Source organism: Paenibacillus sp. XP01 (assembly GCF_057364885.1).
Window position 1 is genome coordinate 4,369,499 of sequence record NZ_CP139481.1, and the last position, 115,343, is coordinate 4,484,841.

The 115,343-nt window shown below is 52.5% G+C and carries 95 protein-coding genes and 1 other annotated feature (1 of these 96 cut by a window edge); of the genes, 26 read left to right on the top strand and 69 right to left on the bottom strand.

Annotation, left to right across the window (positions count from 1 at the left end; all coding sequences use genetic code 11):
- Positions 1 to 129: the start of a hypothetical protein gene (locus SNR34_RS19600; RefSeq protein WP_486180014.1), read on the bottom strand. The gene continues 480 nt to the left of window position 1, outside the view; 129 of the gene's 609 nt are visible here — the first part of the coding sequence; it begins with the start codon at positions 127 to 129; the stop codon falls past the left edge of the window.
- Positions 130 to 529: 400 nt separating this feature from the next.
- On the opposite strand from SNR34_RS19600, the gene SNR34_RS19605 reads away from it, so the two are divergent.
- Both SNR34_RS19605 and SNR34_RS19610 read left to right on the top strand, forming a co-directional pair.
- The gene (locus SNR34_RS19605) at positions 530 to 1,519 is read left to right on the top strand and encodes a multicopper oxidase domain-containing protein (protein ID WP_339273083.1); all 990 of its coding nucleotides are present in this window, start codon (positions 530 to 532) and stop codon (positions 1,517 to 1,519) included.
- Between the two features lie 95 nt (positions 1,520 to 1,614).
- Positions 1,615 to 2,040 carry a YlbF/YmcA family competence regulator gene (locus SNR34_RS19610; protein WP_236411968.1) on the top strand — a complete coding sequence of 142 codons (426 nt, stop codon included), beginning with the start codon at positions 1,615 to 1,617 and terminating at the stop codon, positions 2,038 to 2,040.
- Between the two features lie 175 nt (positions 2,041 to 2,215).
- Here the strand turns inward: SNR34_RS19610 and SNR34_RS19615 are convergent, their stop codons facing one another.
- Entirely contained in the window at positions 2,216 to 2,929 is a 714-nt protein-coding gene (locus SNR34_RS19615; RefSeq protein ID WP_339278436.1) for a YwiC-like family protein, read from the bottom strand.
- A gap of 69 nt (positions 2,930 to 2,998) precedes the next feature.
- Here SNR34_RS19615 and SNR34_RS19620 point away from each other — a divergent pair, with 69 nt between their 5' ends.
- The gene (locus SNR34_RS19620; RefSeq protein ID WP_339273087.1) at positions 2,999 to 3,703 is read left to right on the top strand and encodes a Crp/Fnr family transcriptional regulator; all 705 of its coding nucleotides are present in this window, start codon (positions 2,999 to 3,001) and stop codon (positions 3,701 to 3,703) included.
- Between the two features lie 162 nt (positions 3,704 to 3,865).
- Here SNR34_RS19620 and SNR34_RS19625 read toward each other — a convergent pair whose 3' ends face one another.
- From SNR34_RS19625 to moaA, 6 genes are read right to left on the bottom strand one after another with little or no spacing between them, the layout of a single operon-like run.
- On the bottom strand, positions 3,866 to 5,377 hold the full coding sequence (locus SNR34_RS19625; protein ID WP_339273089.1) for a nitrate/nitrite transporter: 1,512 nt from the start codon (positions 5,375 to 5,377) through the stop codon (positions 3,866 to 3,868).
- Entirely contained in the window at positions 5,378 to 6,103 is a 726-nt protein-coding gene (narI, locus tag SNR34_RS19630; protein WP_290371399.1) for a respiratory nitrate reductase subunit gamma, read from the bottom strand.
- Positions 6,100 to 6,735 carry a nitrate reductase molybdenum cofactor assembly chaperone gene (narJ, locus tag SNR34_RS19635; protein WP_486180015.1) on the bottom strand — a complete coding sequence of 212 codons (636 nt, stop codon included), beginning with the start codon at positions 6,733 to 6,735 and terminating at the stop codon, positions 6,100 to 6,102. The genes narI and narJ overlap by 4 nt, the downstream gene beginning before the upstream one ends.
- Positions 6,736 to 6,755: 20 nt before the next feature.
- A complete protein-coding gene (gene narH, locus SNR34_RS19640) occupies positions 6,756 to 8,225 on the bottom strand; it encodes a nitrate reductase subunit beta (RefSeq protein WP_236411960.1) in 1,470 nt (489 codons plus the stop codon).
- On the bottom strand, positions 8,215 to 11,937 hold the full coding sequence (locus SNR34_RS19645) for a nitrate reductase subunit alpha (protein ID WP_486180016.1): 3,723 nt from the start codon (positions 11,935 to 11,937) through the stop codon (positions 8,215 to 8,217). Before SNR34_RS19645 ends, narH begins: the two co-directional genes overlap by 11 nt.
- A gap of 55 nt (positions 11,938 to 11,992) precedes the next feature.
- Entirely contained in the window at positions 11,993 to 12,994 is a 1,002-nt protein-coding gene (gene moaA, locus SNR34_RS19650) for a GTP 3',8-cyclase MoaA (RefSeq protein WP_486180017.1), read from the bottom strand.
- 326 nt (positions 12,995 to 13,320) lie between these two features.
- On the opposite strand from moaA, the gene SNR34_RS19655 reads away from it, so the two are divergent.
- The 6 genes from SNR34_RS19655 to SNR34_RS19680 are packed head-to-tail and all read left to right on the top strand — an operon-like array spanning position 13,321 to position 16,508.
- Positions 13,321 to 13,554 (top strand): DUF2249 domain-containing protein, encoded by a 234-nt coding sequence (locus tag SNR34_RS19655; protein WP_236411958.1) that lies wholly within the window; start codon positions 13,321 to 13,323, stop codon positions 13,552 to 13,554.
- Between the two features lie 17 nt (positions 13,555 to 13,571).
- A complete protein-coding gene (locus SNR34_RS19660; RefSeq protein WP_486180018.1) occupies positions 13,572 to 13,946 on the top strand; it encodes a hypothetical protein in 375 nt (124 codons plus the stop codon).
- A complete protein-coding gene (locus SNR34_RS19665; protein ID WP_486180019.1) occupies positions 13,927 to 14,577 on the top strand; it encodes a DUF2249 domain-containing protein in 651 nt (216 codons plus the stop codon). Before SNR34_RS19660 ends, SNR34_RS19665 begins: the two co-directional genes overlap by 20 nt.
- Before the next feature lie 13 nt (positions 14,578 to 14,590).
- Complete coding sequence (locus SNR34_RS19670) at positions 14,591 to 15,823, top strand: hypothetical protein (RefSeq protein WP_486180020.1); 1,233 nt, start codon at positions 14,591 to 14,593, stop codon at positions 15,821 to 15,823.
- 20 nt (positions 15,824 to 15,843) lie between these two features.
- On the top strand, positions 15,844 to 16,143 hold the full coding sequence (locus SNR34_RS19675) for a metal-sulfur cluster assembly factor (RefSeq protein ID WP_339273106.1): 300 nt from the start codon (positions 15,844 to 15,846) through the stop codon (positions 16,141 to 16,143).
- Between the two features lie 23 nt (positions 16,144 to 16,166).
- Positions 16,167 to 16,508, top strand: a complete 342-nt coding sequence (locus tag SNR34_RS19680; protein ID WP_486180021.1) for a cupin domain-containing protein — start codon at positions 16,167 to 16,169, stop codon at positions 16,506 to 16,508.
- 147 nt (positions 16,509 to 16,655) lie between these two features.
- On the opposite strand, the gene SNR34_RS19685 is transcribed toward SNR34_RS19680, so the two are convergent.
- From SNR34_RS19685 to SNR34_RS19735, 11 genes are all read right to left on the bottom strand, one after another.
- Complete coding sequence (locus SNR34_RS19685) at positions 16,656 to 22,631, bottom strand: invasin domain 3-containing protein (protein WP_486180022.1); 5,976 nt, start codon at positions 22,629 to 22,631, stop codon at positions 16,656 to 16,658.
- Positions 22,632 to 22,852: 221 nt separating this feature from the next.
- The gene (locus SNR34_RS19690) at positions 22,853 to 25,447 is read right to left on the bottom strand and encodes a winged helix-turn-helix domain-containing protein (protein WP_486180023.1); all 2,595 of its coding nucleotides are present in this window, start codon (positions 25,445 to 25,447) and stop codon (positions 22,853 to 22,855) included.
- A 295-nt stretch (positions 25,448 to 25,742) separates the two neighbouring features.
- A complete protein-coding gene (locus SNR34_RS19695; protein ID WP_486180024.1) occupies positions 25,743 to 27,683 on the bottom strand; it encodes an FtsX-like permease family protein in 1,941 nt (646 codons plus the stop codon).
- Entirely contained in the window at positions 27,658 to 28,428 is a 771-nt protein-coding gene (locus SNR34_RS19700) for an ABC transporter ATP-binding protein (RefSeq protein WP_339273115.1), read from the bottom strand. Before SNR34_RS19700 ends, SNR34_RS19695 begins: the two co-directional genes overlap by 26 nt.
- A gap of 176 nt (positions 28,429 to 28,604) precedes the next feature.
- Positions 28,605 to 29,594 (bottom strand): sensor histidine kinase, encoded by a 990-nt coding sequence (locus SNR34_RS19705; RefSeq protein WP_486180025.1) that lies wholly within the window; start codon positions 29,592 to 29,594, stop codon positions 28,605 to 28,607.
- Entirely contained in the window at positions 29,591 to 30,301 is a 711-nt protein-coding gene (locus SNR34_RS19710; RefSeq protein WP_339273119.1) for a response regulator transcription factor, read from the bottom strand. The genes SNR34_RS19705 and SNR34_RS19710 overlap by 4 nt, the downstream gene beginning before the upstream one ends.
- 100 nt (positions 30,302 to 30,401) lie before the next feature.
- On the bottom strand, positions 30,402 to 31,436 hold the full coding sequence (locus SNR34_RS19715; protein ID WP_486180026.1) for a diacylglycerol kinase catalytic domain-containing protein: 1,035 nt from the start codon (positions 31,434 to 31,436) through the stop codon (positions 30,402 to 30,404).
- Positions 31,433 to 32,473 carry an SPFH domain-containing protein gene (locus SNR34_RS19720; RefSeq protein ID WP_236411933.1) on the bottom strand — a complete coding sequence of 347 codons (1,041 nt, stop codon included), beginning with the start codon at positions 32,471 to 32,473 and terminating at the stop codon, positions 31,433 to 31,435. Before SNR34_RS19720 ends, SNR34_RS19715 begins: the two co-directional genes overlap by 4 nt.
- A gap of 245 nt (positions 32,474 to 32,718) precedes the next feature.
- Positions 32,719 to 32,841, bottom strand: a complete 123-nt coding sequence (locus tag SNR34_RS19725; RefSeq protein ID WP_290371397.1) for a hypothetical protein — start codon at positions 32,839 to 32,841, stop codon at positions 32,719 to 32,721.
- Between the two features lies 1 nt (position 32,842).
- Positions 32,843 to 33,370, bottom strand: coding sequence for an accessory gene regulator B family protein (locus SNR34_RS19730; protein WP_343260922.1), 528 nt, complete (start codon positions 33,368 to 33,370; stop codon positions 32,843 to 32,845).
- Entirely contained in the window at positions 33,318 to 34,022 is a 705-nt protein-coding gene (locus SNR34_RS19735; protein WP_486180027.1) for a hypothetical protein, read from the bottom strand. The genes SNR34_RS19730 and SNR34_RS19735 overlap by 53 nt, the downstream gene beginning before the upstream one ends.
- 487 nt (positions 34,023 to 34,509) lie before the next feature.
- Between SNR34_RS19735 and SNR34_RS19740 the strand changes: the two genes are divergently transcribed.
- The gene (locus tag SNR34_RS19740; RefSeq protein ID WP_236411930.1) at positions 34,510 to 35,223 is read left to right on the top strand and encodes a stalk domain-containing protein; all 714 of its coding nucleotides are present in this window, start codon (positions 34,510 to 34,512) and stop codon (positions 35,221 to 35,223) included.
- 220 nt (positions 35,224 to 35,443) lie between these two features.
- On the opposite strand, the gene SNR34_RS19745 is transcribed toward SNR34_RS19740, so the two are convergent.
- Positions 35,444 to 36,208: a YheC/YheD family protein gene (locus SNR34_RS19745; protein WP_236411924.1), complete on the bottom strand. Its 765-nt coding sequence runs from the start codon at positions 36,206 to 36,208 to the stop codon at positions 35,444 to 35,446.
- Between the two features lie 195 nt (positions 36,209 to 36,403).
- Between SNR34_RS19745 and SNR34_RS19750 the strand changes: the two genes are divergently transcribed.
- Positions 36,404 to 37,219, top strand: coding sequence for a DUF6492 family protein (locus SNR34_RS19750; protein WP_486182491.1), 816 nt, complete (start codon positions 36,404 to 36,406; stop codon positions 37,217 to 37,219).
- 178 nt (positions 37,220 to 37,397) lie between these two features.
- Here SNR34_RS19750 and SNR34_RS19755 read toward each other — a convergent pair whose 3' ends face one another.
- Entirely contained in the window at positions 37,398 to 41,771 is a 4,374-nt protein-coding gene (locus tag SNR34_RS19755; RefSeq protein ID WP_486180028.1) for a glycosyl hydrolase 53 family protein, read from the bottom strand.
- A 282-nt stretch (positions 41,772 to 42,053) separates the two neighbouring features.
- Positions 42,054 to 42,770, bottom strand: coding sequence for a YceI family protein (locus SNR34_RS19760; protein WP_236411915.1), 717 nt, complete (start codon positions 42,768 to 42,770; stop codon positions 42,054 to 42,056).
- 212 nt (positions 42,771 to 42,982) lie between these two features.
- Between SNR34_RS19760 and SNR34_RS19765 the strand changes: the two genes are divergently transcribed.
- Both SNR34_RS19765 and SNR34_RS19770 read left to right on the top strand, forming a co-directional pair.
- Complete coding sequence (locus SNR34_RS19765) at positions 42,983 to 43,669, top strand: response regulator transcription factor (RefSeq protein WP_236411913.1); 687 nt, start codon at positions 42,983 to 42,985, stop codon at positions 43,667 to 43,669.
- On the top strand, positions 43,654 to 45,117 hold the full coding sequence (locus SNR34_RS19770) for a HAMP domain-containing sensor histidine kinase (protein ID WP_486180029.1): 1,464 nt from the start codon (positions 43,654 to 43,656) through the stop codon (positions 45,115 to 45,117). Before SNR34_RS19765 ends, SNR34_RS19770 begins: the two co-directional genes overlap by 16 nt.
- Positions 45,118 to 45,200: 83 nt before the next feature.
- On the opposite strand, the gene SNR34_RS19775 is transcribed toward SNR34_RS19770, so the two are convergent.
- A complete protein-coding gene (locus SNR34_RS19775; protein WP_486180030.1) occupies positions 45,201 to 46,001 on the bottom strand; it encodes an AAA family ATPase in 801 nt (266 codons plus the stop codon).
- 308 nt (positions 46,002 to 46,309) lie between these two features.
- Between SNR34_RS19775 and SNR34_RS19780 the strand changes: the two genes are divergently transcribed.
- Together SNR34_RS19780 and SNR34_RS19785 are read left to right on the top strand one after the other, a co-directional pair.
- Positions 46,310 to 46,462, top strand: a complete 153-nt coding sequence (locus tag SNR34_RS19780; RefSeq protein WP_236412898.1) for a DUF1540 domain-containing protein — start codon at positions 46,310 to 46,312, stop codon at positions 46,460 to 46,462.
- A 198-nt stretch (positions 46,463 to 46,660) separates the two neighbouring features.
- Positions 46,661 to 48,118, top strand: coding sequence for a 4-hydroxyphenylacetate 3-hydroxylase family protein (locus SNR34_RS19785; RefSeq protein WP_486180031.1), 1,458 nt, complete (start codon positions 46,661 to 46,663; stop codon positions 48,116 to 48,118).
- A 22-nt stretch (positions 48,119 to 48,140) separates the two neighbouring features.
- On the opposite strand, the gene SNR34_RS19790 is transcribed toward SNR34_RS19785, so the two are convergent.
- The 3 genes from SNR34_RS19790 to SNR34_RS19800 form a co-directional block, all read right to left on the bottom strand.
- Entirely contained in the window at positions 48,141 to 48,707 is a 567-nt protein-coding gene (locus tag SNR34_RS19790) for a nitroreductase family protein (protein WP_486180032.1), read from the bottom strand.
- Between the two features lie 86 nt (positions 48,708 to 48,793).
- Positions 48,794 to 49,603: a hypothetical protein gene (locus SNR34_RS19795; protein WP_486180033.1), complete on the bottom strand. Its 810-nt coding sequence runs from the start codon at positions 49,601 to 49,603 to the stop codon at positions 48,794 to 48,796.
- A 5-nt stretch (positions 49,604 to 49,608) separates the two neighbouring features.
- Positions 49,609 to 50,061, bottom strand: coding sequence for a flavodoxin (locus tag SNR34_RS19800; RefSeq protein WP_339273143.1), 453 nt, complete (start codon positions 50,059 to 50,061; stop codon positions 49,609 to 49,611).
- A 227-nt stretch (positions 50,062 to 50,288) separates the two neighbouring features.
- Here SNR34_RS19800 and SNR34_RS19805 point away from each other — a divergent pair, with 227 nt between their 5' ends.
- From SNR34_RS19805 to SNR34_RS19815, 3 genes are all read left to right on the top strand, one after another.
- Positions 50,289 to 51,152 (top strand): class I SAM-dependent methyltransferase, encoded by an 864-nt coding sequence (locus SNR34_RS19805; RefSeq protein WP_236411899.1) that lies wholly within the window; start codon positions 50,289 to 50,291, stop codon positions 51,150 to 51,152.
- Between the two features lie 3 nt (positions 51,153 to 51,155).
- Complete coding sequence (locus SNR34_RS19810) at positions 51,156 to 51,884, top strand: RluA family pseudouridine synthase (protein WP_236411895.1); 729 nt, start codon at positions 51,156 to 51,158, stop codon at positions 51,882 to 51,884.
- Positions 51,885 to 52,041: 157 nt separating this feature from the next.
- Positions 52,042 to 52,386 carry an MGMT family protein gene (locus SNR34_RS19815; protein ID WP_236411893.1) on the top strand — a complete coding sequence of 115 codons (345 nt, stop codon included), beginning with the start codon at positions 52,042 to 52,044 and terminating at the stop codon, positions 52,384 to 52,386.
- Positions 52,387 to 52,522: 136 nt separating this feature from the next.
- Here the strand turns inward: SNR34_RS19815 and SNR34_RS19820 are convergent, their stop codons facing one another.
- The 22 genes from SNR34_RS19820 to leuC all read right to left on the bottom strand — a co-directional run bounded on the left by SNR34_RS19820 (position 52,523) and on the right by leuC (position 83,665).
- Entirely contained in the window at positions 52,523 to 54,037 is a 1,515-nt protein-coding gene (locus SNR34_RS19820; RefSeq protein WP_236411891.1) for a DHA2 family efflux MFS transporter permease subunit, read from the bottom strand.
- Positions 54,034 to 54,489 carry a MarR family winged helix-turn-helix transcriptional regulator gene (locus tag SNR34_RS19825; protein WP_236411889.1) on the bottom strand — a complete coding sequence of 152 codons (456 nt, stop codon included), beginning with the start codon at positions 54,487 to 54,489 and terminating at the stop codon, positions 54,034 to 54,036. The genes SNR34_RS19820 and SNR34_RS19825 overlap by 4 nt, the downstream gene beginning before the upstream one ends.
- Positions 54,490 to 54,720: 231 nt before the next feature.
- A complete protein-coding gene (locus tag SNR34_RS19830) occupies positions 54,721 to 55,158 on the bottom strand; it encodes a MarR family winged helix-turn-helix transcriptional regulator (protein WP_236411887.1) in 438 nt (145 codons plus the stop codon).
- Between the two features lie 240 nt (positions 55,159 to 55,398).
- Complete coding sequence (gene gyrA / locus SNR34_RS19835) at positions 55,399 to 57,864, bottom strand: DNA gyrase subunit A (protein WP_486180034.1); 2,466 nt, start codon at positions 57,862 to 57,864, stop codon at positions 55,399 to 55,401.
- A 12-nt stretch (positions 57,865 to 57,876) separates the two neighbouring features.
- The gene (parE, locus tag SNR34_RS19840) at positions 57,877 to 59,856 is read right to left on the bottom strand and encodes a DNA topoisomerase IV subunit B (protein WP_236411883.1); all 1,980 of its coding nucleotides are present in this window, start codon (positions 59,854 to 59,856) and stop codon (positions 57,877 to 57,879) included.
- Between the two features lie 75 nt (positions 59,857 to 59,931).
- Positions 59,932 to 60,921, bottom strand: coding sequence for an ABC transporter permease (locus SNR34_RS19845; protein ID WP_339273157.1), 990 nt, complete (start codon positions 60,919 to 60,921; stop codon positions 59,932 to 59,934).
- Complete coding sequence (locus SNR34_RS19850; RefSeq protein WP_236411879.1) at positions 60,914 to 61,879, bottom strand: ABC transporter ATP-binding protein; 966 nt, start codon at positions 61,877 to 61,879, stop codon at positions 60,914 to 60,916. The genes SNR34_RS19845 and SNR34_RS19850 overlap by 8 nt, the downstream gene beginning before the upstream one ends.
- Positions 61,879 to 62,736, bottom strand: a complete 858-nt coding sequence (locus SNR34_RS19855) for a GDSL-type esterase/lipase family protein (RefSeq protein WP_486180035.1) — start codon at positions 62,734 to 62,736, stop codon at positions 61,879 to 61,881. The genes SNR34_RS19850 and SNR34_RS19855 overlap by 1 nt, the downstream gene beginning before the upstream one ends.
- Before the next feature lie 224 nt (positions 62,737 to 62,960).
- Positions 62,961 to 63,716 (bottom strand): CAP domain-containing protein, encoded by a 756-nt coding sequence (locus SNR34_RS19860; RefSeq protein ID WP_486180036.1) that lies wholly within the window; start codon positions 63,714 to 63,716, stop codon positions 62,961 to 62,963.
- Positions 63,717 to 63,896: 180 nt separating this feature from the next.
- On the bottom strand, positions 63,897 to 64,355 hold the full coding sequence (locus SNR34_RS19865) for a GNAT family N-acetyltransferase (RefSeq protein ID WP_236411862.1): 459 nt from the start codon (positions 64,353 to 64,355) through the stop codon (positions 63,897 to 63,899).
- Positions 64,345 to 65,532, bottom strand: a complete 1,188-nt coding sequence (gene purT / locus SNR34_RS19870; RefSeq protein WP_236412896.1) for a formate-dependent phosphoribosylglycinamide formyltransferase — start codon at positions 65,530 to 65,532, stop codon at positions 64,345 to 64,347. The genes SNR34_RS19865 and purT overlap by 11 nt, the downstream gene beginning before the upstream one ends.
- A 137-nt stretch (positions 65,533 to 65,669) precedes the next feature.
- Positions 65,670 to 67,520 carry an ABC transporter ATP-binding protein gene (locus SNR34_RS19875; RefSeq protein ID WP_236411861.1) on the bottom strand — a complete coding sequence of 617 codons (1,851 nt, stop codon included), beginning with the start codon at positions 67,518 to 67,520 and terminating at the stop codon, positions 65,670 to 65,672.
- Positions 67,517 to 69,289: an ABC transporter ATP-binding protein gene (locus tag SNR34_RS19880; RefSeq protein WP_236411859.1), complete on the bottom strand. Its 1,773-nt coding sequence runs from the start codon at positions 69,287 to 69,289 to the stop codon at positions 67,517 to 67,519. The genes SNR34_RS19875 and SNR34_RS19880 overlap by 4 nt, the downstream gene beginning before the upstream one ends.
- 273 nt (positions 69,290 to 69,562) lie before the next feature.
- Complete coding sequence (locus SNR34_RS19885; protein WP_486180037.1) at positions 69,563 to 73,237, bottom strand: dynamin family protein; 3,675 nt, start codon at positions 73,235 to 73,237, stop codon at positions 69,563 to 69,565.
- Between the two features lie 357 nt (positions 73,238 to 73,594).
- On the bottom strand, positions 73,595 to 73,867 hold the full coding sequence (locus SNR34_RS19890; RefSeq protein WP_236420091.1) for an NAD/NADP transhydrogenase alpha subunit: 273 nt from the start codon (positions 73,865 to 73,867) through the stop codon (positions 73,595 to 73,597).
- A gap of 20 nt (positions 73,868 to 73,887) precedes the next feature.
- On the bottom strand, positions 73,888 to 74,586 hold the full coding sequence (gene nth / locus SNR34_RS19895) for an endonuclease III (protein WP_486180038.1): 699 nt from the start codon (positions 74,584 to 74,586) through the stop codon (positions 73,888 to 73,890).
- Between the two features lie 166 nt (positions 74,587 to 74,752).
- Complete coding sequence (locus tag SNR34_RS19900; RefSeq protein ID WP_486180039.1) at positions 74,753 to 77,494, bottom strand: S-layer homology domain-containing protein; 2,742 nt, start codon at positions 77,492 to 77,494, stop codon at positions 74,753 to 74,755.
- An 80-nt stretch (positions 77,495 to 77,574) separates the two neighbouring features.
- A complete protein-coding gene (locus SNR34_RS19905; protein WP_339273171.1) occupies positions 77,575 to 78,294 on the bottom strand; it encodes a GerMN domain-containing protein in 720 nt (239 codons plus the stop codon).
- A 33-nt stretch (positions 78,295 to 78,327) separates the two neighbouring features.
- Complete coding sequence (locus SNR34_RS19910; RefSeq protein WP_486180040.1) at positions 78,328 to 79,737, bottom strand: N-acetylmuramoyl-L-alanine amidase family protein; 1,410 nt, start codon at positions 79,735 to 79,737, stop codon at positions 78,328 to 78,330.
- A gap of 259 nt (positions 79,738 to 79,996) precedes the next feature.
- Positions 79,997 to 81,400, bottom strand: coding sequence for an N-acetylmuramoyl-L-alanine amidase family protein (locus tag SNR34_RS19915; RefSeq protein WP_486180041.1), 1,404 nt, complete (start codon positions 81,398 to 81,400; stop codon positions 79,997 to 79,999).
- 211 nt (positions 81,401 to 81,611) lie between these two features.
- Positions 81,612 to 82,214, bottom strand: coding sequence for a 3-isopropylmalate dehydratase small subunit (leuD, locus tag SNR34_RS19920; RefSeq protein ID WP_236419670.1), 603 nt, complete (start codon positions 82,212 to 82,214; stop codon positions 81,612 to 81,614).
- 29 nt (positions 82,215 to 82,243) lie between these two features.
- Entirely contained in the window at positions 82,244 to 83,665 is a 1,422-nt protein-coding gene (leuC, locus tag SNR34_RS19925; protein WP_236420093.1) for a 3-isopropylmalate dehydratase large subunit, read from the bottom strand.
- A gap of 440 nt (positions 83,666 to 84,105) precedes the next feature.
- On the opposite strand from leuC, the gene SNR34_RS19930 reads away from it, so the two are divergent.
- Positions 84,106 to 85,023, top strand: a complete 918-nt coding sequence (locus tag SNR34_RS19930; protein ID WP_486182492.1) for a LysR family transcriptional regulator — start codon at positions 84,106 to 84,108, stop codon at positions 85,021 to 85,023.
- 370 nt (positions 85,024 to 85,393) lie between these two features.
- Here the strand turns inward: SNR34_RS19930 and SNR34_RS19935 are convergent, their stop codons facing one another.
- From SNR34_RS19935 to SNR34_RS19950, 4 genes are all read right to left on the bottom strand, one after another.
- Positions 85,394 to 85,618, bottom strand: a complete 225-nt coding sequence (locus SNR34_RS19935; protein ID WP_236419674.1) for an ankyrin repeat domain-containing protein — start codon at positions 85,616 to 85,618, stop codon at positions 85,394 to 85,396.
- Positions 85,619 to 85,677: 59 nt separating this feature from the next.
- Entirely contained in the window at positions 85,678 to 86,496 is an 819-nt protein-coding gene (locus SNR34_RS19940) for a carbon-nitrogen family hydrolase (protein ID WP_486180042.1), read from the bottom strand.
- Positions 86,497 to 86,606: 110 nt separating this feature from the next.
- The gene (locus SNR34_RS19945) at positions 86,607 to 88,238 is read right to left on the bottom strand and encodes an AraC family transcriptional regulator (RefSeq protein ID WP_486180043.1); all 1,632 of its coding nucleotides are present in this window, start codon (positions 88,236 to 88,238) and stop codon (positions 86,607 to 86,609) included.
- Positions 88,239 to 88,461: 223 nt separating this feature from the next.
- Entirely contained in the window at positions 88,462 to 89,484 is a 1,023-nt protein-coding gene (locus SNR34_RS19950) for an ABC transporter substrate-binding protein (RefSeq protein WP_236419681.1), read from the bottom strand.
- 249 nt (positions 89,485 to 89,733) lie between these two features.
- Between SNR34_RS19950 and SNR34_RS19955 the strand changes: the two genes are divergently transcribed.
- The 7 genes from SNR34_RS19955 to SNR34_RS19985 all read left to right on the top strand — a co-directional run bounded on the left by SNR34_RS19955 (position 89,734) and on the right by SNR34_RS19985 (position 97,421).
- Complete coding sequence (locus SNR34_RS19955; RefSeq protein ID WP_486180044.1) at positions 89,734 to 90,942, top strand: aminotransferase class I/II-fold pyridoxal phosphate-dependent enzyme; 1,209 nt, start codon at positions 89,734 to 89,736, stop codon at positions 90,940 to 90,942.
- Between the two features lie 109 nt (positions 90,943 to 91,051).
- Positions 91,052 to 91,264 (top strand) — a binding site (T-box leader).
- Positions 91,265 to 91,363: 99 nt separating this feature from the next.
- Entirely contained in the window at positions 91,364 to 92,467 is a 1,104-nt protein-coding gene (proB, locus tag SNR34_RS19960) for a glutamate 5-kinase (RefSeq protein ID WP_236419685.1), read from the top strand.
- A gap of 258 nt (positions 92,468 to 92,725) precedes the next feature.
- Positions 92,726 to 93,973: a glutamate-5-semialdehyde dehydrogenase gene (locus tag SNR34_RS19965; protein WP_339273186.1), complete on the top strand. Its 1,248-nt coding sequence runs from the start codon at positions 92,726 to 92,728 to the stop codon at positions 93,971 to 93,973.
- Between the two features lie 37 nt (positions 93,974 to 94,010).
- Positions 94,011 to 94,871 carry a pyrroline-5-carboxylate reductase gene (gene proC, locus SNR34_RS19970; protein ID WP_236419689.1) on the top strand — a complete coding sequence of 287 codons (861 nt, stop codon included), beginning with the start codon at positions 94,011 to 94,013 and terminating at the stop codon, positions 94,869 to 94,871.
- A complete protein-coding gene (locus tag SNR34_RS19975; RefSeq protein WP_339273189.1) occupies positions 94,868 to 96,091 on the top strand; it encodes a 2,3-diketo-5-methylthiopentyl-1-phosphate enolase in 1,224 nt (407 codons plus the stop codon). The genes proC and SNR34_RS19975 overlap by 4 nt, the downstream gene beginning before the upstream one ends.
- Positions 96,088 to 96,765: a 2-hydroxy-3-keto-5-methylthiopentenyl-1-phosphate phosphatase gene (locus tag SNR34_RS19980; protein WP_339273191.1), complete on the top strand. Its 678-nt coding sequence runs from the start codon at positions 96,088 to 96,090 to the stop codon at positions 96,763 to 96,765. The genes SNR34_RS19975 and SNR34_RS19980 overlap by 4 nt, the downstream gene beginning before the upstream one ends.
- A 2-nt stretch (positions 96,766 to 96,767) precedes the next feature.
- Positions 96,768 to 97,421, top strand: a complete 654-nt coding sequence (locus SNR34_RS19985) for a methylthioribulose 1-phosphate dehydratase (protein ID WP_236419695.1) — start codon at positions 96,768 to 96,770, stop codon at positions 97,419 to 97,421.
- Between the two features lie 97 nt (positions 97,422 to 97,518).
- Here SNR34_RS19985 and SNR34_RS19990 read toward each other — a convergent pair whose 3' ends face one another.
- The 17 genes from SNR34_RS19990 to panB form a co-directional block, all read right to left on the bottom strand.
- Positions 97,519 to 98,769, bottom strand: coding sequence for a multi-tm2 domain protein (locus SNR34_RS19990; protein WP_339273193.1), 1,251 nt, complete (start codon positions 98,767 to 98,769; stop codon positions 97,519 to 97,521).
- A 28-nt stretch (positions 98,770 to 98,797) separates the two neighbouring features.
- The gene (locus tag SNR34_RS19995) at positions 98,798 to 99,244 is read right to left on the bottom strand and encodes a hypothetical protein (protein WP_236419699.1); all 447 of its coding nucleotides are present in this window, start codon (positions 99,242 to 99,244) and stop codon (positions 98,798 to 98,800) included.
- Positions 99,237 to 99,824 (bottom strand): RNA polymerase sigma factor, encoded by a 588-nt coding sequence (locus tag SNR34_RS20000; protein ID WP_236419700.1) that lies wholly within the window; start codon positions 99,822 to 99,824, stop codon positions 99,237 to 99,239. The genes SNR34_RS19995 and SNR34_RS20000 overlap by 8 nt, the downstream gene beginning before the upstream one ends.
- A gap of 173 nt (positions 99,825 to 99,997) precedes the next feature.
- Complete coding sequence (locus tag SNR34_RS20005) at positions 99,998 to 100,717, bottom strand: DnaD domain protein (protein WP_486180045.1); 720 nt, start codon at positions 100,715 to 100,717, stop codon at positions 99,998 to 100,000.
- On the bottom strand, positions 100,717 to 102,012 hold the full coding sequence (gene asnS, locus SNR34_RS20010) for an asparagine--tRNA ligase (protein ID WP_236419703.1): 1,296 nt from the start codon (positions 102,010 to 102,012) through the stop codon (positions 100,717 to 100,719). Before asnS ends, SNR34_RS20005 begins: the two co-directional genes overlap by 1 nt.
- Before the next feature lie 100 nt (positions 102,013 to 102,112).
- A complete protein-coding gene (locus SNR34_RS20015; protein WP_236419706.1) occupies positions 102,113 to 103,318 on the bottom strand; it encodes an acetate/propionate family kinase in 1,206 nt (401 codons plus the stop codon).
- Positions 103,315 to 104,187 (bottom strand): 3-hydroxyacyl-CoA dehydrogenase family protein, encoded by an 873-nt coding sequence (locus SNR34_RS20020; RefSeq protein ID WP_339273196.1) that lies wholly within the window; start codon positions 104,185 to 104,187, stop codon positions 103,315 to 103,317. Before SNR34_RS20020 ends, SNR34_RS20015 begins: the two co-directional genes overlap by 4 nt.
- Before the next feature lie 134 nt (positions 104,188 to 104,321).
- Positions 104,322 to 105,824 (bottom strand): AAA family ATPase, encoded by a 1,503-nt coding sequence (locus tag SNR34_RS20025; protein ID WP_236419710.1) that lies wholly within the window; start codon positions 105,822 to 105,824, stop codon positions 104,322 to 104,324.
- The gene (locus tag SNR34_RS20030) at positions 105,817 to 106,344 is read right to left on the bottom strand and encodes a hypothetical protein (RefSeq protein WP_236419712.1); all 528 of its coding nucleotides are present in this window, start codon (positions 106,342 to 106,344) and stop codon (positions 105,817 to 105,819) included. The genes SNR34_RS20025 and SNR34_RS20030 overlap by 8 nt, the downstream gene beginning before the upstream one ends.
- A 293-nt stretch (positions 106,345 to 106,637) precedes the next feature.
- Positions 106,638 to 107,174, bottom strand: coding sequence for a cell wall elongation regulator TseB-like domain-containing protein (locus SNR34_RS20035; RefSeq protein ID WP_236419714.1), 537 nt, complete (start codon positions 107,172 to 107,174; stop codon positions 106,638 to 106,640).
- A 43-nt stretch (positions 107,175 to 107,217) separates the two neighbouring features.
- Positions 107,218 to 108,522, bottom strand: a complete 1,305-nt coding sequence (locus SNR34_RS20040; protein ID WP_486180046.1) for an amidohydrolase — start codon at positions 108,520 to 108,522, stop codon at positions 107,218 to 107,220.
- Positions 108,509 to 109,216, bottom strand: coding sequence for a redox-sensing transcriptional repressor Rex (locus tag SNR34_RS20045; RefSeq protein WP_290371477.1), 708 nt, complete (start codon positions 109,214 to 109,216; stop codon positions 108,509 to 108,511). Before SNR34_RS20045 ends, SNR34_RS20040 begins: the two co-directional genes overlap by 14 nt.
- Positions 109,217 to 109,382: 166 nt before the next feature.
- Positions 109,383 to 112,241 (bottom strand): ATP-dependent DNA helicase DinG, encoded by a 2,859-nt coding sequence (gene dinG / locus SNR34_RS20050; protein WP_486180047.1) that lies wholly within the window; start codon positions 112,239 to 112,241, stop codon positions 109,383 to 109,385.
- 162 nt (positions 112,242 to 112,403) lie between these two features.
- Positions 112,404 to 113,003 (bottom strand): tetratricopeptide repeat protein, encoded by a 600-nt coding sequence (locus tag SNR34_RS20055; protein ID WP_486180048.1) that lies wholly within the window; start codon positions 113,001 to 113,003, stop codon positions 112,404 to 112,406.
- A 126-nt stretch (positions 113,004 to 113,129) separates the two neighbouring features.
- On the bottom strand, positions 113,130 to 113,513 hold the full coding sequence (panD, locus tag SNR34_RS20060; RefSeq protein ID WP_236419724.1) for an aspartate 1-decarboxylase: 384 nt from the start codon (positions 113,511 to 113,513) through the stop codon (positions 113,130 to 113,132).
- Positions 113,506 to 114,408 (bottom strand): pantoate--beta-alanine ligase, encoded by a 903-nt coding sequence (gene panC / locus SNR34_RS20065; RefSeq protein ID WP_339273209.1) that lies wholly within the window; start codon positions 114,406 to 114,408, stop codon positions 113,506 to 113,508. Before panC ends, panD begins: the two co-directional genes overlap by 8 nt.
- On the bottom strand, positions 114,405 to 115,280 hold the full coding sequence (gene panB, locus SNR34_RS20070; RefSeq protein WP_236419728.1) for a 3-methyl-2-oxobutanoate hydroxymethyltransferase: 876 nt from the start codon (positions 115,278 to 115,280) through the stop codon (positions 114,405 to 114,407). The genes panC and panB overlap by 4 nt, the downstream gene beginning before the upstream one ends.
- Between the last annotated feature and the right edge of the window lie 63 nt (positions 115,281 to 115,343).

Here is a 115,343-nt window from a genome sequence, read left to right on the forward strand (position 1 = left end):
TTGTCCGTTCTTCTCCACGATTTGAGCATGGCCCCTGCACATTGGGCATCTAACGTCAACCGGCTCCCCTCGGCGAAGAACGGAATAGAAGCTGTATTTGTAGGCTCCTTCATCCTCGAAACGTTTCATGTCGGACTCAGTCCCCCTTTCTATAGAAACCGCCTTAATCAATCACAATAAGCCACTCCGAGCGCAGTACCCTCTTACGATCGCTGTTATCCACCAATTTTTTCGAATCCCTTGTTCAAAGGAGAAAATACGGACCACCACTTCAAATTATAAGTAAGCCAATCATTCAGCACAAGAAACGAAGGTCTTTGTTTCCGATCCGCGACCAACGTCCTAGGTCCACAAAAGTTCTTCGCGATGGGGAAGTGTGTCTCACGTCACACCCGAATTTCTCATTGTATCGTATTTTATATAGAACAAAACATCTTTCATGTACGTTCAAAGAAGCCAGACTATACTTGATGCAGCCTTTTCGCTGCTTGATTTGTGAAAACGATCACTTAAATAAGGTTGTGTTCCTATGCTCACTTGGTTGAATTGGTTCAAGCTTTCCTTGATCTTTACCGTGTTTACAGCTGCCCTCTCCCATTGCAGTTCCGCCGAAACTGTCGATGTGGAGCCTAAGAACGATTCGGCTTCCGTATCCGTCAGCCAGCCGCCGGTAGACCCGGTCATCCGCAGGGACGGCAATAACGTATATATCGAAATGACCGCCCAAGTTACCGACCTCGAAATTTCCGAAGGCACGATTTACAATGCATGGACGTTTAACGGAACCGCTCCCGGGCCGGTTCTTCGCGTAACGGAAGGCGATACCCTTATTTTCACGCTGAAGAACCTGGATGAAAGTATGCCGCACTCCATGGATTTCCATGCCGTGCATGCTTCGCCCAGCAGCAAATTTATCGATGTTATGCCCGGTGAGCAAGGTACGTTTACATATCCAACGTCTTCCCCTGGCGTGTTCATGTACCATTGCGGCACCAAACCTGTGCTGGCCCACATCGCCAACGGCATGTACGGCATGATTATCGTTGAACCCAAGAACGGTTATCCTTCCGAGAACCTGATCGATCGTGAATTTACGCTCGTTCAGAGCGAATGGTACAAGGAACACGATTATGAATCGTTCCTGAACGACCAACCGGATTACGTCGTATTTAATGGCAATGATTACGGTTTGACCAATTCGCCACTTCTCGCCAAGGTAGGGGACAACGTTCGCATTTACATTAGCAATGCCGGCCCCAATGAAGTATCCTCATTTCATATCGTGGGCACGATCATGGATCGGGTCTACATTGACGGCAATCCAAAAAATATCCAGTACGGCATGCAGACCGTCATGCTTCCTGCGAGCGGCGGCGCCGTAGTGGAGTTTACCGTCACGGAAGAAGGCGATTATCCGATCGTTACGCATCAGTTCAACCATGCTTCCAAAGGAGCCTCCGCCGTGCTTCGCGTGACCAAGGATGGCCTCGATCATGGCGGTCCGCCCATGAAACATTAAGAGACACGTAAAATTAACATTTCGTGTGAGTATCGTCACAGTAGCCCTTCCTTTTACACTATACAGTTAAGACAAGAAGGTTAGGAGGTCATATCATGAATGCGATTGTTAAACTGAATAAGGAACCCCTGATGAGCAAAATGCAGGAATTGTGCACTATACTGCTTCAGGATGAAGGATATCGGGAAATGCGTGCCATGATCGACGAATTCGCCGCGGATGAACAAGCGACAGACCAGTACGAACGGTTTATGGAGATGCATCAGGCCATGGAACAAAAAGAAAGCCTGGACATCGAGCTGCAGGAATCCGAAATCCAGCATTATGAGCAAGCCGAACGCGCGTTGTACGATCATCCGTTAATCCGCCGTTTCCTGTATGCCCAGCGCGAGTTCAGCCAGCTGCATCAAGAAATCAGCCACTATTTCACCAAATCGGTGGAATTGAACCGCCTGCCGGAGAAGAAAGAACTGCCTAAACAAACATGTGGTTGCGGCGGCAGCTGTTCCGGTGGTCACTAATTGATCCGTCCATAATCCAAGAGAGTATCCGCCAGATTCCGATCTGAGCAGATACTCTCTTTTCATTGGCTTGACTATGGAAGCAGTCAACATGGTGAGAGTCTCAAGCCGAGGTCAGTTGTGATTAAAATCACCCGGTCTGTCAAACGGACGCGTTATGATAAAATGATGGGCATCACAACAGAAGCGCACATGCCACGAACAGGACAGAACCAATGATTTCAATGATGCCGGTCTTCATCGGTCTAAGCGGCTTCCCTGCATACACAAAGGCCCGCACAGCCGGAAAAACATAGGCCAAGGCCATCCATGGATATCCGATCGCCACCGGGATGAGCAGCAGCACGACGTGCAGGATTAGGGTTAGCCTGGTCCACCGCCGATTGGTTCGTTCCCGAAAGACCGATTTCACAAAAAACGTGCTTCCTGTAAAATAGAGAAAGCTGAACAGCATCACGATCGCCATACCGTAATCCCATCCACCTGAACCGATGAGATAGGCGGCAGCGCCGCCAAGCGAAAATACGATCATCGCACAAAGGTCGTTGACCAGGGAACGCTCCCTTTTTTGTCGCACATGCCAGATGTTTACGACCAGCAATCCACACAATACAGGGGCAAACCAAACCAGCTGCGGCTGCCCGATCAGCGGCGGAATCAGGCAGATCAACGCAGCCGTGCCGTAGATGGCAGCCCATTTGTACAACCTGTCCCGGCCTGCTTTGCGCTTCAGCGATTGAAGCAGCGGATATGCCGTCAAATAAAAGCCGAGCCAGGCCAAAAATAGCGGAATATGCAGCCATCGCGGGCTGCTGGCAATGACGCCTACCAGAAAGGGCACACTGACCATGGCCCAGCCGCCATGCTCATGCGGAATAACCATTTTCATGTTCGTCACGAAGCAACCAGCCTCCTATTCATTCCATAATATCATCTTACAGAGAGGAAGATTTCGAATATGCGCAGGGAAAACAAAGATACGGCTGCGGAGTTTCTGCAGCAATTCCCCATTTTTCAGGATCTGACTCCCGAAGAATTGAAACAGGTGGAGGACATCGCCATCTCCAGGAAAATGGTCAAAAAAACGGTCATTTTTACCGAAGGCAGCGAAAAGGAAGCCGTGTTTTTCATTCGCACCGGGATCGTCAAAGCCTATAAAACGGACGAAAACGGACACGAGCAGATCGTTTCCTTCCTCAAAACGGGCGACATGTTTCCGCATACCGGCTTCTTCAATGCCCATCCATACCCGGCTACGGCCGAAGCCATTACGCCATCCGAACTGCTCGCCATTCCGGTAAGGCACTTCGAACGCGTAATGTTGAATACGCCGGCCATCGCCATCAAAATCATGCGCGTGCTCGGAGACAAAATCCGCGAGCTTCAGGACAAGCTGCAAGTCATGTCCGGACAAGACGTGCGCAATCGCGTGCTCTCTTTCCTGCTCATGCTGGCCGAACAGCATGGACAGGCCGACGGCAGCAAGATCGTCATCAACCTGCCGATGACCCACCAGGAATTCGCCAATTCAATCGGAACGACGCGCGAAACGGCCAATCGGCTGTTGAACCAATTGTCCAAGGAACAGCTGCTCGATGTGGACCGAAGCCGGATCGTCATTTACGATTTGCCTGCGCTGAAACAGCAGAGGGACACCGTCTGAAGCCTCCGCCGCTTTACGCCACCCACGTTTGCCCTTCCGAAAACGAAGTTATTTCTGTTCCCGGATCGAAGCCCTACGTTTCGATCGTATGAAAAAGACCTTAACATCAGTCGTGGCGTTAAGGTCTTTTGTGTGTCGATGAAGCAGAAGCATGCGATGAAACTACGTTGCCGGGATATCCCGTTTTCCCATGTCGCTGAACATGCCTGCGTAATATTTCACTTCGCCCGCTTCGTTGCGGATCGCGGTGATGCTAAGCCATTCCAGGTAGACCTCCCCGTTTTTCTTCCGGTTCCATATCTCCCCTTGCCAGTACCCTTTCTGCTTCAGCTCCGACCATAATTTTTCGTAAAACTGCCGATCCTGCTTGCCTGATTTCAGCAGGCTCGGCTTCTGCCCGACGGCTTCTTCCGCACTGTAACCCGTCACGGCGGTGAATGCCGGATTCACGGAACGAATGACGCTATGGGTGTCCGTGATCAGAATCGCCTCCACCGTGTTTTCCAGAATGCTGGCCGACAGCTGCAGCTTCTCCTGGTAGAACATCCAGATTACGAGCACCAGGCTCACCAGCGCGATTTGGGACAACGCCATGAAGCCGATGGCATAATGTCCGGTCATGCCGTAAAGCATCGTAAGCATCAGCGGCGGGAAGAAGCCGCCCAGACCACCCATTGCGGAGATGATACCATTGGCCACGCCCGGCTGCTTGACGAAGTAGAGCGGCACCAATTTGAATATCGTGCCGTTGCCCGTCCCGGCGCACAGCGCAACCGTCAGGCAGCCTACGGTGTACATCATGATGGACGGCGCGAAAGACAGCACGATGGCTGCGATCGTTAATCCGCCGAACACAAACATCAGAATTTTAAACGGATTGAACCGGTCTCCCAGCCAGCCGCCGACAGGGCGCATGATGGTGGCAAGCAGGATGAATCCCGCGGTCCGAACGCCTGCGTCCACTTTGTCCATTTGGAAATGGCTGACGAGGAAGTTCGGCAGATACACCGTAAACGCCACAAACGAACCAAATGTCAAGAAGTAGAACAGGCACAGCAGCCACAGCTTGTTGTTACGCGATACTGCCTTGAGCTGCTGCATGAGCGGCACATTGACGCGCGTTTCCTTTTTGTCGCCGAGCGCAAAGTTGAGGGCAGCCATGACGACCAGCAAAATGCTGTACAGCAGCACCGTTGTCGACCAGCCGAACTTGTCGGCAACAAGCGGCGCACCGAATGCGGACAGAGCCGTTCCCAGGTTGCCGATGCCGTAAATGCCGTTCACGAAGCCGTGACGCTCTTTGGGGTAATATTTCGGGAGCGACGTTACGCCGACAGAGAATACCGCTCCGCCGATGCCGAGAAAAAATCCCCCAATGGCAAGATCGGCAAACGACGTTGCGCGGCTGACCCACCACACGGGAGCCAGCAGCAGAATGAAGCTGATCATGAAAATGTTGCGCGCACCGTACCGGTTCGTCCAATAGCCGATCGGAACCCGTGCGATCGAGCCGATCAAGACCGGAATGGCCGTGGACCAGGCCAGTTGGGAAGAAGTCAGCGCAATGTCTTCTTTGATGAACGGCATGAGCGACGACAGGATCACCCATACCATGAACCCTAGAATCAAACTGGCCGTTTGCAAGGGCAATTGCACCTTACCTTTGTTTTGCATTTACATCGCCCTTTCTTTTTTGTGTTCTTGATTCGGGTATACCGCCCCGTCCCGTCTGCGATATACGACGTAACTCCGTTTCAGGTAGCCCAAGGGCATGCTGAGCATGTGAACGAGACGGGTGAACGGAAACGCGCAGTACAATACAAACGTCAGCAAAATATGAATTTTAAAGTTCATCGGCACCGTCTGCATAAGCGTCGGGTCCGGTTGGAATATCATCAGGCCGCGCAGCCACGGGTTAATCGTGGTCCGGTAATCAAACCCCGTGTGGTTCACCGCATTGGCCGAAGTAGCCAAAAGGCCGGAGACGATAACGACGACCAGCGCGATCAAGGCAATCCAATCGCCGGCGCTGCTCGTTGCGCGAACCCTGGGCGACGCATAGCGTCGGATCAGCAGCAGAACCACCCCGGCAAAAGCAATGATTCCGGCAGGCATGCCGCCTGCAATCGCAACGAGGTGGTAGCCCTCGTCACTTAACCCCATCCAGTGGTAAAACTCTACCGGCACCAGCAAACCCGCAATATGACCGCATATAACGGCAAAAATTCCGATATGGAAGAGCAGGCTCCCCCAGCGAAGCATGCGTTTCTCCAGCATTTCGCTCGATTTGGACGTCCAGCCGAATGGATTAGTGACATATCTCCAGATCGTGGCCGTAATGCAGAAAATGACCACCATGTAAGGCAGAGCCCCCCATAAAAATAGCTCCAATGTACTCACCGTTTCACCCCACCTGTCCATAATCCGTTCTGCGAGCCGACGTCGGCGCTTGCCTCCACGGCTGCATCGTTATCCGCCTCGGGAAGCACCCGAAGCAGCAATTCAAGCAGCGGCGCGTATGGCGTTGCTAGCCTGGACAGGCTTTCCGCCATTGCCGTCAGCGCCTTGCGGTACACGGAGATTACGCCAAGCGCCTCTTCCTCGGAAGCTTCAGCCGCAAATTCAAGCACCATCGGCAAATAATCCGGCAATTCGCTGCCTTCCATATAGAAACCTGCAGCCTCGTATCTGCGCTTGAGTTCGATCAACGCAGGCCCACGGTCGCGTTCATCCCCGTACACGGCATAGGTCAAGTACAAGTTCGATTTTTTGTCAAAATCGAATGTGCGCACGTATTCGTCCTGCCAGCGGATTGGATCCGCCTCTTCCGCTCGTCTGGAGAACGCGGTCAACACCTCCTGGGCCTCGCCATCTGTAAGGGAGCCTGCAGCTTCGCGGAAGCCCTGCAATCCTGCACGCCATTCGGCATCCGGATACTGGAGCAAATACGAGAGGAGCTTACACACCATTCTCGCTGCATCCCAATCATGAACAAGGGTCGTGCCAGCTCCCTCATTGACATCGGTTGTCATCGTTGCTGCCTCCTTTCACATCAAAATACGCCGCAGGAACCCGGACCGCCGGCAAAGCTTAATCCGCAGCTGCCCTGCTCGCTGAACAAATCCTCCACTTCCTCACGGTGGGCCGGCGGGATGACGAAGCGGTCGTTGTACTTCGCAATCGCGAGCAGCCGGTACATGTCTTCAACCTCCTGCGCATCCATACCCACGCTGTTCAGCAGGGACGGCTCGCTTGGTTTTCCGGTTTGCTGGTTGCGCATGTGAATGCGCATGACGGCCATTTTGCGCAATACGGCGCGGATGCGGGTCGTATCTCCGGCGGTCAGCAGGTTGGCCAGGTATTCGACCGGAATGCGCATATTGTCGATCGCCGGGAAAATGTCGTTCGCCTCCAGCGAACTGCCCTGGCCTTCGATCCGGTTCGTGATCGGGCTAAGCGGCGGAATGTACCATACCATCGGCAGTGTCCGGTATTCCGGGTGAAGCGGGAGCGCAATGCCCCAATCGACGACCATTTTATAGATCGGCGACTGCTGGGCTGCAGTGATCCAATCCTCCGGAATGCCGGAATTGCGTGCTTCCCGAATGACTTCCGGATCGTTCGGATCGAGGAAAATGCCCATCTGCGATTCGTACAGATCCTGTTCGTTATCGGCTGAAGCCGCCGCTTCCACACGATCCGCATCGTACAGCATCAGGCCGATATAACGGATGCGGCCGACGCATGTTTCCGAACAGATCGTCGGCAATCCGGCTTCGATCCGCGGGAAACAGAGCGTGCATTTCTCGGCTTTGTTCGTTTGCCAGTTGAAGTACACCTTTTTGTACGGACAGCTGGAGACGCAGAAACGCCATGCCCGGCAGGCATTCTGATCCACGAGCACGATGCCGTCTTCCTCCCGTTTGTACATCGCGCCCGATGGGCAGGAAGAGACGCAGGCCGGGTTCAGGCAGTGCTCGCAGATGCGGGGCAGGTACATCATGAATACCTGCTCGAAGTCCATTTTGATCGAATCTTCAATGCCTTTCATATTCGGATCTTCCAGCCCGGTAACATGGGCGCCCGCCAGGTCGTCTTCCCAGTTGGGACCCCATTCGAGCTCCATGTATTTGCCCGTAATCTGGGATTTCGGTCTCGCGACGGGCTGATGTTTTTTCTCCGGACTGTTCGTCAATTTCTCGTATTCGTAGTTCCACGGCTCGTAATAATCATCGATGGTCGGCTGGTCGGGATTGTGGAAAATGTTAAGCAGCCGTTTGGCGCGAGCGCCGGACTTCAGCTCCAGCTTGCCGTTTTTCATTTCCCAACCGCCGTTGTAACGTTCCTGATCCTCCCATTGCTTCGGATAACCGATGCCCGGTTTCGTTTCGACGTTATTCCAGTACATATACTCGGCGCCCGGCCGGTTCGTCCACGTGTTTTTGCACGTTACGCTGCATGTGTGGCAACCGATGCATTTATCCAGGTTCATGACCATGCTGACTTGTGCTTTAATCTTCAAGCCAATCCACCTCCTGCAGTTTTCTGATGATGACGTTCAGGTCACGCTGATTTCCTGTCGGGCCGTAGTAGTTGAATCCATAGCTCAACTGGGCATAACCGCCGATCATGTGCGTCGGTTTCACGTGAATGCGGGTCGGACTGTTGTGCGTGCCTCCGCGCGTTTGCGAAATTTTGGTACCCGGCACATTGATGTGGCGGTCCTGGGCATGGTACATGAAGGCCACCCCGCGCGGAATCCGGTGCGTGACGACGGCACGCGCCACAACGACCCCGTTGCGGTTGAAGCATTCGATCCAGTCATTATCGGCGAGGCCGGCTTCGGCAGCATCCTCATGGTTCATCCAGATCGTGGGCCCGCCCCGGAACAACGTCAACATCGGTTGGGCATCGTAGTACATGCTGTGGATCGACCACTTGTTATGCGGCGTCATATAGTTGAGCACGATTTCTTTGCCGCCTTCGACCGGACGTTTGCTGTTCGGATGAAACGGCGTATGCTTCAGGATCGGCTTGAACGTGGCCAGCGTCTCCCCGAACTCGCGCAGCATCGCATGATCGATGTAAAATTGCTGTCTGCCCGTGAGCGTCCGCCACGGAATGAGTCTTTCCACGTTCGTCGTGAACGGGGAGTAACGGCGGCCGCCTTTTTCCGAACCGCTGAAGGCCGGCGACGTAATGACCGTCTTCGGTTTCGACGTGATTTCGTCGAACGTGAAGCATTCCTCGGAGCGTTCCTCGGCCAAGTCCTTCAGGTGCAGCGCCGTTTTCTTCTCCAGCGATTCCCAGGCGCGCACGGCCATTTTGCCGTTCGTGGTGGTGGAGAGCGTCAGAATGGCTTCGGCTACGTTCCGGTCCGTACTGAGGTCCGGACAGCCTTTGCCGATGCCGTCTTTGCGCTGTTTGCCCAATACGCTCTTGAGTTTCTCGTACTCCTCGGCTGCCGTCCAAGAGATTCCCTTCGTGCCGATCGGTTTGTCTTTTACGTTTGGCCCCAGGCTGATCATTTTGTCGTAAACGGCGGCGTAGTCCCGCTCCACCACATGGATGTGCGGCATCGTGCGTCCGGGAATCGCCTCGCATTCGCCGGCGCTCCAGTCGCGAATCTGCCCGTAAGGCTGGGCCAATTCATCCGGGGAATCGTGCAGGAGCGGCGTCGCTACGATCTCCTGCTGAGGTCCGTCGAACTGCTGTTCCGCCATGCCGGAAAAGACGCGCGCGATTTCCTTGAACGTGTCCCAGTCCGAACGGGATTCCCACTGCGTGGCGACCGCCGGATTGAACGGATGCACGAACGGGTGCATGTCGGTGCTGCTGAGATCGCTTTTTTCGTACCAGGTCGCGGCAGGCAGCACGATATCGGAATACATTGCTGTACCTGCCATGCGGAAGTCCATGTTAACCATCAGATCCAGCTTGCCTTCGGCCGCTTCATCAGCCCACTCGACATGTTCGGGACGCAAACCGTGATCGTCATCGTTAAGCAGGCCGTTCGTTGCGCCGAGCAAATGCTTGAGGAAATATTCATGCCCTTTGCCCGAGCTGGAGATCAGATTGGCCCGCCATACAAACAAAACGCGCGGGAAGTTTGCCGGATCGTCCGGCGCCTCGATGGAAAACTTCAGGTTTTTGTTCTGCAGCTCGGACGCCACATATTTGCCGATCTCTTCCTTCGTCGATGCCCCTGCTTTCAGCGCATCTTGATGCAGGTCGATCGAGTTGCGGTTGAATTGCGGATACGACGGCAACCATCCGAGCCGCGCGGCCATGACGTTGTAGTCCGCCACATGTTGGAATCTCGGATTGCCTTCCAGCGCAGATGTCAATTCGCCGACCGGGGTCTCTTCATAACGCCACTGGTCTGTCGCGAAGTAGAAGAACGACGTCCCGTTCTGCAAACGGGCAGGTCCCGTCCAGTCGCGGGCAAAAGCAATCGTCTGCCAGCCTTCGGCCGGACGCAGCTTCTCCTGTCCGACATAGTGCGCCCAGCCGCCGCCGTTTACGCCTTGGCAGCCCGTCATGAGCAATAAGTTGATGATGGCGCGGTAGATGACGTCCGAGTTGTACCAGTGGTTGATGCCCGCGCCCATGATGATCATGGAGCGGCCTTTCGTGTCGACCGCATTCTGCGCAAATTCGCGGGCGATCTGCACAACCGTATCCCGGTCCACGCCCGTGATGCTCTCCTGCCATGCAGGGGTAAACGGTTGAGGTCCCTCGGCTTTATGAGCCGCTTTTCGTGCCGGCACCGCATCCGCCGAATCGGCGGAACGCGTCATTTCGCGCTCGACGCCGTACTTCGCCAACACGAGGTCGTACACCGACGTAACCATGATCCACCGGTCATCGACCCAGATCTGGCGTACGGGAACTTGCCGCTCCATGACATGTCTGCCCTGATCATCGAAGTATGGCAGCTGCAGCGTCATCACGTCGTGGTGAACGCCGAGCATCGACAGGCGCGGATCGATCGGTTCGCCGGTTTCCACCTGCTCCATCTGCAGGTTCCATGTGCCTTCTTCGCCCCAACGGAAGCCCAAGCTTCCTTTCGGAATGGCATATGTCCCGCTGTTCTCGTCATATACCAGCGTTTTCCACGCCATGTTGTTGCCTTCCATGCCCAAATCTTCGGCCAGCAGGAAGCGGCCCGGAACGAATGCGCCGTCTTTTTCCTCAATCATGAGCAAATTCGGGAAATCCGTGTACTGCTTCGCATACTGCATGAAATAATCCGTCGGGCGATCGACGTAAAACTCCTTCAGGATGACATGCCCCATCGCCATCGCGAGCGCGCCGTCCGTGCCCTGTTTCACCGACATCCAGGTGTCCGCGAATTTCACGTATTCGGCATAATCGGGGCTGATCGATACCACTTTGGTCCCGCGATATCTGGCTTCGGCCAGGAAGTGGGCATCCGGCGTGCGCGTCATCGGCAGATTGGAGCCCCATACGAGAATGTATCCCGAGTTATACCAGTCGCTGCTCTCCGGCACGTCCGTCTGGTCTCCCCAGATTTGGGGCGAAGCCGGCGGCAGATCCGCATACCAATCGTAAAAGCTGAGCAGCGGCGAACCGATCAGGGACAGAAAACGCGAACCAGCGGCATAACTGACCATCGACATCGCCGGGATCGGCGAGAACCCGATAATCCGGTCAGGTCCGTACTGCTTGATCGTATGGATCATCGATGCCGCAATGATTTGCGTCGCCTCCTCCCAGGAAGCCCGCACCAGCCCGCCTTTTCCGCGAACCGCCTTGTAGGCTTTCACTTTGGCAGGATCATCCGCGATGCTGGACCATGCTTTGACCGGATCGCCATGCGCCTTGAGCGCGTCACGCCACAGCTCCAGAAGTTTGCCGCGAACGTAAGGATATTTGACGCGTAATGGGCTGTACAAATACCAGGAAAAGCTTGCGCCCCGTGGACAGCCGCGCGGTTCGAATTCGGGCATATCCGGCCCTGTCGACGGATAGTCGGTCGCCTGCGTCTCCCAGGTCACGATGCCGTCCTTAACGTAAATCTGCCAGCTGCAGGAGCCCGTACAGTTGACTCCGTGCGTGGAACGAACCACCTTGTCGTGCTGCCAGCGCCGGCGGTATACGTCCTCCCAGTCCCGGCTGGCCGGGGACATCTCGCTCCAGCCTTCCTCGTTTTTTTCGCGTTTGACAAAATATTTGAGTTTGCCCATCCACGGCATCTTTTTGCTGCTCATCGTTGTCCTCCCACAAATGTGACATTTTGTTGCGAATAAGAAGCCTTGTTCATGTTCAACCTCCGATTTGAGACATGCGGCGATGCGTCGGAACCCCGCCGATGTCCTGGTCGTTCAATGCCTGCGCCATGGCATGCGTTTCGGGTTTGGAACCGAGCGCTTTGAAAAAGAGCTCTTGCACGGCTTTGTCGTCCCCCGCGAGCGGACGGACGTTGAATTCGTCCGACCAGTACAAGCACGGCTTGATGTTGCCGTCTGCCGTCAACCTGAGCCGATTGCAGCTGCCGCAGAAATGGCTGCTGACCGGATGGATCAGCCCAAAACTGCCCGCCGCTCCTTTGATGCGGTAGCTGTCGGCGGGCCCGCTCCCGTAAACTGCGGCATCCTGCTCATAACTCCATGACTGCCCGCAAGTTTCGAGCACCTTTTCGAGCGGCAAATAACCGGCTTTCCAGCCCGAAACGCTCCCGCCGATCGGCATGTACTCGATAAAACGCACCTGGATCGGCTGATCCAGCGTCATGCGCAGAAAGTCGCTGATTTCGTCATCATTGACACCCTTCATCAGCACCACATTGAGTTTGACGGGATGAAAACCCGCCGCCCGGCCTGCCTTGAGGCCGTCGAGAACGCGCTGCAGTTTGCCGCCCCGCGTAATCAGGGCAAAACGGTCGGGCTTGAGCGAATCCAGGCTGATATTGACGCGGGTTAATCCCGCGGCCCGCAAACGCTCCGCACAAGATGCCAGATACATGCCATTCGTCGTCAAGGAAATATCCTCTATTCCCGGTATGTTCGCTAACATCGAAATAAGCCGGTCCAAATGTTTCCGCACCAGCGGTTCCCCCCCCGTGAGCCGCAGCTTGCGAACCCCCAGAGGAGCGAGGGCCTTTACGACGGACGTGATCTCTTCATAAGTCATGATGCGTTCGCCGGGTTCGAACTGCATGCCTTCTTCAGGCATGCAGTACACGCACCTGAGGTTGCAGCGGTCCGTTACCGAAATCCGCAAATAGTCGTGCACTCGCCCGAACGGGTCCACCAGTCTGCTTTCCATACGCATCGTCCCCCTTCTGGTCGGCATGTTCCGGCTTGTTCTCGGATCAAGGATCATGCGAATCCTCCCATCACCTGTCATCTAGACGCTAAATATAAGGATGGTTTGACATGCAAACTGTGAAAAAAGTCACCACGCCTGATAACTAGCGCACACGCCAACTGCCGTTTTTCCTTGGCCCATCCTGCTTAGACCCGATTTTTGCATAAATAAGGCAAGATTATGACAATGCCTCAGGTGTGAGCATGCTCACACAGACGCCTTTACGGCTTTTCTATAATGATCGTGCAGCACAAAAAAACGATATCCGCTTGGAGGAATGTTCCATGAAGCCATATGCAGCAACCGTTAACGCGACCGAGTATCCACCGCATCTGAAACATAAAGTCATCTTCGAAACGTTCGAAAACCTGCAGCCACAGGAAGCCATGCTGCTCATTAACGACCACGATCCGGTGCCGCTTCGCTTTCAGTTCCAATCCGTTCATCCGGACCAATTCGAGTGGGAGTACATTGAGCAAGGTCCTGCCACGTTCCAGGTCAAAATCAGCAAATTATAGATCGGAGCTGATCCGTCATGGCGCAAGTCGACATCATCGACGACCAAACGCTGCGCATCACCCTCGGCCTGGACGACGCCGTAACCATGGTTCAACTGGCCGGGCGCGAGCAAGCCAAATATGCGGAAGATATCATCACCATTTATGAAAAAATGCCCAGCTTCGCCTTCACCCATTTTTGCTTTTACGCATACGACAGCGCGTCGTTATTCGAACACATGCTCGGGATGGATCCCAAACAATATATGTCCTTCTCGCTGGATGCGCCGGACTCGTTCTTCCATGCGCTTTACGGCGGCATGGCTGCATTGTACGAATCGGCAAAAGAACTGGCTGGCCCGGAACCGGGCCGTGAAAAAGGAAGGGATGCGAATGACCATGTCCCACGCTGAACATCCGATCGTGGAGCTGGACGTCCGGCCCCACCTTAGCAAGAAGCTGGAACCGTTCCAGTTGATTATGGATACCGTCAAAGGGCTGCATCCCCAAGATGTGTTCGTACTGCACGCGCCTTTCAAACCGACGCCGCTGCTCGGCATTCTCAAAATGAAGGGATACTCCAGCACGGCGGAGCGGATCAGCGCGGATCATTGGGTGACCACCTTTGTACACAAAAAAAACAAGACTTGGCCCAAAGGGCAGTCAGGCGTATCGGCGGTCGAGTCCCGCACCGAAGCCCACGACGAGCTTTCGGCTTGTGCCGGGAAACCGGATCTGCCGGATATGGCCGCGGACGCAGATTTCCACGCTTCCCCGGCTGCCAACCGGAATTCCGTTGATGAGCCGGTCGCTGCCCAAGCGGAAGCCAAGGCCATTACGCTCGATAACCGCGGGCTGGAGCCGCCGCAGCCGATGATGCGCACGCTTGCAGCGCTTGATCGCTGCCGACCCGGGGAAGTTGTGCTGATCCACAACGACCGCGTTCCCGTTTTCCTGATCGAGGAATTGAACCGGCTCGGCTGCAGCTACACGGTGGAAGAACAGGAAGACGGCACAGCCAAAGTGAGCATCGTGAAAGGGTAAGGAGGGAGTCGCCATGTCCAGGCTGCCGTTTTTCTTTATCCTGACGGGCATCCTCGGTTTTTTCGCTTATCATTTGTTTTCCCTGCTATCGCTGACAGGCTGGCTTGGCGAGGATCTAAGAGGTCCTGAAGGCTGGTTCCATGCCCACCTTTTCGTGCTTGGATGGGCATCCATGCTCGCTATGGGGGCGGTGTACCAGTTGATTCACGTCATTTTGCAATCTGACATCTATAGTCTGAAGCTGGGCTACGTCCACTACTTTACGTTCCTGATCGGGCTGGCCGGCATGCTGTACGGATTCATCCAGGGCGATGTACGTTGGATTGCCGGATCGGCAACGCTGGCTTTGATCGGCATACTGATATTCGCATGGAACATGGGCGTCACCCTGTTCAAAGCCTCCCACTGGAATACGGTCACCGTCAGTGCCGCCTTGGCCTGCCTATATCTTGTCCTGACCGGCTTGTCGGGCATGCTCATGGGTTTGAACTTTGCCTTCGGCCAGTGGAACGGGCTGCATGAACGATTGTTTGGCGCACATATCTGGATGGGCACGCTCGGCTGGTTCGGCATGCTGATCACGGGATTCAGCTACAAAATGCTGCCGATGTTCTACCTGTCCCACCATTATCCGGCCCGATTGCAGCATGCCGTTCTCTATCTCTGGAACGCCGCTGTCATTCTGGGCGCGGCAGCATTTCTGACCGGCATCCAGGGCCTCATGCTCTGGTGTGCGCTCCTGCTGCTCGCGGCTGCGCTTGTCTGTTATGCCTATCATCTGGAACAAATCCAGGACAAGCGAAACAAGAACAATCCGGGGCCCGGTATTCGTTGGTCGGTATATGTCACCAGAGCTGCTGCCGCTTTTGCCCTGGCACTGCTCATATACGCTGCCCAAGATCCGGATCTATTGCTGGATTCCAGGGTTGTGCTGCTGGCAGGGTGGATATATCTCGGAGGCTGGGTATCGCTGACGATTCTCGGTTATGCTTCCAAAATCGTACCTTTCCTTTGGTGGACGCATAAATACGGCAAGCAGGCAGGCCGTCCCGGCGTTCCGCTGATGGCTGGCATGCTGAGCGAGAACATGGTATGGCGGGGCATGATGGCAATGGCTGCTGCGAGCATGCTGCTCGTAAGCGGCATCCTGCTGGATTTGGCGGAGGTCATGATGGTTGGCGGCACCCTGCTGTCCCTCATTTCCATCGCGTACATGGTCAACATTGCGTTGGTTTTCAAACGATAGAACAATGGAGTGTGAGAGAGATGGAACAGACACCGAATCTGCTGGAAAGTCTGAAAGAAGTCTACGACCCCGAGCTCGGGGTCAACATCGTTGACCTGGGTTTGGTATACGAGGTGAAGGAAGAGGCGGAGCGGGTATATGTCCGCATGACGCTGACGACGCCCGGATGCCCTTTGCATGACACGATCGTTGGCGCCGTTCGTTGGGTATTGCAGCAGAAAACCGGTAAGGATGCGATCGAGGTGGAGCTTGTCTGGGAACCGCAATGGACCCCGCAGCTGATGTCGGATAACGCCAAGGAAATGCTGGGATACTTCTAATTCGTTCACAGGGAGGAATTTCAATGCTTATTCAATCCTTATTTGAGGTCAAAGCATTCGACGATGAACGCTTTACGAAACGTGTCTTGTTCAAACAAGGCGACGGTGTGACGTTTGCGCTTCATTTTCGGCCGGGACAACAGCTTCCCGCGCATAAACATCCAGGCACGGACGTGATTCTGCTCGTCGTCGAAGGTTCCGGCACGCTGCTTCTGGACGGAGAGGAACATGCCGTGGAGCAGGAAGATGTCATCTGCTGCAGCGGCGACACGGAGTTTGCTTTCCATAATACCGGCAACACCGAAGCACGACTGTTTGTTGTGCTGAACAAAGTGCCGGGCGCTTCTTATGCACAGAACGTCTAATTGCGCGCGGCATATCGCACTTGAAGTTTCGCTGCTGCACCATCGGCGTTTGCTTGGAACACTTCGAAACGGTTCCGGACATATCAAAGGCAGTTGATCGCACCCGATCAACTGCCTTCTTCATACACAACGATTCATCAAGTTATATCAAAGTGAACCGGTTTCCTGAGCTTGCACTTGATCATTGGACGAGAGTTCCATCATCCGTTCAAGCAGCACAGCAGCCTCTGCCCGAGTGACCGTCCGTAAAGGCTGCAGCCTGTTCGACGGATCGCCAGCCAGGAGATTTGTTTCGGTGAGCTGCCGGACCGCACTCTGTGCCCACGCCGAGATGGATGCCTGATCCGAGTAAGGCAGATGTGCACCTGTCTCTTTTACGGGATATCCCATAGACTCAAGTGTTCTGGCCAACATAACGAACAGTTCCTGGCGGGATACACCGGCTTCCGGACGAAACGTCCCGTCCGCATAACCATGAATCCAGCCCTCTGCATACGCAGCCTGCACGTCGCTGGAATACCATTGACCCGAAGCATCGCCGAATGGTTCGGACGTTCCTTGCTTGCTGGATCCACACATCCGGACCAACATGCTCGCGATCTCGGCTCGCGTTACAGCACGTCCCGGCTCGTACTTTCCTTGGCCTGTGCCTTGGACGATCAATCGGGTCGCCAGCCGTTCGGCAGCGCTCTCGGCCCAATGCCCGGACATGTCCGTAAATGAGGAGCGGACTTCGAGCACCGCATATAACCGACCCGGGTTGATGTGAAACTCCAATGCATCGTCGCTTGCTTGCGAAGGTACATAGCCGAGTTTCCCGGTAATCGGATCCAGCGTGGCTGCAGTTGTTTGCTTGTCCCCCTGGACCATGGCCCTGCCGATACGGAACTTGATCGAATGATCGGTAGAAACCATCGGCGCCGCATTACCTTCTCGATCCAGAGTTTCCATCGACAGAACAAACGGTTTCATCCTGAGATTTGCCCCGAGTCTGCCGGCTATGTTCTCCACATTGGATTGGACCTCACTCTCCGCTTCTCGCAGGGATATGCGAATCTGTTCTTGAGAATCGGACAAATCTTGATCTCCGATCTGGCCCAAGGGTAGAACGATGGTTCCAAGAGGTGTCTTCCATTCCACAATCAAATCGTCGTTGATCATCCTTAACTGATTCAGGACGGCTTGGGACGTCAAGAGGCTCCATTGGCGGCTGCCTTCCTCGGTATCGATCACAATGCGTCCGGACGAAAGCTCCTCCGAACTCAACCGAACAAGCTCACGCTTGGTTTCGTCGAATTGGATCTCAAACTCGAGCATCTGTTCCGGATCATGGTTGGTCTCGATCGAACCGGACGGCGGGGACGTCGGTAAAGTCACGCTTCCCGCTCCGTTCTCTCCACTTCCCGTTCCAGGCTGGGGAGGAACGGTTGCAGCCGAAACTTTAACATCGGCGGATGCGCTCAACCCTTCGAACTCCGCGTTTAATCCCGTGGTTCCCGCCCTGATCCCGAGCAATCGGCCCGAGGCGTCTATGGCGGCAATGCTGTCGTCTTGCATGGCATATGCCGCTTCCGCAGTCACGTCTTTCGTCGTTCCGTCCGAATATTCGGCAACGATGTTAACCTGGGCACGCTTGCCTTCCTCTACCGAATAACTCGGTTCGGCGAACTCCAACCGGGTCGGCACTGCAAACACCGTAACGGGCACGCTTGCCGTCAGAGGACCGGATTCGCCTGCGTATACCGCCTGAAGCACGGTTTGTCCCGTTCGAAGACCGGTGATATACCAGTCCCCATCATCGGCTTGAGACACCTGTATGATGCCGTCCTCATACTGAAAATCAACATCGTCCGTGCGGTCCGATGCCTGATCTTCATAGGTGACCTCTACGACCGTACGAACAGATTCCCCCAACGGTATTCGATAGGACGAAGGCGAGAACCAAATTCCATCCGTAAAAGCAACCTGTGCTTTGCCCGAAACAGGCTCACCGTCGATCCAGGCCTGAATGTCAGCGATCCCCGCTTCCGTTGAACGAAGTTCCGCCGTGTATGTCCCAGGACGGACATAGGTTACTTCGGTGACGGTTCCAAGCGTAGATTCGAGCCGGACTTCGCCGGCGGCAGCATTCCCGTATGCATCCCGTACGCTAAGTTCGAGCGACGCATGCTCCGATCCATTGGCCGGCACAGCCGGCCGGTCCACCGTCAGAGTAGACGCGAGTGCGGACGGGACGTCCGGAAGCCATTCTACTTGGAGCCTGGAATCAAGCAGGATACCATCGATCGTTGCCGTAATGGCAGCGATTCCGGCACGGGTCGACGTTAACTCGGCAGTGTATTTGCCTCCCCCTGCATATTCCGGCGCCGAAAGGCTGCCTAACGAGCTGTAAAGCTGCACGTCGGGCAGAACGGCTTCATCCGTTAACGCATTGCCTGAGGCATCCGTCAACTGCAGCGTAATCTTTGCGGACTGGATACCGTTTGCGGTCGAACGTTCGGTATCAGTAACCATAGACGAGGTTGAAGGCGAAGCTTCACCAGGCAAGAACTGCACTTCTGCTTCCGTGGGCAGCATCGCTCCATCGATCATGGCCGTGATCGTTGCTTTACCGGCCTGGCTCGATTGGATTTGGGCCGTATATCGGCCTTGCCCGGCATAAACAGGCGCGGTAAGACTGCCTAGCGTGGCAGCCAATTGCAGACGACCCGCACCCTCATCGGTGATCAATTCGTTGCCATAGGCGTCCTTCAACAGCACCGTCACTTCCGCACTGCTTCCCGGATCCGTCGAGAGGACGCTGCGGTCCACCGTCAACGTAGATTGATCTGCTGCAGGAGGACCCGGAAGAAATTGTACGGCAGCGGCGTTCACCATAGGGACACCATTTAAAACGCCGGTGACTTCAGCAGTTCCGGCCGTCGTGTCTGATGTCAATATCGCCGTATATGTGCCGTCCTGCATATCCAATACCGAACTCAAGGTGCCTGCCGTGGTCCGAAGATCCACTTGTTCTCCGCCCGTTGTAAGCAGGTTTCCGAATTCGTCCTTCAGCTGCAACAGAATCGATGTCGAACTCACGCCGTTGGCTGTGATTTGAGCGCTTTCGGCCATCAGGTCGGAGGTCTTGTCCGAAGCTGTGCCAGGCACGAACTCGACATGGACCGAATGATCCAGAATCTGACCGCTCACGGAAGCCGTGATCGTCGACGTACCTGTGAAAGTGCTCGAGGTCAGGACCGCACTATAGATGCCGTTCCCCTGATCTTCCACCTGTGTCAAGGTTCCTGCTGAAGCAGAAATCTCTACCTGCTCCCCGCCAGGGGTAACGGGATTGCCGTAAGCGTCCTTCAAATGTACCGTAATCGTAGTCTCGCTAACGCCGTTCGCCGTTAAGAAGGAATCACTCGCTTCAACGGAGGAGGCCGCAGCGGATACATTCCCCGGTTCAATACGGATCGTTAGAGTCTCGGGAAGTCGTGAACCGTTTACCGTGACGGATAATTCGGCGTTCCCTATGCTCGTCGGAGCGGTAAAGGCAGCCGTATATGTACCGTTCCCTTGATCCGTCACGTTGCCGACTTGTCCCTTGTCCGCGCTAATGGCCACCTTGTCTCCGCCGCTTGTAAGGCGATTCCCGTAAGCATCGAACAGCTGGACGGTCAACTTGGCTTCGCCTGTTCCGGCGGTTACCTGCTGACGGTCAGCGATAAAGGTAGAGCCCGCGGCAGAAGCTGGACCCGGAGAAAATTCAACAAAAGCCTGTTGAGTCACCGCAGCACCGTTCAATTTCGCGGAAACAGCAGCCGTGCCGACTTTGATCTCACTTTTAAGCGTCGCTGTGTAGCTGCCGTCGCCAAGATCGGTGACTTTGGACAGGACGCCTGCCGTTGTATTCATGGTCACTTGTCCGGCGGAAGCCATCCAATCGTTGCCGTAATCATCCCGGATTTGCAGCTTGATCTGGGTAAGGCTTGTCCCGTCGGCAACAAGGATGGGTTGCTCAGGGATAAGCGTCGATTTCGAGAGGGATGCCGCACCGGGCTCAACCATGACTTCGGCTTGATCTTTTAAGGGAGTCCCATTTAGTTCGGCACGGATCGTTGCTTTGCCCGAAACCGTACCCGCCTGCAGCGTAGCTGTAAAGGTTCCATTGTTCAACTCGCTCACCTTACCGAAACTTCCCAAAGTCGACTTCAATTTGACGGTGTTTCCGCCTGATGCAATAGGGTTCCCGTAAGCATCAAATAACCGGAGGGTAACTAATGTGCTGCCCGTTCCGACTGGAATCGTATTTGCCGATGCGCTGATGGTCGATTTGTCTGCCGAAGCCGGACCGGCCAGAAATTGAACCGTTGCCGTTTGCCGGATCGGGACTCCGTCTACCGATGCGGAAACCGTGGCAGAACCGACGGTTGTCGGCGAGGTTAGTATCGCGGTATACGTGCCGTTGGCGTTATTCCGCACCGTTCCGAGCGTCCCGGAAGTCGCGGAGAGCTTCACGGCATGGCCTCCGGAAGTCAACGAATTGCCGTTTGCATCCTTCAGTTGTACCGTAATCGTGGATGCGCTGCTCCCGTCCGCCATGATGGACGAAGGGCTTGACGACACGGTCGATTTCTCGGCCGAAGGTGGCAGGGGCACCAGCGTGATCGTTGTCGTTGCGGTCATGGGATAGCCATTCAGCGTACCGCTGATGACAGCATTCCCGGTCGTTGTTGATGCCGTAAATTCGGCGGAATAGGTGCCGTCTCCATGATCGGTGACGGGTCCAAGCTCGCCGAGGGTAGCCTGAAGCTGCAGCCTGCCCTCACTTTTTCCGATCGGCAGTTTACTGCCTTCGAGCAAAGTAACGGTGATTAAAGCTTTGCTTTCGCCATCCGCAGTAAGCCGGTTCTGGTTCGACGTCATTCGCAAGGTAGCGGGGTATACCTGTATGGGACTGGTATAATAGATATATGTCGCTTCATTGGAAATACCAAGCTCGCCTTTCGAAGTCCATCCACCGCCCCATATGGTTCCGTCTCTTTTGGTGACGAGCACATGAGTGTCTCCAGCCGCGATGTCGGACGCATCGTTAATCAAACGCGTGGCCACTTTCAGACTTCGATTTTGCATGCCCCACCACCATGCGGAGCCGTCTTTCTTGAGAACCACGGTGACCCGGCCTCCGCCTGCCAGCTCTGCCACGTCGGTTAACGGGACAGAACCGGTTTGCAGTACCTGCAAGGCCTTGGTGCTGCTTGTCACTCCATCCCCGATGCCCAGGTTATAATTTTCATTATATCCCCATCCCCATACCGTACCGTCGGATTTCAAAGCCAGTCCGCCCAAACGATGGCCCGTAATGCCGACGACATCGGCCAAGGGCTGATCGGACGCATCGATGACTTGGACCGGGTATGCGGAATCATTGGTGGAACCGTTACCCAAGGCACTAAAACCACCGTATCCCCATGCCCATACCGTCCCGTCGTTTTTCAGGACCATCGAATGATAATCTCCGACGCCTACGGCCTTGACATTTGTAAGATAGGAGCTGCTGGACTGTTTTAATTGTACGGCTCGCGGCATTTGATAATCGTTGTAATCCGTTAATACATTCGAAGAATTGGAACCCCATCCCCATACAGAGCCGTCTTCCTTTAGCGCCAGCACATGATAGTAACCTGCGGCAATGCTTTGCACCCCTTGGATCGGGGTTCCGTTGGACTGCATCACCTGCACCGCCCGGTATTGGTCAACCGTCGCTCCATTCCCAAGAGCTCCGCTGCTTCCCCTGCCCCACGCCCAGACGGTTCCATCTTCCATTAAAGCCAGTGAATAATAACCGCCCCCTGCCACCTCTTTGGCTCCCGTTAAGGGGGTTCCGTCGAATTTGATGACTTGGACCGGACGAAACGAATTTTGTGTCGTGCCGTCGCCCAACTCACCCGCGCTGTTATCTCCGAACGTCCAGACGGTACCGTCTTCGGCGATAAACAGCGAATGCAGGTATCCTCCCCCGGCGGTTTTGATGGAGGTCGACAGACCGGAGGCCGCCTCGGCAGGCCGGATTGCAATCTGCGGCATCGCCAGCGCGAAAACGATCAGGACCAAGACGATTTTACGTAATAAGTGCAAATAAACCTTCCCCTTTGTGTTGATGGATGCCATTCTCGCAAGAATAAAAGACCGGCCCGCGAACCGGGCCTTTATTCCTATCGACATCCTATCAAAGCCTGCCGTGGCCTACAATTAACTAAAGTTAACTCCCGGGATTTTAAGCAGGGGAAGCGGCCGCAAACCGGAAGAAGCTCCACTCGTGCTGCGGCTGTGCGGAACTTCTATTTGTAATCTGATACCTATCCTGGATAAGGCGGGTAAGCGAGAGGTACCGGAGTGGTTACCAGAACAGCCTGCGTCCGGGTGCGCACGCCAAGCTTGTTGTAGATTCGGTTCAGGTACACCTTGACCGTGCCCGGCGAAAGCCCCATCTGATCCGCGATCTCGCGATTCATGCAACCCAGATGAAGCAGTTTGACCATCTCGATTTCTTTGGCGGTCAGTTCATAACCGTCGATGTCAAGCTGCGCCTCTGCTGCTTCGCCATTCCCTTCCGCTTTCAGGACGGACAACAGCTCGGCGGCGTAGGATTTCAACGCAGGTTGGTTATCGAATGCCGAATGGACCATCATTTCTTCCAATAACCGTTGCATCCAGCCTCCTTCGTCCACGAAAGTACGGGTATAACGAAATGGCATCACACGTTGAAGGGCAGTAGAGATTCGTTCTGCCGCTTGTTTTCTTTTGCCTTGAACCAGATCCCCCCAAGCTTGCAGGACTGACGACGAGACAGCCACGTTGGCCATGCCGGATTCCTCTGCCAGCAGGGAGAGCTGCATCAGCAGCCTCTGCCCTTCATCCGCCCTGCCCTGGGCAATCAGCAGCCTTGCAAGAACAAGGGTCTCTTGAATCGACCCTAAATGTACCCGATGATCCGGGGAAAGGTGTATCTCCTTGAAACGCATTTCAGCCTGATCCACGGCCCCTTCTGCGAGGTCCATCTCGGCAAGAAACGTTATCAACGACCGATGCCAAGGCATGTCGGATACGCGATCCATTCGCTGAAGCGTCTGTTCGACGATCACTCTGGCACCTGCACGGTCTCCCGACGCCACACTTAACCGGGCCATCATCAAACGGACGGGAACGAACAATCCCGGAACCTTCAAATAACGCCCCTTTGCCGTAATTCGGTCCAACAGCGTTCTGCATCGATCCAGATCATTCCACTCGTAGTATCCCTCGACCAATGACTGCATGACATATTGGCACATCAGCGATTCTTCCCATCCATTCTGTTTCAGGATCGTTGTTATCCTTTGCCCCAGCTCTGCCGTCGTTTCTGTCAAGACGCCCCCGAGGCCAAAGGTAGTATAGCGGACGAAGGGCTGGTTGAAGTTATAATTAAAATCGAAAAAAACCGGGTCCTGCGGAAGCCGAAGCTGAAAAGATTCGGCAAACCGAAACCATTCCTGGAATTGGCCAGAATGAAACGCCGCATTTCCTTTGACGAAAAACAGTCCGCTCAAGAGCTCCAACTGTTCCGGCTGCAAAGGTGTTCCGAACAATTCATTTTCCATCGTTTCCATCATCGTACGCGCATCCTCGTGCTTGCCCAGCACCGAGCTTACGAAAACACGGACCAGCCTGATCCGGTCTGACACCGGAAACTTTGCCGGGAAGCGCGCAAGCCAATCATGGAGCAGGGAAAATTCCCCCCGCTGAACGAATCCATGAAGATGCTCCTCCAGGATTGCGGAGGCTGCATCATAAGCTTTGCCTGCAAAAGCAAATTCCACCGCTTCTTCATGCCAGCCCATGCGTGCATAAGCCTTGCTGGTATTCCGCTTTAATTCAAGCCAGCGCTCCGGGGAACGCTCTCTTAACCTCGTTTCGTAAAAATGGCCGACCAAATGATGATAACGAAAGTACCCTCCTTCAAGGGGGATCAGAAACAAGCCATTACTTTGCAAAAATCCCAACTTTTCTCCGCAATCCGCAAGACCGGTTACCTCCTCGCACAACATGGCATTGAATCTGGCCAAAGCGGACGTTTCCAGCAAAAAACGTTGGACCTGTTCATCCAATCCGTTCCATATCTCTTCCAACAGATATTGTTCAATATATTGGTCCATATCGAGATGCCGAACCCAATCGGCCCACTCCCCGCTTGGCCGCTGCTGAAGGGAAATCAACGCCAGCTGAAGACCGGCAGCCCAGCCTTCCGTGCGCTTGATCAGCACATTCACCCATTCCTTGGGAAGTTCTCCACCCAGGATCGTTTTGCACATTTCCTGCGCCTGTTCGGCCGTAAACGCCAATTGGAGTGCATTGACTTTTCGCAGTTTGCCCTTGACGTTCCACGTCTGCCATCCCTTAAGGGGCGGTTCTGAACGTGAACCGATCAGGACGTGAATGTTCGCCGGCAAATGATGAAGCCAGTAATTCAGGGTTTCATGAATCTCTTCATTCCAGATTACATGATAATCATCAAGGACAACACAAATCGATGGTTGGATATCGTATACATCGTTAAGATACTGGTCCAGAAACGGTTTCAACGAGCGATCGGCATACTCCGCAAGCAGCGATAACAGACGGTCACTCGCGCCCGCCGTCAGGTAGGGATGCAGCATATGTACGAGGTAACGCCAAAATCTCCGCAAATCATTATCATGTTCATCCAGCGCATACCATGCGATCTGGTGATTGCCGCTGTGCGCGATCTGCGTCATCGCTGTTGTTTTCCCACTCCCGGCAGGTGCGGTGATCAAGGTGATTCCTTGAGGCAAATCTCCTGCTGAAGGTGGTTGAATCAGCTTTCGGTTTATCCAATGTTTACGGGGTTCGGGGACTTCCAATTTGTATTTCATGATGTCGGGGTTCGCTCTCAATGTGTTGCCTCCGTTCGGGATAATAAAGAACCAGAATGCAGCTTGTTGCGGTCATAACTAAATTGAAAACGAAATTCGGCTTTCATTCAAGTCCTTCGGCTAATCTTAGCATGCAAATGCATACCTAATTCGACGCCCTTGCCGGCAAGAAGCCGCTCAAGCCCCTGCGAAGCACCTCGTTATGTACTGCCCGTAAACGGACAACGGCCCGGACACCCTTGATAGCAATCAGGGTTCCGGGCCATTTATGTTTGTTGAAAATCATGTCAAGCCGACCATATGCTCCAGCATGTATTCATACCATCTTTTTGCGCAAGGAGGAAATATAGCGACCACGAATGATGAAAAAGTAAAGGGTCTGCAAGCCGAGGAACGCCCCGAAGACGCTCAAAACGGGCACCGTATAATCCGTAACGCCGAATTGGGTCAGAAACGGTTTGACCACAACCAGCGTTTCAACGATGGCCGTCAGCATCGGGAAGAAAAACAGGATCGCAATCTGCACGGTGGACGAACGTTTCATCTCCTGAAAACTCAAACCGATTTTCGACAAGCCATGCACCATCCTCCCGTCCGCCTCCAGATCGGTATGCAGCCTGAAGTACAGGAAGCTTGCCGAAGAGATGGAGAACACAAGACCGATCATCACACCCAGAAACGTAATGATCGAGGTGGCTTCCCGCGTATTTTCAAAGTTGGCGTATCGGGTTGCCATGTACCCGGAAAAACCGTATTTCTCGGGATCCATTTGTATGTCGTCGTCCAATGCCTGCAATTCTCTGCTAATCCGCGCCTCAGGCGAATGGTTGGCAGGTATGTCTTTGCCCCATGACGGAACGCTGTACAACAAAACGTTGGCTCCGGAATTTTTTTCTCCCACTTGTGAAAAGTCCTCATCCGGCAGAACCAATACGCTTGAAGCAAACATGGTATCCCAATACATAGTGTCCTTTATCGACTTGTCAATCTGAACGTGGGTTGAACCCGATTCCTGCTGGAGCGTCATCATGTCACCGGCTGCATAGGAATGAAATGTCGTATGGCTGTCCATTTCCGCTGAATTGCGCGAGTCGATAAATATCCCTTTGCCGGACGCGAGCTGCTCAGCCTGCTTTCCGCGAAGTGCATTGATGCGATTGTAATCGCTGAGCGACAACAGTGCCGTATGGCTGCCCTCCGCTACGCCCCAATCATAATGTACGTAAGCTCGTTCATAATTTACGCCTGCCTGTTTAAAAACAGAATCAATGATGCCAAAATCCTCGCCTTCCTTAGCATCATAGATGCGGTACTGAACCGGGAACTCGCTTTCCCGAAACTTCTCCCGATTATCCTGGTCCAGCGATAAAATGACGACCGCGCTCATCGAAGCCAGGGCGATCACGACCGTAACCATGAACAGCATACGTGCGTTATCCTTGATTTTGTACGCCATTTCCGACACCCACAAGAGGCGTGTCCCCTTCCATCCCCAACGCCGGCTTCGCTTCAATAATCGCATGACCAATACCGAGAGCTGGGAGTAAAAGAAGTACGTTCCCGCAATGCCGCTAATCGCAGCGATCAAAATGTTCACCTCTTGCAGGTCATCGTACAGTGCAATGAACCCGGTCGCCAGCAATCCAGCGCCGATCAGCGAGAACAGCCATGACACCCTCGGTTCTTTTTTCGGCCTGCTCGTTCCGGTCAATAGATCCAGCGCGCGCCTGTTTCCAATAAACGCCAGGGTAAAGAGCGAAACGCCGACAAACAAAAGCATAAACGCCCCTACCGTCAGTCCAATCGCCTTCAGTGGAAAATAGAACGGCAGATCCTCCATGCCAATGAAACGGGTGGCCACCATGAGAAACAATTTGGATAAAAGCATGCCGCCGGCAATGCCTGCCACGATCGACACGGCTCCGATCAGCATATTTTCCAGCATGATCAAGCGCCGGATCTGGCCCGGCGCGGCACCAAGAATCGTTAAAATGCCGAACTCCTTATTTCTGGACTTCAGGAATGCGCCGATCGAATAGATGACAAAAAAGATGGCAAACACGTATACAATGCCTGATGCAATCCCCATCCCCACCGATGTCGTCTCTCCCATGGGCATAGCCTTCACCGAAGGATGATAGATAAACATCGCATAGGCAAAAAAGATCATAACCATCACGACACTGCTCAGGAAAAAAGCAATGTACGCCCGCCCGTTGCGGCGAATGTTGTTAAACGCGAACTGAGGAAAGCTCATGCGAATTCCCTCCCCAGAAAGATAACGTGTCGATGATGCGCTGGAAAAACGTCTGGCGGTTGTCACCCCGGTGCACTTCGGCCGCGAGCCGGCCATCTTTGATGAATACGATGCGGTCACAGTAACTGGCCGCAAGCGGATCATGCGTCACCAGCATGATCGTCGTTTTTTCCTGCTGGTTGATCTGCTCCAGCGCTTCCATGACGGCCTGGGATGATGCCGAGTCGAGCGCTCCCGTCGGCTCGTCCGCAAGCACCAGGGACGGTCTGTTGATGATCGCCCTGGCGATGGCCGTCCGCTGCCGCTGGCCGCCGGAAATTTCGAAGATGCGTTTGTTCCGAATCTGATCGATCCCCAGCCGGGTCGTGATCGCTTCCAGCCTGTTCTCCATCTCTTTCAGGCTGACGTTGTCCAGCGTCAAGGGAAGCACGATGTTTTCGGCCACGGTCAACGTATCGAGCAGGTTGAAATCCTGAAACACAAATCCGAGCTCACGCCGGCGGAATTTGGCCAGCTCCTTTCTTTTCATCGCAAACGGGTTTTGACCATTAATCTTCACCTCGCCCGAGCTTGGGTCGTCAATCGTCGAGACCATGTTGAGCAGCGTTGTTTTTCCACTCCCCGAAGGTCCCATAATGCCGACGAATTCCCCTTGCCGGATGCTCAGATGTATATCGCTAAGGGCTTGGGTCTGCACCTTTCCCGGGTAGGTTTTGTTTAAAGCCGTAACTTGAAGCATATCCATTTTCTCGTGTTCTCCTTCGTGATTGGTGTGTTACATTACAAGCATATCCGCCCGCAACTTGCCGTACCATCGATTTACCTTAAACTTTCCTTACACGGCCTTTAAGGTTGTGTTCCCATCACAAAAAGGCGCTTCGCCCCAGGCAAGCACCTTGCTAAACCACGATTAAATCTCACTCATTTCGCCATATCCCAACTGAATCGCACCAGGGTGCCTTCCTCCGGCGCAGAAAACAATTCGACCCGGTTGTCGAGGCGTTTGCTGATTTCACGTACCAAATACAGGCCCATCCCCGTTGATTCATGATACTGCCTGCCGCGCTCCCCCGTAAAATACGGATGGAACACCCGCTGAATGTCTTCGGCCGAAATACCGATGCCCTGATCCTGGATGTCCAAAATGATGCGATCATTTTGCGAATAAGCGGTCAAGGTGATCTTTTTGTCCGAACCGCCCTCTGAATAGTTGACGGCATTGGTTAAAATCTGAGTCAACATAAAGCGCAGCCATTTGGTATCGCTATATATTTGCCATTTCGGTTCAATATGGATTACCGGTATCACTCCCTTACGGATAAACAGGCGGCGGTTTTCGGCGATGCTGGCTTTGACGCTCTCCAGCAACGAAATTCGCTCTACCCGGAAGTCTCCTTCGAACTGTTCCAGCCTGGACGAGTGCAGTACCATTTCCAGCCCTTTGCGCAATTTGTCCAATTCGTCCTGAATGCTGCCTGCGGTCTCGTCTTCCACATCCTCCAACGTGAGCTGAATGATGGATAACGGCGTTTTCATTTGATGCACCCAGCGGTTCATGAACACGGTCTGCTGTTCGCTCCGTGCACGCAGTTCATTGATTTCGTTCTGCTGCCGGCGTTCCAGTTCAGATACCAGATTCCGGGTTGCGAGCGCAAGCTCCGCATCGCCGAGCGAATGATACGGTTCGCGAACGAGCCGTTCCGGTTCCTGAAGCGCAAGGTACACTTCACGAAGCTGGATATAGCGCACGACCAGATACACCGCAAGCACCGCGGTGCCAAGCAGTACGCCGTACAGCATGATGCTTGGCGGCCTCTTTTCGCCGGAAACCCAGTATACACACGGAACAAGCAGCATTTGAGCAACATAACATCCGAGCAGAAGGCGGTGGTCTTTCAGAAAAAGCCTCATGCGCCTCCTCCCCATTCGCCATCAAGGTCAAGCAAGCGATATCCCACACCCCGCACCGTTTCCAGCGCATCTCCCGCTCCGAGCTCTTTCAATTTCCGGCGTACCCGCGTAATATACACGTTGAGCGTGTTGTCGTCGATGAAATGCTGGTCCTCCCACATCACATCGAGCAACCTATCCCGGCCGACGACCCGTCCCGCCTTGTTCATAAGCACCTCCATAAGCGCTGCTTCCTTCTGCGTCAATTCGACCGAGTTTCCTTGATGCTCCAGCACGTATCGTTCCGGATACAGCACCAACGCGCCATTCGCGATTTTCGGTTCTTGCTGAACGGCGGCATACGTTCCATAGGCTCTGCGCAGCTGGCTTCTGATTTTGGCAAGCACGACTTCGTATTGAAACGGCTTCGTGATATAGTCGTCCGCCCCGTTCTCCAATGCCATCACCTGATCCATGCCGCTGTCGCGCGCGGAAATGAACAGGATCGGACAGATCGAATGCGTGCGGATTTGCCTGCACCAATAAAAGCCGTCATATTGCGGCAAGTTCACATCCATCAATACCAGATCGGGCCCCCGTTCAGCAAATTCATGCAAAACATCGCGAAAATCCCGCACCATATGCACCTGAAACCCGTTACGGGTCAAATATGCGGCCAGCAGCCCGGCAAGCTTGGTATCGTCCTCAACCAACAAAATCGATTGCATGGTCAACCCTCTTTCCAATCCCTGACATCACTTACTTCATCCAGTCTACCATTCTAGCCGGAATTGATATGGAAATAAAGGGCCGGCGGTCAACTAGCTCTTAGATCACCAATTGCCCACGCTTCTCCGCAAGGCTGATCGTCGCTTCGATGCCTGAATTGAATTCCAGGAAGTCCTGCTCCACCCCATCGCTGAAAATAACCCCATCCTCCGGCATCTGCGATACAATGCGCAGGGGCTGGCGCGAATGGATCTGCCCGAAGACAAGGTCTGCCGACGTCGTTCGGCTCGGAAACGGCTCGCGCACCGTGAAATACAAATACGGTGCATCCCAGCCGAATGGGCTGCTGATGGAAGCGGTTTGGCGATAGGTTTTATCCGAGTCTTCATTTCCATGCTCCCTGTCCTGCAGCTGCATCCAGGCCTCGGAACGAGTGATGCCGTATGCCCCGGCCAGCACGCTTTTGAACCAGCCCGTCGATCCCATGCCCGTCGACACGATGATGCCGCTGGAAGATTGCCGCTCATGGGTCGGGCCAAGATGCATTTCATATCTGGCGGAAACATGGGTTTTGCGGCCAATGAACAAATCGTTGACGCCGTACAGCACCTGCCCGTCGTTCAGTTCGGCCTTGGCCAGCGTCACTTCCTTTACCTGACGGCGCTTTTGCATGACATCCGGGATGATCAGCCCCAGATCCTCGGTCGTAAAAGGCAACAACACGCCTTCCCATCGCAAAGGATCCGGATTGACGCCAATCAAGGGCTGGCCCGTGACATACTTGAGCGTGTTTGCCACCAGGCCGTCCTGACCGACAACGACAACGATATCCTGCTCGCCAAAAATGAAGTTGGGCACATGCTCCCGCTCGACGACCTGCACTCGCCCAAGCTGCGCCAGCTGCTGCCTGACTTGCAACACCGCCTGCTGATAACGTCGGTCTTCTTCCATGTAATCGCTGAAGTCCGCACCCATCCGCTCGATATAAAATTGGGCTTGCTGCACAGTATTGTACCTGACGACCAGTTCCTCAAGCCTTGTTTTGCGTTTGATAAGAACCAGCTTGTTTTCGGTCATTCGCCCCTGTTCCGCAGCTGGCGCTCCGGCGTTCTGTCCGCTGTGTCCCCATCTCATCTTGCCCGGCCTCCCTGCTCGCGCGCAGACGGGGACATCAGTCCTTGCAACAGGTCCGGCGAGATGTTCAGCTGCCCGATTTTGCCGGCATTCTCCGCAAGCTCCTGAAACGCAAGCGCGATCAGCTTATCCGAATTCATGCCCATGTTGGCCATCGCCTGCAGCACGGCCGGTTCCACATCCTGCAGCGATTTCATGACGGCCGCGAGCGCATATGCCTTCGCGTCCGCTTCGGCGTTCTGATTCGCCACCGTCAGCTCGATGAGCTGCCGCTTGCGCTCCTCCATGCCTGTGTCGAACTGCAGCTGCTCCTGCTGCATCTCGTTCTGCTTCTGCCTTACCGAACGCTCTGCCTGCAACTGGGTTTCGCGAATTTGCCGCTTTTTCGTTTCCACCGCGATCTCCGTATTCAATTCGTTTTCCTTCACTTTGCGTTCCTGCTCGATGGAGGCATTGCGACGTACATACAGCGCTTCGTCGGCCTGGCGCAAAATCTCTTCCCTCGCCTGTGCTTCCAAGGCACGCATCGTCTCCTTATTGGGCAGAATGGCCAGAATGGACAGCCCCATTAATTCCACGCCAAGCTTCTCCAATTCTTCGCTCTGGGCCACCTCTTGTTTCATATTGCGCGCCAGCCGTTCGCTCGATTGGATGGCTTGGCGCAAGGGCATCTGTTCCAGATGTTTTTTGGTCAGCACTTTGGCGATCGTGATCACCCGCTGGTCCAGCTTGCCGGGATCGTCGGAAATATGCTGGTGTTTGCGCAAATTATAGGCATAATTGAGGCTCTGGGTAATTTTCATGTAATCCACGATCCGATAGCTTAACTGCCCCTGAACGGTAACCGTCTGATAATCGGCGGTAATCTCTTCGAACATAAAAGGCACATCCACGGACGAAACCGGCAGCACCACGACCGAAGTCGTCGGCTCATAGTAATAGAACGACAAACCTACGCCCTGACGCTGTACTTTACCGTTCTTGATCTTCATGACGTACTCGCTGGGCTGAAACTTGACGAAGCGAAAACCAAACATCGCTCATTCCCCATTTCTTAATATAGTCATTATGATATTATCGAAATGATAACAAACAAAAACGTTAATGTCAATATGACAATATCACTAAACGTAAACAGGTTTCTTCCTTTTCGATCTTGGACGCGAGAAGGCTTTTCATGCTCCGATGCGCATCGTATCATTTTCAGAAAAAACAAAAAGCGAAGGCCGTAGGAGCCATCGCTTTATTAAACACCTATTATTCATCGATCATTCATCAAGAATCATTTCTTTTTCAGTGCTTCGGGCATTTTCATCGCTCCAACAATGCTTTTGCGTTTCTCGGAAGATTTCTTTGCTCCTTTTGTAAGGCCTGCAGCAAACACTCGCGCTATTTTTTGATTCAATTTAATCACCTCCTTCCCGTTTGGTCCATACTGGAAGGATGAGAATGGCTTGAATAAAAAATGCCCATGTTATTTCTGATGACTTGACTGCAAAATTGGCGACTACGAGCCCGGCTGAAATCCATTTCAGCCATCGATCCCACGATGTTGGATTGACATACTCAAATTCGTTTGGCGCATAAAGCAATACAATAATAAGACTGATTGCATTCAGTACAAGCATGGCTTCTACATTCAAATGGATCAACGGAATGATCGCCGCAACAACTCCCGTTACAACAGAGCAGATCGTTATCGGCAGATGCACTCCGCCTGAAAACTTTCTCAGCATCACAAATGAAAACAGAGCGATCAGAGCTCCCATAAACGTCCCGAATGCCAACCCTAAAAGGATGGTCAATAACAAACCTGTATACCAATTAAGACGAAGGCCCAGCTCATACTCCAAAATTTCAACGGTTCCAGGTCCTTCAGGATCAGCTGCTTTTATGCTTAGCGCGATACGCCTCGACAGCCGCTCTAATATCACCTCGTTCCCTCCTTATCGAAAAGAAATAGGAAACTCCAAACGTTAAAATGGCTAGAACTAAAAGCCGTGTTGGATCAGAGCTGTATAATAAGATCAACGTCATGCAGATCATAAATGCAGAAATGATGGTTCCTATTAAGTAAGGTAAATTAGTGCTGGATAAGTAGTTCTCTTTTGTCAAAAAGTCATGCGGTGGCCTGATGATAAATGAGAACCCATAGTCGAAGATGGAGAGCACAAAGCCGATCGCATAGGTAATCAGGATGGAAGCGAACTGAAGCAAATAAACCATACTTCCCTCATTCTGTTGAATCACGCTTATGTGCATAACATCAAAAAAATGAAACAGATGGTAAATGGCCATTTGTATTGCTGCATAAGCGGATATTCCCGCCCCAGCTATAAAAGCGGACAAGTGCACTTTCAATTCCATCCCAAACCGTAAAAAAAGCACGAAGAAAATATACTGCAAAGGTAAATCCAGCTTTGGCGACTCTAAAGTAATGCGAATCATATACGAAAATGTAGAGATAAAGAAAACGAAATATGTAATTTTGACGCCATACGCTCTAAACGGTAACATGTACAGTTTCAGCATCAATAACAACATCGCTAATGCATCAAAAAATCCAAGGATAATATAAATGACCACGGTTACTTGGCACCATCCCTATTAGAATAACTATTGTAGTTATTATAAAGGAACGTATGGCAATTCCATAGCCAATTTAATACAGATGGATACCATAAATCGCTATTATTTCTTTTTTATACAAGGAACGTTTGTTCTTATTATAATGTAAATATAGCATTTTTGTAAAGGATAATATTGTTATTTAGAAAAGGATACATCATGAGTTCTCAGAAACGATGTTCAATTGATCGCTGTCATGTTGCTGATTTGTCGAGGATTTCAGCCCACGTTCGTTCATAAGCTCATCCCGCTTCAATCTAAATCATCGTCATTACTTCACAAACATCATACATAATTGAAACTTTTTTTGAGTGAAGCCATTATAATTTCCATCACCGAAATGTAAATTTAAGTAATTAAACCCATGCTAGACACTGTCCATTTATTTGAAATCATACAATAATGAGATATAGCAAATACATATACTAGAAAAGAGGAGATTGACTTGAAGAACAACACGTTCAAAGGAATTATAATAGGTGCTTCTGCAACCCTTCTACTAACCTCTGGGATTGCTTATGCAGCTGACTATCCTTTCAGTAAGAAACTGACTGCAGTGTACAACAACATTAAAGTAATTGTAGACGGCGTAGCAATAACACCAAAAGATGCAAACGGAAATACGATCGAGCCTTTCATTGTAGACGGTACTACATATCTGCCAATCCGCGGTATATCTTCAGCTCTAGGAAAAGATGTTAGTTGGGATCGGACGACTGCCACTGTCTCCATTGGAAAACAACAGGGAACTGGTAAAATTGTTGGCTTGCACCAACTCACTCCTTGGGAAGGCAAGTTTGAATGGGATGATAAATTAACAGCCTTTGAAATTCTACAAGAAAAGATTCAACCATCGTTAAACTTACGTTCAAATGGGGATCAGGCAGTGTATTTATTAAAAGGAAAATATAAAACGATTTCAGGAAATTACGCAGTATCAGACAAACTGGAAGACGGTTATCTTCGTTCAGTAGTAATCACTGTTGATGACCAAAAAATCTATGAATCCCCGACTCTTTCAAGAGGGATGGAACCGATAAATTTTAATGTTGATGTAGTAGGAGGGAATAAATTGACGATAGAGTTTAACACGCATGGAACGCCTTCTTCATCGGAGCCTTCCAAACTTTGGGATGTTAAACTCACCGAACTCAACTAATATTTGTTCAATCACATCCAACGTTTTCATCATTTCCCTCATAACAGCACATTAATGAAGGCACGCTATGAGGGAAGTGTGTTTCTCCTAATATACTAGAGGCGCTTAACTTGAAGGGAGTTATTCCTGCAGGGGGCATTTTGGACAAAACGGCCCTTACGCGCAAAAAAGCCATTTAACGTGACGTTTTTTGCCTGCCGCTGTTTTTGGATACTCCCTATTATTTCGGCTCGGTTTGCAGTTTGCGATAACAATGAATGACCCTGCGGTACATCGCTTTATCCTTTAATTGATTGAAAATATAAGGGTCTGGCTTGATGTTCACCTCAATGATCCACGGCTTCATCATATGATCCAGGCCAAAATCCACGCCGATCTGCTTCAGATAAGGGTATTTTTTCTTCATATGGCGGGCGATTTGCAATCCGAGCTCATTCATATCCCGAACCACTTGTTCTCTACGTTTTGAGGAAGCATGCGATCCCAACAGCTGGTGAATGTCCATCGGTTTGCCGCCGCTGTGATAATTGGTCACGATTTTCGCGGGGTGGCCCAGCCGACCGATCACCCCGGTAGCTTCCCACTGTTTGTTCGGATTGATCTGGACCATGACCCGGATATCAAAATGCCTGTTGTTGTGCTTGAGCAGGTGGATTCCTCTCTGAACCAGGTACTCCTTTTTCCCTACACGTCGATTCAGGCTGGCATGAAAGGAATCGAAGTCCTCGAATGTCCAACGCCGCTGCTCCCATTGATAGGCATAATGCCGCCGCCCCGCCACTTCCGCTTTGATTACGCCTTTTCCATGCGTACCGCGCTCGGGTTTGACATAAACCATGCCGTATTTGTGGATCATCGATTTCAGATTGGCCGCATTATATCTCTGCGTATCAGGAACGAACGGCCTGATGTAATCGTTACTGAGAATCGCCTTCGTCTTTACCCATTTGCTGCTTAATGGCTGCGATTTACGGACTACCACCACGCTTCCTCTCCCCTCATTCGATGAAAGACTTCCTGCCTCCTCATTAAGACCATGCATTATATGCATAAGGGAATCGGACACCCTACGCAAACGCCCCCGATTAACGAAAATGGATGCGTTCATGCGCCCTGACCATCTCCCTCATGCACACATACCATGAACAAAATGAAAACCAACGCGCAAGGAGCTGAAGAAATGGCCGTTCAGGCTAAAGCGGAAGCCAACAACTCGACCCGAATCGACGTGCTGATCCCCGCGATCGATAAAGACTTGAATACCCTTCCCCATGTCATCGATAGCGTTCGACGCCATGTCCGGCATCCCATTGGTCGAATTTACATCGTATCTCCGGAGAGCAGCGGTATCCGAAAGCTCTGCTCCCGTAAAAACTGTACGTTCGTGAACGAACGAACCGTCCTCCCGTTCACCAAAGACGATATTCATTATCAATCGTCCCGGTGGAACCGGTCGGGATGGTTGTACCAGCAACTTTTAAAAATGAACGGAGACCGCGTCGTCAAAGCGCAGCACTTCCTGGTCATCGATGCGGATACCGTCCTGATTCGCCCCCACTCGTTCATGACCGATAACAAAACGGCATTTTATTGTCGCGATTGGAGCCAACCCGAATATTTCAACACGTACCGCAAGCTGCTGCGCAGCAAAGCCCCTCGGCCCCGTTCATTCGTCACCCACTACATGCTGTTTGAAAAAACGGAGCTCGCTTCATTAAAAAAGAAAATCGAAACGATCCACCGATTGCCGTGGTATAAGGCAATCCTGTCCAGCATCAACAAGAAGAAGCAATTCGGCTTTTCCGAATATGAAACCTATGCCAACTATATGTACTCAAGTCATGCCGAGCGCATGATCCTGAGGAGCTCGAAGAACAAGAGCCTTTCGAAGGACGCCTCTTCTTTATCGAATCAGGAAATCCGCACATTATCACGTCGATACCGCTCATTGTCCTTTCACAAACGGAAAATCTACAGCAAAGCTCCAAGAGCTTAAGGAGGACCTCGTGGAAAGAGCGCAAACGATTCCATTCCCCGATGATCCGAAATTCAGGCGGATGCCTAAAGGCTTGTTGGCCTATGGTTAACCGAAGGTCCGTCAGTTAACTGATCGGACTCCCGCAAACGGAAAAAAATCGGGCCCATTTATGGCCCGATCCTTTTGACGTTCCAACTTAGTATAACTGCCGCAGCATACGTGCAGCAACGACGGCACCCTGCGCCCGGCTGGTCGTCCCTTGCGGCTCGAACCTGCCATCTGCCATGCCTTGGAGCAGCCCCAGATCCTGCATGGCCGCGACCGCCTGTTTCGCATACGCGGAAATGCTTTCGTCATCGCTGAATCGGGAAGTCGCCGCTGCTGAAGCATTCGCTGCCTCGCCACCGTGCATAGCTTGCAGCGCCCGCTGCAGCATGACGGCCATCTGCTCTCTCGTCACCGGCTCATTCGCTCCGAACGTGCCGTCTGCTTTGCCGGTCACGATGCCCATCTGCATCCCCCGACGCACCGCCTCGGCATACCACGCATCTTCGTTCACGTCCGCCGGAAGCAAAATGCTCTCCTTTTCGTGATTCATGTCGGCCAACGCGCCCGTAAGCAGCTGCAGGAATTGAGCCCGGGTCAGCGCTTCTTGCGGTTTGAAGCTGTCCCCGGTCATCCCCGACACGACGCCTTTGCCGTACAGTTCACCCACTTCGTTCAAAGCCCACGCATGCTGCTGGATGTCATTGAACGGCACCGCAATTTCGGTCAGCACAAATGTGCCTTGCTCATTCGGTTTGAACGCAAACCGCTTGCCTGCTGCGTCATAATGACTGAACAGGATCGGCTTCAGCTTCCCGTTATCCCGAAGCGTCTGCATAATCAGAACCCGATGTTCCGCGCTTGGCCCGGATAGCTCCTCCAACAGCACTTCAATGCCACGGTTCGTCCATGCCACGGGCTCTCCATTGACCGACAACCGGAGCTGTACGATCTCTCTCCCGCTTTTCATGGCCGCTTGTTGTTCGTCGGTTGCATCCGACGGCATTCCCCCTACTCGAATCTCCAGGGCACCGGAAACGTTGCCCTTCAGCGACTCAAGATCTTCGAGATATACGCGTACACGCGTCTGTTTGAACGATAGCTCCAACACCTGCAGCGATTCGGATCGTACCCATCCGGCGAATTGTCCGGCATCCAGCTTGAAGATGACCGCTTCCGCGGAATCCGGCACATCGGCAATCAACGTCAATGATTTTTGCCCGCTGCCTAACGCCTTCACTTGCTGCGCCACCTGTCCCGGCGTCGGTTGAACCACATACTCTACGCCTTGGGTCAACGTGCCTTGAATCGTCAGCGAAGAACCCTTCGGATCGTTCCCTGTCTCTGCAATGTTCGGTATCGTACCTTCATGGGCTGCATCGCCATGATTTCCGCTGCCGGATGTGCCCGGCTGGGAGGGCTGGGTTGTTCCTCCTGTGCCTGTGCCTGTTCCCGGGTCCGTGGTCTGCGGCTGCTTCACCAGTCCGTTGATCGCTCGCGACAATGCATCGTTGGCGGCGGCAAGCTCCGTCGAAGACGTCTCTTCATCTGCCAGCAGCGTATGTGCCAAATCCAATGCCTGGGTCAGGCCGCTCCAGCTCTCTCGCGTATAATCGCTCTGACGCAGCGACTTCACCGCATCCACGGTGGAAGCAAGTGCGGAAGAATCTGCCGGGAACACGCCATACGCTTCAAAATCCAGGAATCCGACCCAGGTCGAACCTGCAGTGACCGTAACCCGGATATAACGGCCTTTCGTACCTTCCGGCAAAACATGCCTCGGGCTCGTCGACACCACGACGTCGCTCGTCGTATCGATCACCGTCGTGAAATGTTCGTTGTCATCCGACACGTCGATGCGGTATTTGATGCCGCCGCTCCACATCGACATTTCGATTTTGCGCAGCACGGCCGTTTGCCCCAGATCGACTTGCCACCAGCTGCCGACGCTCTGATCCGTTCCCCAGGACGTGTTCGGATTACCGTCGATCGCGCCACCCGGCGAATTTGCCTGCCCGCCGCCCGTACCTGCACTGCTGGATGCTTCAGCCGTCTTGCCTGTCGTCAGCGCTTCCAGCGAAATCAGCCCTTCGGCTGCCCGCTCCAAATCAGCCAGCGACTGGCTCACCTCCGCTTGGATCGCATCCGCCTTGTCACGAACGGCGATGGCAGCCTGCAGCGCTGTTCTGAGCGCATGCCAACTTCGCTTCGTGTAGGAGGATTCCGCAAGCTGCTGCACTTCCCCGATTCGGATGGTCAGAGCCGTTTTGTCCACATCGGATAATCCCTGGATGGCCTTATCCAGCTTCTCTGCCGCCGCATTGACCTCGGTCTGCGTGGAACGCGGATCTGCCCATACACGTTCAGCCTGCTCCAGCGCCTTTGCCAATACCGCCCACGTCGCAGCAGACCAGTCTGCCTCCTTATACGTGCGAGCCTCCTCGATCTTCGCCTGAAGTGCGGTAAGATCGGCCGGAATGACTTCCATATGCAGCATGACCTCTTCCAAAGCCTGTGCTGCAGCATCGGACGCCGCTTGGGTCAGCCCCGTATTCGCATAGGCTTGTTCGTAGACTTGGCGCGCCTGCTCGATCGCGGGTGCAAGCGTCTTCCAGCTCTCCGCCTCAAAATCGCTCTCCACCAGCGCTTCGGCACGCGAGATCGCTGCCCACAGCCGCTGCCGGTTGGCAGGCTCCATGTCCATGCCGCGTTTGTACACATCCAGCGAATCCAGGGCGCGTCCTTCGTAGGAGTAACCCCCATTGCCCGGATATTCGTCGTAATCGAACATGGCCTGGTTCTCCCACGCATCTCCTTCCGAAGCGATCCAGCCTACGTCCGCCGCGATCCAGGCCGGCTCCCAATAGAAAAATCCTGCGCCTTTGTTTCCCGGAACTTTGGCGATCATGTCCATGATGCCGGCGATGGCATCATATTGACCCTGTACCGTGGCGGGAAATGTCGCTCCGCCTACATGCAGCGATTCCGGCGTGCCGATAATGTTGCCATGGGCATCCCCGTTTTTGAACGAAAACGGATAGGACGTCTCCGCGATGATGACATCTTTTCCGTATTTCTCGGCGATAAGGTTCATCGTTTCCTGCACGTCGGCAAACGTGCCGTGCCAGAACGGATAATAGGATAATCCGACGGTGTCGTAATCCACGCTGCCCTTCTCTAGTTCGCCAAAATACCAATCGAACATTTCCGCCTTTCCGCCCTCGGCCAGATGGATCATGATCCGCACCTGGTCGCCGCCTTCCACGTCGCGCACGCCTGCAATGCCGCTGTTCAGCAAAGCCGCGTTTTCATCAAAATTCACATTGCTGTTCAGACCGTTCAATACGCCGCTGTTGATCTCGTTACCGATCTGAACCATGTCCGGCATTGCACCAGCCGCTTTAAGCTCGCTTACCACTTCCTGCGTGTATTCCCGAACCGCTGACTTCAATTCCTCGAAGGACAGGTTCTCCCATGCTTTGGGGCGAATTTGCTGGCCAGGGTGAGCCCACTCATCCGAGTAGTGGAAATCGACCAACAGCTTCATGCCTTTGGCCTTCACCCGTGAAGCCATCCGAATGACATCTTGCTTGTCGTTGTAGCCATTCGACTTCTGCGGATCATTCCATAAACGAAGGCGAACATAGTTCACCCCCCGATCCTTCAAAATATCGAGCAAATCCCGCTTCGTACCGTCACTGTCGACATATGTACCGCCATTGTCTTCAATCGCCGTAAGCGTGGAAATGTCCACCCCGCGCGCATAATCGTCGCGATATTGCTGCACCGTGACCGTGGCGGAAGGCTGCACGGAGGCGCCGTACACCGTCCCCGTTACGGTAAAGCTGCCTGCTGCATCGTACTGCCCCGGATCGATCGCAGCCCAGTCGACGGGCACGGCCGCTCGTTTGCCATTGGAATAATGGGCATTTACCTCTTTCGGCAGCTCAGGGGTTACCCTTCTCAGCGTCGACACGCTAACCGAATCATAAGAAGTAATGTCCGCAGGCTCCGTGCCTTCTTCCTGTCCCCAGATTTGAAGCTCGGAGATGGCAGCCCAAGCACCGGTTTCTTTGTAAAATGGCATACTGACTTTCACGTATCTTGCGCCCGATGCCTGAAACTCCAGACTGGCCGTGCTCTCTGCACGATCATTGTCCGTACGGTCCACTTGTTTCGTCCACGTTTCCCCATCCACGGATGTCTCGACGACATACCGAACGACCACATCCGAATCCTTCCAGGTCACCTCGGCGCCGGACAATGCATACGCCTCTTGCAGATCAACCATGACCCATTGCGGACTGTCCGCCGACGTTGCCGCCTTGGCCATCCAATGTGTATCCTGACTCCCGTCTACCAAATGCTCCTTCTTGCTGCCGTACTCCTGGTATTCCGAGCTTACCGATACCGGTTTGTTCAGGGCAACATTCACGTTTGCCGCGGCAGCGGGCCGCGCCATCCATCCCCAATCACAGATGATCAGCAGCAAGGCCAGACAGCCGCATATGTACTTTTTGTTCACTTTCCGATCTCCCCCTCATGCATTGGCATGCCTTGATTTGTACAAGTGATGCATTAAATCACCTCTAATTGTAAGCGCTTCTATTTGGAGAGGAACACGGCATTTTGCAAAGGAAACAGCAGTTATTGCAACAAAATGCGCCTATCCTTCACGCGCACGGCCCAATGCAAAAAGCCTGTCCCCCTGCCAGATGCCGGCCGGAAACAGGCTTATTCTACTTGAGAGCTGGATATGGGATCGAAGCGGCTGCTGCATCAGATAATAGAGTGTTTCTTCGGCCGATCATTTGTCCAGTTTCAATTCCAATTGAACTTGAATGTCGTTTTCGGTGGACAGTACGACCGAGTGTGGGTTCGTCATGCCAAAGTCTTCGAATGTCACGACCGTGGTTGCGGACAACAGCAATTGGTTGTTTTCTTGCGCCGCTTTGACATCAAACGTGACTTCTTTCTCAATGCCTCTAACCGTTAACGTGCCGTTCATTTTGAAGTCGACCGTTTGGCCTGCCGGCCATTCTGCCGGAACGCCTTCAAACGATGTTGCTGTAAACGTCGCCTGCGGATTCGTTGCGATGTCGAAGAAATCGGCCTGTTTCACGTGCTCGTCGCGCTGAGCGTTGCCGGAATCCAGGCCATCCAGTTCGATCTGTCCGCTGGCGGACATCTGGGATGGATCGTCCACATTCACTGTCCAGGAGCCGCTAACCTGCTCGTCCACGAAGTTGACGGTTTCGCGCGATGTCGTTACGGAGAAATACACTTTCGAACCTTCGGCAATGTTCCAATCGCCATTCAGCTGCTCCGCTCCCGCAGCTTCGCCCGTTGTGGAGCTCGTCTCTCCGCCATCGCTCACCGCGGAACCCGAAGTGCTGGCTGGCAGTACCTGCTCGATCTCGACGTTGTTGCCCAAATAGCTGTTCGCGAAATAATAACCCCCACCACCAAGCACCGCTATCGCGGCCACGCCGGAAATCACCCAAGTCTTCGTCTTTTTATTCATCTCTATTCTCCTCCAATGATTGGTTATTTGTTTGTTCGTTGGAAGTATCTTATCAACCGAATGTGTCAAGATGACGTCAAAACGAAAACCAAGGGAAATTTTCCTTCAATTTTCTGAAAAAAGGGGCCTTGGCTTTGAGAAATGTGATCATGTACAATCAGTTCAGGCCGTGTGCCGATAATAATCGAAGGCAATGGAAAGGAGAACCCGCTTTGAAATCCATACTCATCGTCGAAGATGAGGAAGCTATCGCACGCGTGCTGGCTGCCTATCTGAGAAAAGCAGGATTCGATGTGCGACATGCCGCGGACGGGCCGACGGCCCACAGCATGTTTGATGCGAGCACGCCTTCCCTCGTTCTGCTGGATGTCATGCTGCCCGGCATGGACGGCTGGGAGCTGCTGCGAATGATTCGTGATAAAAGCGCATGTCCAGTCATCATGCTGACGGCACTGGACGATATACAGGACCGCCTGAACGGCTTGAATGCCGGGGCGGACGATTATATGAGCAAACCCTTTGTGCCGGAAGAGGTCGTGGCACGGGTCAATGCCGTGCTGCGCCGCAATCCCTACTTGACGGCGGGCGGTGCAGGCAAGCGATATTTTGGCAGCCTGGTGATTGACCTGACGGCCAAGCAGGTTTTGCTGCACGGTGCAGAAGTGGCGCTCACGCCAAGAGACTTGTCGCTGCTGCTGTTCCTGTCCGAATATCCCAACCGGACCTTCACGAGAGACCACTTGATCGAACAGGTATGGGGGCTCGACTATGATGGAAGCGACCGGGCCGTGGACTTGTCCATCAAGCGGCTGCGCCAGGCTCTAGGCCAATGGGAATCGGAAACGGGAGAAATTCGCACGCTGCGGGGAATGGGGTATCAATTTTGGATCGCCAACTAAAACCGAATCCGCCCAAACGCAAAACATCCATGCTGTCCTACTGGACTCTTCGCTATTTTCTGATTCTTTGTATCGGATTCACCCTGATTGCAGCAGGAGCGCTCTATTGGATCCGCAGTACGTCCATTGAGAAAAGCATGAAAACCGCCGAATTGCTCGGCCTTGAGATCGCGGAAAAAGTGACCGGACCGGGAAACAGGCTGCTCATCCCCCCGGACATCGATATGCTGGTGGACAAGCGGATCAAACTGTTCAACACGGACAACTATTTCTGCATCATGGTGCTGGACAACAACCATCATTTGATGTACTCCAGGCCGAAAATGACGCAGGACGATGTGCGCTATCATCTGTCGGATGACTTGAATGCGCCAAGGAACAAGAACTACGCCGGCGTTACCGTCAACATTACAGACTCGAATGAAACCCTTGGCAAAGTATGGGTCATGCAGTCCAAAAAGTCGCTCACGTTCAGCACGGAAACGTTTGTCATCGTGGTGCTGCTGCTCGCCGCCTTGATTCTGTGCGGCTGGTTCACCATTTATTGGTTGTCACGCAAGCTCTCCAAACCGATCCGGCAAGTCGCCCATGCGGCAGAACAGATCCGAATCGGCAATTATGAGGTCAATCTGGACATCGATACGAAGGAACAGGAAATGAATGAACTTGTCAGCTCCTTCCGGGATATGTCCATTCGCCTGAAACAATTGGAAGAATGGCGCGCCTTGTCCTTGGCTGGGGTCACTCATGAATTGAAAACCCCGGTCACCTCCATCAAGGGTCTGGTCATGGCCGTACGGGATGACATTGTCAGCCCCCAGGAAGGAAAGGAATTTCTCGATATCGCTCTGAAGGAATCTCAGCGGATGGAACGTATGGTCGCCGATTTGCTGGACTATAACGCCATGAGCGCCGGCAGCGTGGCGGTGCGGGATGAACGTATCGATCTCCATCTGCTGGTAAGGGAAATCATCTATCAGTGGAGGATCACCTGCGAGGACAAAATGCCCGAGATTGAATTGGAAGCGTCAACGGGCACGCAGTATGCGATCGGTGATGCGCTCCGCGTTCAGCAGATCATCGTCAACTTGCTGAATAACGGGCTTCAAGCCATGTCTGATGAACAAACGCCTGCGTTCCGGATTCGCCTGCAAGCCGAGGGAGAGCATCTCTCGATCGATGTACGGGACTATGGCACAGGCATTGCTCCTGAAGACCAGCCCAAAATCTTCGAACGTTTCTACCGCGGCGAACTCAAAAAACGCCGGACTCGCGGACTCGGACTTGGTTTGACTTACAGTCGTCTGCTCGCCGAGGCGCAGGACGGAGAACTGTTCCTCGCTTCCAGCAGCCCGGAAGGCAGTATCTTTACGCTAAGGCTTCCGCTCTGGACCCCGCCGGATCAGCACAAGCGCGAGCAAACCTACCGTTCGCCGGTCAATGCTTGACACACCGATGGCAGACCAAAAAACACCCCCGAAAGATTCTCTGACGAAATCTTCGGGGGTGTTCATTTCTTCAAGATCAAAAGCTAAGTCGTTACCGGTCTCGGCATGTATTCGGCATAAGCCTCTGCCACAAACTGCTCTTGCAGCGAACGGCCGGCAATGATCGCTTTTCGCTTGGCTTTGAGAACAATCTGCTCCACGTCGGCGAAGCTGCAGCCTTCGAGGCGGTTGCATATGTAGTCCGGTAATCCCGGTTCGTGTTCGAAGGAACCGATCAGCTTGCCCACATACGTCTCACGGCTTTGGCGATCAGGCATGGTATAATTTATTTTTGTATCGAAACGACGCCATATCGCATGATCCAACTGTGCGTCCAGATTGGTCGCCGCCATAAACACACTTTCCCCTTCCCACTCATCCATGCATTGCAATAAGGTGTTGACCACCCTCGCCATTTCTTTCACTTCATCATTCGATTCCCGGGTACGGGCAATGGCATCGAATTCGTCCATGAACAGCACGCACGGATTCGTTCGGGCATATTCAAACAGCTTGCGGACGTTAGAGCCGGTCTCTCCGAGGTGACTGTGGATGATCGCATCCAGACGGACGAGCACAAGCGGCAGCTGCAGTCGGGCTGCCAAATACGAAGCGGTTAGCGTTTTGCCCGTTCCCGGCGGACCAAACATGACCAACCTGTTCGGCAAAGGCACATCGTGAGCCGCAAATCGCTCCTTCATGCCTTGGATCGCAATAAATTCTTCGACGATTCTTTCATTTTCTGCGGAAAATACGATATGTCTCGCTTTGCGCTCACATTCTTTGCTTGTATAAAATGCAGCCATATCCATGCCTTTAGCTCGCGGCATACGATAGGAATTCATAGATTTGCCCATGATCTCGGATGCTCCTCATTTCATTCTGGTTTAATCGTAATTATTACTATTAAACAATAACATAAGAAGCCCATTTTGCAAAGGCTGTCCAGTTATTATGCAAATCATCCATGGATTACAGATCATCCTGTTGCAAGCGTGCCCAATATTTGTTATTCTTAATTTGCATTCTTGTAAAACGCAAAAAAGCCCTGCATCTCATGCTAGAGCAAATGATCAGATTCGCAAGCGGCAACTTGCTAAGTCTGGAGCGTTTTACCATGAATGACAATTCCGATAAAGCGAGGTCAACAATCATGGCAAAAGACGTATTGTGTGAAGTTAACTCCTGCCGTTACTGGGCTCAAGACAACAAATGCAGCGCTTCTTCCATCTACATTGTAAGCCACAGCAACAAAGAGGCGAACACTTCTGCTGAAACAGATTGCAAAACATTTGAAGTAAAATAAACATCTCTCTTGAAGGAAAGGGACCCTGGCCGGTTCCTTTTCTTTTTGTATTGTAACAAGAATGATAATTATTATCAAGCTTTATTTTTAAAATGTTCCCCGGTTTTGCTCACGGATGCACATTCGGGCGCCTCCCCACGTAAACTACGGCAGCAGGAAATCTGCCCATGACCGAATCGATCCAAGAGGTGAATGTGTATGCCCGCTAAAAACGGCCAGCAGTATATCAACCGCATCGACGAACAAACCGTCCCTTGCTGGTACAAGGGAGAGCTTTTGAGCGGTAAACGCTCCGAACATTTCGCGTTCTCCGGATTGATGCGCACGCAAGCGAAAATGTATGACTTGCAGCATGACCCGCAATGGGCCGACGTGATGACCTATGCTTCCCCATCGGACGGGAGCCCTGTAGGCATGTCTTTTCTTCCGCCCACCGATGTCAACGATTTGCGCAGACGCCGAAAAGCGATGAACATCTGGTCAGGCATCCACCATGGTTTTCTGGGGAGATCTCCGGATTACATGAATACAGCGATTATGGCCTTCTATACTGCCGCAGAAGTACTTCACGAAGCATCGCCGCAATATGCCGAAAATTTGAAAAATTACTACGCCTACTGCCGGGACAATGATATCACCCTCTCCCATGCCTTCATCCAGCCGCATGCGAGCAAAATTTCGGGTCAGTTGGATTCCACGGAAGAATCGATCGCCGCCAAAATCGTGGAACGCACCCATGAGGGTCTGATCGTCAGCGGTGCGTTTCTGATGGCGACCCAAGGCGCCACCTCGGACGAAATCCTTGTGTATCCTTCTCCTTCGCCTGCACCATTCGAAGACGAGAACCCGTTTGTTTTTGCCTTCGCGGTGCCCAATGACTTGCCGGGAATTACAATGGTATGCCGGGATAGTTACGCGGCGGAGTCGGATTTCAATTACCCGCTCAGCTCCAAATACGAGGAAATGGACAATTTGGTGATCTTCGATCATGTGCTGGTGCCCAATGACCGAATTTTTTTCGCCGGAGAAGAGGAACTGTCCCCCCTCCTGTTCCGGGAAAGCCATTTCCACGTTCATGCCGGTCATCAAGTGCTGTGCCGGTATATTGCCAAAACCGAGTTTCTGCTCGGAACGATCCAATTGTTGACCGATACGCTCGATTTGGGCTCCGAATCACATGTTATCGAAAAAACAGCCCGCGTGATGGCAGGCCTGGAAACGTTGAAAGCATTATCCGTTGCGGCTGAAGAAGGTGCCATTCCGGACGGACGCGGATTTATTTTGCCTGCCCCCAAACCGCTAATGGCCGCAAACCTCATCTATCCCAAGCTTTATCCCGACATGATCGAAATTTTGCAGCTCGTCGGTTCGAGCGGCATGATCATGATCCCGCAAGAAGAAGACTTCCGCTCGGCTGCGGCGGCACACTTGGAAACGTACCTGAAAGGCAATGATTTGGCATCCTTCGAACGGACCGCCTTATTTCGCTTAATATGGGAGCTCGGCGCCGGATCGTTCGGCGGAAGGCAAAAGCAGTTCGAACGTTTCTTCTTCGGCAACGCGATTACAGCGTCGGGCCGATTGGTATCGGCTTATTCCGGCGATGATCGCTTCCGCAAACAAGTGCTTGATTTCATCACGAATACAAACCGCTAAACGTTAGGCCATTCGGCGGGCACTACATCCGATGGTCGTAGACGGTCATTAGCTCCGAGGCCGGTCTGCCCGCGCCCAGATCGCCGAAAGAAGGCCGGTCCCCATAGCCGATGTGGAACACGCCCAATACCCGTTCCGCGCTCGTTAAACCCATCAGATTCATAAACACGGGATGCTGCTGGTAGTCATTTGTTTTCCAGACTGCCTGCAGCCCCTGCTCCGCCGCAAGCTGGCTGAACCTTCTGCTCCATGCTTTGGCCTGCAGCGGATCATCTTCCCGGGCGTTAAACGGTGCCACGACGACAAGATGCGCGGGAATGGCTTCGGTGTATTGATACGCGGCCCAATCCCCGTAACGATCCGCCAGATGAGGGGGATAACTCTGACGAACCGCCTCCAGGTAGAGCTGGCGCCCTTCTCCGGAGAACAGCATAAACCGCCAGGGCTCCGGCGTCATAACGTATAATGAAGGATCTGCTTGATCAAGCAACCGTGCGATTACGGATTTCGGAACAGGCAGCGGACTGAACTCGCAGCCGCCTGTGCGCTTTTTGCCATGCCCCATATCTTGCCTCATACCTGCCGACATTTCTTCGCTCCTCCCTTGTTCCTCTGTCCATACGAATCGGCGTATCCATGCATGCTTCTGTCAGCATTCCGCCACTATAAGTGACGTTACATCACCCAATTTTTCTTGGGCTCGCCTTCGCATTTCCAGCGGTCCGTTTCGTCATGTATGCGTGCCTTATCCCGAGGTGTAAACCGATCCGAATCCAGGCACGACTCCTTCGCTCGGGGAATGCTTTCCCGGACAAGCCGGATGTAATCCTGCGAGCGCTGCAGCGACCTCGGCCCGGGGAGATGGCGGATTTTGCGCCCCTCTAACAGGCAATACGTTTCGATCATGCCCGGCAGCTGCCCGAAAGTTTCCCAGCAAAATAAGGTAGCCATATGCTGGAATGCTTCAACCACATTGGGGTCGTAAACGACCATGTATTTCTGGATCAGCAGCGAGTCCCAACCGGCAGGCTGCCAGACCGTCTGAAAAATCATGGACAAATGCATGGACATCGACGGTATTTCCGTTTTCCACTGTTCGAACACGATGGACGGATAATCCAGATCTTCGTTCTTGGCCGCCACGAGGGACAACTCGTCGGTAATCCGGTTTTTCACGTCCCAATAATGCAATACGGAATCGAAACCGGTCGTTTTTTTGGGCCACCATTTTTCCAGCAAATACTGGATGGGCACTTCCTTGCGAATCCCCGGCTCCATGCTGTAAAACGCATTGACTGCGTGGCTGACCGCGTATTGCACGCGGTGCCTCCATTCCAGGGTGACAGGCTGGTCGGCATTCGGTTCCGGGCGGAGAAACCGATGCGGGCTGCGCAGCATTTCTTCAAGCCTGTAATCTTCAAGCAGACGCTCGGGAAAACGTGTCGTTTCACGTTCCGAAGCTGCTTGAATGTTATGCTTCAACATGATGATCAGGACACCCTTAATCCGTCGGCAGCGAACGTTTTGCCGAAATCGCGGCAAGTCACCTTCTCCTGCTCTGTCGGACTGTATTCGATCTTCAGCGTTTCTGAATGCACGTCCGCCCCGCGCTCTTTCAGCTTATCCACCACCACATCCACGGCACCGCAGAATTGCTCGTAAGCCGTATCTCCGCTGCCAAACACCGCCGCCCGCTTGCCGCTCAGGTCAAGCTCATCCAGTTCTTCGTAAAAGTCCAGAAATTCATCCGGTACTTCCCCGTCTCCCCAGGTATATACTCCAATGAGAAATGCATCGTAATCCATGAGGTCGGCAGCGTTGCAGTCCGTCACGGACTTGAGAACCGCTTCGTGCCCTGCCTGCTCGATTCCCTCCACGACCAACTCTGCAATCTCTTCCGTATTTCCTGTCAGGCTTGCATATGCAACCAATAACTTAGCCATCTATTGTCCCCTCGCTTTTATAGGTTCATGTCATGTCAATCCAACGATATGATATCATCAAAATAATAAATGATAATGATTATCATTGTCAAATATTATTATAGTTCTCTTCTCAATTCTGCTCGCGCTTTGTGGCCAAGCAATTCATCCGCGCCTTAGCTGGCGTGCAGGTGATCATTTGTTGTACAATAGTATCCAAATGACTTTCGAAGGATGGATAAACCACAATGTACGTAGCACAGAATTGGAAGGATTACGAAGTAATTGATACGGGAGACGGCGAGAAGCTCGAGCGTTGGGGCGACATCATTCTGCGAAGACCGGATCCGCAAATTATTTGGCCGAAAAAACAAGAAACGAACGAGTGGCGTCAAGTGCACGGGCACTATCACCGCAGCTCTTCCGGCGGCGGCAGCTGGGATATGAAAAAGCCTATTCCCGAACGCTGGACGATCGGATACGAAAACCTCAAATTCCATATCAAACCGACCAGCTTCAAGCACACCGGGCTGTTCCCTGAACAGGCAGCCAACTGGAGCTGGATGATGGATAAAATCAAAGGCGCGAACCGCCCGATTTCTGTGCTGAACCTGTTCGCCTACACAGGGGGCGCCACCGTCGCAGCCGCGTACGCCGGGGCTTCCGTCGTTCACGTCGATGCAGCCAAAGGCATGGTGCAATGGGCCAAAGAAAACGTACAGCTGTCCGGCCTGGCCGACCGCCCGGTACGCTTCATTACCGATGACGTGTTCAAATTCGTGCAGCGCGAAATCCGTCGCGGCAACCGCTACGACGCGATCATCATGGATCCGCCGTCCTACGGGCGCGGCCCGAACGGCGAAACCTGGAAGCTGGAGCAGAACCTGCATCCGTTCCTCGAATCCTGCATGGAGATTATTTCGGACAACCCGTTGTTTATGCTGATTAATTCCTATACGACAGGCATTTCCCCAACCGTTCTGCGCAACATGCTGACGATGACCATGTCCGCCAAATACGGAGGCACGATCAACGCCGGAGAAATCGGCCTTCCGATTACGCGCAGCGGCCTGAACCTGCCTTGCGGCATCCTTGGCCGTTGGGAGTCCTGATCCATGTCCGCGCACAAACATTTGTCCGGTGCGGATATCCCTGTGCTTTTTGAGGACAATCACTTGCTTGGCATCAGCAAGCCGGTGAACGTGCCTACGCAGGAAGACGCATCGGGCGACCCGGATTTGCTTACACTGCTCAAGCAGGACTTGAAAGAACGCTACAACAAACCCGGCAACGTATATCTCGGTCTGGTCCATCGGCTGGACCGTCCGGTTGGCGGCGCGATGATCTTCGCCAAAACGTCCAAAGCCGCTTCCCGCCTTTCCGATACGGTGCGCGGGCGTGATTTTCGCAAAATCTATGCTGCGGTCGTACACGGCAAACTGCCCGCGCTGAACGGCACGCTGAAGCATACGCTTTATAAAGATGCCCGTACCAATACGGTCAAGGTTGTGCCCAAAGGCACTTCGGGCGGCAAAGATGCCGTGCTCGACTATTGGGTCGTCGGTCAAACGGAGAAACACAGTCTCGTTCATATCGAGCTGCACACAGGCAGATCACACCAAATCCGGGTTCAGATGATGGCTGTCGGCTGCCCGCTCTATGGCGACCAGAAATACGGCGCACACCTGAACAAACCCGGACAACAGATCGCGCTCTGGTCTTCCATTGCTGCGTTTCCACATCCGGTCACGAAGGAAGAGGTCGTACTCCGATCACTGCCGCCACGGGAGTATCCATGGTCCGAGTGGTCCCTCGATCTCTATGAGAAAACCTTCAGCAAATAGACTTTCCAACCGTGCAGATCCGGATCGATATCCGGTTTGCACGGTTTTTTCCTTATCTATGTTCCAACCGAAGTTCCGGTTGTTCGAACGATGCATCGCCGAAAGCATTTTCCGATACCCTCTTTCTCCATCACCTAACTTCAAGGAGCTGATTTTCGTGACACCGTTCACCAAACAAGTCGTCGCCATGATCGCCGCCATTCCCGAGGGCAAAGTCATGACTTACGGACAGATTGCCGCTCTTGCGGGAAGCCCGCGAGCCGCCAGACAAGTGGTACGCATTCTCCACTCCATGAGCCGTAAAGAGCGATTGCCTTGGCATCGCGTCGTAAACGCCAAAGGCGCCATCTCCATCCCTGATGAGCACTCCCGTATGATGCAGGAAACGGAGCTCATCAGCGAGGGCATAGAGTTTCAACTGGATGGCACGATTGATCTTCAACGCTTCGGCCATGATCCGGGTCCCGACTTCCTGCTGGAACCTCCCCTCGATGAAGAATAATCGCGCGCGCAACATGTACCTGCCCCAAATAAAAATCCCCTCCGGGCTAGCCAATTCGACTAACCCGGAAGGGATTTTTTTATTTTATGGGATGATCCTCATCCCTGAATCCACGTTCCTGCAGGACAGGGTTGTATTACGCTGTTGCACTGGATTTTTTCGGTTCCGTACTTGCTTCGTTCTCTACGGCTGGTTTGGTTTTGCGGATGAAGAAAGCCAGCAGCATTGCCGCTACCGTCATCCACGTAGCTACCGTAAAGGCATAGTTAACGCCATAAATCGTAGCGTCTGCCGTCGCATTCAACATGGCTGCCTGATCCGTCGGCGAAATATGGTTCGCTGCCATCGTATCAGCCAGATGGGATTTGAGTTTGCTGCTCATAATCGTAACGAGAATGGCCGTACCGATTGCACCGGCAACCGTCCGGAGCGTATTCGACATCGCCGTACCGTGCGCGTTCAGGCGCTGCGGAAGCTGGTTCAGACCGGCTGTCTGAATCGGCATCATCAGCATGGACATCCCGAACATACGCGCTGTGTAAATAAACATCATGTATCCGTAAGATGTGTCGATCGCAAGTCTGCTCAGACCCCAGGTTGTGACCGCCGTTACGGCGAGTCCGGCAACGGACAACCAGCGCGCACCCACTTTATCGAAGATCCGTCCGGTAATCGGGGACATAATCCCCATCAAAATGGCACCCGGCATCATCAGCAAGCCGGATTCGATCGGCGTGAACTGGCGAATATTTTGCAGAAAGATCGGAAGCAGGATCATACCCGCAAACATCGCCATCGTCACCAGCATGTTGATGATCGTGGTCAATGTGTACATATTGTATTTGAAAATGCGGAACTCAAGCAGCGGATGATCAGTCATCAGCTGGCGAATGACGAACAGGACCAGAGCGACGGCGCCCACAACAAGGCAAGTGATAACGACCGTACTGCCCCATCCGTCTGTACCTGCGTCACTGAATCCGTAGAGCAAGCTGCCAAATCCCACTGTGGACAAAATAACGCCCGGATAGTCCAGTTTCGGTTTGGATTGGCGCGTTACGTTTTTGACAAAAGCGATACCAATCGCTGTTGCAATAATGGAGAATGGCAAGATGATATAAAACAGCAATCTCCAGGAATAGTGCTCGACGATATAACCCGACAATGTTGGTCCAATGGCCGGAGCCAAGATCATCGCGATCCCCATCGTACCCATGGCCTGACCGCGTTTCTCGATCGGGAAGATGGTCAAAAATACAACCGTCATCAGCGGCATCAGAATACCCGCGCCGCCTGCCTGAATAACCCGTCCAACCATCAGAATGGCAAAGTTGGGACTAATTCCGCAGATCAGCGTACCGATAGTAAATAATAGCATGGCGGTAATAAAAATTTGGCGCGTGGAAAATTTCGCAATCAAATATGCGGTTACCGGAATCAAAACACCATTGACGAGCATGTAGCCCGTTGTCAGCCATTGGGCCGTGTTGGCTCCAATCGCCAGGTCTTCCATGATCTTCGGAAGAGCCACGTTCATCAATGTTTGGTTCAAAAAGGCCACGAATGCTCCGATCAATAGCGCGGCAACAATCGGTCCCTTCTTGATGCTGTCCATCGCTGATGATGGAGCAGCTGCAGTTGTTGTACTCATTCGTTGTTCATCTCTCTTCCTTGTAGCTTTTCAATCATCAGATTATGAATCCGAAGCAGGTGGTCCAGATCTTCTTTGGGAATGTCCAAAATCGGAGACACTCTTTCCATCCACAGCCGATGCGTTTCCTTTTGTGCGCGTTCCCCTTTGTCCGTCATCTGCAGCACAACGGAGCGGCGGTCGGAGTCGGAACGGGTGCGAACGATGTATCCGCCTTTGACCAAACGTTCTACGACGGCGCTCATCGAACTGCTGCCGACATGGCACAATTCGGCCACGTCGTTGTTGCCGATCGAAGGGCGCTCCTTCAGAATGGATAACACCATGAATTGGATCGAGGTCAATTCAATTTCTTTGTTTTCATTCCAGAATTCTCGAAACAGCATTTGATTAACCTGTCGAAACGAATTGATGATGTAGAAAACTTCATATGTGTCCTGTGTATCTGACAATTGTTTCACCCTTTTACTTTTGGAATATAATATTTCGCACACGAAATATCAGGGGAACAATTATTTATTATAAGCATCTTTTTTTACATAGTCAACTCTTTACATATTGGTTTTTTTCGATTTTTTGGAGATTGGCTAAATCCTTGCAAAACCCGCCTTATCAAAAAAATAACCATAGGCAGCCTGCCTCAAACGAGCAGGTTTTCCTATGGTTACCCAAAGACCATCATTTTATGAAGTGGATAAGGCATGCTCCTTATTTTTGGGGGCAGTCATTTTTCCCAGCAAATATACCAGCAGCTGCTGATTATGCATCGAAATGTTGCTGAGCACAGAGTTCATGAATTCATTGCGGATGGCGAGCCCGCGCTGTGTTTCGATCCTGCCTTTTTCGGACAGGGACACCCAAACGATTCTGCGATCCTGATCGTCGCGCTCCCTATGGATCAATCCGTTCTTTTCCATTCGGTCAAGCAGCATCGTAACCGCTGCAGGGGTCGTCGCCAAAAATGGAATCAGGTCGGATGGTTTCATGCGCCCATGATCATCAAGTACCTCGAGTGCAGTCAATTGTGCTTCCGTTAAGGAAGGGGCCAGCTCCTGGTCCATGTGAAGTTTGTAATCCTTGGTCAGCCTCGACCAGCATTTGGTGAAATCGGAATAATACATGTTGGTATCGCTCCTCTCTGCGGTCAGGTTATCAATTCATCTGCTTAAGGTTTTCGCGCTTCAAAGCCGCATTCCTGCTGCATTTTTTCAATTTCCCAGCGATCGACCGCAATCGACGAAGGTTGTTAAACTTCGCATGAAGTCTCTCTTTTAATCCGTGTCCGAACAACAAAAAAAGACGATCCGCCCGACAAAAGCTGCTGCGCTTTTGCAAGGCGAAACGTCTTTGCAAGGAAAGGGTCAAGACGGAACGTCATGCGAATTGGTTTCATCCAAGTCCTTCAGAAGCTCCACGACCTCATCCTTTTTGTCTACATGTACGAGCAGTTTGCCGATATGCTTCCGCTCTTGGATCGGCATGCTCTCGGAGGACAGCGTGAATACCTGGCCCTCTTTGGTCATTACGTTCACTTTGCGTTCTTCACGGCAGTAGAAAGCCCCGGCGATGCGGCTGCCGTTCGGTTTGACCCGCTTGCCTTCCTTGAATTCGAAGGTAGCCACGCCTTTGCCGCCACGGCTCTGAAGAGCGTAATCGAGAAGCAAGGAGCGTTTGCCGTATCCCAGATCGGACAATACCGCGATTTCGCCTTCCTCTCCTTCCACCCAAAGAGCGGTAACCACTTCATCCGTATCCTTGAGCTGAATGCCTCTTACCCCGCCGGACACCCGTCCCATGGCGTTCACTTCGTCCTCGCGGAAACGAATAGCCATCGCTTCCTTGGTAATCAACAAGATGTCCTTATCTCCCGTGCTCAGATGCACCGAGAGAACTTCATCGTCTTTGCCCACTTTGCAAGCAGCTACGGCTCCGGAACGTTTCGTCACGTACTCTTTCAGTTCGGTACGTTTCACCTGTCCCTTGCGCGTGACAAATACAAGGCTGTGATTCGGCTCATCAAACGATTTGATCTGCAGCACGTTGGTGATTCGATCATCTTTCCCAAGGGGAATCACGTTCACGATCGCCGTACCCGGGTCCTTCCACTTGAATTCGGGAACCTGGTGCACAGGCAGCAGGAAGTATTGGCCTTTTTGCGTAAACACAAGCAAATTGTCCAGCGTATTCACTTCAAGCAGTTGGGCGATATAATCGCCCTCCTTCACGCCGCTTCCGCTGCGTTCCCCGCCAGAGCGAGTGAAAGATTGCATTCCCGTGCGTTTGATGTACCCTTCTTTGGACAATGACACAAATACATCCTCGGCATTCACCAGAACTTCAAGGTTTACCTTCAGTTCTTCGACTTCGCCCTGAATGGCGGAGCGGCGGTCGATGCCGTATTTCTCGCGAATCTCCAGCAGTTCCTTGCGAATGACGCCGATCAGCTTGCGGTCACTCTCCAGAATGCCACGAAGCTGCGCGATTTTTTTCATCAGATCGGCGAGCTCCTTCTCCAGTGAGGTGATCTCCAGGTTGGTCAGGCGATAGAGCTGCAGGGTGAGAATCGAGTCGGCCTGCCGTTCCGTAAAACCAAACATCCACATGAGGTTGTTTTGCGCATCTTGGCGGTTTTTGGATGCTTTAATGGCCGCAATGACCTCGTCCAAAATGTTAAGCGCTTTGACGAGCCCTTCCAGCACGTGGGCGCGATCTTCGGCTTTCTCCAGTTCAAATCGGGTGCGATACGTGACCACTTCCCGCTGATGCGCGATGTAAGCTTCCAGCATCGCTTTTAGCCCGAGCTGCTGCGGCGCCTTGTTGACGATGGCAACCATGTTGAAATTGTACGTCACCTGAAGATCCGTCTTTTTCAGCAAATAGGCCAGTATGCCCTGTGCATCGGCATCCTTCTTCAACTCGACGACGATGCGTAGACCTTCACGCCCGCTTTCGTCCCGGACCTCGGCGATGCCTTCGACTTTTTTCTCAAGCCGAATGTTCTCCATCGAGGTCACAAGACGCGATTTGACCACTTGATACGGAATTTCCGTAATAACGATCTGCTGTTTGCCGCCGCGCATGTTTTCGATATCGGTTTTGGAGCGGATATAAATGCGGCCCCGACCCGTGCGGTACGCGTCCATAATGCCTTCGCCGCCCATAATCAATCCGCCTGTCGGGAAATCCGGTCCTTTCAGGAACATCATGATTTCTTCCAGTCCAATCGATGGCTTCTCCATAACAGCCAGGCAAGCATCGATAACTTCCCTTAAATTATGGGTCGGAATTTCCGTCGCAAAACCGGAGGAAATGCCGCTGACGCCATTCACGAGCAAATTGGGATATCGGGATGGCAGTACAACCGGTTCTTTCGCCGTATTATCGAAATTGTCCTTGAACAGCACCGTCCGTTTCTCGATATCGCGCAGCATTTCCATTGCAATCGGCGACAACCGGGCTTCCGTATAACGCATCGCCGCTGCCGGGTCATCATCCTGAGAGCCCCAGTTGCCGTGGCCGTCCACCAATACATGGCCCATTTTCCAAGGCTGCGCCATCCGTACCATACCCTCATAGATCGAAGAGTCTCCATGGGGATGGTAATTCCCCATCACGTCCCCGACCGTTTTCGCCGATTTGCGATAGGGTTTGTCCGGTGTGTTGCCCGAATCGTACATGGCGTACAAAATTCGCCGCTGAACCGGCTTCAGACCATCGCGCACATCCGGGATGGCGCGATCCTGGATAATATATTTGGAATAGCGACCGAAACGGTCACCTACGACCTCTTCCAGAAAGGCCGGCAAAAACTGCTCTGATAGACTCATTCCAAACACCTTCTATTCTTCGTACTCTGTAAAGTCGACATTTTCGACAATCCAACGCTTGCGCGGATCAACCTTGTCACCCATGAGGGTGGAAACACGACGTTCGGCCTTTGCCGCATCCACGATCTCCACTTTAAGCAAGGACCGCGTTTCCGGATTCATCGTTGTCTCCCACAGCTGCTCCGGATTCATCTCTCCAAGTCCCTTATACCGTTGAAGCTCCACGTTTTTGCCAAGCTCCTTCATGTAGTTCGCCAACTGCTCATCCGTCCATGCGTAACGCACGGTCGACATTTTGCCGGACTTGCTGGTGAGCTTGTAAAGCGGAGGCTGGGCGATAAATACTTTGCCTTCGTCAATGAGCGGTTTCATGTAGCGATAGAAAAAGGTCAGCAGCAAAACCTGAATATGCGCACCGTCCGTGTCCGCATCGGTCATGATGATGATTTTGGAATAATTGCTGTCCTCCACCGCAAATTCGGTACCGATGCCGGCGCCGATCGCCGAAGTGATGGCACGGTACTCCTCGTTTTTCAATATATCCGCCAGCTTTGCCTTCTCCGGATTAAGCGGTTTGCCCTTCAGCGGAAGGATCGCCTGAATTTTGGAGTCGCGGCCCTGCTTGGCCGATCCGCCGGCAGAATCGCCTTCCACGATAAACAGCTCGTTGCGCGAAAAATCTTTGGATTGCGCCGGCGTCAATTTGCCGTTCAGATTGGAACTTTCGCTCCGCTTTTTGCCGCTGCGCATCTCGTCGCGGGCCTTGCGGGCAGCCTCCCGCGCCTTGGATGCCAATACGGCCTTGCGGATCAGCGTTTGCGCGACCTGGGGATTTTCCTCCAGGAAACGCTGCATGTTTTCGGCGACGACCGAATCCACGGCACTTCTCGCCGAAGCGCTGCCGAGCTGGTCCTTGGTCTGTCCGACGAATTCGACCTCGGACATCTTCACGCTGATGACGGCCATCATGCCTTCGCGCAGATCGTTGCCATCCAGATTTTTGTCTTTTTCCTTGATCATGCTCGTACGTCTCGCATACTCGTTCATGACACGGGTATACGCCGTCTTGAATCCGGTCTCATGAGTACCGCCGCCCCTGGTCGGGATGGAGTTCACAAAGGAAGCAAGCGTTTCCGTATAACCTGCGTTATATTGAATGGCTACTTCGACTTCGATGTCATCCTTTTCCGCATAAAAGTGAATGACATCATGCAGCACGTCTTTGTTTTCGTTCAAAAACGCCACGAATTGGCTCGCTCCGCCTTCATACATGTATTCATCCTGATTGCCCGAGCGTTCGTCCTTCAGCACGATTTTCAAACCGGAGTTGAGGAATGCGATTTCCTGCAGACGTTCGGCAAGCGTATCGTAATTCAGCTGAATGCCGTTCTGGAACACCCGGACATCCGGTTTGAACGTCACTTTGGTGCCCGTGCGATTGGTGTTGCCAAGCACTTCAAGCCCGGTTACAGGTTCGCCGACGTGCTCGATTCCTTTTTTGTCCTGCCAATATTCGAACCGCTGCCGATGGATCTTGCCATCCCGGTAAATTTCGACTTCCAGCCATTCGGACAACGCGTTCGTAACCGATGCGCCAACGCCGTGCAGCCCCCCGGATTTCTTATATCCTGCCCCACCGAATTTTCCTCCTGCGTGCAAAATCGTAAACACGACCTGGGGAGTGGGAATTCCTGTCTTATGTATACCCGTCGGAATTCCTCTTCCGTTATCCTGAACCGTGACAGACCCGTCCTTATGCAGCGTGATATCGATTTTGGAGCAGAATTTGGCGAGATGTTCGTCGACGGCATTGTCCACGATTTCCCATACCAAATGATGAAGTCCCGAATTGCTGGTGCTGCCGATGTACATACCCGGCCGTTTCCGGACCGCGACCAGCCCTTCAAGTACTTGAATGTCGTCCGCGTCGTAGCCCGAGGTTCCTTGCCCCCCGCCTGTCGAACCTGCCGACATATCGATTTGCTCGACCATTCATGCTCCCCCTTCTTAACTTGCAACTAAAAAAAGCGAAAAATGCAAACAGATGTTTTCTTATCCTTGTCCATTTTAATTCAAGATATCCCGTTTCGTAAAGACAAGGAATGACACAACCAATGACGCTATGCCCCAAACGCTTAACACAATAAGGGAAAAACCCAAATTCATTCCTTCGATCGGAGGCAGCCCGCCGGACAAATAATCCGGCAATTGCAAATTAACCATAAACAAATATTTGGCGGAATTCCACGATGCGGCCATGCTGGTCAGAATCGTTCCCGCGATCAGCGCCGCCATCATGATCACGATGCTTGCCGCCGTACTGCGAACAAGCACCGACACCATGAAGGCAAGAACGGCAACGATCACGCTCACGAACCAGATCAGTCCTGCCTGCATCAGCAAGTACAGCCATTGCTCCACCGCATGCACGCCCGACATGTCCACATCGGTGCCGACAATTTTGAAACCGGTGAAAATCGGCATGCCAAAGCCTTTATATCCGAAGACCACGCCCGAAATGGCATAACATATCACGTATGCAGACACAACGATGATGGAAACGAACATGAGCAGCGTTACCAGTTTGCTCAGAAGCACTTTCCATCGTTTGACGGGACGGGTCAGCAGCATTTTAATCGTTCCCGTCGTGCGTTCTCCCGACACCAGATCCGAAGCGATCGCCATGATGAGCAGCGGAATGAACAAACCTACCGCATTGTTCATGAACTCCCGCGTAAACGTTACGCCGTTCGGCTCTTTGGGATTCACGTCGTTTTCCAGATAATACTGCATCTGTTGAATATACACCGTGCGATATTTTTTGTATTCTTCCGGCACGCGATCGCTGCCGAGCGAGTTTTGATTGTCCGTAATGGCTTGCTGAAGCTCCAGACGCCAATCACCGCCGAATTTGTCGCGGTTATTTTCCGCAGATTTCATCTGGGCATACGTAAACATGGGCACCAGGACCGCAAGCACGATGAAAATGATATAAAGGCGTTTTTTCTTCACCATTTTGATCGTTTCGTTGCGAATAAGCGGCATGATGTTACTCAATGGATTCACCTTCCGTCATTTTAAGGAATAATTGCTCCAGGGTCGGCTGAATCCGCTGAACGCCTTCGACCCGGATCCCTTCCCGGACCATCCGGTCGACCAATGCGGGGATTTGATCTTCATCCATTTCGGCGACGACGGCATTTGGTCCCAAACCGGCAATAATGGTGTCGTCCATCACTTCGGCCGGTCGGTCAACCAGCGTAATCCCGGCTTCCAACAGCATGTTTTTCCCGGCTTCCAGCGGGGTCAGATGCCAGATGGCCATGCGGGAATGGTCCTCGATCAGTTCATTCACGCCTCCGACGGCAAGCACTTTTCCGGAGCTGATGATGGCCACCCGGTCGCACAGCAATTGTATTTCGCTTAACAGATGGCTGCTGACGAACACGGCCATGCCTTCGCCGGCAAGCTGCTTGATGAATGCGCGAAGCTCCTTTATGCCCTTGGGATCCAGCCCGTTGGTCGGTTCATCGAGAATGAGCAGACGCGGTCTTCCCAGCAAAGCCTGGGCAATGCCCAGGCGCTGGCGCATGCCGAGCGAATAGGTTCTTACTTTATCATGAATCCGCTGGTCCAGGCGAACGATATCGACAACTTCCTGTATTCGCTTATGATCTACGCCGGGCTGCATCCGGGCAAAATGCTCCAGGTTCTCCCACCCTGTCAAATATGTATACACTTCGGGATTTTCAACGATAGAACCTACAAACTGCAGTGCCCGTTCGGGATCCCGGTTCACGTCATAACCGCACACCATAATTTTGCCTTCCGTCGGTTTGATCAGATCAACGAGCATACGGATGGTTGTCGTTTTGCCCGCCCCGTTCGGACCCAAAAAACCGAAAATTTCCCCAGGCTGCACATCGAACGTAACATCTTTGATAATCCATTTGCGTCCGATTTTTTTCTTGACATGCTGAACGGAGAGCACCGGTACGCTTTGCTGTTCAGGCATCACTTTGCACCCCCTTGCGTTTCATTGACGTTCTGGTACTCCTGTGCAATGCGGACCGCGATGGCCTGGTAACCGTCCCCGTTCGGGTGGAAATGATCCGAAGACAGATATTCGCCCAAATGGTTCTGGAAAATGTCGAAGGTCGGCACCAGCGACATGCGGTCTTCCTGGTTCAAAATCTCCAGCGCAGCGTCATTCCATGCCGCAACGACCGTATTCCCGGGAACCTTGAGTTCCTTCACGTCACCAAACGGATTATACAATCCGACATAGGAAATCTGGGCCTGCGGATTAATTTCTTTTACTTTTTTTAAAATGTCCTGCAAACGTTTGGAGGTTTCCGGAAGAACCTCTGCCAGTTTTTCCGGGGTTGGCGGATCTTGTCCCTGAAGCACTTGACCGCCTTGAAACAGATCATTTGCGCCAATCGACAACAAAATAAAATTCGCTTGCTGCAGCACGTACCGCACGCCCTGCTCATCCAACTTTTTCAGCAAAGCATCGGTTCTCAGCCCGTTAACGCCAAGATTGTTCAGCACCTGCACGTCATGACCCTGCTGTTGCAGCAGGTTGGCGGTCCGGCGGATAAAGCCAAGACCTTCGTCATCCCCCGTTCCCCGTGCAAGCGAATCGCCGATGACGGCCATGCGAATTTTCCCGTCTTGAACCGGTGCGGCTTCGCTTGAGGACGGTTTTCCAGAGGTTTGCCCGGAGGATGTTCCGGCGTCCCCTTGGGGAAACATGACATCCTTGATCGCGTAAACAAATCCGAATAATAACAGCAGCGTAGCCAAAACGGACACCGTGCTGATGATCCGCCAAATCCAAGGCGATGAGTCCACCGTTCTTCTTTTCATTCATCACATCTCCGCTCATGTACTCCAGGTACTTAAAATTTGAAAAATGGCTTTACATTCAGATGATGCTTCGTCTAATTAACATAAATGTTCTGTGCCAATTTTGCAAATTTTGACGCACGCTGTATCCTTTTGCTCTAACAGCGAAAAAAGGCTATGCCCGCACAGACCTCGCTGTACGGACATACCCCTTTTGTAACTACGGAATGAGTCCGATGTCTTTATTATTTGCCGATGAATTCCTGTGCCCAGTATCCATTGTAGTATCCCACGCCGATGTGCGTGAAGCTGGCGCTCAAAATGTTTTTGCGGTGACCGTCACTGTTCATCCATGCAGTCACGACTTCCTGAGGCGTTTTTTGGCCTTTTGCGATGTTTTCGCCAGCGGCTTTATACGTTACTCCGAATTGTTTCATCATGTCGAATGGCGAACCATATGTCGGCGATTGATGATCGAAGTAGCTGTTGTCGCTCATGTCTTTCACTTTGGCTACAGCGACTTTGTTCAACAATGCATCCGAAGTCAGAGCACTAAGACCAGCTTTGGCACGCTCTGCATTCACCAGCTTGACCACTTGCGCAGCAAAGTCGGATTGGGACGTTTCGCTTCCGCTGTTGCTGTTATTGTTGCCTGTGTTGCCTGCAGTGCTTCCATTGTTGCTGCCGTTATTTGATGTACTTCCATTATCGGAAGGTTTCGCAGGTGTTGGATTAGCTGGTTTAGCCGGCTTTGTTGTTTCCGTTGTTTGATCCGCCGGTTTTTGAGCTGTCGTTCCTTGATTGAGCTGTTCTTCGATTTGTTTCTTCCATTGTTCCAGGACAGCTTTCAAGCTTGCCGCATCCGTAATTTTATAAGTGACCGTAGAAGTAGTATATGTGGTTGGATTTGCAGCAGCAGCAGAGGCCGGCAGCATAATTCCCACCGCCAGTGCAGCTGTCAGACTTCCAGCAGCAACAGTTTTCAACCAGTTTTTCTTCAAATTGATTCATCTCCTTGAAATTAATTGTTACAAAAATGTAATTAACACTCTTGCAGTATAACAACTGTCACTGGTGTTGTGAACCTATTAAAAAATGGAAAAGTAACTTTTTTGTCATTTTTACATTAAAAAAGAAGGCATCCAGACAACAGCAATGGTTTGTCGGATGCCCTATTCATGCTATAAAAGAACCTTACTGAAACGATAGCCTCTCTTCTGAAAACCGATATGCTCGTAGAAGCTGTACGCAGAAGAAGCCACATCGCGATTGGCGCCAGTCACAAATAGCTGTTTGCCGCCTTGTTTCCTGCCCCAATCCTCGGCATGCGACATCAGACGGCGGCCAATTCCGCCACCACGATGCTTCTGGCCTACGATCAAGGAAGTAATCTGGGCAGCCGGTTCCGGATAAGCATGGCTTTGCACGCACTGCAAGCCGATCATCCCAATAATTTGTTCATCCACTTCGGCAACAAGCATGCACGCGTTCGGATTGTTTTCCAAACCCTGAATACGCTCTCTCATGACATTGGCCGTTGTCGGATAGCAGACCTCTCTCATCAGTCCCGTTACCGCTTCAGCATCGCGAAGTTCACATTCCCGGATCGTCAGTACAGGAGCCTCTACATTATTGGACATGATTTACCTCCACTTTCAGCATATTTGCGGCTTGTACCGCTGTTTTTCGAGCTTCTTGCACATCCTGGGCTGCACTCAGTGCTACTGCCATTCGGCGCCCTACTTTGGTCTCAGGTTTGCCAAACACGCGGATTTGCGTGCGCGGCAAAGCGAGTGCTTCTTCCATACCTTTGATTGCAAAATCGGCGGTTTCATCATTAGCCTTCAATGTAGCCGAGGCTCCAGGTGTAAGCAGGTGTACATCTGTCACCGGAAACCCAAGAATCGCGCGAACATGGAGCGCAAACTCGGAGTTGTCCTGCGTGACCATCGTAACCATGCCCGTATCGTGCGGACGAGGAGATACCTCGCTGAACACGACGCCTTCGGCCGTAAGGAACAGTTCGACGCCGAACAAACCGTAACCGCCAAGCTCATCGGTCACCGTTTTGGCAATGTGGCAAGCCTGTTCCCACTGCTCGGCTGTCATCGCATGAGGCTGCCAAGATTCGACATAATCCCCATCCTTCTGAATATGTCCGATGGGCGGGCAGAAAACCGTACCCGAGACGGACCTTACCGTCAGCAATGTAATCTCGCTGTCAAACTTAACAAAGCTCTCCACAATGACGCGTACGGATTTGCCGCGTGCCCCCGATAGGGCAATGTTCCAGCAATCCTGCACGTCGTCCAGCGTATGGCAAACGCTCTGGCCTTTGCCTGAAGAGCTCATCAGCGGTTTGATCACGCACGGCGTTCCCAACTCGCGAACCGCTTCGTGAAGCTCGTCCAGACTGTCGGCAAAACGATATGCAGCTGTCGGCAATCCGAGCTGTTCTGCCGCAAGACGGCGAATGCCTTCGCGATCCATCGTCAAACGAGCAGCTCTTGCTGTCGGAACGACGCAAAATCCTTCTTCCTCCAGTTCGAGCAAAGCTTCCGTCGCAATAGCTTCAATCTCCGGCACAATATAGTGAGGCTGTTCCTTGCGAATGATTCGTTTCAGTTCATCGGCATCCAACATATTGATGCAATAGGACCGGTGAGCAACCTGCATCGCGGGTGCATTCTCGTAGCGATCTACCGCGATCGTTTCCACACCGAGTCTCTGGGCCTCGATAACGACCTCTTTCCCCAATTCACCGCTGCCCAAAAGCAGCATCTTTTTGGCTTGAGCCGTAAAAGGAGCACCCCACATGTTCTTCTCCAATCCTCCCAAAGAGAAATCTTCTATATCTTTCTCTCTATTTTCGGGGTTTTGGTGAAAGATTGCAAGAGTGCTCCCTATTTTTCTTGTGAATTTTACAAGATTTTTTGTGTTTATTCGATCATTTTTTACAAAAATCTGTATTGGGCTTCGATTAACCCGCTGTAAATCCCTTGTTTCTGGATCAATTGTTCATGATTTCCTTCTTCCTTGATCTCGCCGTGATCAAGCACGATGATGTTATCGGCGTTGCGGATCGTAGAGAGCCTGTGGGCAACCATGAACGACGTTCTTCCTTTCAACAGAAGCTTCAAAGCATCCTGGATTTTCAATTCCGTTTCCGTATCGATGCTGGCCGTCGCCTCATCCAGAATCAGAATGCGAGGATCGGCGAGCAATGCGCGGGCAAAGGACAGAAGCTGTCGCTGCCCCATGGACAACACGTTCCCGCGTTCTTCGACTTCCGTATCGTAGCCGCCAGGCAATTTCATGATGAATTCATGGGCGTTAACGGCTTTTGCAGCCTGCTCGATCTCTTCATCCGTGGCATCCAGCCGGCCGAAACGGATATTGTCCCGGATCGTCCCGGAGAAAATGAACGTATCCTGCAGCACGATGCCGATCTGGCTTCGCAAGCTCTCCACCGTAATGTCCCGCACATCATGCCCGTCAATGGTCAGGCGACCGCTCGTAATATCATAGAAACGGCTGATCAGGTTGATGATCGTGCTTTTTCCCGAACCGGTATGCCCGACAAGGGCAATCGACTGGCCGGCCTCGGCTTTGAAGCTGATGCCTTTCAGTGCCTGGCGACCTTTCTCGTATTCAAAGACGACGTTATCAAACACGATGTCCCCTTTGATGGAAGGAAGCGGTTTGGCTCCCGGTTTATCCGCGATGCTTGGCTGTTCGTCCATAAATTCGAAGATACGCTCCGATGAAGCCATGGCGACGAGCAGTTGGTTATACATTTGGCCGAGCCGGTTGATCGGGTCCCAGAAGTTGCCGACATAGTTGGCAAAGGCAACAAGCAAACCGACGGTCAGGTGGCCATGTTGAATGAGATAGGCACCGAACCAGAACAGGATCAATGTTCCGAAACCGCCCGTAATCTCGATCAGCGGCCCAAACCCCTGGTTCATCGCGGACGCTTTGTCCCAGGATTTTTTGCTCGACAAGTTCATGTTGTCGAAATATTTCATGTTCTCTTTTTCCTGCGTATACGCCTGAGTGACACGAATCCCTTGAATGGACTCGTTCAAGTGGGAGTTAATGCGGGAGTTCTTCATGCGAACATCCTGCCATGCCCGTCGAATCAGGACGCGAAGCTTCGTGGAAATGATGAACATGATCGGTACGGTAATGATGACTGCCAGACCCAGTTTCCAGTTAATGAACAGCAGGATCACGATGATGCCGAGAAGCTGCACGCAGTCAATCATGACGTTGACCGCACCGTTCGTAAACAGGTCCTGCAAGGAGTTGATGTCATTCGTTACCCGTACCAACACCGAACCTGCCGGTCTTTTGTCGAAAAAGTTGAATGAAAGCTTCTGGATATGTTTGAACAAATCCGAACGAAGGTCATAGATGACGCGCTGACCGATAATATTCGTCCATTTGATGCGATAGGTATTGGCCGCCCACTGAATGATATACAATACGAGGATGGCTCCCCCGATCAAATAGAGGAGATTCATGCTCGGCGCACCTGAAGCGGGTGCAATCGCCTTATCGATGGCCAGACTCGTCAGGAACGGAACCGACAACTTCGTAACCGTCCCTAGAATCATCATCAACAAGATGAGAGGCAGCAGCTGTCTGGCGTAAGGCTTCATGTAACCAAACAACCGCCCGAATTCCTTCCAATTAAATGGCTTTTCTATTACTTCATCGTCCTGATAAACAAAACGTTCATTCAGTTTTTTGTCGGAGACCCCTTTCGTCTCGCGCCTGACTGCCGCCGTTTCGGAACTCATGAATTCACCTGCTCCCCAGCCTCACGCTTGCCGCGGGCGATATAATCTGCATATTGGATATGATACACGTCCTGGTACGGACCAGGTTGTTGAATCAATTGCTGATGCGTTCCTCGTTGGACCACCCGGCCTTCATCAAGGACCAGAATTTCATCGGCATGGCGCAAGGAGGAGATCCGGTGCGCAATAATGAACGTCGTTCTGCCACGCATGACTTCCTGGAAGCCGGACTGAATTTCATGCTCGGTTTCCATATCCACCGCGCTGGTTGCATCGTCGAGCACCAGAATTTTCGGATTTTTGAGCAGTGCCCTTGCGATCGCAATCCGCTGTTTCTGCCCTCCCGAAAGTCCCATGCCCCGCTCACCAACGACCGTGTCGTAGCCTTCCGGGAATTCCATAATGAAATCATGCGCCTTCGCCAATTTGGCCGCACGCTCGATCTCTTCCATCGTGACGTCCTTCAGTCCGTAGGAAATATTGTTACGAATGCTGGAGGAGAACAGGAACGTCTCTTGGAATACGGAAGCAATCTGGCTGCGCAAACTGCGAATGCCGATATCGTTGATGTTGATGCCATCGAGTTTAATCGTCCCCGAACTGACGTTGTAGGCACGCATTAAGAGCTGGATGATGGTCGATTTACCCGAACCCGTTCCACCGAGGAAACCGATGACCGTGCCTGGAGGCGCATCAAAATTAATGTTGTTTACCGCTGGCATTTTGTTGCCGTACGCAAACGTGACGGCGTCGAACGTAACATGCCCGCGGACCTGATCATTCTTCAGAATGACGGGATCTTCCGATTCCCGGACATCCACGGGTGTATTCAGCAGCTCCAGCACGCGTTCGCCGGAAGCTTTGGATTGCGTATAGTTGTTGATATGGAAGCCGAGACCCCACATTGGACCGATTATGTACCAAATCAAACTGAAAAAGGCAACCAGTTGACCCAGGGTAAGCGTTTGCTGTATAACCATGCGTCCCCCGATAATCAGCAGCAGCACCACGCTTAGCGAGGCCAAAATTTCCATGATCGGGAAATACCGGCTCCACAAGGTTGCAGCATGAATCTGGTTCGTTTTGTAGCGCTCATTCCGCGTCGAAAACTTGTCGACTTCATAAGGTTCGCGGGCGAACGATTTGACGGTGCGCACGCCTGTAATGTTCTCCTGCACTGCGGTCGTCAGCGAGCTGAGGGCCAGGCGCATTTCCTGGAACGCAGGGTGTATCCGGGATTCGAATCGCAGTGCGACATAAGCGAGCAGCGGAATGCAGATCAATGTCAGCAAAGTAAGCTGCCAGCTCATGGTCATCATCATGATGGCCCCGAAAATGACCATCAGGAACATGTTGAGAATCTGTGCGAAACCAAATCCGATGAAGTTGCGGATCGCTTCCAGGTCTCCGGTAAGGCGGGACATCAAGTCTCCCGTTTTGGCTGTGTCATAATAACGGAAGGATAAAAACTGAAGCTTTTCGTAACAAGCATTGCGCAAACGGTATGCCAAGTAGTTGCCCAGCCTTCCGCCGAAAAACCCGTGTAAAAACTGCATTCCCGCCTTCAGGATAACGACACCTAACACCGCCAAGGCAAGTATGGGAACGTCTTCAAAATTGCGCGGAACGATCACATCGTCGATCAGAATTCTCAGCAAGTTCGGATAGACAAGGCCGAGTGCGGTCGCTATGGCGAGGCATAAGATCGATAAAAACAGATACTTTCGCTTCTCCCAAAAAAAGGTTTGCAGCTGCCTGAGAACATCCATGTTTCTCCTCCTTTTATCTCGTTCAAATTAATATGAACATTTATGAAGTTTATCACCGTACCTCATCGGCGGCAAAGCGAATAACTGCCCATATTCAGGCGGCTTTACCCTTAATGCGTCATAAATGAAACATAAGACCCGGCTTTCAAGCAAATGTTTGAATATTCTCTGGCTTTCAGGTTGTTCGTACAAAAAAAGGCTCCCTTGTTGACCTTTCGGGTCGGGAACCTTTTTTTCGATCGATATGACCGGACATATTTCATTATGAAAACGCTATTCGCTTCTCCAGCCCATAACTTGTACGGACAGGTTATGCCACTCTTCGGCAGGCACGCCGCTTGTCATCGTTTCATTCAGGGCGGCTGCCGCTTCTTGCACCCGTTCCGTCAAGAGATTGGCTTGCTGCCGCAGCGACGCCCGCACGCGGTCATCGTAGAATCCGACGAGCTGCTCCTGAGCTGCCGGCAGCGCATCCGCAGCCATCTGTTTAATGACCGGTTCGATGGCCTCCTGCAATCGTCGTCTGCCATCACCTTCGAAAAATTGTTTCGGATTACGGAAATAGCTTTGGTATGATTTCCAGCCGGATGGCTCCTCCAACCGGATCTCTTTCAGCACGGGCGTTGCCCATTGCTCGTCAAACGCCTGCGACAGATCCATGCCCTCCAGCATTCGTTCCAGATCGGCGGTGCAGTCAGCGAGCTGCTTCGCGATCCAGGACTTCCCGGCCTGCTCGAGACGCAGCGTCGTTGCGAGCAATTCCTGCTCCAATTCCACGGAAATCATGCGCAGCAGTTCGCGGCCGCAAGCAGCAAAAGCCGCCTTCAGGTTCCCGCGGTCCTCCCTTAACACGGAAGGATGGAAGGCTTCAGCCACAAACTGGCCCAATCGGAAGCCCAAACGCTGCCGGACATGAAACAACAGCTCACCCGTTTCCTGCGCAAGCTCCTCCTTCATCGTACGCCCTGCAAACGCCTCGATCCGAACTCGGGACTGCTCCATACCGGCTGACAGCTCGGCTCTGCGCCGCTGCAGCACTTCTTCGCCCTGGGCAGCGTCCTGTGCGCGCTGCTCCAAACGCTGCGCCACTCTGGACAGCTCTTCGGCAGCCCCGCCCACGGCCAGATCGGCCAATTCGCGTCCGGCAAAACGGTTGAATTCCTCTTCGAACGTGCCAAACCCGGATCGGGCAAGACGATCCGCATCGCCGTCGCTTTTGGATTCCAATGCCATCAAGCTGGACACCGGGAACAGGCGCGGAGAACGGATGCCGTTGGCGCGAAGCTGAGTGCTGACATGATCAAGCACCTGTTCCAGCTCCTCTTCCGAGGAAGCAAGGTCACTGGCATTTACGACGAAGAACATCTGATCCATGGCGGAGCTGTCCTTCACCCGTCCCAGTTGCTGCAGGAATTGCCGGTCTCCCTGCGAAAACGCGTGATTGTAATAGGTCACGAAAATGAGTGCATCCGCATTCTTCATATAATTGAAGGTTACGCCCGTATGCCGCGCATTCACGGAATCCGCTCCAGGGGTGTCCACCAGCACGATGCCTTGTTCGGTGACCGGGCAGCTGTAATGGAGGTCGATGCTGTCGACGAAACAGGATTTCCGCTCATTGGCTACAAAGCTGCGGTACCCCTCCAGGTCGACGTGTACCTCCTGTCCCAATAGCTCCTCCGTCTCCGCCCAGCCTGCGGCGGCGGCTTGGAGGAAGCTGTAATGCGGCCGTCCCGCCGGATGCACGTCCTGCGGGGACAGCCCTTTGACCCGCTTCTGCCAATCGGCTTCCGGTTCGCCCAGGCCCAGCAGGCGGAACGAATACGCCAAATCCTCCTGGAAGGCCGCCCGGGTCTTCATCCGGACCCGGGCGGTTCCATGCTCCGCGCCATCGGCCGGAGCCATGATGCGGTTGATCGCCGCCGTCGTCGGATGCGGCGAGACGGGCAGCACAGCTTCGCCGAGCAGCGCGTTGGCGAAGGAGGATTTGCCGGCGCTGAACGCACCGAACAGCGCCAGCGTGAACGTGCCGCCCGCAAGCGAAGTCGCGCGTGCACGCAAGTCCCGTACCGCCGACCCCATGGCGGGGTACGGCTCCACCAGCGCTGCGGCGGCCTCGAGCCGAGCCGCTGCAGCGTCCAGGCGCCTGCGGCGTTCAGCGCCAGCCGCCGGGTGCCCGTGCGCCGCCGCTGCGCGCGGCGGCGCCTCCGTCCGGGGCGGCGCCGCCCCGGCCGCGGCCGTGCCCGCCTGCGGGCCGGGGGCTTCGCCCGGCCCCGGCGCGGGCACGTGCGGGCCCTGCACCTCCGGCAATACGCCGGAGGGCAGCGGGCCCGCCGAAGGCAGCAGGCTACGCAGCCCTGCTGCCTCCGCCTCGGCGGCGCGCTCCAGCGCCACGAGGCGCGCCGCCGAGGCGGATTGCGCCAGCAGCGCTGCGCGGCTGGCGTCCAGCGCCTGGAGCGCGGCTTCGCCTTGCGCGCCCAGCGCATCCAGCAGGCGGTCGGCCAGCATCATGGCCGACCGGCGATAGCGGGCCTCGATCTCGCCCCGCAGCTCTTTGCTGAATTGCAGCACATACTCAGGGGACACTTCGGCCCCTTCCTTGCGAACCTGATCCAGCATCGCTTCATTCAAAACGGGAAGCTCCTGATTCAGCGACTCTTCCCATTTTGCATCCCATAACCCGTGCTTTTCGCCCAATTGCCGCAGCATCGTGCGAATGTGCACTTCGACCTGGCCGCCAGCCTGATCCCGGAGCATGCGCAGCAGTTCCGTGGACCGCCGTTCTTTCTCCTGTTCCGTTTTGTTCCCCGCGAACAAAAATCCAACGCGGAAACCCGGTTTACGACTTTCCAGAAATGCACCTGCCGCCGTTCGAATATCCGCAGGCGTCAGATTGGCATTCGACAAGAGCGATTCCAGTTCTCCGCGAAATGTTTCGCGTTCGCTTGAAGGCTTGGTACGCAGCTCTTTTTCTTCGCGGCTCAGCTCAGCCAGTTGGCGTTCCAGGCGCTCCACGCCTTCACGGCCTCCAATTTGCTCAAGCAGCCCAGACTTCTCTTCTTCCTGCTCTTCCTCTCGTCTGAGCAAATGCTGCTCGGTAACATGGCTTGCCGAACTGGCCAAGCTGTGACGGATAAGCGGTTCCTTCTGTTCGAGCAGATGGCGAATGATGTTCGGAATGAGCTGCCACTGATTATAGAGATGTTCCTTATCCCTCAAGGATGTGAACAGCAGCCCGTCATACTTCACTTCCCATGCTTCAAATATGGCTTCTACGCCGCGTACGTACTCATCAAAGGCCAGTTCACGGTCTCTGTGCTTATCAATTTGATTCACGATGAGAAACAAAGGTTTACCCCAATCCGACAGGCTTTTGGCAAATGACAAATTGCTTTCGGACTGTACGTGATTGTAATCCATAACATAAAAGACCACATCGGCAAGATGAAGCGCCGAATGGGTTGCCAAACTATGCCCTTTATCCGTCGAATCGACCCCAGGCGTATCGAGCAGCACGCCGTCATCGCCCAGCATCGGGATATCGTCCCAGACTTCGATGGCGCGGTAAGCTCCGCCGTTTTTGCAATACTCCTGTAATTGCTCGGGAAATACTTCAAGCGGAGCATGTGAATTCCCATGCATGTCAGCGCTTTCGTTATCGGCAGTATAGATCAGTGCGCGCGGTTCCCCGTTTCGGATCGATACCACGTTTGCGCTTGTCGGTACGGGGCTGGAGGGCAACACGCGCTTCCCGCACAAACTATTGATCAAACTCGATTTCCCTGCCGAAAAATGGCCGCAAAACGCAATCGTCAATTGCGTTGTCTCTGCCTTGCCGATCAGATCCGTTATTGCTTGTACAGCTGTCTGGTCCCCTGTCTTTTCCAGCGCTGCCCGCAGCGGAAGCAGAGGTTTGGCCAAGTCGGGCGCGTTAACTGTTCTGGTCATGGTTGGCCTTCCTCTCTCTCTCTGTAAACTTGGAAAATATCGATGTATCACTTGACCTGCATAAACGTTATTGTAACATTACCTTGCCATAATTTGAATTGGCTTCCTTCACCGATACGTCACATTCTCGGTCTGCCGCCCACAAGAAAACGCATACAACATGACTGCAAAAAAATAAAACCGATCTTGTCGGTTTTATCGTCTGCCGCCGCTGAATCTCCTGTCGACGATCCCGCTTGGTTGCTTCTATGTATCCCCCATGAACGGGGAGTATGTTGCATGCAATGCGTGTGACCGTCCCGACGTGCGAACATATCCCAGAAACATTGATGCAACATTTCAATATGCGTTCCTGAATTAGGAAACGGCGTTCTCCAGCGAAGGCAGCAAAATTTCGAAAACTTGGCCATGCTGCAAAATCGTGATGCCTCTCACTTTGTCTTTCATGACAACAACCTCTGGCTTAACGGACATGCGCTCCAAATAATGTTCTGGCACATCGCCGGAGTGGCTTACTGTGATGCCTTCTACTTCTTTTTCTTCATTCTCGGCCATATCCTGGTCTACGATTTGCTCGAAAATGTCCGAGAAAGCTTCAAAATTGTCTGTGTACACGGAAATGCATTTCATCATTACTCATCCTCTTCTGATTAAGAATTTAATTTTTGCCTTGAGGTGGTGCCACGTACCTTATCTTTCCTGATTTTGGGCGTTTTCATACGCTTTTTCCCTTCCCTGCACACGTCCAGCAATGGACAAACTTCGCATTGGGGGTTCTGCGCCTTGCAATGATAACGTCCGAAAAAAATGAATCGGTGATGAGTGATGGTCCACTCATCCCGAGGTACCCGCTTCATCAGTTTTTTCTCGACTTCAAGGACGGAATCGTCCCAACCAGCCAAACCCAGACGCTTGGATACACGTTCAACGTGGGTATCCACCGCAATTGCCGGCACGCCAAAAGCGTTAGAAACAACGACATTCGCCGTTTTGCGTCCAACTCCCGGCAGCGTCACGAGCTGATCGTGTTCCTGCGGCACATCGCCGCCGTACTGATCGATCAGAATCCGGCACATGTTCTGAATATGCTTGGCCTTGTTCCGATATAAGCCGATCCGCCGAATATCCTGCTCAAGCTCTTCCAAAGGCACAGCCAAATAATCGGCAGGGCTTTTGTACTTTTGGAACAGGTCTGCGGTGACTTTGTTTACCGTTTCGTCGGTACACTGGGCAGACAACAAGACAGCTACGGTCAATTCGAACGCATTCTCATGGTTCAATTCACAGTGCGCATCCGGAAACATGGCTGCCATCGTATCAAGGATATGTCTTACCGTTGCTGCATTCATGAAGAGCTACCTCCCGCAAAATCACCACACAATATGGGCTTATTAATCAAATGCCCGATTCGAATCAGGGCGGTGTGGACGCCGGTTCGCTTGCAAAAAAAACGTCCTGATGCGGGAAAGATCCCGCATCAAGACGGTCATTCTTTTGATCCTCGAAAATAATTGATTACTGTTTTTGGATCTCCAGGACCACGTTGCCCAAAAGATACAATACAATATTATCATTATCTTTGAGAGATTGCACGCTTAAAGTCGTGTCACCCTGATGAACATATGTGCCCGATGCCAGCGCGAAACGGTAATTGGTGTCGGAAGTGGACTCCCGCTTTACCAAAATTTGATTGCCCACGGCATCATACGACCAGAACTGTCTGTTTACTACAGTCAAGACGCGGAAACGCGTGGAATTGTCGGTATCCTTTGTCACTTCCACACGGTCGCCTGCCGTCAGGCTTCCAATCGTCGTCAGCGTCGATCCGGATTTCACTACTTTGATCGTTCCGGTCACAGGCACGGTTTCGGTTTGTCCATTGAACAACTTCAATGTAACAGAACTTGCATCCACCGCCGTTACTTCGCCCAGTGTACGCTTAACGACCTGAACCGCTTTTGCCGTCGTTCCTTCAAATGTAACATTAATCAGATTGCCTGCGGCCAATTGAGCCGCGGTGATCGATTGGCCGTTCTCCCCGGTGAGCACAGCTTGGTCCGCATAGAACTGACTGGTCAACAAATCGGATTTCACTCGAATGCGACCATTGGTTTCAACAGACAGTACTTCGAATTGAGCCGTTGTATTCAGTGCGATCTTCTGCACGGCATCTTGATTCCCGTTCAGGGTGATCGTAACGGAATCGCCTACCTTCAGATCGCTTAGTCCGGCACCTGCCTTGTTGTATATTTCAATCGTTGGCACCGCAGAATACGCTACCGTCACCGTTTGGTTATTGGACAACAGACTGATCTTTCTGTTCGCCATGTCGATATTGCTCAACGTGCCTTCATATTTAAAAATAACTTTCACCGACAATGCACGTGTACCCACATATGTCAGGTCTAGTTTGCGGCCTTCGTTCAGAAGGGTCTCCAGCCCGGCAAGCGTAGGTTTCGCTGCATTATAGTCCAGCTTCGTTTTTTCGTCCAGCGTGAACACATACGGTTTTTTGTTGCTGTCCAGCACGGTCAGCACTTTCGTTTTGCTGTTGTACGATACGACTGAAGCGCCGTTCATCGGCTCCATCTGACGGCTCACGACCTGAATGCGTGTCACGCGGTCGTCGGCATTCAACGTCAATTCGACTTGATCCCCATTGTCTGCATCCGTAATCAGATCGCTGAGCGTTGCTTTTTCGATGCCGCTAATGATCACTTCAGGCTGGTCAACCAGCAATTTGGCTTCAAGCGAACCGCCCTCCCGCTTAAACGTCAGCGTGGATTGATTGCCGCCGATCTCTACCAGCGTAGCGCGTACGTTTTGTTCTACGCCTTGCGACAGTTCAACCGTTTGCAGCACGCTATCCTTCACCGTGTACTTGATGGCACTGCCTGCAGTAAGCTCGGCAACAGGCAAAATACGGTCACGATAACGAATGATGAGGTTGTCATTGTACGTGTACTGCTCCGACTGGCCGGCAGCATTCGTGATTTTGATCGTTTTGCCCGAAGGATTGATCTCGGTTACAGTGCCGCTGTCGCTTTTGTTCACGATGCCCGATTTCACCCGAATAACAACGGTTTTTTTGTCAGCAGAGAACGTTTCGCGCTGAATTTCAACCGTACTGTTCGCGGTAATGTCGGAAACCTTGATTGCATTCCCGTTCTGGTCGATGAATGCCGTAGACTCATCATACGCATATGTCTCATAGTTTTCACCGACAAAGATGCCGACTTTGTTGCCGGACAAAGCGCGCGCGAAAGTGCCTTCCACGCTCTCTACTTGAGGGGTAGCGTCCAGCAATTCGACATAGGAAGCAGCACCATTCGATCCTCCGACAATCAGCACTTTGGTGTACAATTGCACATTGGGTCCGGCAGCGCGTACTTCACTGTCTTTGGTGAAATACGGAGTACTGGAGTTCACCGTGAAATTCATCGTTTTTCCATTGGCAACCAGCGTGATTTGATTTTCTTTCAAACCTGTGACATATCCGGTGTACGTGTTGGGGTAGGCCGTGTCCGTCAACCCTTCGCCGCGGCTGAAAAACGTTGCCAGCTGCGCACGCGTAACGGTCCCCGTCGGATTGAATTTGTTTCCGTCTACACCTTTGGCCAGATCAAGACTGACAGCAAGGTTTACATAACCTTTGGCACTGTCCGAAATGCTGTCATTGTCAGCGAATCCTGTGGACTGGGCATTTTGCGCTTTCGCTTCGTCATTTTTGCCCAAAGCGCGGATCAGCAGCTTTGCCGTCCATTCCCGGGATGCCGGTTTTTGGCCCCAGGTTGTATTCGTTACATCAGCAGCCGTTTCTTCGGTTTGATTAATAAGCCCCAGTTGAAGCGCCAATGCGACATACGGCTTGAAATAGTTGCTCACTTCCATGTTTGTCGGTAATGCTGCAGTCGTGCCGTCATTCAACTGGTTTTCTTTATTCATGAAACGGATGGCCATCGTTACGGCTTCTTGCTGCGTTACGGCGTCTCCCGGACGGAACAGACCGTTATTTCCGAGAAGGATCCCTTGGGATGCCAGCTTGTATACATGTTTTTCAGCCCAGTACCCTGCTTTAATATCGCTAAACAGGCCTGTTTGTGCGGCCGAAGTGGTGGTTGCCGCTGGCTGTCCTTGTCCCGTTTCGGTCGATTCGGCAGCCAGTGCGGCACCTCCGCCGCTCAGGGCCATCATGCCTGCAAGCATGGCGGACATTACTTTTTTCGAGTGTGATGGATTGTTATATTTAAAAGTCACCTATGATTCCCCTCTCTCATGTAAACGGTCGTTCCCCGTAGACTCACGATTGACAGCGTGCCATCCTTTTCGTAACCGAATTATTTCGTCATCGGATGTTCCAGATCGACATGTCCCATCAGGCTTTCCAGCTGTTTGCCGTCGACCAGCAGGTCAAGGGACTTCACTTCGTCGAATTGGAAATACGTATTTTTCAAAGCCTCGATAGCAAAAGACTCGCCGCCTGCACCCAAACGTGCCGTATCGGGCATGTGGATATCAAGCGTTAACGCGCCTTCTTTGAATGTGACGGACTTGAGTTCAATTTCCTTGGCCCAGAGCGGGACAAGCTTCTCGTCGCTGCTTTGCTGCAACGCTTCGAATGCGGACTTGTACTTATCCTGGTCGCTCGCATATGAAATGCCGGCTGTCGATTCGTGCAGCTCAAGCTCTTCCGGGTCCGTGAAAAACACTTTGATCGTTTCTTGCTTTACGCTTTCGGAATTCCCTTTGGTTTCGGAGCTTTGTGAACTCGCATTCGTTCCGTTGCCCGAAGTATTCGTAGAATCGGTTGTATTCGCAGACCCCGTAGAACCGCCTTCCGATCCATTCTGTGTCACCGTATCCGTTCCGGTCGAGTTTTGCTCCGGATCTGCCGTTACGGGATCCGTAATTTGCGTCTCGCCTTCTGTCTCGGTCACATTGTTCTCGGTTGTCGCACCTTGGGTCTGAGCTGGAGCTGCTGTCGGTTTACTGCCACATCCGGCAGCAACTGCCATCACTGTTACTAGCAATGCTGCAATCCATATCTTTTTGTTCATCTTAACTCCGCCTCCTATCATAAGGAACAACCCTTAATTGATTCCCAGATACTCCTTGATCCCTGCTACGATGCCTTTGGCCACACTGTTCTGGAAGCTTTCGGTGAACAGGACGGCCTCGTCGCTTGCGTTGCTGAGGAATCCGCCTTCCAGCAATACCGCCGGCATGGTTGTCTCACGGGTTACATGAAGACTTGCCGTTTTCACTCCACGATCTTTCAGTCCCGAGGACTGGACGAGGTGTTTGTGCATAATATCTGCCAGGGCTTTGCTGGTCGAACGCGTATAGAAGGTTTCTACGCCATTCGCTGCAGCAGGACCGCTATTCGCATGAATGGAAACAAAGATGTCTGCTTTGATGTCCTCTGCAATTTTCACGCGCTGCTTCAATTCAAGAAACGTATCGTCACTGCGCGTCAGCACAACGTTAATGCCTGATTCCTGTTTCAACAAGGCCTGAACCTTCAAAGCCATTGCAAGATTAAAGTCTTTTTCCTTTTTGCCTGTAATACCAATGGCCCCCGGATCATGATCACCGTGACCCGCATCGATAACAACCACCTTTTTTCCGTCCCCAGTACCTGGAGTGGTTGTGTTTTGTCCTTCTTTGTTCAAGTTGATGACGACAAGGCCTGAGTCGCTCTCCACTTCATAGCCTTTCGCACTTGTCAAATCAATGACGAAACGAATGGTGGATGGGCTGTTGTTATAGAGCGAATAACGAATTTTCGACACATCCGGATAACCGCTAACCACGAGCTGTCCATTCTGATTGCTGTCCAAGGCTTGTCCTTCGCTGAAAGAATCTGCGAAAGCAGTGTTCGGCAAATCGATAACGATTCGATCCGGTCCTGTCATCGTGAAAACATTCGGCTTCGTGCTGCCGCTTGTGGCGATCATGAAGCGGTTTTCGCTGAAGCTGATGGCGTTCACCAGTACAAGACCTTCCTGATCTGAACTTCCGCTTTCATTTCCTGCATTCGGAGGTGTGATCGTTCCGTTTCCGGAGCCCGAGTTCTGGGTAACTAATGTTACCGTCTTCGTAGTGTTGTTCCAACCCACCTTAAGGCCCATTTGTTCGCCTACAAAACGCAAAGGCACAAGTGTAGTACCGTTTTTTACGATTGGCGGGGCATCAAGGCTAACGTTACTGCCGTTTACGTTTGCCGTTTTCTTTCCAACGACCATCTCCATGACGGTGTTATCCTTGGAAATCGTTACGGTGCTTGTTTTTTGCTGCCAGTCCACGCCGTATCCGAGACTTTCAGAAATAACGCGAATCGGAACCATCACTTTGCTGTTGATGTTTTCCGCTTTGGCGTCGGATGGCTGCACGATTTCCTTCCCATCAAGAACAATTTTTGTGTCTGCGGCCGCATGGCTATAGCCCGGGAAAACGAGCCCAAAGACAAATAACAGTGCCAAAAAACCGAACTTCTTCATCCTTCACCCCTACCATTCTCACATTTTATTGCCGCATGTTAAGATGACCTTGATCCGCCAGGTCAACTAGGCATTACCGGACACCTCATTAGACGTCCGCTTCCACCAAAAGTTGCGAATATATTCCAACATATCTGAGAATAAACGCTGTCAAATCAAGCTTTTTCTACATTTTCATGTCAAACTTCGCCCAGTTTTATCCATCAAACATCTTGAAACAACGAGCGTTCTTAAATCATACACAAGAAACAATTACCAGCTAATTGCCCAAATATTCTACGATTCCATCCACGATGGCTTGCGCGCATTTATTCTGGTACTCCTCTGTAAGCATAACGGCTTCATCCGCGGGATTGCTCAAAAACCCAAGCTCGAGCAGTACAGCGGGCATCGTTGTTTCCCGCGTGACATGAAGGCTTGCCGTCTTAATCCCCCGGTCCTTAAGTCCTGTGGCCTGCATTACGTGTTTGTGCAATACGTCAGCCAATGCCTTGCTTTCCTTGCGGGTGTACAACGTTTCAATGCCATTCGGGACGGGAGTCGTAAACTTGTTTCCATGAATGGATACAAATAGCACCGCCTGATTCAGCTCAGCGATGTCAACGCGCTGCTGAAGCGATAGCTCCGTATCGTCCTGACGCGTCACCACGGTCTGAATGGCATCGTACTGTTGAAGCAAAGCCTGCACTTTAAGCGCCACCGCAAGATTGAAATCCTTCTCGTGCGCTCCGGTTACGCTCTCCGCGCCCGGTTGTCTTCCGCCATGTCCCGGATCGATCACGACGACCTGCTTTCCTTCCTTCTCCGGTATGGAAGGTTCCGCTGTCGATTCTCCAAGGCTTCCAGTCAAATCTACCAGCAGTACATTGTTATCTCCGAGGGACCATTTGGCTGTCGCAGGCTGCTTCAGGTCAAACACGACACGCACCGTTGAAGGCGAACTGCTGAACAACGCATAACGGATTTGGGATACCATGCTGGAGTCATTTACGGCAATCCGGCCGCTGCCATCCGGCGATCCGGCTTGTGCTTCGATAAACGAAGACGAGAACGCCGTTTCGGGCAGGTCAACCATAATTCGATCCGGTCCGGACAGACTCGATATCTTCGGAGCGATGCTGCCGTCAACAGCTACGCTCAAGCGATCATTGTCATAACTGATGCTTTGCAGCAGTGCCGTTTGTGCAATCGGTGCTTCACTCGGCTCCTCCTGCTCGTCCTTCTCGATAACAGGCGGGACGCTTTCCAAACTGACGGTTTTGGTACCATTATCCCAGCCAACGTGAAGCCCCATGCCCTCACCGATAAAACGAAGGGGGACCAGTGTCGTGCCTTGTCTGATCAAAGGAGGAGCATCCAGATTGACTACGGTACCATTCACGGTGGCCGAGGTCTTGCCTGCGCTCATTTCGATATGGCTGTTGTTTTTTTCAACCCATACCGTTTGGGTAGCTTTCTCCCATTTCACCTGATAACCGAGATTTTCAGACACGATGCGAATGGGAACCATCACCGTTTTGCCGATGTTTTCGGCTGGTGCTCCAGCTTGCTCCACTCTGACGCCATCGATGATAATGGAAGGTGTGACGTCAGCAGCATGTGCCGCTACAGGCAACAAACAGAGGAATAACAAAGCAAAGACAGCTGTCGACCATTTCTTCATAAATCCTCCACCAATCTGTTTTCTTTTGAACGTCCGTATGTATCTTTCCATAATCTACTAACCAGTTTATCAGATAATGTCCTGCAATCCGGTTACAACGTTGTCATATTTCGACGGCATAATAACTGCATCGAAAAAGAAAAACCGCCGACTGAAGCAGAGACGAATGTCCCCGTCCAGTCCGACGGTTTAGTTTGAGGAAAGCATTGGTTTAGCCGAAAAGTTTGGCGGCATGACGTTGTTCGTAAGCCGTGATGGCATCATCATGCTGAAGCGTCAGGCCAATGTCGTCCAAGCCTTGCAGCAGGAACTGGCGGCGATGTTCATCCAAATCGAAATCGATGTGCAGGCCGTGCGCATCCGTAATCGTTTTGTTTTCCAGATCCACGTTCAGCTGATAACCTTCATGCGCTGCGGTGCGCTGGAACAGGTCCTCGACCTGCTCTTCCGACAGCTTGATCGGCAGAATGCCGTTTTTGAAACAGTTATTGTAGAAAATGTCCGCAAACGTTGGTGCAATGACGCAGCGGAATCCATAATCCATGATCGCCCATGGTGCATGCTCACGAGAAGATCCGCAGCCGAAGTTGGCGCGCGAAATGAGGATGGATGCCCCTTCATAACGGGGTTTGTTCAATTCAAAAGAAGGATTGTTGTTTCCCTCTTCGTCAAAGCGCCATTCGTAGAACAAAAACTGTCCAAATCCGGTGCGCTCGATCCGTTTCAAAAACTGTTTCGGAATGATTGCGTCCGTATCCACGTTTACGCGGTCAACCGGTGCCACGATGCCTTGCAATGTTTTGAATGCTTCCATATCTTCCGTTCTCCCTTCGTTCCCTGCTCTTAGATAACTGCTTCCGTTTTGAAATTCCAGTCACGCACATCGACGAAACGGCCTTTGACCGCTGCGGCTGCCGCCATCGCCGGGGAAACCAGATGAGTACGTCCGCCGCGTCCCTGACGTCCTTCGAAGTTCCGGTTGGATGTCGACGCACAACGCTGGCCCGGTTGCAGTACGTCCGGATTCATCGCCAAACACATGCTGCATCCCGCTTCGCGCCATTCAAATCCTGCTTCGATAAATACTTTATCGAGACCTTCCTTCTCGGCCTGCAATTTAACTCGGCCCGATCCCGGCACCACAATCGCTGTAACGCCGCTGGATACTTTGTGCCCTTTAGCCACTTTCGCAGCCGCACGCAGATCCTCGATCCGTCCATTCGTGCAGGAACCGATAAATACGTAGTCAATCTCGATGTCAGTGATGGCCGTTCCCGGCTCAAGTCCCATATATTCAAGCGCTTTTTCAGCTGCTTTGCGTTCGTTTTCGGTCGGCAGTTCAGCCGGTACGGGAACTCGGGAAGAAATGTCCGTACCCATGCCCGGGCTAGTGCCCCATGTAACTTGCGGAATCAATGCTTCCACGTCGATTTCAACGACGCGGTCAAATTCAGCGCCTTCATCGGTTACGAGCTGTTTCCAAGATGCGACGGCTTCTTCGAATTTCTCGCCTTGCGGCACATACTCGCGTCCGCGCAGGTATTCGAATGTCGTTTCATCCGGCGCGATCATGCCGGCTCTTGCTCCACCTTCGATGGACATGTTGCAGACCGTCATGCGCTCTTCCATACTCAGTTCGCGAATCGCTTCGCCTGTATATTCGATGACATATCCTGTCGCAAAGTCCGTGCCGTATTTGGCGATGACCGCAAGGATCATATCTTTGGCCGTTACGCCAGGGTTGCGCTTGCCGACGAAGCGCACTTCCATCGTTTTGGCTTTCGCCTGCTGCAAACATTGCGTGGCCATGACGTGTTCCACTTCGCTCGTACCGATCCCAAATGCCAGCGCACCGAATGCTCCGTGCGTCGAAGTATGGCTGTCGCCGCAAACGATCGTTTTGCCCGGATGCGTCAAGCCGAGCTCTGGACCCATAACGTGCACGACCCCTTGATCAAGCGTGTCCAGGTCATACAGCTTCACGCCAAAGTCACGGCAGTTTTGGGAGAGGGTATCGATTTGCTGTTTGGAAATCGGATCTGTAATGTTGTAACGGTCTTTCGTCGGTACGTTGTGGTCCATAGTCGCAAACGTCAGCTCAGGGCGACGGACTTTGCGGCCGCTCAGGCGCAGACCTTCAAACGCCTGCGGCGAAGTCACTTCGTGTACAAGATGCAGATCGATGTACAGAATGCTTGGTTTGTTTTCTTCCTGATGAATTACGTGGTTTTCCCAGATTTTCTCAAACATCGTTTTTTTACTCATCATTTTCACCCCATCATAAGTTCGGTCCTTGGAAGAGCTTCGACGCCTTCAATTGGCTCGGCTCTTGAATGACATAAATATATCACTCGTCTCTTCATTGTTCCAAGATATAAAAACTATAGATGCGATAGGTTTTACCTATACAGGATGAAACGCAAATAAACCATTGCAAGCTGCAGCGGTTTTATTGATAACAATTATCATTATCATAATTACATAGTACGCTGTCGGTGTTTGTGTGTCAATGCTTTTCCAGACATTTGATCGTGTAAATAAACGTTATGGGGCAGGCCTTTGCGTATTTTCCCCAAAGATGTTGAAGGGACTGCGCTCCGTAATCCGTTCCCGGCCGGGGCAGCTGCGAGCGTTTTATCCCGACAAGTGATTTCTTCGCGGGGAATGATTATAATGTAGGCATAACGAAAGGAATGACAAGAACGATGGAATTAAGACAGCTTCAATATACGTTGCAGATCGCCGCCGAACGCAATTTCTCCCGGGCCGCCGAGAAGCTGCACATTGCGCAGCCATCCCTCAGCCAGCAGTTGTCCAAGCTGGAGAAGGAGCTTGGTGTGCTGCTTTTTCAGCGCAATACCAGCACAGTGGAATTGACCCATGCAGGGGTTACTTTTGTGGAGCAGGCGCAAAAAATCGTCGATGCCGTGGAGCTGCTCCGCCAGGAGATGTCCGACATCTCCCAGCTGCGCAAAGGCAAGGTTGTCGTCGGCAGCATGCCGATCACGGGCTCACATCTGCTTCCTCACGTGCTTCCGGCATATAAACAGGCTTACCCCGACATTGAAATCACCCTGCTGGAGGATGCGGGCGGCGCGCTGGAAAAGCTGACGGCGAGCGGCAAAGCCGATCTCAGCCTACTCTCGCTGCCGCTCCAGGAACCGAGTCTGTCTTACGTTGCGATCGGGGAAGAACGCATCGATTTGGCCGTTCCGCCTCATCACCCGCTGGCGAAGCGCGCCGATCCCGAGCATCCGGTTCCCGTCACGATGGAAGAGCTTCGCGATGAGTCCTTTATCGTGCTCAAAAAAGGACAGGGATTCCGCAAATTGACCTTTGACCTTTGCGAAAAGGCTGGGTTCGATCCACAGGTCGTGTTCGAAAGCAACAACATCGAAACCGTGCAATCCCTAGTGGCCACAGGCATGGGAATTACCTTGGTGCCGCGTTTCATTGCACGGGCCCCGCGGAGCGAATTCGTGCCCGTCTACGTTCCGCTCGCAGAACCTGTGCCCAGCCGCACGCTCGTGGTTGCCTATCGCCAAGGCAGGGTGTTATCCAAGGCGGCGGAAGCGTTTATCCAAACGTTCAAAGACACGGTATCCGGGTTATCGGAGGAGTAACAAAAGTGAAGGAGTATACAAACATCAAACGAATGAATTTACCCTGCACTACAGCGACTGAAAGGCGTATCGTCAACATGTTCCTGAAGCTGTAAGGAACCTGAGACACCTTATGAAGTCTAATTTCGTGGATATAGAAGGCTAACGAACTCAGCACACGTTATTTAAGCAAAACATCCCTCTCACCGCTGCTTTTGCGCCAAATAAGGTGGCTAAAGTTCGTTAGCCGTCAAGGAGCATGAAATCCACCATATAAGGTGGCTGGGGTTCGTTAGCGCTGCATCAAAAAGGAGCTAATGTGCCGGGTTGCGGTGACCCGGCACATTAGCTCCGCCCACTTCTCTTCAATCTTCGACCTCAGTTGCTTTTCTCATGCACCGTTGGCTTGCCGAATCATACGGACAATCTCGTCATTTCCCACTTCAACTGCCCGATCCAGCGGGCTTCCATCGTATGACCTCATCTTGCCTTTGAATCTGACAGGTTGGGTAAAATCTACCTCCCGTTCAAGCAGCAGCCCCACAATCTCTTTGTGTCCAAGCCCGCATGTCATGGCACGCTTGATGCAAAATTTCTTTGGTTTGTGATCGCACATTGGACATTTGGGTATCCTCCCAAAGCTTTAACCTGATTGGTCTTCAAAGTTTCGAACTCTTAGTTGCCAAAGTACTTTTCCGGTCTGCGGTCCTCGAACACAGGAATGCGCCCACGCACTTCATCCACCAGCGAAGGCCGGATCAATCCGGTCACGATCTCTTCCTCTTCCCCGCCTTCGGCCACAATTTCGCCCCAAGGGTCGATAATGAGGGAATGTCCGAAAAAGGACGTATCCCCTGCATTGCCTACCCGGTTGCACGCAATCACGTACATTTGGTTCTCGATCGCGCGGGCAGTCAGCAGCGTGCGCCAGTGATGCAATCTCGGATGAGGCCACTCGGCAGGCACAATCAATGCTTTTGCTCCATTCAGCGCAAGAGTCCGGGCCAATTCGGGAAAACGAATGTCGTAACAGATGGACGCACCGGCCGTCAGCCCCTCTTCCAATTCAAACAGCTCCGGTTCGGCGCCAGGCTGCAAATATTTTTCTTCATCCATCAGGCGAAACAGATGCAGCTTGTCATATCGAAGGACCTCCTGCCCTTCTTTGTTATAGGCATACATCGCGTTGTAGATGTGGTCGCCCCGTTTCTCGGCAATGGAGCCGCCCACGATCGAAATGCGGTGTTTTTTCGCAAATGCCGACAACCACGCTCTCGACTTTTTTCCTTCCGGATCGGCCAGTTCATGAATTTGCTCCAGTGCGTAGCCCGTATTCCACATCTCGGGCAGCACGGCCAGCTCCAAATCCGGATACTGCTCTACCGCTTGTTCGAGCCGTCTTTGCATATGTTCATGATTCGCTTCCGGGTTCCCCAGTTGGATATTGCCTTGAATCAAAGCCACTCGCATTTCTGCCTGTTGTTGTTCTGTCATGTCAAGCACCCCTCCGACCATAATACTTGTAATCATAGCTTGATTCCCGGAATGCCTGCAACATCCTTTTGAACAAGCCTGGTCATCGCGTCAAGCGCCAAACAGGGCGATTAGACCGACACGTCCAATCCGTTCAGCAGCTCCGGCAGCAGGGACTGGAGCCTGCAGCTCGTCAGCGCATCTCCCATATTCCAAACACGCTCCTCCAGTTTGTATACTTGTCCGCTTTTCACCGCATGCAGCGCCTTCCATTCATCGCTTTCAAACAAATGCTCCGTCGCCATTCGCGCTGTATCGCTCTCAGGCATCATGACAAAGATGCGGTCGCCGGCATACTGGCTAACCGACTCCGTTGAGATTTCCTTATATGCCCGGCCCGCGGACAAGGCATCCTGCACCTTGCTCACCGGAATAAATCCTTTTGGATGATACAGAAACGGGGCCAGTCCGATGTTGCCCATAACGAACAAACGAGCTCCCCGGTGATGCACCAGCACCGATGCCGTTTCCCCAGGCCGAATCCATGGCTGCACGCTGTCCCACATCTCCTCCGATCTCCGATGGTAAGCGCCCAGCCACGCCTCTGCTTCCGCTCCCATGCCAAACCAGCTGCCCACTCTGCGCATACGTTCTTCCAAATCCGCATGGGAGTTGTACATCAGCGTAGGCGCAATGCGGGAAAGACGCTGGTACAGCTGCTCGTTGCTGCTGTCGAACAAAATCAAATCCGGCTGTTTCTGTACGGTCCACTCCAAATCGAGGGGCGTCAAAGCGTCGTGCGATGCGTGGTCAAGGACGGGAATGCCGAGCGCAAGCAGGTCCCCTGCCGACTCTCCGTAAAACAATATGCGCTCGGGGGTCCGGGGAATGTTCAATTCATGCCCTGCCCAATCCTGAACAAGCGTTTGCCGTTGAAGGGATTTGTCATATTGGCGGGGGGCCAAACCGGTGTGCTTACGGAAACGTCTGCTGAAATAATATTCATCCCGAAAACCTACCCGGCTTGCAATATCACGCAGCGGTTCATCGGACAACGCCAGCCATTCCTTGGCCTGTTCAATGCGTACGTAATTTACGTATTCAAGGGGCTTGCGGCCCGTAATTTGCCTGAACAATGCCGTAAATTGTGCGGGGCGCAGATTGGCAAGCCTGGCCAATTTTTGAACGCTGATATCCTGCGCATAGTGCTCGTCCACGTATTGAATCGTGCCTTGTACCCGGGCTTCCGGGCTTTGTTCCGTTTTGGGCAACGTGTACCGGGTCACGATCAGTTCCATCAATTTATGAAATTGCACGTTCAGCCGGCTATATTCCGCATCCGTCCGATACTGTCGACCCGAATGCAGCAAATCAAGCATGCCGCTGATCTGGGCCGGCGAAAATCCGTTCAGCCGATCCCTTATTTCAAAAAGAGGACGTGTGTACAGTTCGGGATCACCGGTTACCATATGTACAGCATCATAATGGAGCACTATATATTTCAAGGCATTCGGGCGATCATGCTCCAGCTGATAGTTTTCTCCCGGAGCCAAGGGATAGATTTTTCCTGAAACAAACGGATGAGACTCTCGGCCAATATATATGCGGCCTTCTCCCTGCTCGCAGAACAGGAGGGTGTGACGGTCACAGCTCACTTCAAGCATGACTTGACCGGATTGCTCGATGCACCGTTCGATATGACGATATCGAAACAGGAATGCCGCGAAAAATAAAGGAGCGCCGTTTGCATTCATTTTTTGCATTGCCGTTCACCTCATGAATCTTCTAGTGAGAATGGTTATCAACCATTTATTTCTTCTGATTATACGTCAGCACCCGTCATTATTCCAGCATATATGCTCACACAGCTATACATGAAGAGGAACCTGAAGGACTGCGTAAAATTCGCATGTTTCGAAATGAAAAAAGAGCCGTCCAACAAAATACGTTGAAGGCCCTCTATTCCAATACAGATTAACACGTCTGTTATTGAAGCATCTGTTTCGGCAGCTCCTTTAAGAGCCACTCTCTGGAAGTGGCATCGCTCGATGCTTTGACGATATCGAAGCGATACACCTTTCCCTCCTTCACAGCGGGCAGGTTGTTCCATACCTCGCTCTTGGTCAAATCTTCCGTCGATTGCTGCGCTTCCTGGCCCACGGCATTAAGAATGAAAATGCGGTCTCCGGCGATTTCCGGCAATTTTTCCTGCGAAATCTCGATAAAACCAAGCCCTTCGTCCAACACCTTCTGAATCTCGGGAGTCGGTTTCATGCCGCCCTCTCCGTAAAGCAGCTGTGGCAATCCGGCACCGGCCATCACGAACAATCGGTTACCCGGATACATCGTGAATACCGACGCGGTTTCGTCTTCGTTAAGCCCGTGCTCGCGCAGCTGCTTCCACATGTCCTCTGTCGCTTTGGCATGGGCAGCCAGCCAGGTCTCTGCCTCTTGCTTTTTGTTCAACAGATCGCCCAAAAAGCGAATTCTCTCCTCTAACGGCCAGAAGGAATTAAACGTCACGGTCGGGGCAACTTTTGAAATGCGGTCATACTGCGCTGCGTCGTCATTAGAGAAAATGATCAGGTCGGGATTCAGCTCAAGCGACTTTTCAACGCTGATTGGAAAGCCGACGTCCTCCGCTTCAGCCACTTGATCGTCGAACACGGTCCCTTCATTTTTGAGGATACCTACAGGAACAACGCCAAGGACCAACAGATCCCCCGTAACTTCGCCATGGTAAATGACACGCTGCGGATGGGTCGGAACCTCTACCTCATGACCGCTCCAATCTTTAAAAATTCTGGTCTCGCTTGTGTTTTCCGCTTCTGCAGTAGTCTCTTCTTTTCCGGCTGCTTCGGTTGTTGCCTGAGACTCGTTCGACGCGGCCGCCGTTGTTTCTCCTTCGCCTGAACCATTGGAAGACGGATTGCCGCACGCAACCAGCAGCGCGGATAACGCCGCGATCATCAGTGTTGCGCTCAGTGCGCGAAAGCCTTGTTGTTTCATTTTTCTTTCCCCCCATAAATATGCGCTTCAATCAAATGATATTGATTATCATTATCGTAAATCATCATAAAATAATGGCATTCTCGAAAGCAATGGACAGACCTGAATGCTGATCTTTGAATTTTGTGCAAATCCGCTTCGATGCTGTACGGAAAAGAAAGATGATACATTATCCCCTCTATACAGCTCGGGATTGGCGTGATAAATTAAGGGATACGATCCATTCTAAGAACCGGAGTGATGTTGACCATGAGCCAAAAAGAGCAAATACAAAGCCGTTCTGCCTTCCCCATTCCTACAGCCGATATCACGGGACAGCTGCCGACGCAATTTTTCGCTGCCCTTGTGCAAAACGTAAACCGGGAAATCGCCGACGGGCATGACGTCATCAACCTGGGGCAGGGCAATCCGGATACGCCTACCCCTTCCCATATCGTCAAAACTTTGCAGCAATCCGCAGAGAATCCGCTTTATCACAAATACTCCCCATTCAGCGGCTACGCCTTCCTCAAGGAAGCCATCGCGCAGCGTTATAAGGAAGATTACAAGGTGGATCTGGACCCCGAAACGGAAGTTGCCATTTTGTTCGGAGGCAAAACCGGGCTTGTTCAACTGCCGCAAATTTTGCTGAATCCCGGGGACGTCTGCCTGGTCCCTGACCCGGGTTATCCGGATTACTGGTCTGGCGTTGCGCTGGCCAAAGCCCGCATGTCCTTCATGCCGCTGCTGGAGTCCAATGCATTTCTGCCCGATTACGAGGCCATTTCCCCCGGGGACCGCATGAAGGCCAAACTTATGTACCTGAACTATCCGAACAATCCGACTTCGGCAACGGCACCGCTCTCCTTTTACGAAGATACGGTCAAGTTTGCAAGGGAAAATCAAATCGTCGTTGCCAGCGATTTCGCGTATGGGGCCATCGGGTTCGATGGCCATCGACCTGTGAGTTTCCTTCAAGCTCCAGGCGCCAAAGAAGTCGGTATCGAATTTTATACGTTGTCCAAAACGTACAACATGGCCGGTTGGCGGGTCGGATTTGCGCTTGGCAATGCAGAGATCATCTCCAAAATCAACCTGCTGCAGGATCACATTTACGTCAGCCTGTTTGGCGGCATCCAGGCAGCGGCTGCAGCGGCACTGACTTCCTCGCAGCAATGCGTAACCGATCTGGTGGCCAGATATGAATCCCGGCGCAACGCGTTTTTCGATGCCCTCGCTTCCATCGGATGGCATGCGTCCAAACCCGGGGGTTCCTTCTTCTCCTGGCTGCCTGTTCCGGAAGGGTTCACCTCCGCCTCCTTCGCAGACCTGTTGTTGAAGGAAGCCAAAGTCGCCGTCGCCCCAGGTATCGGATTCGGCGAGCATGGCGAAGGTTATGTCCGGGCAGGACTGCTCAGCGATGAAGCACGGTTATGCGAAGCGGTTGAACGAATCGGCAGACTGGGCCTGTTCCGATAAGCAAAACAGGCCTCGGTACCCTTTGCATCTGTCAAGTTTCCGTGGTATGTTATTAAAAACGTCTGCCTTATCGTGATGACTGTGATAATTGTCATTTATCCATATGAAATAAAACGTAATGACGGGACCAGTACAAAAGAACAAACCGCGCCCAGAGAGCAAATTTCGCCGGGCTGAAAAAATTTGCCGCGGTTTCTTTTGGAATCCTACCCCCGAACGGCCTGTGAAAGCAGGACAGTGCCTTCTGTTACAAGGCTCGAGCCGGATGATGGGAACATCATCAACAAAGGTGGTACCGCGGAAGATAACTTTCGTCCTTTTGAATTCAAAGGGTCGGGAGTTTTTTTGTTATATCAGCGTTTTCGTTCCGGGCCCATCGCCTAAAATCAACGCATTCAATTCAGTCTAAGGAAGTGAAAGCATGTCCTCACGTATTGTCGTTAAAATCGGCAGCAGTTCCCTTACATCGGATGAAGGTGGATTAAACCGCGATGCCATCGCGTTCTTTGCCCGAGAAATCGCCGCCCTTATGGAACAAGGCCATGAAGTGCTGCTGGTGACTTCCGGGGCGGTCGCTGCCGGATTCCGCGAAATCGGCTATGCCCAGCGCCCGAAGCTTTTGCATGAGAAACAGGCTGCCGCCGCTGTCGGACAGGCGCTGCTCATGCAGGCATACCAGCAGGCTTTGGCGGCGCACCGCGTCACCCCGGCGCAAATTTTGCTGACCCGTACCGACTTCCACAGCCGCAAACGAATGGGCAATGCGGGCATGACCGTGGAAGAGCTGCTCAAACAGCGGGTTTTGCCCATTTTTAACGAAAATGACACCGTCTCCGTGGACGAGCTCAAATTCGGCGACAATGACCTGTTGTCCGCACTCGTGGCCAATCTCGTTAAAGCACAGCATCTTGTGATCATCACGGACACCAATGGCCTCTACACGGCTGACCCGCGCAAAGATCCGAACGCCTATCGCTATGACCGCATCAGCGAGATTACCGAAGAAATTTATGCATATGCAGGCGGCTCCGGATCATCCGTCGGCACAGGCGGCATGCGTTCGAAGGTGGATGCTGCCAAAGTGGCCACACGCGGAGGCGTTCCCGTCTTCGTAGGCAGCGTCAAAGAACCCGGCGACATGCAGGATGCGGTAAACGGGACGGGTAAAGGAACGTATTTCGAAACACGACTCGGGGCTCTCTCCCGCAAAAAGCAATGGCTCGGCTTCATGTCCACCCCTCTGGGCACCGTCGTCGTCGACGCAGGCGCCGAAGAAGCGCTGGTGCATGGCGGCCATAGCCTGCTGCCGGTCGGCGTGAAGCGTGTGCTCGGTTCGTTCCATGCCGGAGACGTCGTCGAGGTCGTCGGCCCTGACGATACGCTGCTCGGCCGGGGCATCGTCAACTACGACGACGATCAGCTTCGCCTCATTGCCGGCCTGCCGAGCGGCGAAGTGATCCAACGGCTGAACAGCATCCATCGCCTCGAAGTGATTCATCGGGACGAGTGGATTACATTAAAATAAATGAGATCCAGTTGAACCAACCATTTATACGATAACGGAGTGGGCAGAAAGAATCTGGAGAAGCGAAGCGTTCTAAAAAGCTTTCTGAAAGAAAGCTGCAGCGGAAGCATAGGCTTATCACCGGATTTCCCCATGAAAAAGGGGATCCAAAAATTCCGGAGATAACAGCGATCGGAAGATGGTTCTGACTACGTAGTGGTCCCGTGTAAAAATCATTGGTGCAACTTATATTGAACTACTATTAGGGGGGAACTGATCATGAGTGAAGTAAGAGAAAAAGCAACGAAAGCCCAAGCGGCCTTGACGCAGCTCAACCGTCTGACCACGGAACAAAAAAATACGGCCCTGCTTGCCATGGCCGACGCATTGATCGCCGAATCCGATTCCATCATTGCCGCAAACGCGGAGGATCTGGAGCGCGGCAAACAACAAGGCACGCCTGAATCCATGCTTGACCGGCTTGCCCTGAACAAAAGCCGCATCGAAGGCATCGCGGATGGCCTGCGCCAGATTGCCGGCCTGCCTGACCCTGTCGGCGAAATCCTCGAATCGTTCACCCGTCCAAACGGCCTTCACATCGAGAAGCTGCGTGTACCGATCGGCCTGATCGGCATCATCTACGAAGCTCGTCCAAACGTGACCGTCGATGCGGCGGGATTGTGCTTGAAAACGGGGAATGCCGTGCTGCTGCGCGGCGGCTCCTCCGCCCTTTCGTCCAACCGCCGGATCGTTGAGGTGCTGACGAAGGCGCTGGCGGCGACCGATCTGCCGCCGGACGCGCTGCAGCTTGTCGAAGATGCGGATCGCGCATCGGTGGATGAAATGCTGAAGCTGAACGGCCTGCTGGATTGCATCATCCCTCGCGGAGGAGCTTCCCTGATCCGCAACGTGGTCAACAACGCCACCGTGCCCGTCATCGAAACCGGTGCTGGCATCTGTCACACCTATGTCGATGAAACGGCAAATCCTGAAATGGCTGCAGAGATCGCCTTGAACGCGAAAGCGCAGCGTCCGTCTGTCTGCAATTCCATGGAAACCCTGCTGCTGCATTCCGCTTATGCCGAACAGCATCTGAATGCAATGGCTGAACAATTCCGTGAAGCCAGCGTAACGATGAAAGGATGCGAAACGGTACGCCGCCTGGTGCCCGATGCACTTGAAGCGACGGAAGAGGACTACGCTACCGAGTATAATGATTACATTTTGAATATTCGTGTCGTGGACAGCCTGGATGAAGCGCTTCGTCACATCGCGAAGTACGGCACCAAGCACTCCGAATGCATCGTGACCGAAAACGCGGATCATGCGGCCCGGTTTCTGCAAGACGTGGATGCTGCCGCCGTGTACCACAATGCGTCCACGCGCTTTACGGATGGTTTCGAATTCGGATATGGCGCCGAGATCGGCATCAGCACCCAGAAACTTCACGCACGCGGTCCAATGGGCCTGCCTGCCCTGACATCCACGAAATACCGCATTACCGGAAACGGCCAAATTCGGCAATAATACACAGCTGATAGCTGACTAGGAGGAACGATAAACCATGAGTCAAGAACAACAAACACTGCTGCAACAAAAGATTACTTTCCATGGCGCGGGCGCGATGGCGGAAGCCATCGTCCGGGGACTGACTTCCCGCCTGGTCGTTCGGCCTAGAGACATTACGATGCTCAACCGCAGCAACAAAAAGCGCCAGGAAGAACTGAGCGCCAAATACGCGGTGCATACGGGAACGGCATCGGAGTCTTTGGATATCCTTGCGGATTCTCCTGTCATCGTGCTTGCCATGAAACCGAAGGATGCAGCAGCGGCTTTGCGTGAATTAGGCCCGATCCTGAAGCCGGATCAGCTGATTGTTTCCGTGATTGCCGGATTGTCCATCCGCACCATGCAGAGCATCCTTGGACGGAAGCAACCCATCGCCCGGACCATGCCGAACACGTCCAGCACCATTGGACTCGGGGCTACCGGCATTGCGTTCTCGGCGGAGATTACGGACGATCAGCGCAGCACGGTCATGACCATGTTTGAAGCCGTAGGCATCGTAACGATTGTTCCGGAAGAAAAACTTGAGGTCCTTACCGGCATTTCCGGAAGCGGCCCGGCTTATGTATACTATTTGATGGAAGCCATGATCGCCGCGGGCATTCGCGGAGGACTGTCCAGTCAGCAATCGCATGACCTGACCGTTCAGACCGTGCTCGGCGCAGCCCGCATGGTGCAGCAGACCGGCATGGAACCGATGAAGCTTCGCAGCGACGTGACCTCTCCTGGCGGAGCGACGCAAGCCGCGCTCAAAACGCTGGATGAAGGCGACTTTTTCGAAAACGTAATTGCAGCCGTGAACCGCTGCGCAGAGCGCTCACGGGAGATGGGGGCTGCTTTGGAAGGGGATTTGAAATGAGTAACATGTGTACGGCCACGTATCGTCTGCATGATGATCGTGCCGATTTTCGCAAAAAAGCGGAATCGATCGCGGTTGGCATGACCGTCGGAAGCTGGACCGAGCTGCCTCAAGCCAAACGCGAGGAAATGCAAAAACATCTTGGCGAAGTACTTCAGGTACACGTTCATGAAGCCGAAGGCATGGCGCCTGGCGAGCGTTATGCCGACATCACGATCGGGTACCCCGACGTCAATTTCAGCCGGGATATCCCGGCTTTGCTCGTCACGGTCTTTGGCAAAATCTCGATGGATGGACGTATCAAGCTGACGCGTCTCGGGTTCTCCGACAACTTCCTGCGGGCATTTCCGGGCCCAAAATTCGGATTAAACGGCGTGCGTGACCTGCTTGGCGTGCATGACCGTCCGCTCTTGATGAGCATTTTCAAATCCGTCATCGGACTGAACGCGGATGAACTGCGCGAGCAGTTTCTGCGTCAAGCGCTCGGCGGCGTCGATCTGATCAAGGACGACGAAATTTTGTTCGAAAATCCGCTCACGCCAATCGAGAAAAGAGTCGAGGTCTGCATGAAGGCTGCCGAGCAGGCGAGCCGGGAAACCGGCAAAAAGCTGCTCTATGCCGCCAATTTGACTGGACCGACGTTCAGGCTGAAGCAGCAAGCCGAGCGGGCTATTCATGCCGGCGCAAACGCATTGCTTTTTAACGTTCTCTCTTACGGCTATGACGTGCTGCATGAGCTGAGCAGCGATCCGGACATTAACGTACCGATCATGGCCCATCCGGCTCTGGCCGGGGCAGTGTATCCTTCGCCGCATTATGGCATATCTGCTTCCGTGCTGCTTGGGCAACTGATGCGCCTGGCCGGAGCGGACTTGGTATTATTCCCATCCCCTTATGGCTCCGTAACGATGCCCAAAGAGGAAAACATGGCTATTACCGAACAGCTGCTCAGCCCGGAATTGCCCGTGCGCGCCAGCATGCCTGTGCCTTCCGCCGGGATCCATCCGGGACTGGTTCCACTCATCCTGAACGACTTCGGGACCGACGTCATCGTCAACGCCGGAGGCGGCATCCATGGTCACCCGATGGGCACGGAAGCGGGAGGACGAGCCTTTTTGCAGGCCATCGAGGCTGCCGGACGTTCCATCCCGTTGACTGAATACGCCGCAGAGCATCCCGAATTGAAGACCGCACTTGATTTGTGGGGTGCAGGCCGATGAGAAGCGACAAAAAAACGGTGATTTTTTGCGATTTTGATGGCACGATCACCCTTTCGGACAATATCGTCGCCATCATGAAACATTTTAACCCCGAAGGCATCGCACCGATCATGAAAGATACGGTCGAGCAACGAATTTCGCTGCGTGAGGGCGTAGGTGCCATGTTTGCCCTGCTGCCATCTTCGCAAAAAGACGAAATCGTCGAATTCGTGCTTGGACAAGCGGGCATTCGTGAAGGGTTCGGCGACTTTCTGGCATACGTGCGCAATGAAGGCATCGAATTTAACGTAACGAGCGGCGGCATGGATTTTTTCATTGAACCTCTGCTTGCGCCATTTGATATTCCGCAGGATCATGTATACTGCAACGGCGCGGATTTCTCGGGCGATCGCATCCGGATCGAATGGCCGCATCCCTGTCAGCCTCCATGCGAAAATGGTTGCGGCATGTGCAAAACGACCGTCATTCGCTCCTATGCAGCCGACCAATATAACCGCATTCTGATCGGGGACAGCCTGACCGACTTCGAAGGCGCCAAAATCGCCGATCTGGTCTACTCCCGCTCCATTTTGACGGACAAGTGCATCGAACTTGGGGTCGATCATGTCCCGTTCACCACGTTCCACGATATTATGGAAGACATGAAACAGAAGCAAACACAAGGAGTGCTGTAAAGATGGGCTTTGAGAAAATAACGACCGAACAGAAACGCCGGGTGCTTGAGGAACTCGCGGATATCAAGGCACTGTTCGCCAGCCGCAATTGGTTCCCCGGAACGAGCGGCAACCTTTCGATGCGCGTGGGCGAATTCGACCCCGAGCAATTTTACTTCGCGGTAACTGCTTCGGGTAAAGACAAATCCCTGCGCACACCGGAGGATTTCCTGTTCGTAGACAAACACGGCAAAGCGATTGAAGCGACCGAGCTTAAACCGAGTGCCGAAACGCTCATTCATTGCGAAATTTATCGCCTGACGGGTTGCGGCGCCGTATTTCATGTGCATACCGTGTTCAACAACCTCATCAGCGAATTTTTCGGGGCGCAGGGCCAAGTGCCGATTCAAGGCATCGAGTTGATCAAAGCATTTAACATCTGGGAAGAAAATGCGGAAGTACGCGTGCCGATTTTGCCTAACCATGCGCATATTCCATCCATTGCGGAGCTGGTGCCCGGCGTGCTGGATGCCAACGTTCCGGGCATTCTGCTGCGCAATCACGGCATTTATGCTTGGGGCAAGGACGCCTTTGAAGCCAAACGTCATCTGGAAGCCTTTGAATTTTTGTTCGAGGTATTGTATCGCCAACTGTTGTTAAAAAATGCTGCGAACTGAAATCATGATTTTTGCTTATCCTTGAACGCTGTACTCTTCTGATCGATGAAAAAACACGCCTGCGGCTGGATTTACCCAGCGCGAGGCGTGTTTTTGCTTAATACCGATCCTGCCGATCCTTGAACAAGAACAAGGAATCCGAATCATGATCCCCTGCGCTTGATCCACTGGAGGAACGCTGCTTGCCGAACAAAAGCTTCAGCCCTCCTCCAATCAGAAGCAAAGAGACGATAATCGTGTTAATGTAGGAATTGATCTCATAGGTTACGAAGAAATCGGGGAACAGTTCATTCAGCTGTGGAATAATTAACCGGATCGTAAGGTAATAGGCTCCCATCAGCACGATTCCAAATCCAATCAGCCGCTGGTGCCGCACCCAATCCTTCAATATCGGCTGATCATTCAAAGGCTCACGCCCATAACGGCTGGAACACTGAAGTCCGTCGAAGAAGCTGTAGAACCAGATCAGCGGAATCATGAACAGGAAAACCGAGAGCCTGAGCAGGTCCAGGACATAAATGCTTCCAAGGAACAGGAACATCAGCTGTATGCCTCTTTTTTGCAAGCCAAGGTACAAATGCCCTGCGCCGGGAAAAGCCGATAGCAGCGTTGCCAGCACCTTGCTGCGCCGCCCGGAATCCCGTCCCATTTCGAGCTCCTCGAACAATGTGCGGTCCTGCAGCACCTCTCCGGCCTGTTTGCGGTGCACGTGCTGCACGGCATCGAACATGCAATACACCCAAATAACAGGCAAGACAAGCAGGAACATTAAAATGGATTCGTCGATGATCGAGGCGACGAAAACCATCATCGCGAACGATCCGAAAAAGGCGATCAGGAACGATAGACCGCGGTGCAGCAGTCCCAGGTGCAGATGGCCCAATCCCGGGATAAACGAGAGCAGAATCGTGAAAAAACGCTCTCCCTCGCTGCCTTTGCGATACATAGGCTGTTGTGTGTACGGGGCTTCCGCATGAAGGTAATCCGCTTCACCCTCATGCTGGTGGTACATTCCGTCAGGATCCATGCCCCCCATGTTTCCCGCATAAGCTCCGGGATATGTGTTCAGATAGGCATGATGTCGGGCCGGCGTACGCAACAATACGATCAACATATCCAGCATGTTGATGCCCCAGAAGAACGCGGCCGCGATGCAGCCGGCAAGCATCACTACTCCCCCGTCATGTGACACGATGGCCAGCATGAAGGAACCGACCAATGTTCCAAAAAAGAGTAGCGGATAGATCGCGGCTTTTACTGGACGCCTCCAATATAAAAAGCCGAGTCCCGGAATGAAATTAAACAAAAAAGCGAGTAATCTGCTGCGTTCAGGTTGCACAGTCGTCATCCTTTCTTTTCAGGCAATGCGATAATGTTTATGGTTTGGGCTTGAGGCGATCCAGCCACGACGTGGCCGCCTCCGTCCATTTTTCTGTGAAAGAGCTCCCGTGTTCAGTCTGGAACTTATGGTAAGGGGCCATTCTGTCAAAGACTCCGGATGAGAGGAAGATTAGTGTCAGGCATGCAGCAACCGCATAATGAAATACCTTGTGCTCCAGTAAGCGCCGACGACGGTTTGATCGGGAAACGCGCTTCTGTTTGGCCGATTCCAACTCCCCAATTCGGTCCATGACGTTCTCGGCAAATTGGGCGGGATCGGCAAGGCTAGGTCGCTGTTGCTGGCGGTCCAGCGCTCCGAGATAGTGTTCCATCGCTTGCGGATCATCCAGCAAAGCCTGCTCCATGCGTTCCATCTGATCAGCCTTCAAACGGTTTTCGATATAATCCGACCATTCATGGGCTCCAAATACCTCTTTACTCACGCCACTCTTCCTCCTTCCAATGATTTCGTATCCACTGCCTCGCCCGGTATAAACGCGATTCCACCGTCTTTACGGCGACTTGGGCATCGTGGGCAATCTGCTCGTAATTTTTCTCGCTCAGATAGAACGCGGTGATAATGTCCCGATGCTGGGCAGGCAGTTGATTGATCCGTTCCCTCAGAAATGCTTTGCGCTCTTCACGCACAAGGCGGGAGAGAATGTCTTCTTCGCCCCCCGGCAGACTGGCCAATCGTTCGTCTCCACCGGCTTCTTCGGGAATTCGCCTGCTCAGCTTGCGTTTGGCATCTATCGCTTTATGGAAGGCGATCCTTGTGATCCAGGTTTTAAACCCTTCGGATCGGTAGTCGGAGAGAGACTTATAGATCTGAATGAACGCCTCCTGAGCCGCATCCTGGGCATCCTGGTCGTTCCGCAGAACGGAATAGGCCACATGGTACACATGCTGGCTGTATTTGTCGACCAAAAGACGAAACAAGGATGTTTCTCCTTGGCGGATTTGTTCGATTAAGCGCGCTTCGTCAATGACTCTCCCCTCCTTCTCCACATGTATAGACGACATCTGTCCCGGTCACCCCTGCACATTTTACCAAACCATTTAAAAAAATTGTTCATTTGCCTGAAAAGCTTACGTTCTTTTTGCCGGGACGCACTCCCTGTCAACAAAAAAACAGGACCAGACTATGCCCTGGCCCTGTTTGTGCACGAATCTAACGATTATGAAGGGATCACGGATTAACGCCCGCCGCTGCGGAAACGCTGGGTATACGCTTTGGCGTCCTGGGCGGTTTTGACCCGATTCCTGCTCCATTCCAGCAAAATGCGATCGATGTACCGGAAGTGAACCTTCCCTGCAAATACCGCTTCTTTCAACGCCATCAAAATCAGCTCTTCCGGATAGCGGTCCTGGTCCAGCCAGCCCGAGATCGTCTCGCACTCCATCGGGGAGAGGGGACGACCAAACTCCTTCTCGAAAATGGAGAACATGTTGCGTTCTTCCTCTTCTATTTGAACACTGTTCGAATTCGGTCGTACGTTGTCAAAGCTTCGCGCATTTTGGCTTGTTTTGCTCTCTTCCGCCAAACATGCCGCAAGCTTGGCGTACAGGCCGTACAGATCGTAACGCTCATATTGGATGTCGCGGTCCTCGTCCTGATATTCCTCAATGCGGATATAACCGTCCTTCATCAATCGCTGCAGCATTCTCGCGATGCCCTCGGGAGGTTGTCCCGTACGTAGCGCGAGCTCTTCCAGCGTTGGGAATGCATTGAATTCCACTTGGCGGAATCCAAGCAATTGGACGAGCAGAAGCACCTCTGCATCCGTTAATCCCAACTGATGGTAATAGCGAAGCAGCGCGTATGGCAATGGGACAGTCCCCGATGCCATGCCGTACGCCATGCCGCCAACCCAGTCGTTGGCGCCGAATTCCCCCATCATGCCACGGTTCAGCATTAAGGGTACAGACGATACAGCATGCGCGGGAATGGAATCGTCTCACGCACATGATCCAAACCGCAGATCCAAGCTACCGTCCGCTCCAATCCCAGACCGAAGCCGGAGTGCGGAACCGATCCGTATTTGCGCAAATCCATGTACCATTGATACGCCTCTTCGGACAATTTATGCTCCTCGAAGCGCTGCTGCATCAGTTCAGGGTCATCGATCCGCTGCGATCCGCCGATGATCTCGCCATAACCTTCCGGCGCAATCATGTCTGCGCAGAGAACAACCTCCGGACGATTCGGATCCGGTTTCATGTAGAATGCCTTGATTTCGGCCGGATAATGCGTAATGAATACCGGTGTTTCATATTTCTCGGCAATCGCCGTTTCATGCGGGGCACCGAAGTCTTCTCCCCAAGGAATATCGAAGCCTTGTCCGTTCAGGAACTCGATCGCTTCATCATACGTAATGCGCGGGAACGGAGCGATTACGCGTTCCAGCTTGGATACGTCGCGTCCGATCGTTTCCAGCTCGGTACGGCAGTTTTTCAGCACGGACTGTACCACGTGAGCGATGAAACGTTCTTGCACGCGCAAGTTTTCTTCATGATCTACAAACGCCATTTCCGGCTCGATCATCCAGAACTCGATCAGATGGCGGCGCGTTTTCGATTTTTCGGCACGGAATGTCGGCCCGAACGAATACACTTTGCCGAGTGCCATCGCAGCCGCTTCCATGTAAAGCTGACCGCTTTGCGTCAAATAAGCATCCTCGTCGAAATATTTGATGTGGAACAGGTTCGTCGTTCCTTCCGCGGACGAAGGTGTCAGGATCGGAGGATCAACCAAAGTGAATCCGTTATCATCAAAAAACTGCTGAACAGCGCGCACGATTTCGGCGCGGACGATCATGATCGCGCGTTGTTTCGGGGAACGCAGCCACAGATGGCGATGATCCATCAGGAAATCGACCCCGTGCTCCTTCGGCGTGATTGGATAGTTTTCGGTCAAATGGATGATCTCGATGCCCGTTACCGTCATCTCATAGCCGGAATTGCTGCGCGGCTCTTCGCGAATAATGCCGGTCACGTACAAGGAACTCTCTTGCGTCAAGCTTTTAGCGTCGTTCCAGAGTTGTTCGCTAACTTCGCTTTTGACAACGACCCCTTGAATATATCCCGTTCCATCGCGCAGTTGCAAAAACTGGATTTTGCCGCTGGAGCGTTTGTTGTTGATCCAGGCACCGATCGTTACGGTTTCGCCCACATGCTCGTTCACGTTACGAATAACACAATTCGTAGTCATGCCCATATCTCTCCTTGATTCCTGAATTTGAAAATGCAGCAGGCAGGCGTTTGCCTGCCCCTGCACTTCCTGATGCTGCTATATCCACTTTACAATCCAATTACTTGGAATTCAATACGATTCGATGCGTATCTCTCGCAATCACCAATTCTTCATTGGTCGGAATAACCAAAACTTCCACTTTGGAGTTTGCAGTCGTGATTCGGCGAGGTTCGCCCGAACGGATGGCATTCAATGCTTCATCCAGCTCAACGCCCAGATATGTCAGCTGCTCACATACTTTCTGACGCAGCACCACGGAGTTTTCCCCGACTCCGGCCGTAAAGACGATGACGTCGACGCCATTCATTGCAGCGGCATAAGAACCGATGTATTTGCGCAGACGGTACTCGTACATTTCGAAAGCGAGCGTGGAATTGGCATCTCCGTTTTCCATGCCTTCCGTGATTTCGCGCATGTCGCTGCTGATGCCGGAAATGGCAAGCAAACCGCTATGTTTGTTCAACATGGAACTGACTTCGCTTACGCTCAGTTCTTCCTTGTTCATGACGTATGGAACGATCGCCGGATCAAGGTCACCGCTGCGCGTTCCCATCATCAAGCCTTCCAGCGGTGTCATCCCCATCGATGTATCCACGGAAACCCCGCCTTTAACCGCTGTTACGCTGCCGCCGTTACCGATATGGCAAGTGATGATTTTCAGATCTTCCAGCGGGCGGTTCAGATACTCCGCCGCAGTCTTGCTTACATAATCATGGGAAGTACCATGGGCACCGTAGCGACGAACTTTGTATTTTTTGTAAAGCACGCGCGGAATGGCATACAAATAAGCCTTTTCAGGCATCGTTTGGTGGAACGCCGTATCGAATACCATGACTTGCGGAACGCCAGGCATGTTCGTTTCAGCCGCGCGAATCCCCATCATGGCAGCCGGGTTGTGCAGCGGCGCCAGATCGAACAAACGGCGAATCTCGGACTTCGCTTCAGAATCAACCAGCGCGGATGCCTTGAACGCTTCCCCGCCGTGAACGACGCGGTGGCCGACGGCTTCGATCTCTTCGACCGATTTCAGGACGCCGTATTCCGCATGGGTAAGCATGTCGATAACTTTGCGGATCGCCGTGGTGTGTTCCAAAATTTCGCTGACTTCCGTTACGTCCTCGAAACCTGTCGGTTTATGGGTCAGAATCGAAGAATCCATGCCGATCCGTTCAACGAGTCCTTTGGCCAATACGGATTCATCCGTCATGTCGTACAATTGATATTTAAGCGAGGAACTTCCCGCATTGATTACGAGTAATTTCACAGCCGGTCACCATCCTTGTCGTACTTGAAGAAGCCTTCGCCCGTTTTCACGCCGAGATGTCCGGCGCGCACCATTTTTTTGAGCACGGTGGAAGGACGATATTTCAGTTCGCCGAATTCGCGGAACATTCTTTCCAGAGCCGCTTCAACGGAATCCAAACCGAAACGATCGGCCATTTCGAGCGGTCCATGCTGGAAGTTGTATCCGATGCGCATCGCGTCATCGATGTCCTCTGCGGAAGCGACGCCTTCCTGCAGAACGTGCAGCGCTTCGTTAATCAGAAGGCAGATCAGGCGGGAAGTAACGAATCCAGGGGATTCATAGATCATGACGCCTTTTTTGTCCAGGACCTCTTCAACGAACCTTCTGGTTTCGTCAAAGGTGCCGTCCGAAGTTTTCAACCCGCGAATAAGTTCTACAAGATCAACCCGGGATACCGGGTGAATGAAGTGCATGCCAATAACACGCTCCGGATATTTGGTCGAGCTGGCTAGCTCGGTCAAACTCAGCGTGGATGTGTTGCTTGCAAGAATGACGTTTGCAGGACAAACTTCGTCCAGTTTGCTGAATACAGCCTTTTTGGCTTCGAGATCCTCGGAAACCGTTTCGATCACCATATCGCAAGAACCCAGCTCGGCCAAGTGCGCTACCTTGGTAATCCGGGAGAGAATCAATTTTTTCTCGGCCTTCGTAATGGCCCATTTCTCCAGTTGTTTATCGAGGTTCGTCTCGATCATGTCGTAGGCATGATCCAGCTTCTCCGCCGTTTTTTCTACCAGAAGCACATCCAGTCCTTTGGCTGCGAGCATTTGGGAAATCCCTTGCCCCATCGTGCCGCCGCCGACAACTCCTATTTTTTTGAAAAACATGGTTTCTGCTCCATCCTTTCGCTTCTCTATTTCTCTATTGTACCCTGTTCGCCGAAAATTACAAATTTCGACCCAACAACTAATAATATCTTAGCACGAGTAAAAAGTAAAAAAAAATAACCGGCATACATAAATTATGCCGGTAAAAGGGCGTTGTCACGAAATTGACAACGAAATTGCTCCCCTGACAAAACTTCCTCCTTCATGAGGATATCCAGGGAGTTGTCGAAGATCGGTCTCTGTTCTTCAAGCAAGCGTTTCGTCTCATCCATCAGGCCCTGCAGAATCTCTTTATTTTCCCGCATCAGCTCTTCGGTCGTCACCATGTCCATGTTGACGATGCCAAGCGACGTCAACCCGGAAGACATCATCGTCTGCACGACGTTGGTTGCCTGCTCGAAGTCATTGCGCGATCCCGTACTGCGGCCGCCATAATACATCTCTTCGGCAGCTGCGCCGCCAAGCGCAATCATGATCTGTTCTTCCAAAAAACGTTTCGTATACAGGAATTGCTCCTGCTGAGGATTGTGCCGCACATATCCAAGAGCCTGTCCGCGAGGACTCAAGGCCACCTGGCTGACACTTCCCGGCCGTACCAGTTCGGCCATAATAGCATGGCCCAATTCGTGAATGGCGACCCGTTTCTTCTCTTCCACCGTGGACTCGCGGTCGGTCTTTTCGCCCATCATGACCTTATCGATCGCCAAGGACAGGTGACGCTGTTCGATCAGCGGCAATCCTTCGCGCATCGCATAAATGGCCGCTTCGTTCATGACACTTTCCAACTGGGCTCCCGAAAATCCGTACGACTCCTCGGCCGTTTTCTCAAGGTCCACATCCTCTGTCAACGGCTTGTTGGCCGCGTGCAATTCCAGAATGTGCTTCCGTCCCTTCTTGTCGGGCAGATCAACCTGAATGTGACGGTCGAAGCGTCCAGGACGCGTGAGCGCACTGTCAAGCATCTCCTTGCGGTTGGTAGCTGCAATCAGCAAAATGCGCGGCGTGTCGGAGGAATAAATCCCGTCCATCTCGGTCAACAGCTGGTTGAGCGTCTGGTCGTATTCGCGTTGCTGGCCGCCTTCGCGTTTGCCGCCAATGACGTCGATCTCATCAATGAAAATAATGGCATTTTCCTTGTTTTCTTTGGCAGCACGCGTTTTTGCTTCACGGAACAAATCACGTATTCTGCCGGCGCCGACGCCAACGTACATCTCAACGAACTCACTGCCCGATGCTGCTACGAACACGGAATCCGTATAGTGAGCCGCCGCTTTGGCCATCAGCGTTTTGCCCGTTCCCGGAGGCCCTGTCAACAAAATGCCCTTCAACGGCCGAATGCCGAACTTCCGAATCTCCTCGTGACGAATCAAAAAGTCCAGTGCTTCGCGCAGCTCTTGTTTGGCGCTGTCCTGACCACCGATTTCCTCAAAGGTGAGCTTGGAAGGCCCTTTTTTCTTGCGTTTGCGCTCTTGCCCGGCTCCCACCGTGATTCCTCCGCGCATTTGCATCGTCAGAATCAGCGCTCCGACCAGCAAACCTGCAATGAGAACGGGAATGATATTAAACCCTATAAATGCGAGAAAAATCAGCAACACGGGTATGAATCCAATGATAATTTCCTTTGTCCATTTAGGCATTCGGCCACACTCCTATCTGTCCCGGAACACGCGGCAAAATGACAAACTTGCTCGCATTTCCGTCCCTGAGGCTAACGTATACGTTTTTATCGTCCATCGCTGTATTGACCTTAATGCCGCCTGTAGCCATCTTGCTTAGCGTTGGCGTAATTTCAGCATACTGTTTGTTTTCCATAGCCTGAGCCACGGTGAACAACGCCTCTCCCCACCAGTTGTCAAGCGTTTCGTTGGAACGGTCGACGACGTCCAGTTTGATGGAACGTGAACCGATTAAGGTTTGTCCTTCTTTATGAATATATTGAACCAGCTTGCCCAGATCGACATCCGGCTGCAAATCAAGTTTCAACAACACGTCATTGCGGTTAATGGTTATTTGAGCGTCTTTGACCCCGTCATACTGGGTCACCATTTTTTCAATGGGGTTATGCACGGCAACCTGACGATATGCAAACCAACCTCCAAACAATACGACGGCTGAAATCACGACAGTTAAAGCAATAGGCAATACTTTTAACTTCAAGTGTGCTTCCCCTCCAAAATTAGCCCGCATGAATCCATACAGGGCGTTGTATAGTCATCTGCGGAAATGCTGCAAGCCGACAAGCACGTGCATCTTGCTAAAATTCCAGCATTTCCGTCATTCGAATTTGCACAACAAGTACATATCTGAGTATATCACATCGTATATACGATTTCGAAGGCGATTATTTGAAGAATTTATTAATTTTAACTACTTAAATCCAAAATTTTCATCAAAGTACGGCAAACAACCGATCAGCAACATTCGCTGTCGGTTGTTTGGTCGTAAGCATGTCAGCTGTTCGGAATCGTATATACCAGATCCACTTGCTCCCCATTGCTAAAACGATAGAAACGATAATAACTGTGTGTATCATCATGATAATAAACTTGCCATACATAAATGCCGTTCACGACGCCAGGCAGGATTCGCTTGATTTCGCCATTCGGGACTTCGGAAGCGAATCTTTGGCGAATTTGAGCTTCGGACATTCCGTTCTGCAGCAGCTCGCTATGCACTGCACCCGCCCCGGACAACGGTTTCCCCGTCTCGTCGAACTTGACCCACACAATGACGTCCTGGTTATCCTTATTGGTGCCGCTCAGCGTCCAATAGATGCTGTCTTCGCCTTCTTTCTGTCCCCATACGAATTTTTGAAAATTATCGTAGGACGTCAGCTCCAGCTGCTGCTGGGCGGCCTGCAGGGCGAGCGCCTCCTGATTGCGCTGGTCCTTGGTCACATAGACGTAATAGCGCTGCAATACAATCAACGCCACGATCAGGATCAGCAGCGATATCCATATCCACTTTTTCTTTTTCTTTTTCTTCAAAAGCCGAACTCCCTTTCCCTGATGAGGCTGCGCCCATGAGAAATTAACGGGCGAGCAGGCCCTCAAACGCCGATTGAGCTTCACGCAAAATGCGTTCCTCGTCCATCGTCAGGCACTCGCCATGTTTCACCACTTGTTTGCCATCTACCCACACATGCTCCACGTCTTTGGCCGACGCCGAATAAATGGCATGGGAAATCAGATCGGTATGCGGGTACAGATGAGGCTGGTCTATGTTGACCCCGATGAAATCCGCCTTCATTCCCGCTTCAAGCAGGCCGGTATTGTCGAGGAAAATCGAGCGTGCTCCGTATGCCGTTCCAAGCAGAAGCGCTTCGCCGGCCGGAACCGCAGTCGGATCACCGGACACGCCTTTATGAATCAATGCGGCCAGACGCATCTCTTCAAACATGTCCAAATTGTTATTGCTCGCCGGTCCGTCTGTTCCCAAAGAAACGGTCACGCCCGCTTTCAGCAGCTCAGGAACTCGCGCAATGCCGGAAGCCAGCTTCAGATTGCTGCCCGGATTATGAGATACTGCAACGTTATGGCGAGCCAAAATCTCGATTTCCTCATCGTTTAAATGCACAGCATGAGCCACGAGGGAAGGCCGCGAGAAAAAGCCAAGCTTCTCCAAGTACGCTACAGGACGCAGACCGTAATCGGTCACGTTCTGTTCCACTTCGCGCAGCGTTTCGGACATATGGGTATGAAGCGGCAAATTCAGATCATGGGCAACCTGCACAAACTTTTCTATGTAATCCGGAGGGCACGTATAAGGCGCATGCGGAGACATTACAGCAGTAATCCGTCCATTTGCCTTCCCGTTCCAGTCGCGGGCAAACGCAGCCGCTTCGCCGAGCTTGTGCTTCTGTTCCTCTTCGGAGCAAAGACCGATGACGCCGCGAGCGAGCGCTGCACGAATGCCGGATTGCTCCACGACTTTGGCAACCTGATCCATGTGATCATACATGTCCAGAAAAGCCGTCGTTCCTCCTTTGAGCATCTCAAGCACCGACAAGGACGCCCCCCAATAAACGTCCTCAGACGTCATTTTCGCCTCCATCGGCCACATTTTCTCCTGCAGCCATACCTGCAGCGCCAGATCATCCCCGTGGCCTCTCAGCAGCGACATGGCGGCATGTCCGTGCGTATTGATCAAACCTGGCAGAAAGAGCAATCCTTTTCCGTCCACTTTCGGCAGGCTTTCATCTTCTGCCGGCAAGGATTCGCCGATATACTGAATTTTGTCGTCTTCCACCACCATGTATCCTTGAACCACGTTCCATTCCAAACCTTTGTTTACGGCGAATTTGCCGTTGTGTATAACCCATTTATTTGTCGTCATCCTGCTCGTCGTCCTTTCCATTTTCCAAATAATACGCAAGGCTTAGCAAATCCGTCGTAAAGTCCGCATTATGAATACGAACATGCGGCGGGGTTTTCAAGATGGTTGGCGCAAAATTCAGGATGGCTTCGATCCCGGATTCGATCAACCGGTCGGCCACATTCTGCGCTTCGGTATCGGGGACGGTGATGATGCCGATGCGAATATTAAGGTTTCTGACCGATTCCGTCAGCTCATTCATCGCTTGCACTTTCAAGCTGTTGATTTGGGTGCCGATCTTGGGTTCATATGCATCGAAAACAGCCACGATTTTCATGTTGTCCTTCAAGTAAGCATTATAGTTGGACAAGGCATGACCCAGGTTACCGGCTCCTACCAACGCAACATTGATTTGCTGGTCGATCTTCAGGATATGGCGGATTTTCTCAATGAGATACGATACGTCATACCCGATGCCCTTGCGGCCAAAATCGCCGAAATAGGCCAAATCCTTGCGGATCTGGGCCGGATTGAGGTCCAGGCGCTGTCCCAGCTCCTGCGAAGAAACCGTCGTTACCTCACGTTGGTGCAATTCACTCAAATAACGCAGATATACCGGCAACCGCCTCACGACGGCTTCCGAAATTTTATCTGATTTCATGTTTTTTTTGCTCCTCCTTGCCAAAGCGCGATAAATAGATGAAAAGGGAGGCATCCCGCCGTGTACTCTAATTCGAATCATTTTAGAGGAAGGATGCCGCCTTATATTTGATGTACTTCTTTAACGTATCAACCCGAAGCCATGTAATCTCAACAAGTGTACCGCCTTTTGCAGGCGTTTCGCAACATTGCCGAAAAATGTTCTGTCGTTTCTACCTGAATTAGGTTTGTTCAACGTCTTGTTCGAGCCATTCGCTGATGCGCGGAACCATTTGCTCGGTCAGCATGTGTTCCATTTTTGGCCCAGGCAAGGAATATAAAAAGTATTTTCCGTAATATGATTCGATCACCCGCGTATCGTATACGATAACAACGCCGCGATCCTTGGCTGTGCGAACCAGCCTTCCGAATCCTTGCTTGAAACGAATGACCGCCTGAGGCACAGACAGCTTCATGAACGGGTTTTTTTTCTGCTGCTGCAATAATTCACTTTTGGCTTCCAGGAGCGGATGATTCGGCGGCTGGAACGGTAACCTGACAATAGCCAGACATGTCAATGCATCCCCAGGTATGTCCACGCCTTCCCAAAAACTGCTCGTCCCGAGAAGCACCGTCGCTTTGGCGTCTTGGAACCTGCGGGTGAGCTTGGACCGGCTGCCGCTGTCCACGCCCTGACCGAGCAAGGAAATTTCGTTTCCGGACAATGCTTCCTTAAGCGGGTCATACACTTGGCGCAGCATGCGATAAGACGTAAACAGCACCATCATGCGCCCGCGCGTAGCGATGGCCGTCTCGGCCAACGATCGTACCAGCATGTCCACGAAATGCGCGTCCCCGATCGACCCTTTCACGCTCGGAAAATCGCGCGGTATCACCAGCAGCGCCTGATCGCGGTAGCGGAACGGAGACGGCAGCATCGCCGTGAGCAAACGATCATGCTCCGCGGCTTCCTGCAGGCCAAGCTGGTCAATCATGAATTGAAACGACTTATCCACGGACAGTGTGGCAGACGTAAGCACGACGCTTCTTTTTTTATCGAAAAACATTTCCTTCAGCTGCGCGCTCACGTCCACGGGAACGGCATACAATTGCAGCGATTTGCTGCGGAACTGGCCGCTTGCTTCCATCCAATACACCGTGGCAGCATCGTCCATTCGCATGAAGAAGCGCAGGTTTTCGCGCAGCGTGGAAAGGTCTTTGAACAAGCCCGTAATGTCCGTGATCAAGCTGTCCGACTGATAGTCGTCCTGATCCTCTTTCAGCTCGAGCATCAGCTTGTCTCCCTTGCGAATGAGATCGCCAAGCGTGACGTAAAGCTGATTCTCCTCGTTCTGCAATTCCTCCCACTTGGCCGGCTTCTGCGTGCTCTTCAAACGCAGGGAAAATTGTCCCGTCTCTCCCGGAGAAGCGTCGGTCCGTTCCGGCAGCAGGTTAAACAGCGCCTCGCTGAGCCGATCCCATATTTCTTTGGCTTCCAGTGCAATCGGGAACATCTGGTCAATGGCCGATCCCCATTCGACGGAACGTTCATGTCCCGACAGCTGAGAACGCAGCAGCGGAAGCTGTCCGTTGCGGCTGTCTTTGAACAAACGCGTTAACGTATGCACCAATGTGAAATATTTCATATGAAGTCCAAGATGTTTTCCTGCTACATCTTCCAAGTGATGGGCCTCGTCGATGACAAGGCTCTCGTAGGACGGCAGCAGCTGATGGCTGGCCTTTACGTCGGTAAACAGCTTCGAATGGTTCGTGATGACGATGTCCGATAAGCCTGCTTCATGCTTGGCCCGGTGATAATAACATTTGCGGAACCAAGGACAGGAGCGTCCCAGACAGGATTCCGATTCGCTCTGCACCGTCTCCCAGAAGTCCCCGCCGCGGCCGCTGAGATTCAGTTCCTCGTCGTCCCCGGTCTCGGTCTGGGTAAGCCAGACGATCATCTGCGCCGCGGTAAAATAATCTTCCTTCGGCGTCGAAAATTCGCGGCCGTTAATCTTGTGCTCGAATTTGCGCAGGCACAGGTAGTGTCCTCGTCCTTTAAATACCGCAGCTTTAAAAGGAAAAGGCACAACTTGGGTCAAAAGGGGAATATCCCGCTCCCGCAGCTGTTCCTGCAGGTTGATCGTATGCGTGCTGACCATTACCTTTTGTTCCTGCTTCACGCTCTCATAGATGGCTGGCAGCAGGTAACCGAGCGATTTCCCCGTGCCCGTTCCGGCTTCGATGAGCAGGTGCTTATCCTCGCTCAGGGCTTGCCGGACGCTGCTGAACATCTGGGTCTGCGCCTCGCGTTCTTCATAATGCTCCAGCGTATTCTGCAGGTTACTCCGAACCTGCTCCATATATTGCTCAAAGCTGATGCCTTCCAGCGGATTACCGTCCTTCTCGTCGCGAGGCGCGCCGATTTCGGTCCAATCGCTTACATTGAGCGCGAGTTGGCGATAATAGGTATGTCCATCCAAATCTTGAATGGGCTCGGCTTCCTTCTCCATGCGCAGCCCGTCAAAAAACCACCCCAGATCGCTGTCCTCGGGGGCAAAAAGGTCGCTCAGGCGCTGGATCGTAATGAGCGGCAATTCACGCAGCTCGTCAAAACACTTTAACAGCACGTATGCCGTAGCCAATGCATCGCTATCCGCCTGGTGCGGACGATCGTGTTGAAAGCCGAACTCGGACGAGACGTACCCGAGCTGGTACGAGCTCAGCGAGGGGAACGTGATTTTAAGAAAATCGATCGTATCCAGAATGCGGCCGGTGAACGGCAAATAACCACAGCGGTCCAGCGCGTTCTGGAGAAAATGAAAGTCAAAGGCGACGTTGTGCCCGACCAGCACGACATCATCCAGCAGCGGCACCATTTCCATCATCATCTCTTCCAATGATGGCGCGTCCGCCACATCTTCGTCCGTGATTCCCGTTAACCCCGTAATGAACGGCGGGATCGGAACTTCCGGATTTACATACGAACTGTATATTTGAGAAATGCTGTAGTCATGATCTATTATGGCAAGCCCGACCTGAATAATCTCGCCGTCGGACTGTGTGCCGGTTGTTTCAAAATCCAAAACGGCAAATTTCATTGCAATTTACGGTCCCTTCATTTCAGTCTATGTTACAGCATAGCAAAAAAAAGGGCTTTTGAAAATTAACTGACAAAAAAGCGGTGTCCCATCCGCTATGCCAAAGGAGGGGACACCGTTTTTCGCTCGCCGGCCGGCACGCCCTGCGGGCTATGCCTTGCGTCAGCTGATTCCATATTGCATTGGTCCGCTGCTGCGCCTGCAGGCGTCCATATTGTACAGCGGTTCGGTCAAAGTCGGGTCATGCTGCAGGGCCTGCGCAAACAACATCTGTGCTGCCTTGGTGTTTGCCTGTTTGGCTTCGATGCAGCCAAGGGCATTACACACAAGACCTTTGAGCCTCGGGGACCCATTCAGATGCAGAATGCGCTGCAGGTGTTCTTGCGCATCGGCGTTCTGCTCGAGATGAATATGCGAAAGCCCCAAATAATAACGGGCCAGCGCGCTGTCGGGATAGTCATTCACCACACGGGAAAATTGCATGATCGCTTGCGGGTACATTTGCAGCTTAAAGTATCCTTGGCCACGACTGAAACATTCCAAATGCAATTCCGGAAGGGCCGTCACTGCTTCCTGTTCCGGTTCAAGCTTGGCCGCAGGCCTCATTTCCTGCTCGCGAACCTGGCTCATTTTCTCCTCGAACATCAGCCATTCGTCGATGACGCTATCACTCATCCGCTTGAGCAAATTCCACTTTTGCAGCAATTCCTGTTTTTTCAGGCCCTCGGCAGAAGGGTAGCGCTTGATAATCTCATCTAACATGTCATTCATTTCCGCGAAAACATGCTGGAACATCGTTGCATCCCCACCCTTGAAAAAATGGATTAGTGCAGTGACCTGTACTCATTTTTTGCAGGGGGGTCCCTTTTCATTCTCGTTCCCAGCCGATTACATCACCGTGGCGTGAACTTCCTTTTTAGACGTTTGTACAGGTCGGTTATGCTCGTCGACGAAGACAACCGTAGGCTGGTGAACGTTTGCTTCTTCCTGGGACATCATTGCATATGAAATGATAATGACCGTGTCGCCCGGCTGTACCAGGCGCGCCGCCGCACCGTTCAAACAGATTACGCCGCTGCCGCGCGGACCAGGAATCACATACGTTTCCAGGCGAGCGCCATTGTTATTGTTGACGATCTGTACCTTCTCATTCTCCATCAGATCTGACGTTTCCATTAAATCCTCATCGATGGTAATGCTGCCCACATAATTCAAATTGGCTTCCGTTACGGTCGCCCGATGGATTTTCGATTTCATGAGTGTTCTAAACATGGGATGGCACCTCCGTAGTTTGCAGCATGGTATTGTCGATCAGTCTGGTTTTGCCGAACTTTACGGCGAGCGCAATCAAGAGATCGTCTCTGCCATGGACTAGCGCCTCATCCGCAAGAGGTTCCAGACTTGGAAATGCCTGAATTTCGGCATAATCAATGACCGCTCTCGGTGAACGGCCGATTTCTTCACGCAAAATGCGGCGAATATCTCCGGCAGTAATGTCTTTTTTGGCACGAACGGCATCTTCGGCGGAACGCAGCGCCTTGGACAGAACCAAAGCCTCCTGCCGATCCTCTGCGCTCAAGTAAACATTGCGCGAACTCAGGGCCAACCCGTCGCTCTCACGCACGATCGGGCACGGTACAACGGTAACCGGCATATTGAGGTCATTGACCATTTGCTGGATAACCGCAACCTGCTGCGCATCCTTCATGCCGAAAAATGCACGCTCCGGCTGCACGATATGGAACAGTTTGGAGACCACCGTCGTAACTCCGTCAAAGTGACCCGGACGGGAAGCGCCGCACAGGCGCTCCGTCAAACGGGATACCGACACGGTCGTTTGTGTTGGGCGAGGATACATCTCATCCACCGAAGGGATGAACACCAGATCAACGCCTTGAGCTTGAGCCGTGTTCAGATCTCTTTCTTCGTCCCGCGGATAGCTGTCAAAATCTTCGTTGGGACCGAACTGAATCGGGTTGACGAAGATGCTCAGCACCACGATGTCGCTCTGGCCCCTGGCAGCCTGCATCAGGCTGGCGTGTCCCTCGTGCAGGTATCCCATCGTTGGAACCAGGCCTACGATAGGTTCTTTTCCTTCGGATAACACAGCTTTGCGCATCAAGCCGATCTCGCGTCTTAATTCCGCGATTGTACGAATAACCTTCATGCGTTGCTTCCCACCTTCTCTTTGCGATGTCCGTACAACTGCTCGACAACGCCGTCGGCAGCATTGAATACATGTTCTTCGGCAGGGAAGGAACGTTCTTTAACTTCCTTGACGTAAGCTCCGATGCTATTGCGAATAAGCGTTCCAACGTCTCCATAGGTTTTCACGAACCGCTTCGGCATATAAGGAGACGCGTATTGAACCACGTCATGGAATACAAGCACCTGGCCATCGCAGCCTCTTCCCGCACCGATGCCGATCGTCGGAATGGAAAGTTCCTGCGAAATCGCTCTCGCGACTTCTTCGGTGACAAGTTCCAGCACAATGCCGAAGGCGCCGGCCGCTTCCAACGCCTTTGCCTCATCCATCAGACGTTTCGCGTCCGCAGCATCCTTGCCTTGAATGCGATATCCGCCGATTTGGTTGACCGATTGCGGGGTCAAGCCGATATGACCGAGCACAGGCACACCGGCCTGAACGACGGCTCTAACCGTATCTGCGATTTCGAGTCCGCCCTCGAGCTTCACGGCATGAGCATGGCCTTCCTGCATCAGCCTGCGCACGCCCTTCAACGTCTCGTCCACGCTGCCGTGATACGTCATGAACGGCATGTCGGCCACGATAAACGTATGGGAGGCTCCGCGGACAACCGAGCGGGTATGATACACCATATCGTCCAGCGTGACGGGTAAGGTAGAGTCGTATCCAAGGACGACGTTTCCCAATGAATCGCCAACGAGAATAAGATCGATTCCCGCTTCTTCCGCTAGCAGGGCGGTCGGATAATCGTACGCCGTAATCATGCTGAGCGGAATTCCGTCCTGTTTGTATTTTTTCATTTTCACGATGTTTAACGCCTGTTTGTTTGCCATTCTTGTATGGCTCCTTTCTCCTTTTCATTTCAAACAAAACAAAAAAACCTTTTAGTTTCCCAC

Excerpts from the sequence above, each read along its gene's own strand:
- SNR34_RS19605 (WP_339273083.1), top strand. The coding sequence starts at position 530 with ATGCTCACTTGGTTGAATTGGTTCAAGCTTTCCTTGATCTTTACCGTG.
- SNR34_RS19610 (WP_236411968.1), top strand. The coding sequence starts at position 1,615 with ATGAATGCGATTGTTAAACTGAATAAGGAACCCCTGATGAGCAAAATG.
- SNR34_RS19615 (WP_339278436.1), bottom strand. The coding sequence starts at position 2,929 with ATGAAAATGGTTATTCCGCATGAGCATGGCGGCTGGGCCATGGTCAGT.
- SNR34_RS19620 (WP_339273087.1), top strand. The coding sequence starts at position 2,999 with ATGCGCAGGGAAAACAAAGATACGGCTGCGGAGTTTCTGCAGCAATTC.
- SNR34_RS19625 (WP_339273089.1), bottom strand. The coding sequence starts at position 5,377 with ATGCAAAACAAAGGTAAGGTGCAATTGCCCTTGCAAACGGCCAGTTTG.
- narJ (WP_486180015.1), bottom strand. The coding sequence starts at position 6,735 with ATGACAACCGATGTCAATGAGGGAGCTGGCACGACCCTTGTTCATGAT.
- SNR34_RS19645 (WP_486180016.1), bottom strand. The coding sequence starts at position 11,937 with ATGAGCAGCAAAAAGATGCCGTGGATGGGCAAACTCAAATATTTTGTC.
- moaA (WP_486180017.1), bottom strand. The coding sequence starts at position 12,994 with ATGGAAAGCAGACTGGTGGACCCGTTCGGGCGAGTGCACGACTATTTG.
- SNR34_RS19655 (WP_236411958.1), top strand. The coding sequence starts at position 13,321 with ATGAAGCCATATGCAGCAACCGTTAACGCGACCGAGTATCCACCGCAT.
- SNR34_RS19660 (WP_486180018.1), top strand. The coding sequence starts at position 13,572 with ATGGCGCAAGTCGACATCATCGACGACCAAACGCTGCGCATCACCCTC.
- SNR34_RS19665 (WP_486180019.1), top strand. The coding sequence starts at position 13,927 with ATGACCATGTCCCACGCTGAACATCCGATCGTGGAGCTGGACGTCCGG.
- SNR34_RS19670 (WP_486180020.1), top strand. The coding sequence starts at position 14,591 with ATGTCCAGGCTGCCGTTTTTCTTTATCCTGACGGGCATCCTCGGTTTT.
- SNR34_RS19675 (WP_339273106.1), top strand. The coding sequence starts at position 15,844 with ATGGAACAGACACCGAATCTGCTGGAAAGTCTGAAAGAAGTCTACGAC.
- SNR34_RS19680 (WP_486180021.1), top strand. The coding sequence starts at position 16,167 with ATGCTTATTCAATCCTTATTTGAGGTCAAAGCATTCGACGATGAACGC.
- SNR34_RS19695 (WP_486180024.1), bottom strand. The coding sequence starts at position 27,683 with ATGAGCTTTCCTCAGTTCGCGTTTAACAACATTCGCCGCAACGGGCGG.
- SNR34_RS19700 (WP_339273115.1), bottom strand. The coding sequence starts at position 28,428 with ATGGATATGCTTCAAGTTACGGCTTTAAACAAAACCTACCCGGGAAAG.
- SNR34_RS19705 (WP_486180025.1), bottom strand. The coding sequence starts at position 29,594 with ATGAGGCTTTTTCTGAAAGACCACCGCCTTCTGCTCGGATGTTATGTT.
- SNR34_RS19710 (WP_339273119.1), bottom strand. The coding sequence starts at position 30,301 with ATGCAATCGATTTTGTTGGTTGAGGACGATACCAAGCTTGCCGGGCTG.
- SNR34_RS19715 (WP_486180026.1), bottom strand. The coding sequence starts at position 31,436 with ATGAGATGGGGACACAGCGGACAGAACGCCGGAGCGCCAGCTGCGGAA.
- SNR34_RS19720 (WP_236411933.1), bottom strand. The coding sequence starts at position 32,473 with ATGTTTGGTTTTCGCTTCGTCAAGTTTCAGCCCAGCGAGTACGTCATG.
- SNR34_RS19750 (WP_486182491.1), top strand. The coding sequence starts at position 36,404 with ATGGCCGTTCAGGCTAAAGCGGAAGCCAACAACTCGACCCGAATCGAC.
- SNR34_RS19760 (WP_236411915.1), bottom strand. The coding sequence starts at position 42,770 with ATGAATAAAAAGACGAAGACTTGGGTGATTTCCGGCGTGGCCGCGATA.
- SNR34_RS19775 (WP_486180030.1), bottom strand. The coding sequence starts at position 46,001 with ATGAATTCCTATCGTATGCCGCGAGCTAAAGGCATGGATATGGCTGCA.
- SNR34_RS19780 (WP_236412898.1), top strand. The coding sequence starts at position 46,310 with ATGGCAAAAGACGTATTGTGTGAAGTTAACTCCTGCCGTTACTGGGCT.
- SNR34_RS19785 (WP_486180031.1), top strand. The coding sequence starts at position 46,661 with ATGCCCGCTAAAAACGGCCAGCAGTATATCAACCGCATCGACGAACAA.
- SNR34_RS19790 (WP_486180032.1), bottom strand. The coding sequence starts at position 48,707 with ATGTCGGCAGGTATGAGGCAAGATATGGGGCATGGCAAAAAGCGCACA.
- SNR34_RS19795 (WP_486180033.1), bottom strand. The coding sequence starts at position 49,603 with ATGTTGAAGCATAACATTCAAGCAGCTTCGGAACGTGAAACGACACGT.
- SNR34_RS19800 (WP_339273143.1), bottom strand. The coding sequence starts at position 50,061 with ATGGCTAAGTTATTGGTTGCATATGCAAGCCTGACAGGAAATACGGAA.
- SNR34_RS19805 (WP_236411899.1), top strand. The coding sequence starts at position 50,289 with ATGTACGTAGCACAGAATTGGAAGGATTACGAAGTAATTGATACGGGA.
- SNR34_RS19810 (WP_236411895.1), top strand. The coding sequence starts at position 51,156 with ATGTCCGCGCACAAACATTTGTCCGGTGCGGATATCCCTGTGCTTTTT.
- SNR34_RS19820 (WP_236411891.1), bottom strand. The coding sequence starts at position 54,037 with ATGAGTACAACAACTGCAGCTGCTCCATCATCAGCGATGGACAGCATC.
- SNR34_RS19830 (WP_236411887.1), bottom strand. The coding sequence starts at position 55,158 with ATGTATTATTCCGATTTCACCAAATGCTGGTCGAGGCTGACCAAGGAT.
- gyrA (WP_486180034.1), bottom strand. The coding sequence starts at position 57,864 with ATGAGTCTATCAGAGCAGTTTTTGCCGGCCTTTCTGGAAGAGGTCGTA.
- parE (WP_236411883.1), bottom strand. The coding sequence starts at position 59,856 with ATGGTCGAGCAAATCGATATGTCGGCAGGTTCGACAGGCGGGGGGCAA.
- SNR34_RS19850 (WP_236411879.1), bottom strand. The coding sequence starts at position 61,879 with ATGCCTGAACAGCAAAGCGTACCGGTGCTCTCCGTTCAGCATGTCAAG.
- SNR34_RS19855 (WP_486180035.1), bottom strand. The coding sequence starts at position 62,736 with ATGAAAAGAAGAACGGTGGACTCATCGCCTTGGATTTGGCGGATCATC.
- SNR34_RS19865 (WP_236411862.1), bottom strand. The coding sequence starts at position 64,355 with ATGTCCAATAATGTAGAGGCTCCTGTACTGACGATCCGGGAATGTGAA.
- purT (WP_236412896.1), bottom strand. The coding sequence starts at position 65,532 with ATGTGGGGTGCTCCTTTTACGGCTCAAGCCAAAAAGATGCTGCTTTTG.
- SNR34_RS19875 (WP_236411861.1), bottom strand. The coding sequence starts at position 67,520 with ATGAGTTCCGAAACGGCGGCAGTCAGGCGCGAGACGAAAGGGGTCTCC.
- SNR34_RS19880 (WP_236411859.1), bottom strand. The coding sequence starts at position 69,289 with ATGGATGTTCTCAGGCAGCTGCAAACCTTTTTTTGGGAGAAGCGAAAG.
- SNR34_RS19885 (WP_486180037.1), bottom strand. The coding sequence starts at position 73,237 with ATGACCAGAACAGTTAACGCGCCCGACTTGGCCAAACCTCTGCTTCCG.
- SNR34_RS19890 (WP_236420091.1), bottom strand. The coding sequence starts at position 73,867 with ATGAAATGCATTTCCGTGTACACAGACAATTTTGAAGCTTTCTCGGAC.
- nth (WP_486180038.1), bottom strand. The coding sequence starts at position 74,586 with ATGAATGCAGCAACGGTAAGACATATCCTTGATACGATGGCAGCCATG.
- SNR34_RS19905 (WP_339273171.1), bottom strand. The coding sequence starts at position 78,294 with ATGAACAAAAAGATATGGATTGCAGCATTGCTAGTAACAGTGATGGCA.
- SNR34_RS19910 (WP_486180040.1), bottom strand. The coding sequence starts at position 79,737 with ATGAAGAAGTTCGGTTTTTTGGCACTGTTATTTGTCTTTGGGCTCGTT.
- SNR34_RS19915 (WP_486180041.1), bottom strand. The coding sequence starts at position 81,400 with ATGAAGAAATGGTCGACAGCTGTCTTTGCTTTGTTATTCCTCTGTTTG.
- leuD (WP_236419670.1), bottom strand. The coding sequence starts at position 82,214 with ATGGAAGCATTCAAAACATTGCAAGGCATCGTGGCACCGGTTGACCGC.
- leuC (WP_236420093.1), bottom strand. The coding sequence starts at position 83,665 with ATGAGTAAAAAAACGATGTTTGAGAAAATCTGGGAAAACCACGTAATT.
- SNR34_RS19930 (WP_486182492.1), top strand. The coding sequence starts at position 84,106 with ATGGAATTAAGACAGCTTCAATATACGTTGCAGATCGCCGCCGAACGC.
- SNR34_RS19935 (WP_236419674.1), bottom strand. The coding sequence starts at position 85,618 with ATGTGCGATCACAAACCAAAGAAATTTTGCATCAAGCGTGCCATGACA.
- SNR34_RS19940 (WP_486180042.1), bottom strand. The coding sequence starts at position 86,496 with ATGACAGAACAACAACAGGCAGAAATGCGAGTGGCTTTGATTCAAGGC.
- SNR34_RS19945 (WP_486180043.1), bottom strand. The coding sequence starts at position 88,238 with ATGCAAAAAATGAATGCAAACGGCGCTCCTTTATTTTTCGCGGCATTC.
- SNR34_RS19950 (WP_236419681.1), bottom strand. The coding sequence starts at position 89,484 with ATGAAACAACAAGGCTTTCGCGCACTGAGCGCAACACTGATGATCGCG.
- SNR34_RS19955 (WP_486180044.1), top strand. The coding sequence starts at position 89,734 with ATGAGCCAAAAAGAGCAAATACAAAGCCGTTCTGCCTTCCCCATTCCT.
- proB (WP_236419685.1), top strand. The coding sequence starts at position 91,364 with ATGTCCTCACGTATTGTCGTTAAAATCGGCAGCAGTTCCCTTACATCG.
- SNR34_RS19965 (WP_339273186.1), top strand. The coding sequence starts at position 92,726 with ATGAGTGAAGTAAGAGAAAAAGCAACGAAAGCCCAAGCGGCCTTGACG.
- proC (WP_236419689.1), top strand. The coding sequence starts at position 94,011 with ATGAGTCAAGAACAACAAACACTGCTGCAACAAAAGATTACTTTCCAT.
- SNR34_RS19975 (WP_339273189.1), top strand. The coding sequence starts at position 94,868 with ATGAGTAACATGTGTACGGCCACGTATCGTCTGCATGATGATCGTGCC.
- SNR34_RS19980 (WP_339273191.1), top strand. The coding sequence starts at position 96,088 with ATGAGAAGCGACAAAAAAACGGTGATTTTTTGCGATTTTGATGGCACG.
- SNR34_RS19985 (WP_236419695.1), top strand. The coding sequence starts at position 96,768 with ATGGGCTTTGAGAAAATAACGACCGAACAGAAACGCCGGGTGCTTGAG.
- SNR34_RS19990 (WP_339273193.1), bottom strand. The coding sequence starts at position 98,769 with ATGACGACTGTGCAACCTGAACGCAGCAGATTACTCGCTTTTTTGTTT.
- SNR34_RS20000 (WP_236419700.1), bottom strand. The coding sequence starts at position 99,824 with ATGTCGTCTATACATGTGGAGAAGGAGGGGAGAGTCATTGACGAAGCG.
- SNR34_RS20005 (WP_486180045.1), bottom strand. The coding sequence starts at position 100,717 with ATGCTGAACCGTGGCATGATGGGGGAATTCGGCGCCAACGACTGGGTT.
- asnS (WP_236419703.1), bottom strand. The coding sequence starts at position 102,012 with ATGACTACGAATTGTGTTATTCGTAACGTGAACGAGCATGTGGGCGAA.
- SNR34_RS20020 (WP_339273196.1), bottom strand. The coding sequence starts at position 104,187 with ATGTTTTTCAAAAAAATAGGAGTTGTCGGCGGCGGCACGATGGGGCAA.
- SNR34_RS20025 (WP_236419710.1), bottom strand. The coding sequence starts at position 105,824 with ATGCCTAAATGGACAAAGGAAATTATCATTGGATTCATACCCGTGTTG.
- SNR34_RS20040 (WP_486180046.1), bottom strand. The coding sequence starts at position 108,522 with ATGACGACAAATAAATGGGTTATACACAACGGCAAATTCGCCGTAAAC.
- SNR34_RS20045 (WP_290371477.1), bottom strand. The coding sequence starts at position 109,216 with ATGCCTCCCTTTTCATCTATTTATCGCGCTTTGGCAAGGAGGAGCAAA.
- dinG (WP_486180047.1), bottom strand. The coding sequence starts at position 112,241 with ATGAAATTTGCCGTTTTGGATTTTGAAACAACCGGCACACAGTCCGAC.
- SNR34_RS20055 (WP_486180048.1), bottom strand. The coding sequence starts at position 113,003 with ATGTTAGATGAGATTATCAAGCGCTACCCTTCTGCCGAGGGCCTGAAA.
- panD (WP_236419724.1), bottom strand. The coding sequence starts at position 113,513 with ATGTTTAGAACACTCATGAAATCGAAAATCCATCGGGCGACCGTAACG.
- panC (WP_339273209.1), bottom strand. The coding sequence starts at position 114,408 with ATGAAGGTTATTCGTACAATCGCGGAATTAAGACGCGAGATCGGCTTG.
- panB (WP_236419728.1), bottom strand. The coding sequence starts at position 115,280 with ATGGCAAACAAACAGGCGTTAAACATCGTGAAAATGAAAAAATACAAA.